The sequence below is a fragment of the Pseudomonas sp. CFBP 8770 genome, from assembly GCF_014841705.1.
GTDB lineage: Bacteria > Pseudomonadota > Gammaproteobacteria > Pseudomonadales > Pseudomonadaceae > Aquipseudomonas.
The window spans coordinates 169,112-282,796 of record NZ_JACYUL010000007.1 but is presented as its reverse complement, the minus strand read 5'-3'; the positions used below and the strand labels follow the sequence as shown (position 1 = coordinate 282,796).

Annotated in this window: 110 protein-coding genes and 1 tRNA gene (2 of these 111 only partly in view); 69 read left to right on the top strand and 42 right to left on the bottom strand. The window is 62.1% G+C overall.

Annotation, left to right across the window (positions count from 1 at the left end):
• The 6 genes from IFT98_RS17480 to IFT98_RS17455 form a co-directional block, all read right to left on the bottom strand.
• Window positions 1-262, bottom strand: partial view of an alkaline phosphatase D family protein gene (locus IFT98_RS17480; protein ID WP_192050544.1) — the 5' portion only. Its footprint begins 1,292 nt before the window's first position; 262 of the gene's 1,554 nt are visible here — the first part of the coding sequence; its start codon is at window positions 260-262; the stop codon falls past the left edge of the window.
• A gap of 58 nt (window positions 263-320) precedes the next feature.
• Entirely contained in the window at window positions 321-1,526 is a 1,206-nt protein-coding gene (locus IFT98_RS17475) for an MFS transporter (RefSeq protein ID WP_192050828.1), read from the bottom strand.
• Between the two features lie 46 nt (window positions 1,527-1,572).
• The gene (locus IFT98_RS17470) at window positions 1,573-1,899 is read right to left on the bottom strand and encodes a helix-turn-helix domain-containing protein (protein WP_192050545.1); all 327 of its coding nucleotides are present in this window, start codon (window positions 1,897-1,899) and stop codon (window positions 1,573-1,575) included.
• Window positions 1,883-2,143 (bottom strand): type II toxin-antitoxin system RelE family toxin, encoded by a 261-nt coding sequence (locus tag IFT98_RS17465; RefSeq protein ID WP_192050547.1) that lies wholly within the window; start codon window positions 2,141-2,143, stop codon window positions 1,883-1,885. Before IFT98_RS17465 ends, IFT98_RS17470 begins: the two co-directional genes overlap by 17 nt.
• Window positions 2,144-2,238: 95 nt before the next feature.
• Window positions 2,239-2,862 carry a LysE family translocator gene (locus IFT98_RS17460; RefSeq protein WP_192050549.1) on the bottom strand — a complete coding sequence of 208 codons (624 nt, stop codon included), beginning with the start codon at window positions 2,860-2,862 and terminating at the stop codon, window positions 2,239-2,241.
• Window positions 2,863-3,100: 238 nt separating this feature from the next.
• Window positions 3,101-3,185, bottom strand: a tRNA-Leu gene (locus tag IFT98_RS17455).
• A 109-nt stretch (window positions 3,186-3,294) separates the two neighbouring features.
• Here IFT98_RS17455 and queA point away from each other — a divergent pair.
• The 6 genes from queA to IFT98_RS17425 all read left to right on the top strand — a co-directional run bounded on the left by queA (window position 3,295) and on the right by IFT98_RS17425 (window position 9,397).
• Entirely contained in the window at window positions 3,295-4,359 is a 1,065-nt protein-coding gene (gene queA / locus IFT98_RS17450; protein WP_192050551.1) for a tRNA preQ1(34) S-adenosylmethionine ribosyltransferase-isomerase QueA, read from the top strand.
• A 14-nt stretch (window positions 4,360-4,373) separates the two neighbouring features.
• Window positions 4,374-5,489, top strand: coding sequence for a tRNA guanosine(34) transglycosylase Tgt (gene tgt, locus IFT98_RS17445; protein ID WP_163007623.1), 1,116 nt, complete (start codon window positions 4,374-4,376; stop codon window positions 5,487-5,489).
• 51 nt (window positions 5,490-5,540) lie between these two features.
• Window positions 5,541-5,876, top strand: coding sequence for a preprotein translocase subunit YajC (yajC, locus tag IFT98_RS17440; protein WP_122479568.1), 336 nt, complete (start codon window positions 5,541-5,543; stop codon window positions 5,874-5,876).
• A gap of 62 nt (window positions 5,877-5,938) precedes the next feature.
• The gene (secD, locus tag IFT98_RS17435; RefSeq protein WP_192050553.1) at window positions 5,939-7,807 is read left to right on the top strand and encodes a protein translocase subunit SecD; all 1,869 of its coding nucleotides are present in this window, start codon (window positions 5,939-5,941) and stop codon (window positions 7,805-7,807) included.
• 9 nt (window positions 7,808-7,816) lie between these two features.
• Entirely contained in the window at window positions 7,817-8,728 is a 912-nt protein-coding gene (secF, locus tag IFT98_RS17430) for a protein translocase subunit SecF (protein WP_192050555.1), read from the top strand.
• A gap of 120 nt (window positions 8,729-8,848) precedes the next feature.
• The gene (locus tag IFT98_RS17425; RefSeq protein ID WP_192050556.1) at window positions 8,849-9,397 is read left to right on the top strand and encodes a glycine zipper 2TM domain-containing protein; all 549 of its coding nucleotides are present in this window, start codon (window positions 8,849-8,851) and stop codon (window positions 9,395-9,397) included.
• On the opposite strand, the gene IFT98_RS17420 is transcribed toward IFT98_RS17425, so the two are convergent.
• A complete protein-coding gene (locus tag IFT98_RS17420) occupies window positions 9,382-10,338 on the bottom strand; it encodes a LysR family transcriptional regulator (protein WP_192050558.1) in 957 nt (318 codons plus the stop codon). The genes IFT98_RS17425 and IFT98_RS17420 overlap by 16 nt on opposite strands.
• A 511-nt stretch (window positions 10,339-10,849) precedes the next feature.
• On the opposite strand from IFT98_RS17420, the gene IFT98_RS17415 reads away from it, so the two are divergent.
• The 8 genes from IFT98_RS17415 to argE all read left to right on the top strand — a co-directional run bounded on the left by IFT98_RS17415 (window position 10,850) and on the right by argE (window position 18,668).
• Window positions 10,850-12,370, top strand: coding sequence for an amino acid ABC transporter permease/ATP-binding protein (locus tag IFT98_RS17415; RefSeq protein ID WP_192050560.1), 1,521 nt, complete (start codon window positions 10,850-10,852; stop codon window positions 12,368-12,370).
• A 29-nt stretch (window positions 12,371-12,399) separates the two neighbouring features.
• Window positions 12,400-13,272, top strand: coding sequence for a phytanoyl-CoA dioxygenase family protein (locus IFT98_RS17410; protein ID WP_192050562.1), 873 nt, complete (start codon window positions 12,400-12,402; stop codon window positions 13,270-13,272).
• A 25-nt stretch (window positions 13,273-13,297) separates the two neighbouring features.
• Window positions 13,298-14,131: a transporter substrate-binding domain-containing protein gene (locus IFT98_RS17405; protein ID WP_192050563.1), complete on the top strand. Its 834-nt coding sequence runs from the start codon at window positions 13,298-13,300 to the stop codon at window positions 14,129-14,131.
• A gap of 72 nt (window positions 14,132-14,203) precedes the next feature.
• Window positions 14,204-14,935 (top strand): class II aldolase and adducin N-terminal domain-containing protein, encoded by a 732-nt coding sequence (locus tag IFT98_RS17400; RefSeq protein WP_122713496.1) that lies wholly within the window; start codon window positions 14,204-14,206, stop codon window positions 14,933-14,935.
• Between the two features lie 122 nt (window positions 14,936-15,057).
• On the top strand, window positions 15,058-16,353 hold the full coding sequence (locus tag IFT98_RS17395; protein ID WP_192050565.1) for a flavin-containing monooxygenase: 1,296 nt from the start codon (window positions 15,058-15,060) through the stop codon (window positions 16,351-16,353).
• A 62-nt stretch (window positions 16,354-16,415) separates the two neighbouring features.
• The gene (locus IFT98_RS17390; protein ID WP_049861888.1) at window positions 16,416-16,826 is read left to right on the top strand and encodes a RidA family protein; all 411 of its coding nucleotides are present in this window, start codon (window positions 16,416-16,418) and stop codon (window positions 16,824-16,826) included.
• Window positions 16,827-16,839: 13 nt separating this feature from the next.
• Entirely contained in the window at window positions 16,840-17,517 is a 678-nt protein-coding gene (locus IFT98_RS17385) for a DUF1028 domain-containing protein (protein ID WP_192050567.1), read from the top strand.
• Window positions 17,514-18,668, top strand: a complete 1,155-nt coding sequence (gene argE, locus IFT98_RS17380; protein WP_192050569.1) for an acetylornithine deacetylase — start codon at window positions 17,514-17,516, stop codon at window positions 18,666-18,668. The genes IFT98_RS17385 and argE overlap by 4 nt, the downstream gene beginning before the upstream one ends.
• 83 nt (window positions 18,669-18,751) lie before the next feature.
• On the opposite strand, the gene suhB is transcribed toward argE, so the two are convergent.
• Window positions 18,752-19,567 carry a type III secretion system regulator SuhB gene (suhB, locus tag IFT98_RS17375; RefSeq protein WP_122479557.1) on the bottom strand — a complete coding sequence of 272 codons (816 nt, stop codon included), beginning with the start codon at window positions 19,565-19,567 and terminating at the stop codon, window positions 18,752-18,754.
• A 133-nt stretch (window positions 19,568-19,700) separates the two neighbouring features.
• Here suhB and trmJ point away from each other — a divergent pair, with 133 nt between their 5' ends.
• The 21 genes from trmJ (at window position 19,701) to IFT98_RS17270 (ending at window position 38,623) form a co-directional block, all read left to right on the top strand.
• A complete protein-coding gene (gene trmJ / locus IFT98_RS17370) occupies window positions 19,701-20,453 on the top strand; it encodes a tRNA (cytosine(32)/uridine(32)-2'-O)-methyltransferase TrmJ (RefSeq protein WP_122479556.1) in 753 nt (250 codons plus the stop codon).
• Complete coding sequence (gene cysE / locus IFT98_RS17365) at window positions 20,454-21,233, top strand: serine O-acetyltransferase (protein ID WP_192050571.1); 780 nt, start codon at window positions 20,454-20,456, stop codon at window positions 21,231-21,233. It abuts the gene before it with no gap.
• Between the two features lie 213 nt (window positions 21,234-21,446).
• Window positions 21,447-21,944 (top strand): Fe-S cluster assembly transcriptional regulator IscR, encoded by a 498-nt coding sequence (gene iscR, locus IFT98_RS17360; RefSeq protein WP_122479554.1) that lies wholly within the window; start codon window positions 21,447-21,449, stop codon window positions 21,942-21,944.
• Between the two features lie 34 nt (window positions 21,945-21,978).
• The gene (locus IFT98_RS17355; protein WP_122713489.1) at window positions 21,979-23,193 is read left to right on the top strand and encodes an IscS subfamily cysteine desulfurase; all 1,215 of its coding nucleotides are present in this window, start codon (window positions 21,979-21,981) and stop codon (window positions 23,191-23,193) included.
• Between the two features lie 53 nt (window positions 23,194-23,246).
• Entirely contained in the window at window positions 23,247-23,633 is a 387-nt protein-coding gene (iscU, locus tag IFT98_RS17350; protein WP_043186545.1) for a Fe-S cluster assembly scaffold IscU, read from the top strand.
• Window positions 23,634-23,726: 93 nt separating this feature from the next.
• Entirely contained in the window at window positions 23,727-24,050 is a 324-nt protein-coding gene (gene iscA / locus IFT98_RS17345) for an iron-sulfur cluster assembly protein IscA (RefSeq protein ID WP_122479552.1), read from the top strand.
• A gap of 8 nt (window positions 24,051-24,058) precedes the next feature.
• Window positions 24,059-24,580, top strand: coding sequence for a co-chaperone HscB (hscB, locus tag IFT98_RS17340; protein WP_192050573.1), 522 nt, complete (start codon window positions 24,059-24,061; stop codon window positions 24,578-24,580).
• Window positions 24,581-24,626: 46 nt separating this feature from the next.
• A complete protein-coding gene (gene hscA / locus IFT98_RS17335; protein ID WP_192050575.1) occupies window positions 24,627-26,489 on the top strand; it encodes a Fe-S protein assembly chaperone HscA in 1,863 nt (620 codons plus the stop codon).
• Between the two features lie 3 nt (window positions 26,490-26,492).
• The gene (gene fdx / locus IFT98_RS17330) at window positions 26,493-26,834 is read left to right on the top strand and encodes an ISC system 2Fe-2S type ferredoxin (RefSeq protein WP_122479549.1); all 342 of its coding nucleotides are present in this window, start codon (window positions 26,493-26,495) and stop codon (window positions 26,832-26,834) included.
• 13 nt (window positions 26,835-26,847) lie between these two features.
• Window positions 26,848-27,048, top strand: a complete 201-nt coding sequence (gene iscX / locus IFT98_RS17325) for a Fe-S cluster assembly protein IscX (protein WP_122796028.1) — start codon at window positions 26,848-26,850, stop codon at window positions 27,046-27,048.
• Between the two features lie 88 nt (window positions 27,049-27,136).
• The gene (gene ndk, locus IFT98_RS17320; protein WP_043186559.1) at window positions 27,137-27,562 is read left to right on the top strand and encodes a nucleoside-diphosphate kinase; all 426 of its coding nucleotides are present in this window, start codon (window positions 27,137-27,139) and stop codon (window positions 27,560-27,562) included.
• A 28-nt stretch (window positions 27,563-27,590) separates the two neighbouring features.
• Complete coding sequence (rlmN, locus tag IFT98_RS17315; RefSeq protein WP_192050576.1) at window positions 27,591-28,739, top strand: 23S rRNA (adenine(2503)-C(2))-methyltransferase RlmN; 1,149 nt, start codon at window positions 27,591-27,593, stop codon at window positions 28,737-28,739.
• Between the two features lie 14 nt (window positions 28,740-28,753).
• Window positions 28,754-29,509, top strand: coding sequence for a type IV pilus biogenesis/stability protein PilW (gene pilW, locus IFT98_RS17310; RefSeq protein WP_043186565.1), 756 nt, complete (start codon window positions 28,754-28,756; stop codon window positions 29,507-29,509).
• Window positions 29,506-30,492 (top strand): RodZ domain-containing protein, encoded by a 987-nt coding sequence (locus IFT98_RS17305; protein ID WP_192050578.1) that lies wholly within the window; start codon window positions 29,506-29,508, stop codon window positions 30,490-30,492. The genes pilW and IFT98_RS17305 overlap by 4 nt, the downstream gene beginning before the upstream one ends.
• A 1-nt stretch (window position 30,493) precedes the next feature.
• Window positions 30,494-31,603: a flavodoxin-dependent (E)-4-hydroxy-3-methylbut-2-enyl-diphosphate synthase gene (ispG, locus tag IFT98_RS17300; RefSeq protein WP_192050580.1), complete on the top strand. Its 1,110-nt coding sequence runs from the start codon at window positions 30,494-30,496 to the stop codon at window positions 31,601-31,603.
• Between the two features lie 22 nt (window positions 31,604-31,625).
• On the top strand, window positions 31,626-32,915 hold the full coding sequence (gene hisS / locus IFT98_RS17295; RefSeq protein WP_192050582.1) for a histidine--tRNA ligase: 1,290 nt from the start codon (window positions 31,626-31,628) through the stop codon (window positions 32,913-32,915).
• A gap of 42 nt (window positions 32,916-32,957) precedes the next feature.
• On the top strand, window positions 32,958-33,599 hold the full coding sequence (locus tag IFT98_RS17290) for a tetratricopeptide repeat protein (protein ID WP_192050584.1): 642 nt from the start codon (window positions 32,958-32,960) through the stop codon (window positions 33,597-33,599).
• A complete protein-coding gene (gene bamB / locus IFT98_RS17285) occupies window positions 33,592-34,746 on the top strand; it encodes an outer membrane protein assembly factor BamB (RefSeq protein ID WP_197976741.1) in 1,155 nt (384 codons plus the stop codon). Before IFT98_RS17290 ends, bamB begins: the two co-directional genes overlap by 8 nt.
• A gap of 120 nt (window positions 34,747-34,866) precedes the next feature.
• On the top strand, window positions 34,867-36,330 hold the full coding sequence (der, locus tag IFT98_RS17280; protein ID WP_122479541.1) for a ribosome biogenesis GTPase Der: 1,464 nt from the start codon (window positions 34,867-34,869) through the stop codon (window positions 36,328-36,330).
• 302 nt (window positions 36,331-36,632) lie between these two features.
• Window positions 36,633-37,781 carry a pyridoxal phosphate-dependent aminotransferase gene (locus IFT98_RS17275; protein WP_192050588.1) on the top strand — a complete coding sequence of 383 codons (1,149 nt, stop codon included), beginning with the start codon at window positions 36,633-36,635 and terminating at the stop codon, window positions 37,779-37,781.
• A gap of 8 nt (window positions 37,782-37,789) precedes the next feature.
• Window positions 37,790-38,623, top strand: coding sequence for an amidohydrolase (locus IFT98_RS17270; RefSeq protein WP_192050589.1), 834 nt, complete (start codon window positions 37,790-37,792; stop codon window positions 38,621-38,623).
• Here IFT98_RS17270 and IFT98_RS17265 read toward each other — a convergent pair.
• From IFT98_RS17265 to IFT98_RS17255, 3 genes are all read right to left on the bottom strand, one after another.
• On the bottom strand, window positions 38,606-39,976 hold the full coding sequence (locus IFT98_RS17265) for an MFS transporter (protein WP_192050591.1): 1,371 nt from the start codon (window positions 39,974-39,976) through the stop codon (window positions 38,606-38,608). The two genes, IFT98_RS17270 and IFT98_RS17265, sit on opposite strands and share 18 nt — an antisense overlap.
• Window positions 39,973-41,091 (bottom strand): cytochrome P450, encoded by a 1,119-nt coding sequence (locus IFT98_RS21115; RefSeq protein ID WP_197976742.1) that lies wholly within the window; start codon window positions 41,089-41,091, stop codon window positions 39,973-39,975. Before IFT98_RS21115 ends, IFT98_RS17265 begins: the two co-directional genes overlap by 4 nt.
• A 175-nt stretch (window positions 41,092-41,266) precedes the next feature.
• Window positions 41,267-42,001, bottom strand: coding sequence for a tRNA-dependent cyclodipeptide synthase (locus IFT98_RS17255; RefSeq protein WP_192050595.1), 735 nt, complete (start codon window positions 41,999-42,001; stop codon window positions 41,267-41,269).
• A 168-nt stretch (window positions 42,002-42,169) separates the two neighbouring features.
• Here IFT98_RS17255 and IFT98_RS17250 point away from each other — a divergent pair, with 168 nt between their 5' ends.
• On the top strand, window positions 42,170-43,021 hold the full coding sequence (locus tag IFT98_RS17250) for a helix-turn-helix transcriptional regulator (protein WP_342214183.1): 852 nt from the start codon (window positions 42,170-42,172) through the stop codon (window positions 43,019-43,021).
• A gap of 51 nt (window positions 43,022-43,072) precedes the next feature.
• Here IFT98_RS17250 and leuA read toward each other — a convergent pair whose 3' ends face one another.
• The 13 genes from leuA to IFT98_RS17185 form a co-directional block, all read right to left on the bottom strand.
• Window positions 43,073-44,743 carry a 2-isopropylmalate synthase gene (gene leuA, locus IFT98_RS17245; protein WP_192050598.1) on the bottom strand — a complete coding sequence of 557 codons (1,671 nt, stop codon included), beginning with the start codon at window positions 44,741-44,743 and terminating at the stop codon, window positions 43,073-43,075.
• A 383-nt stretch (window positions 44,744-45,126) separates the two neighbouring features.
• On the bottom strand, window positions 45,127-45,948 hold the full coding sequence (locus tag IFT98_RS17240; RefSeq protein WP_192050600.1) for a M23 family metallopeptidase: 822 nt from the start codon (window positions 45,946-45,948) through the stop codon (window positions 45,127-45,129).
• 3 nt (window positions 45,949-45,951) lie between these two features.
• The gene (xseA, locus tag IFT98_RS17235; protein WP_122479737.1) at window positions 45,952-47,331 is read right to left on the bottom strand and encodes an exodeoxyribonuclease VII large subunit; all 1,380 of its coding nucleotides are present in this window, start codon (window positions 47,329-47,331) and stop codon (window positions 45,952-45,954) included.
• Window positions 47,332-47,423: 92 nt separating this feature from the next.
• Window positions 47,424-48,392 carry a peptide ABC transporter ATP-binding protein gene (locus IFT98_RS17230; RefSeq protein WP_122479535.1) on the bottom strand — a complete coding sequence of 323 codons (969 nt, stop codon included), beginning with the start codon at window positions 48,390-48,392 and terminating at the stop codon, window positions 47,424-47,426.
• Complete coding sequence (locus tag IFT98_RS17225) at window positions 48,392-49,360, bottom strand: ABC transporter ATP-binding protein (RefSeq protein ID WP_122479534.1); 969 nt, start codon at window positions 49,358-49,360, stop codon at window positions 48,392-48,394. The genes IFT98_RS17230 and IFT98_RS17225 overlap by 1 nt, the downstream gene beginning before the upstream one ends.
• 10 nt (window positions 49,361-49,370) lie before the next feature.
• Entirely contained in the window at window positions 49,371-50,282 is a 912-nt protein-coding gene (locus tag IFT98_RS17220; RefSeq protein ID WP_049861914.1) for an ABC transporter permease subunit, read from the bottom strand.
• 10 nt (window positions 50,283-50,292) lie between these two features.
• A complete protein-coding gene (locus tag IFT98_RS17215) occupies window positions 50,293-51,303 on the bottom strand; it encodes an ABC transporter permease subunit (protein ID WP_122479533.1) in 1,011 nt (336 codons plus the stop codon).
• Between the two features lie 76 nt (window positions 51,304-51,379).
• Window positions 51,380-52,975, bottom strand: coding sequence for an ABC transporter substrate-binding protein (locus IFT98_RS17210; protein ID WP_192050601.1), 1,596 nt, complete (start codon window positions 52,973-52,975; stop codon window positions 51,380-51,382).
• 72 nt (window positions 52,976-53,047) lie between these two features.
• Entirely contained in the window at window positions 53,048-54,427 is a 1,380-nt protein-coding gene (locus IFT98_RS17205; protein ID WP_192050603.1) for an OprD family porin, read from the bottom strand.
• A gap of 163 nt (window positions 54,428-54,590) precedes the next feature.
• Window positions 54,591-56,189 carry an ABC transporter substrate-binding protein gene (locus tag IFT98_RS17200; RefSeq protein ID WP_192050605.1) on the bottom strand — a complete coding sequence of 533 codons (1,599 nt, stop codon included), beginning with the start codon at window positions 56,187-56,189 and terminating at the stop codon, window positions 54,591-54,593.
• A gap of 214 nt (window positions 56,190-56,403) precedes the next feature.
• Complete coding sequence (locus tag IFT98_RS17195; protein WP_192050606.1) at window positions 56,404-58,005, bottom strand: ABC transporter substrate-binding protein; 1,602 nt, start codon at window positions 58,003-58,005, stop codon at window positions 56,404-56,406.
• A 256-nt stretch (window positions 58,006-58,261) separates the two neighbouring features.
• Window positions 58,262-59,863, bottom strand: a complete 1,602-nt coding sequence (locus tag IFT98_RS17190) for an ABC transporter substrate-binding protein (RefSeq protein ID WP_192050608.1) — start codon at window positions 59,861-59,863, stop codon at window positions 58,262-58,264.
• Between the two features lie 62 nt (window positions 59,864-59,925).
• Window positions 59,926-60,636: an SIMPL domain-containing protein gene (locus tag IFT98_RS17185; protein WP_192050610.1), complete on the bottom strand. Its 711-nt coding sequence runs from the start codon at window positions 60,634-60,636 to the stop codon at window positions 59,926-59,928.
• A 168-nt stretch (window positions 60,637-60,804) separates the two neighbouring features.
• Here IFT98_RS17185 and IFT98_RS17180 point away from each other — a divergent pair, with 168 nt between their 5' ends.
• The 6 genes from IFT98_RS17180 (at window position 60,805) to IFT98_RS17155 (ending at window position 67,447) form a co-directional block, all read left to right on the top strand.
• Window positions 60,805-62,064: an ATP-binding protein gene (locus IFT98_RS17180; protein ID WP_122479526.1), complete on the top strand. Its 1,260-nt coding sequence runs from the start codon at window positions 60,805-60,807 to the stop codon at window positions 62,062-62,064.
• Window positions 62,061-62,621, top strand: coding sequence for a response regulator transcription factor (locus IFT98_RS17175; RefSeq protein WP_122479525.1), 561 nt, complete (start codon window positions 62,061-62,063; stop codon window positions 62,619-62,621). The genes IFT98_RS17180 and IFT98_RS17175 overlap by 4 nt, the downstream gene beginning before the upstream one ends.
• A 154-nt stretch (window positions 62,622-62,775) precedes the next feature.
• A complete protein-coding gene (locus IFT98_RS17170; protein WP_122479524.1) occupies window positions 62,776-63,525 on the top strand; it encodes a FadR/GntR family transcriptional regulator in 750 nt (249 codons plus the stop codon).
• A 459-nt stretch (window positions 63,526-63,984) separates the two neighbouring features.
• Entirely contained in the window at window positions 63,985-64,896 is a 912-nt protein-coding gene (gene kdgD, locus IFT98_RS17165) for a 5-dehydro-4-deoxyglucarate dehydratase (protein WP_043186629.1), read from the top strand.
• Window positions 64,897-65,104: 208 nt separating this feature from the next.
• On the top strand, window positions 65,105-66,046 hold the full coding sequence (locus tag IFT98_RS17160) for an AEC family transporter (RefSeq protein ID WP_192050611.1): 942 nt from the start codon (window positions 65,105-65,107) through the stop codon (window positions 66,044-66,046).
• A gap of 45 nt (window positions 66,047-66,091) precedes the next feature.
• Window positions 66,092-67,447 carry an amino acid permease gene (locus IFT98_RS17155; RefSeq protein WP_192050613.1) on the top strand — a complete coding sequence of 452 codons (1,356 nt, stop codon included), beginning with the start codon at window positions 66,092-66,094 and terminating at the stop codon, window positions 67,445-67,447.
• A 13-nt stretch (window positions 67,448-67,460) separates the two neighbouring features.
• Here IFT98_RS17155 and IFT98_RS17150 read toward each other — a convergent pair whose 3' ends face one another.
• The 5 genes from IFT98_RS17150 to gatC all read right to left on the bottom strand — a co-directional run bounded on the left by IFT98_RS17150 (window position 67,461) and on the right by gatC (window position 72,271).
• Entirely contained in the window at window positions 67,461-68,486 is a 1,026-nt protein-coding gene (locus tag IFT98_RS17150) for a calcium/sodium antiporter (RefSeq protein WP_192050830.1), read from the bottom strand.
• Between the two features lie 57 nt (window positions 68,487-68,543).
• Window positions 68,544-68,909, bottom strand: a complete 366-nt coding sequence (locus IFT98_RS17145) for a septal ring lytic transglycosylase RlpA family protein (RefSeq protein WP_342214182.1) — start codon at window positions 68,907-68,909, stop codon at window positions 68,544-68,546.
• 149 nt (window positions 68,910-69,058) lie between these two features.
• Window positions 69,059-70,504 (bottom strand): Asp-tRNA(Asn)/Glu-tRNA(Gln) amidotransferase subunit GatB, encoded by a 1,446-nt coding sequence (gene gatB / locus IFT98_RS17140; protein ID WP_192050616.1) that lies wholly within the window; start codon window positions 70,502-70,504, stop codon window positions 69,059-69,061.
• Between the two features lie 11 nt (window positions 70,505-70,515).
• Window positions 70,516-71,967 (bottom strand): Asp-tRNA(Asn)/Glu-tRNA(Gln) amidotransferase subunit GatA, encoded by a 1,452-nt coding sequence (gene gatA / locus IFT98_RS17135; RefSeq protein WP_192050618.1) that lies wholly within the window; start codon window positions 71,965-71,967, stop codon window positions 70,516-70,518.
• A gap of 16 nt (window positions 71,968-71,983) precedes the next feature.
• Window positions 71,984-72,271, bottom strand: coding sequence for an Asp-tRNA(Asn)/Glu-tRNA(Gln) amidotransferase subunit GatC (gene gatC / locus IFT98_RS17130; protein ID WP_122713462.1), 288 nt, complete (start codon window positions 72,269-72,271; stop codon window positions 71,984-71,986).
• Window positions 72,272-72,476: 205 nt separating this feature from the next.
• On the opposite strand from gatC, the gene mreB reads away from it, so the two are divergent.
• The 7 genes from mreB (at window position 72,477) to tldD (ending at window position 82,971) form a co-directional block, all read left to right on the top strand.
• A complete protein-coding gene (gene mreB, locus IFT98_RS17125; RefSeq protein WP_008371426.1) occupies window positions 72,477-73,514 on the top strand; it encodes a rod shape-determining protein MreB in 1,038 nt (345 codons plus the stop codon).
• Window positions 73,515-73,698: 184 nt separating this feature from the next.
• Window positions 73,699-74,751 (top strand): rod shape-determining protein MreC, encoded by a 1,053-nt coding sequence (gene mreC, locus IFT98_RS17120; RefSeq protein WP_446730847.1) that lies wholly within the window; start codon window positions 73,699-73,701, stop codon window positions 74,749-74,751.
• On the top strand, window positions 74,751-75,239 hold the full coding sequence (gene mreD / locus IFT98_RS17115) for a rod shape-determining protein MreD (RefSeq protein ID WP_122479515.1): 489 nt from the start codon (window positions 74,751-74,753) through the stop codon (window positions 75,237-75,239). Before mreC ends, mreD begins: the two co-directional genes overlap by 1 nt.
• Window positions 75,240-75,273: 34 nt before the next feature.
• A complete protein-coding gene (locus IFT98_RS17110) occupies window positions 75,274-75,861 on the top strand; it encodes a Maf family protein (protein ID WP_192050619.1) in 588 nt (195 codons plus the stop codon).
• A 62-nt stretch (window positions 75,862-75,923) separates the two neighbouring features.
• On the top strand, window positions 75,924-77,381 hold the full coding sequence (gene rng / locus IFT98_RS17105; protein WP_192050621.1) for a ribonuclease G: 1,458 nt from the start codon (window positions 75,924-75,926) through the stop codon (window positions 77,379-77,381).
• A gap of 79 nt (window positions 77,382-77,460) precedes the next feature.
• Complete coding sequence (locus tag IFT98_RS17100) at window positions 77,461-81,276, top strand: YhdP family protein (protein ID WP_192050623.1); 3,816 nt, start codon at window positions 77,461-77,463, stop codon at window positions 81,274-81,276.
• Between the two features lie 252 nt (window positions 81,277-81,528).
• Window positions 81,529-82,971 (top strand): metalloprotease TldD, encoded by a 1,443-nt coding sequence (gene tldD / locus IFT98_RS17095; protein WP_192050625.1) that lies wholly within the window; start codon window positions 81,529-81,531, stop codon window positions 82,969-82,971.
• Window positions 82,972-83,012: 41 nt separating this feature from the next.
• Here the strand turns inward: tldD and yjgA are convergent, their stop codons facing one another.
• Window positions 83,013-83,534 (bottom strand): ribosome biogenesis factor YjgA, encoded by a 522-nt coding sequence (yjgA, locus tag IFT98_RS17090; RefSeq protein ID WP_122479510.1) that lies wholly within the window; start codon window positions 83,532-83,534, stop codon window positions 83,013-83,015.
• 107 nt (window positions 83,535-83,641) lie between these two features.
• Here yjgA and pmbA point away from each other — a divergent pair, with 107 nt between their 5' ends.
• From pmbA to IFT98_RS17060, 6 genes are all read left to right on the top strand, one after another.
• Window positions 83,642-84,988 carry a metalloprotease PmbA gene (gene pmbA / locus IFT98_RS17085; protein ID WP_185794052.1) on the top strand — a complete coding sequence of 449 codons (1,347 nt, stop codon included), beginning with the start codon at window positions 83,642-83,644 and terminating at the stop codon, window positions 84,986-84,988.
• Window positions 84,989-85,093: 105 nt separating this feature from the next.
• Window positions 85,094-85,489, top strand: coding sequence for a FagA protein (locus IFT98_RS17080; RefSeq protein ID WP_192050627.1), 396 nt, complete (start codon window positions 85,094-85,096; stop codon window positions 85,487-85,489).
• Window positions 85,482-86,858 (top strand): class II fumarate hydratase, encoded by a 1,377-nt coding sequence (locus tag IFT98_RS17075; RefSeq protein WP_192050628.1) that lies wholly within the window; start codon window positions 85,482-85,484, stop codon window positions 86,856-86,858. Before IFT98_RS17080 ends, IFT98_RS17075 begins: the two co-directional genes overlap by 8 nt.
• A 30-nt stretch (window positions 86,859-86,888) precedes the next feature.
• A complete protein-coding gene (locus tag IFT98_RS17070; protein ID WP_192050630.1) occupies window positions 86,889-87,341 on the top strand; it encodes a hypothetical protein in 453 nt (150 codons plus the stop codon).
• A gap of 2 nt (window positions 87,342-87,343) precedes the next feature.
• Window positions 87,344-87,955 carry a superoxide dismutase gene (locus IFT98_RS17065; protein WP_192050632.1) on the top strand — a complete coding sequence of 204 codons (612 nt, stop codon included), beginning with the start codon at window positions 87,344-87,346 and terminating at the stop codon, window positions 87,953-87,955.
• 10 nt (window positions 87,956-87,965) lie between these two features.
• Complete coding sequence (locus IFT98_RS17060) at window positions 87,966-88,859, top strand: ZIP family metal transporter (protein WP_192050634.1); 894 nt, start codon at window positions 87,966-87,968, stop codon at window positions 88,857-88,859.
• Window positions 88,860-88,950: 91 nt separating this feature from the next.
• Here the strand turns inward: IFT98_RS17060 and IFT98_RS17055 are convergent, their stop codons facing one another.
• From IFT98_RS17055 to IFT98_RS17010, 10 genes are all read right to left on the bottom strand, one after another.
• On the bottom strand, window positions 88,951-89,223 hold the full coding sequence (locus tag IFT98_RS17055) for an HPr family phosphocarrier protein (RefSeq protein WP_122479504.1): 273 nt from the start codon (window positions 89,221-89,223) through the stop codon (window positions 88,951-88,953).
• A 16-nt stretch (window positions 89,224-89,239) separates the two neighbouring features.
• Complete coding sequence (rapZ, locus tag IFT98_RS17050) at window positions 89,240-90,097, bottom strand: RNase adapter RapZ (protein ID WP_122479503.1); 858 nt, start codon at window positions 90,095-90,097, stop codon at window positions 89,240-89,242.
• 2 nt (window positions 90,098-90,099) lie between these two features.
• Window positions 90,100-90,564: a PTS IIA-like nitrogen regulatory protein PtsN gene (ptsN, locus tag IFT98_RS17045; protein WP_192050635.1), complete on the bottom strand. Its 465-nt coding sequence runs from the start codon at window positions 90,562-90,564 to the stop codon at window positions 90,100-90,102.
• A gap of 12 nt (window positions 90,565-90,576) precedes the next feature.
• Window positions 90,577-90,885, bottom strand: a complete 309-nt coding sequence (hpf, locus tag IFT98_RS17040; protein ID WP_049860579.1) for a ribosome hibernation-promoting factor, HPF/YfiA family — start codon at window positions 90,883-90,885, stop codon at window positions 90,577-90,579.
• Between the two features lie 78 nt (window positions 90,886-90,963).
• Entirely contained in the window at window positions 90,964-92,457 is a 1,494-nt protein-coding gene (locus tag IFT98_RS17035; RefSeq protein WP_122795998.1) for an RNA polymerase factor sigma-54, read from the bottom strand.
• 163 nt (window positions 92,458-92,620) lie between these two features.
• Entirely contained in the window at window positions 92,621-93,346 is a 726-nt protein-coding gene (gene lptB / locus IFT98_RS17030; RefSeq protein WP_043186715.1) for an LPS export ABC transporter ATP-binding protein, read from the bottom strand.
• Window positions 93,346-93,891 carry a lipopolysaccharide transport periplasmic protein LptA gene (lptA, locus tag IFT98_RS17025; RefSeq protein WP_192050637.1) on the bottom strand — a complete coding sequence of 182 codons (546 nt, stop codon included), beginning with the start codon at window positions 93,889-93,891 and terminating at the stop codon, window positions 93,346-93,348. Before lptA ends, lptB begins: the two co-directional genes overlap by 1 nt.
• Window positions 93,878-94,450: an LPS export ABC transporter periplasmic protein LptC gene (lptC, locus tag IFT98_RS17020; protein WP_122479500.1), complete on the bottom strand. Its 573-nt coding sequence runs from the start codon at window positions 94,448-94,450 to the stop codon at window positions 93,878-93,880. Before lptC ends, lptA begins: the two co-directional genes overlap by 14 nt.
• Before the next feature lie 8 nt (window positions 94,451-94,458).
• On the bottom strand, window positions 94,459-94,995 hold the full coding sequence (locus IFT98_RS17015; RefSeq protein ID WP_192050834.1) for a KdsC family phosphatase: 537 nt from the start codon (window positions 94,993-94,995) through the stop codon (window positions 94,459-94,461).
• A gap of 17 nt (window positions 94,996-95,012) precedes the next feature.
• Window positions 95,013-95,987 carry a KpsF/GutQ family sugar-phosphate isomerase gene (locus tag IFT98_RS17010; protein WP_122713449.1) on the bottom strand — a complete coding sequence of 325 codons (975 nt, stop codon included), beginning with the start codon at window positions 95,985-95,987 and terminating at the stop codon, window positions 95,013-95,015.
• 234 nt (window positions 95,988-96,221) lie between these two features.
• Between IFT98_RS17010 and IFT98_RS17005 the strand changes: the two genes are divergently transcribed.
• The 10 genes from IFT98_RS17005 to hisC all read left to right on the top strand — a co-directional run bounded on the left by IFT98_RS17005 (window position 96,222) and on the right by hisC (window position 104,107).
• Entirely contained in the window at window positions 96,222-97,031 is an 810-nt protein-coding gene (locus IFT98_RS17005; RefSeq protein WP_192050639.1) for an ATP-binding cassette domain-containing protein, read from the top strand.
• A complete protein-coding gene (gene mlaE / locus IFT98_RS17000; protein WP_043186730.1) occupies window positions 97,031-97,828 on the top strand; it encodes a lipid asymmetry maintenance ABC transporter permease subunit MlaE in 798 nt (265 codons plus the stop codon). The genes IFT98_RS17005 and mlaE overlap by 1 nt, the downstream gene beginning before the upstream one ends.
• A complete protein-coding gene (gene mlaD / locus IFT98_RS16995) occupies window positions 97,828-98,295 on the top strand; it encodes an outer membrane lipid asymmetry maintenance protein MlaD (protein WP_043186734.1) in 468 nt (155 codons plus the stop codon). The genes mlaE and mlaD overlap by 1 nt, the downstream gene beginning before the upstream one ends.
• Before the next feature lie 10 nt (window positions 98,296-98,305).
• Complete coding sequence (locus tag IFT98_RS16990; protein ID WP_192050641.1) at window positions 98,306-98,959, top strand: MlaC/ttg2D family ABC transporter substrate-binding protein; 654 nt, start codon at window positions 98,306-98,308, stop codon at window positions 98,957-98,959.
• Complete coding sequence (locus IFT98_RS16985) at window positions 98,959-99,261, top strand: STAS domain-containing protein (RefSeq protein WP_122713625.1); 303 nt, start codon at window positions 98,959-98,961, stop codon at window positions 99,259-99,261. Before IFT98_RS16990 ends, IFT98_RS16985 begins: the two co-directional genes overlap by 1 nt.
• A 113-nt stretch (window positions 99,262-99,374) precedes the next feature.
• Window positions 99,375-99,614, top strand: coding sequence for a BolA family protein (locus tag IFT98_RS16980; protein ID WP_122713446.1), 240 nt, complete (start codon window positions 99,375-99,377; stop codon window positions 99,612-99,614).
• Between the two features lie 22 nt (window positions 99,615-99,636).
• Window positions 99,637-100,902: a UDP-N-acetylglucosamine 1-carboxyvinyltransferase gene (murA, locus tag IFT98_RS16975; RefSeq protein ID WP_122479496.1), complete on the top strand. Its 1,266-nt coding sequence runs from the start codon at window positions 99,637-99,639 to the stop codon at window positions 100,900-100,902.
• Window positions 100,903-100,971: 69 nt separating this feature from the next.
• Window positions 100,972-101,607 carry an ATP phosphoribosyltransferase gene (gene hisG / locus IFT98_RS16970; RefSeq protein WP_043186752.1) on the top strand — a complete coding sequence of 212 codons (636 nt, stop codon included), beginning with the start codon at window positions 100,972-100,974 and terminating at the stop codon, window positions 101,605-101,607.
• A 125-nt stretch (window positions 101,608-101,732) separates the two neighbouring features.
• Complete coding sequence (gene hisD / locus IFT98_RS16965) at window positions 101,733-103,061, top strand: histidinol dehydrogenase (RefSeq protein ID WP_192050643.1); 1,329 nt, start codon at window positions 101,733-101,735, stop codon at window positions 103,059-103,061.
• A gap of 2 nt (window positions 103,062-103,063) precedes the next feature.
• On the top strand, window positions 103,064-104,107 hold the full coding sequence (gene hisC, locus IFT98_RS16960; RefSeq protein ID WP_192050645.1) for a histidinol-phosphate transaminase: 1,044 nt from the start codon (window positions 103,064-103,066) through the stop codon (window positions 104,105-104,107).
• A 158-nt stretch (window positions 104,108-104,265) separates the two neighbouring features.
• Here the strand turns inward: hisC and IFT98_RS16955 are convergent, their stop codons facing one another.
• Together IFT98_RS16955 and algW are read right to left on the bottom strand one after the other, a co-directional pair.
• Window positions 104,266-105,090: a hypothetical protein gene (locus IFT98_RS16955; RefSeq protein ID WP_192050646.1), complete on the bottom strand. Its 825-nt coding sequence runs from the start codon at window positions 105,088-105,090 to the stop codon at window positions 104,266-104,268.
• Between the two features lie 302 nt (window positions 105,091-105,392).
• Entirely contained in the window at window positions 105,393-106,556 is a 1,164-nt protein-coding gene (gene algW, locus IFT98_RS16950; RefSeq protein ID WP_192050648.1) for a Do family serine endopeptidase AlgW, read from the bottom strand.
• Between the two features lie 114 nt (window positions 106,557-106,670).
• On the opposite strand from algW, the gene IFT98_RS16945 reads away from it, so the two are divergent.
• The 4 genes from IFT98_RS16945 to IFT98_RS16930 all read left to right on the top strand — a co-directional run.
• Window positions 106,671-107,429, top strand: coding sequence for a Nif3-like dinuclear metal center hexameric protein (locus IFT98_RS16945; protein WP_192050650.1), 759 nt, complete (start codon window positions 106,671-106,673; stop codon window positions 107,427-107,429).
• 217 nt (window positions 107,430-107,646) lie between these two features.
• Window positions 107,647-108,564: a sulfate adenylyltransferase subunit CysD gene (gene cysD / locus IFT98_RS16940; RefSeq protein WP_122479489.1), complete on the top strand. Its 918-nt coding sequence runs from the start codon at window positions 107,647-107,649 to the stop codon at window positions 108,562-108,564.
• A 14-nt stretch (window positions 108,565-108,578) separates the two neighbouring features.
• The gene (gene cysN, locus IFT98_RS16935; RefSeq protein ID WP_192050651.1) at window positions 108,579-110,477 is read left to right on the top strand and encodes a sulfate adenylyltransferase subunit CysN; all 1,899 of its coding nucleotides are present in this window, start codon (window positions 108,579-108,581) and stop codon (window positions 110,475-110,477) included.
• A 131-nt stretch (window positions 110,478-110,608) separates the two neighbouring features.
• Window positions 110,609-113,685, top strand: partial view of a hypothetical protein gene (locus IFT98_RS16930; protein ID WP_192050653.1) — the 5' portion only. The gene runs 1,546 nt beyond the window's last position; 3,077 of the gene's 4,623 nt are visible here — the first part of the coding sequence; it begins with the start codon at window positions 110,609-110,611; the stop codon falls past the right edge of the window.

Here is a 113,685-nt window from a genome sequence, read left to right as displayed (position 1 = left end):
CCGCGTCGGCCAGTGGCGATACCAGGCGGCGCGGGTTGGTGAACATGCTGCGCGTATCCCATTCCACCACCATGCGTGCCGGGCGGTCGCAGCGGCTCCAGACCATGGCCCTGTCGCCCATCAGGTCGCCGGACTGCACGCCGTCAGTCAGTTGTGGCCGGTCCTTGACCGAGGCAATCACCGCTGGCGCCAGCCCAGGCAACAGAAAGCCAGCCCCCACGGCTTGGACGAGGCGACGGCGCTTGAGATCGAACATGGTCATGGCATAGCCCTTGGAAAGTGAAAGGGCTATGTAAACGTGGGGATGTGACAGGTGCGTGTCAGCCAGGCACGATAACCTCGTTCGCCGAAGTTGCCTGCAGCGTACGCAGCCCTGTGAGCACGGCGGTCAGCATTAACAGCCCGGCACCGATGGCAACGGCGAATCCGGCGCGAGTACCGAAGTGGTCGATGACCATACCGGCGACTGCCCCACCCATCGCGATGCCGACACTGACCCCTGTACTCAGCCAGGTCAGCCCTTCGGTGATCTTGCCGGGCGGCAGGATTTTCGTGCCGATGTTCATTACCACGATCAGCGTCGGTGCGAACGACATGCCGGTGATGAACAGCAATCCGGTGAGCCAGTACACGTTGGGCGCGAAGATCGGCAACGTCGTTGCCACGGCTGTGAAGACCGCGCCGATCAGCAGCTGAGTTTCGTACGCCAGCCCACTTCTCACTGTCCCGAACGTGATCCCGGCAACCATCGACCCTGCAGCGAATCCCGCGAGGATAAAGCTGGCGGCTGCTGGCCAGCCTTGTTCCTTGGCAAAAGCCACTACCGCCACATCGACCGAACCGCCGAGCAACCCCAGCGCCAGCATCGCCACCACGATGATCCGCAAGGCAGGAATGCGCAGCGGGGAAGTGGAGGGACCCTTGACCGCCGGCACCGGCGGCGGCTCGGTTTCATGCTGGCGCAGAAAGGCAACCACGCCCACGGCCAACAACACGGCGGCCACCAGCGGGCCAGCTTGTGGAAACAGACCGCTGCTCAAGGCGATGGACAACGGTGGACCGACGATGAAGGTGAACTCCACCAGCACTGTATCCAGGGAGTACGCGGCGTGCAGTTGTGGTTTTCCGCGAAACAGGTAGGCCCAGCGTGCGCGGATCATTGCTCCGAAACTGGGGAGCACCCCCGCGAGGGCGGCCAGCACGAACAACACCGGCAGCGGCGCATGCCAATGCACGGCGCCAATCAGGGCCAGGAGCATGCCGATACTGAACGCCGCGACGGGCGCCAGCACCCTGCGCTGGCCGCGCTGATCGACCAGCTTTGAAATCATCGGCCCGAGCACGGCGCTGGTCAGGGTAAAAGTACCCGCCACCGCACCTGCGACCCAATAGCGCCCGGTTTCATGCACCAGCATGGTGATGAGCCCCAGCCCGATCATGGTCTGCGGAAGGCGGGCCATGGAACCCGCCAGTAACAGAGCCACAACGCCCGGGGTTGCGAAGAATGTACGGTAGGCATTGCTCATGTGAAGGGCGGAACTCCTTGTTCGCGGGGGTGAATCGGGCAGGCAGCTATAGAGCCAGTTGATCGGCCTTGATGCCAAATGCTGCGGCAATCTTCTCACGAGTGAGCTTGCGTGGCTTGGCGGAGGTTTCCTGCTGAGCATAAGCCGACTGGGTGATTCCAAGGCGTTGAGAAACTTCCTCCTGAGTTAGATCCAGGTACTCACGCCACGCTTTGATCGCGGATGCACCATCAACCATACGACTCACGACTTCGTGAGGAATCAGGCCGTTGCTCGCGTTGTGTTGCGCTACGTATTGGGCGTAGGGAATGACCACAAAGGCTGGCTTCCCGTCCGGGCCATTGATGACCTGAATTTCAGTAGGTGTGTTCATCGCGCTTCTTGACCTCTTGAATGCTGACAATCTCGATGGCACCGTCCCAGTCGAACAGGATGCGATAATTGCCAGCGCGCAAACGGTAGCCGTAACCATGTGAAGTCAGCGCTTTCACATTTGTAACCTGTGGCATATTGGCGAGAAGTCCTGCTGCATCGCGAACCTGTTGCTGGTGCCAATGCTGAAGTTTCATGAGCTGTTTCACTGCTTTACGAGACCATCCAACCGAATTGACAGGCATTCTATAAGTCTTTTATAAGTAATATCCATGGATTTACTTATCAGGGACTTGTCCGCAACCTTCGCGTTGTGGGCGCATGTGTAGACCGATGAGAATCATATCGGTCGCTCCAGAAACAGAAGTCGTGCTGCCAGTGCTGTCATCACGCTCGCAAAGCCATAATTGGCCCAGCGCCGAGGCATGCTGTTCAACCGTCCGCGCAGCGTTCCGGCGCACAGTGCCAGCACACTGTGAAACACCAGGGAGATCAGCATAAGCAGCACACCCAGCATGACCAGTTGAACCGTCACACTGGCGTTGCCGACAGTGACGAATTGCGGCAGAAACACCATGAAGAACAGCAGGCCTTTGGGATTCAGCAGGCTGTTGAGCGTGGCGCGAACGAAAATCTTGCGGATCGAACCCAGGGGGCGGGGTGCAGCGCTTTCGCCAGTCGGCGCCGTCAGCGCTTGCCAAGCCAGCCACAACAGATAGCACGCACCGGCCAGCCGTAACAAGTCGAAGGCAGGCGCCCAACTCATGACGACAGCGCCCATGCCGGCGCTGACCAACAGCGTCAGCAGCAAGTCTGCCAGCGAAATCCCCAACGCCGCCGCTACCCCGGCCCGCCAGCCGTGGGCCAGCGCGTGGCTGGTGACGAAGGCCATGTTCGGTCCGGGAACGACCAACAGGAGCATCGCGGCGATAACGAACAGGTAGAGGTTGGCTGCATCCGGCATGACGAACGCTCCTGTGGATTGAGTTCACAGGGTAGGCGCATCGAGCGAGCGGCGGGAGGTACAGTTCAAGAGAAGGTGGGGGCAACAATGGTCGGGGCGGAGCCTGTCGGGCGATGGATGGGCGCGTAAGTGGCAGCGATTGGGCTGGCGCCTTCGCGGCCACTGGTCGCTCCTACAAAGGGAGTCGGAGAAATCGCAGACGAAAAAAAAGACCTTCGTGAAGGTCTTTTTTCTGATTTGGTGCCCCGAGGGAGACTCGAACTCCCACTCCTTTCGAAAACGGATTTTGAATCCGCCGCGTCTACCAATTCCGCCATCAGGGCTTACAGGCGGCGAAGTATAGAGATGGCGCGACCACCGGTCAATCAGCTTTCATGGTCAATTTTGCAGATTTTTGCTAGAATTTTCAGCCCTATACAGCCGAACCCTATCATGCGCGTCGCCGATTTCTCTTTCGAGCTTCCTGATTCCCTGATCGCTCGCCATCCGTTGGCAGAGCGCCATGGCAGCCGCCTGTTGGTCCTCGATGGGCCGTCCGGTGCGCTGGATCATCGTCAATTCACCGATCTACCCGGTTTTCTCAGGCCAGGCGACCTGATGGTGTTCAACAATACCCGAGTGATTCCGGCGCGGGTGTTTGGCCAGAAGGCGTCGGGGGGCAAGCTGGAGATTCTGGTCGAGCGCGTGCTGGACAGCCATCGCGTGCTGGCCCACGTGCGTTCCAGCAAGTCGCCCAAGCCGGGTTCGAAGATCTTGATCGACGGCGGCGGTGAGGCCGAAATGGTCGCGCGGCACGATGCGCTGTTCGAGCTGCGCTTCAATGAAGAAGTACTGCTTCTGCTCGATCGGGTGGGGCACATGCCATTGCCGCCTTATATCGACCGTCCCGACGACAGCGCCGACCGCGAGCGCTATCAGACCGTGTACGCCGAGAAGGCCGGCGCGGTGGCGGCGCCGACGGCGGGGCTGCATTTCGACAAGGCGCTGCTGGCGCAGATCGAGGCGATGGGGGTCCAGACCGCGTTCGTGACGCTGCATGTCGGTGCCGGCACCTTCCAGCCGGTGCGGGTCGAGAAGCTCGAAGACCACCACATGCATAAAGAGTGGCTGGAGGTCAGCCAGGACGTGGTCGATGCGGTGCAGGCGTGCAAGGCCCGCCGTGGTCGAGTGGTGGCGGTAGGCACCACCAGTGTGCGCTCGCTGGAAAGCGCGGCGCGTGACGGCGTATTGAAGCCGTTCAGTGGCGATACCGACATCTTCATCTTTCCTGGGCGGCCGTTCCATGTGGTCGATGCCCTGGTCACCAATTTCCATTTGCCGGAGTCCACGCTGTTGATGCTGGTCTCGGCGTTCGCGGGTTATCCCGAAGCCATGGCGGCCTATGCGGCGGCGGTGGCCAACGAGTACCGCTTCTTCAGTTACGGTGATGCCATGTTCATCACCCGCAATCCGGCGCCTCGCGGTCCCAGCGAAGCCGCGCCAGGGGATCAAGCATGAGTCGCACCTGTCGTATGTCGTTCGAACTGCTGGCAACCGATGGCAAGGCCCGTCGTGGCCGCCTGACTTTCCCGCGTGGCGTGGTGGAAACCCCGGCGTTCATGCCGGTGGGCACCTATGGCACCGTCAAGGGCATGTTGCCGCGCGACATCGAGGCGATCGGTGCGCAAATGATTCTGGGCAACACCTTCCACCTGTGGTTGCGCCCGGGCACTGCGGTGATCAAGGCGCATGGCGACCTGCACGATTTCATGCAGTGGAAAGGGCCGATCCTGACCGACTCCGGTGGGTTCCAGGTGTTCAGCCTGGGCGCCATGCGCAAGATCAAGGAGGAGGGCGTTTATTTTGCGTCCCCCGTCGACGGTTCCAAGGTGTTCATGGGCCCGGAAGAGTCGATGCAGGTCCAGCGCGACCTGGGCTCGGACGTGGTGATGATTTTCGACGAGTGCACGCCTTATCCAGCCGATGAGCACACCGCGCGTACTTCCATGGAGTTGTCGCTGCGCTGGGCGCAACGCTCCAAGGACGCACATGGCGAGAGCACCGCGGCGCTGTTCGGCATCGTTCAGGGCGGCATGCACGAGAACCTGCGCATGCGTTCGCTCGAAGGCCTGGACAAGATCGGTTTCGATGGCCTGGCCATCGGCGGCCTGTCCGTGGGCGAGCCCAAGCATGAAATGATCAAGGTGCTCGACTACCTGCCGGGCCTGATGCCGGCTGACAAACCTCGTTACCTTATGGGGGTAGGCAAACCCGAAGACTTGGTCGAGGGTGTGCGCCGCGGCGTCGACATGTTCGACTGCGTGATGCCGACGCGCAATGCGCGCAACGGGCATCTGTTCATCGACACGGGCGTGCTGAAGATCCGCAATGCGTTTCATCGCCACGATGATTCGCCGCTGGACCCTACCTGCGATTGCTATACCTGCCGCAACTTCTCGCGCGCTTATCTGCATCACTTGGACAAGTGTGGCGAAATGCTCGGTAGCATGTTGAATACCATCCACAATTTGCGTCATTACCAGCTGCTGATGGCTGGTTTGCGCGAGGCTATTCAACAGGGTACATTGGCCGCCTTTGTCGATGCCTTCTATGCCAAGCGCGGGCTGCCCGTGCCGCCCTTGGACTGACCGTTTTATAAAGACTTTAAGTCAATAACTTCTAAGTAACTGGAGCGTTGAATGAGCTTTTTGATCCCCGCCGCTTTCGCGGACGCCGCTGCACCGGCTGCTGGCCCTGCCGGCTCTGGCTTCGAGTGGATTTTCCTGGTCGGTTTCCTGGTCATCTTCTACATGATGATCTGGCGTCCGCAGGCCAAGCGTGCCAAGGAACAGAAAAACCTGCTGGGCAACCTGCAGAAAGGTGACGAAGTGGTCACCAGTGGCGGCATCGCCGGCAAGATCAACAAGGTCACCGACGATTTCGTGGTCATCGAAGTGTCCGACACCGTCGAGCTGAAAATCCAGAAGGGCGCCATCGCCGCGACCCTGCCCAAAGGCACGCTCAAAGCGATCTAAGCTGCAGACTTTTACCCATGTCGGGGCGCGCAAGGCGCCCCGCGTCTTGAACGGGCGGCGTGATGCTGAACAAATACCCTCTGTGGAAATATGTACTGATCCTGGCGGTGCTGGCGATCGGTTTTATCTATTCCGCACCTAATCTCTATCCTGATGATGCGGCCATCCAGGTCAGCGGCGCGAGCACTTCGCTGCAGGTCAATCAGGCGGATCTGGATCGCGTCGGCACGGCACTCACTGCCGCCGGCATCCAGGTCAAATCCGCAACCCTGGCCGAAAACGGCAAGGGCGGTCTGCTGCGCCTGACCAAGGCCGAAGACCAGTTGCCGGCCAAGGATGTCGTGCGCAAGGCGCTGGGCGATGACTACGTGGTGGCCCTGAACCTGGCCCCGACCACGCCGCCGTGGTTGCGCAGCCTGGGTGCGAGCCCAATGAAGCTGGGCCTCGACCTGTCCGGTGGCGTGCACTTCCTGCTCGAAGTCGACATGGACAAGGCGCTCGACGCCCGCATGAAAGTCTACGAAGGCGAAGTCAAGACTCTGCTGCGCAAGGAGCGCGTGCGTTACCGCAGCCTGCCGCAGCAGGATGGCGCCATTCAGCTGGGCTTCAGCGACACTGCTACCCGCGACCAGGCACAAGCCCTGATCCGCAAGAGTTTCACCGATTTCGACCTGACTGCCAGCGAGCGCAGCGAGTTGTCGGTGCTGCGCCTGGCCATGACCCAGGCCAAGGTCGCGGAAATTCGCGAATACTCCATCAAGCAGAACCTGACCACGGTGCGTAACCGGGTCAACGAGCTGGGTGTGGCCGAGCCGCTGGTCCAGCGCCAGGGTGCCAACCGCATCGTGGTCGAGCTGCCGGGCGTGCAGGACACTGCCGAAGCCAAGCGTATCCTCGGCAAGACCGCCAACCTCGAGTTCCGCCTCGGTGCCGGTCCGGATGATTCCAAGGCCACTACCGAGACCTTCGAGTTCCGCGAGGGCAACCGCGCTCCCGCGGCAGTCGAGCGTGGCCTGATCATCACCGGTGACCAGGTGACCGATGCCCAGGCCAGCTTCGACGAACACGGCCAGCCACAGGTGAACATCAAGCTCGATGGCCACGGCGGCGACCTCATGAGCCGCGCCACGCGCAGCAACGTTGGCCGCAGCATGGCGGTGATCTTCATCGAGCAACGCCCGACCACGCGCTACGTCAAGCAGACGGTCAATGGCGTCGAGAAGGACGTTGCGGTTCAGACCTTCACCGAAGAGAAGAAGATCATCAGCCTGGCGACCATCCAGTCGCCGCTGGGCAGCCAGTTCCGCATCACCGGCCTCAATGGCCAGGGTGAGTCATCCGAACTGGCGCTGCTGTTGCGTGCCGGTGGTCTGGCTGCACCGATGTACTTCGCCGAAGAACGTACCATTGGCCCAAGCCTGGGCGCCGACAACATCACCAAGGGTGTCGATGCATCGCTGTGGGGCATGCTGTTCGTCTCGCTGTTCATCATCGCCATCTACCGCTTCTTCGGCGTGATCGCCACCGTGGCACTGGCCTTGAACATGGTCATGCTGCTGGCGCTGATGTCGTTGCTGGGGGCAACCCTGACGCTGCCGGGCATTGCCGGTATCGTGCTGACGATGGGCATGGCGGTGGACGCCAACGTGCTGATCTTCTCGCGCATACGCGAGGAAATCGCCAATGGCATGAGCGTCCAGCGCGCCATTCACGAAGGTTTCGACCGCGCGTACACCGCGATCATCGACGCCAACCTGACGACGCTGCTGGTCGGCGGCATTCTCTTCGCCATGGGCACCGGCCCGGTCAAGGGCTTCGCCGTCACCATGTCCCTCGGGATCTTTACCTCGATGTTCACGGCCATCATGGTGACCCGCGCAATGGTCAACCTGATCTACGGCGGTCGGGACTTCAAGAAGTTGTGGATTTAAGGGGCTGCCATGTTACGTACCATCAACTTCATGGGCGTTCGCAATATTGCGTTCGCCATCACCGTGCTCCTTACCGTGCTGGCGTTGTTCAGCATGTTTCACAAGGGCATGAACTACGGGCTGGACTTCACCGGCGGTACGCTCATCGAGCTGACCTACGAAAAGCCGGCCGACCTGGGCCTGGTGCGTGAAGAACTGGTGAAAGCCGGTTATCACGATGCCGTGGTGCAGAACTTCGGTGCGACCACCGACCTGCTGGTGCGCATGCCGGGTGAAGACCCGCAACTGGGCAACCAGGTCGCGGCGGCGCTGCAGACGGTCGGTGGCGACAACCCGGCCACGGTCAAGCGCGTCGAGTTCGTCGGCCCGCAGGTGGGCGAAGAACTGCGCGACCAGGGCGGCCTCGGCATGCTGCTGGCGCTTGGCGGCGTACTCGTCTACCTGGCGTTCCGTTTCCAGTGGAAATTCGCGGTCGGCGCCATCCTGTCGCTGATTCACGACGTGATCGTCACCGTGGGCCTGTTGTCGTTCTTCCAGATCACCTTCGACCTGACGGTGCTGGCGGCGGTACTGGCCATCATCGGCTACTCGCTCAACGACACCATCGTGGTATTCGACCGGGTTCGCGAGAACTTCCGGGTGATGCGCAAGGCGTCCTTGATCGAAAACATCAACGTGTCCACCACCCAGACGCTGCTGCGAACCGTGGCGACCTCGGTGTCGACCTTGCTGGCCATCGCTGCCCTGATGTTCTTCGGTGGCGACAACCTGTGGGGCTTCTCGCTGGCGCTGTTCATCGGCGTGATGGCCGGTACCTACTCGTCGATCTACATCGCCAACGTGGTACTGATCTGGCTGAACCTGAGCAGCGAGGATCTGATTCCTCCAGTGGCCAAGGACCAGGTCGACGACCGTCCATAACACGTTCGGCTGTCCCTGCGGCAAGGCCCGAAAGGCGCGAGTATTGAACTCGCGCCTTTTTTTATGCTCCAAGGCATGGAAGCGTGGCTTCGTGCCATGATTGTAGTCAGGAGGTTCAAAGTGAATAAATCGTTGCTGATTGGTGCAGTGCTCGGTGCAGTCGGTGTTACCGCCGGAGGCGCCGTTGCAACCTACAGCCTCGTGAACAAGGGCCCCGAGTACGCTGACGTATTGGCCGCAGAGCCGATCAAACAGCAGATCAAGACGCCTCGCGAAGTGTGCAAGGACGTCACCGTGACTCGGCAGAAGGCGGTTCAGGACCAGCATCAGATCGTTGGCAGCGTCCTTGGTGCAGTAGCAGGTGGTTTGCTCGGCAACCAGGTCGGCGGTGGCAACGGCAAGAAGATCGCGACCGTGGCCGGTGCCGTTGGCGGTGGTTATGCGGGCAACAAGGTGCAGGAAGGCATGCAAGGCCGTGATACCTACACCACGACTCAGACGCGCTGCAACACCGTCAACGACATCAGCGACAAGGTCGTCGGCTACAACGTGAAGTACCGGCTCGACGGCAAGGTTGGCCAGGTGCGCATGGATCGTGATCCCGGTTCGCAGATCCCTGTGAACAAGCAGGGTCAGTTGATCCTGAGCGAAAATCAGGCTGGGCAGTAAGCCTCTCGTTCTGCCTGGATTGCAGACGCCGCCGCCCCGGGCGGCGTCAGCTCCACACTCGAACAGTACTCCATGAACAGCCGGGTCGCCCGACTCGGCTGGTTGTTGCGCAGGTGCGCCATCACCAAGGTCGAGGCAGGCATGTCGTCTTCGATCTCCAGGTGAGCCAGCAGCTTGCCGTCGTATGTCATTTGCGTACACGGCCGCGTCACCAGCACTGAAAACCCCAGACCTTGCCCTACCATGCAGCGCACCATTTCAATGGAAGGGGAGCTGTAGGCCACCACTGGCGCATAGCCTTTCTCGGTGAAGATATCCATGAAATAGCTACGGCTGGGCACCGCGTCGAGCAGGATCATCGGCTCGTGGCTCAGGGCCTGCAAGGTAACGGACGCCTGCTGTGCCAGGGGATGCTCGACAGGCAGCAGGGCGTAGGGTTTGTGCGGTGCGTTGAGGGCCTGTTTGTGTATGGTCGTGCCCAATTCCAGATCATAGAGAAAAGCCAGGTCGAAGCGGCCCCGATGCAGGCCATGCATCAGTTCGTGCTGTTCGCCGTCATACAACTGAATGGAAACTTCCGGGTACAGGCTTTTGAATCCGGCTACCAACTTGGGCATATACAAAGGCGCTGCCGATTCGAAACAGCCAATGGCAATGGTGCCTGAAACATTGCCGTTCTCGGCACGTGAATCCTGTTCCAACTCTTGCGACAGTCTCAGCAACTCCTTGGCCTTTTCATAGATCCGGCCGCCGCCAGCGGTGAGTGAAACACCTTGGGCATGATGGCGGACGAACAAAGGCTGGTTGAAGGCTTCTTCCAGGTTCTTGATCGCGACGGAGATCGACGGCTGGGATATATGCAGTTGTCTGGAGGCTTCGGCAATGCTGTCCTGTTCGACGGCTGCCACGAAGTATTTGAGTTGCCGAAGGGTGAAGTGCATCGAGTTCAGCTCCTCGGCAGCGCCGTTCAGTCAGGCGCCGCCTGAATAGGTTTTGCCTATGCGTGCGAAGACCATGCCAGTGCCGAGCTCACTCGGGACTCCAGAGAATGGCGGGGCCCTGAGCACACCCTACGCCTGGCCCCGGCGACTCGATGCAAATGGACTTCTGCAGTGCGGCATTCCGGCGCACCCAATGAATCAAGGCGTGACAGGTGTTTCGCACCAAAAAGTCTCGTACCCAACGAGACCGCAAACAGGTTGCGCTAAAAGCGTGCAGCTGTTTTCAACGCTTTGCAGCAATGCCATCGGATGACGCGAAAGCGCTGCGTACGAAGTTGTTCGCAATGAACACTGCTTAGTTTTTTCCTATGCAAGGGGCTCGAATTTACTAATTTCGGCACGACCTGGCATCAATCATGATGGTTTCAAGACGGGCAGAACGGGCAACGTTCGAAGTTCATATCCGACAGGAAGTCACCCATCACTATTGACCTTGCCGAGCGAGCCGACGATGACGTTTGATTGGAAATACATGTTTGGCCTGCTCAGCGATACCGAGTTCTGGATGGCGGCCTGGACCGTGATTCAACTCAGTGTATTGACCTGGGTCATCAGTATCGTGCTGGGCTTCGTGCTGGCCCTGGCGAAGCAGTCCACCCGTCCATTGATCAATCTGCCAGCGCGCAGCTATATCTGGCTGTTTCGCAGTCTACCGCTGCTGGTGCTGCTGATATTCGTCTACAACTTGCCGCAGGCGATGCCGTCCACATCGGCCGTGCTGGCCAACCCGTTCTGGGCCGGCCTGATCGCGCTGGTGCTCAGTGAAACCGCCTACGTCGCAGAGATCCATCGCGGCGGCCTGCTGTCCATCGCCAAGGGCCAGAGCGAGGCCGCGCGAGCCCTGGGCCTGCGCTTTGCCGGCACTCAATGGCGCATCGTCATTCCCCAGGCATTGCGGGTGGCGCTGCCTTCGCTCACCAATGAATTCATTTCCATCGTCAAGCTCAGCTCGCTGGTGTCGGTGATCTCCTTGACCGAGATCCTCATGGTGGGGCAGCGCCTGTACTCGCAGAACTTTCTGGTCATGGAAACCATGGCCGGGGTGGCGTTCTTCTACGTGCTGATCGTGACCGTGTTCGACTTTCTGCTCAAACGCCTGGAGCGCTATCTGGACGTGACCCAGACCAAGGCCGCGCGCCTGCCCAATGCCGAAGTCCTGCGCCTGGCCACCGAGTACAAGGCCGCCGTGGCGCAGCCAGGCAGTGGCGCGACTGGCCCCGCGCTGCAGGCGACCAAACTGCACAAGGCCTATAACGACGTCGAAGTACTGGGCGCGGTGAGCTTGCAGATCCAGCCGGGTGAAGTGGTGTCAGTCATCGGTCCTTCGGGATCCGGCAAGACCACGCTGATTCGCCTGCTCAACGGCCTGGAGCAGATCGACAACGGTGACATCAAGATCAACGGCAAGCCGTTCATTCACCTGGACCGACAGGGCGCGCAGCCGCAGCGCTATGTGGAGCACGCCGAGCATCGCCTGAACATAGGCATGGTGTTCCAGAGCTTCAACCTGTTCCCGCACATGACCGTGCTCAACAACCTGCTCATGGCTCCGCGTTATCACCGCCTGGCGCCGCTGGCCGATCTCCGGCAGCAGGCCTACGCGCTGCTGCACAAGGTCGGCATGCTCGACCATGCCTGGAAGTATCCGCATCAATTGTCCGGCGGCCAACAGCAACGCGTGGCGATTGCCCGTGCACTGATGATGCGCCCGCAGATCATGCTCTTCGACGAACCGACCTCGGCGCTCGACCCGGAGAAGGTCAACGAGGTGTTGCAGGTCATCGAAGCGCTGGCCAGCGAAGGCATCACCATGATCATCGTGACCCACGAAATGAATTTCGCCTTCAAGGTTTCCGATCGCATCGTCTTCATGGAGAAGGGCCGCGTGGTCTGCGATGACAGCCCGCAGGCGCTGCGTAGCGGGCACAACCCGCGGGTGGAAGCGTTCCTCAAAGATGTCTCGTTGGCCTGAATCCAACCTAACTGGTGCGAGTAGCAAACATGATCGAGCAATGGCAGATAGACCGGTTTCATCAAGATGGCTTTCTGGTCGTGGAGGACGTGCTGGCTGCGCCTGAAGTCGCCGCGCTGCAACAGGACTTCGACCAGTGGGTTCAGGACAGCCGCAGCCAGTCCCTGGCCTGGGGTGAAACGCTGGATGGACGCCCACGCTTCGATGTGGAAAGCGATCACCGCGCGGATCATCCCTCGCTGCGGCGCGTGGCCTCGCCCACCGAGATTTCGCCGGCGTATCGCCAGGCCGCCTTCGCCTCGCGCATGGCCGAGATTGCCGGGCAACTCATCGGCGGTACCGGCACGCGCTTCCACCACAGCAAGATCAACTCCAAGCTGCCGCACACCGCCACCCAGGTGAAATGGCACCAGGATTTCCTGTTTACCCCGCACAGCAACGATGACCTGGTGACGGCGCTGTTGATGGTCAGCGAAGTGACCCCGCAGAACGGCCCGCTCAAGGTCATCCCCGGCAGCCACACAGGCCCGCTGTGGTCGCACTGGCACGACGAGCGTTTTACCGGTGCGGTGGCCGACGCCGTGGTCGATGAGCACTGCCAGGCGCCGGTGGCGTGCTTCGGTCCGCCTGGCTCGGTGTGCTTCATGCACACCCGTCTGCTGCATGCCTCAAGCCCCAACCACACCGAAGATCCGCGAACCCTGTTCATCAGCGTCTACGCCGCCGAGGACGCTTTACCGCTGGCCGACAACCCGCTGCCCAGCGAGCACGCCGGGCGCCTGGTGACCGGGCGCGAGAGCGGCCTGGTGCGCAGCACCGATCACCACGTTCGCCTGCCCCAGAAACCCAAGGGTGCATCGTTTTTCGTCCAGCAGGCCGGTAACGACCTGACGACAGCCTGACTCCATTGACTGCGAGGAATACCCCATGAAATTGCCAAGCCTGATCGTCCGTCCCGTTGCCATGGCCGTGTTCGGCGCCGTCCTGGCTGCCAGTTCATTGAGCGCTTCGGCGTTCCAGCAGCCCGGAAAGATCGTCGCCGGCTCCGACATGACGTTCTTCCCCTACGAGTACATGGAGAAGAACAAACCCGCCGGCTTCGATATCGAATTTCTCGACGGTCTGGCCAAGGTCATGGGCATGACTGCGGAAAACATCGACACGCGTTTTCCCAACCTGATCAGCGGACTGCAGGCCGGACGGTTCGATATCACCAACTCGTCGATGTACATCACCGCTGACCGCCTGAAAGTGATCGACATGGTCCCCTACCTGAAAAGTGGCGAGTCGATTCTTGCGGTGAAGGGCAGTGACTATCAACCCAAGACGCCCGAAGAGTTCTGCGGCCATAAGATCGGCTCCATGGGTGCGACGTCCTGGCTGCAGCAGTTGCAGAAGCTGTCTGCCGAGTACTGCGTGAAGAACGGTCTGCAACCGATCGCCATCAGCGAGTACGGCACCGATCCACAGGCCACCCAGGCCATGCTGGCGCACGCGGTCGAGGCGCAGATCACTGACGCGGCGGTTGCCCGTGGTGTGGTCGACAAGCTGGGCAATCGCGTAGTGATTTCCTCGCAGACCCTGATCTACCCGGTGCTCAACGGTTTCGGCGTGAAGAAGGGCAACGATGCGGTCAGGACTGCGCTGGTCGAAGGCCTGGAAAAGTACAGCAAGACCCCGGAGTACGCCGCCTTGCTGGCCAAGTACAAGTTCCAGGCGCCGACTGCCGATGACATCGCCACATTGATGCCCAAGCCCTGATATCGCGCATCAAGATCAGCCAACAGTGCCCGTGGATCGTCGCGGGTACGTGCCAACGGAGTGCCCAGCGCCATGGCCCTGAGTTTCGAAGAACAGACGCGCGTCGACCTGGCGGCGACGTTCCGTATCATCGCCCACCTGGGCATGCATGAGGCGGTCGCCAACCATTTCAGTGCGGCCATCAGCGCAGACGGCAAGCAGTTCCTGCTCAACCCCAAATGGGTGCATTTTTCCCGCCTGCGGGCCAGCGATCTGTTGCTGCTCGATGCCGACGATGCCGAAGCCGCGCAGCGCCCGGACGTGGATGCCACTGCCTGGTCGATCCACGGCCAGGTTCACCAACGCCTGCCCGATGCCCGTGTGGTGCTGCATCTGCACCCGGTCTACACCACCGCAGTGGCCTGCCTGGCGCAGCCCAGGATCGTGCCGGTCGACCAGAACACGGCGCGCTATTTCAACCGCGTCGCGGTGGATGAGCTCTATGGCGGCATGGCCGATACCAGCGCCGAGGGTGCGCGCCTGGCCAGCCTGCTGCAGGACAAGAGCCGGCTGCTGATGGGCAACCATGGTGTCATCGTCACTGCGCCCACGGTGGGTGAGGCGTTCGATGACATCTGGACCCTGGAGCGTGCCTGCCAGATTCTGGTAACCGCCTGGTCGACCGGTCAGCCGCTCAAGGTGCTAGCCGACGACGTGGCGGAAAAGACTGCGCGGGACTGGGAGAAGATCAGCGATTTTTCCCAGCGCCATTTCGAAGAAATGAAGCACCTGATGATTCAGGCGGATCCCTCGCTGGTGGACTGAACACCTGACATCACTCAAGCGCTCTGCACAGCCTCGCGGGTGCCGCAGGACGCCGTGCGCCCGGCTTTCGAATTTTCATGAAGACAGCGGCAAGCCTCGACGGCCTGCCGAAGGATGCCAAGATGAACCAACAGATCACCGAAATAGACACCCTGGTAGTGGGTGCTGGCCAGGCCGGGGTGGCCATGAGCGAGCACCTGAGCCGTCTGGGCATCCCTCACCTGGTACTGGAGCGGGCTCGCATCGCCGAAGCCTGGCGCTCGGGCCGTTGGGACTCACTGGTGGCCAACGGCCCGGCCTGGCACGATCGGTTCCCCGGTCTGGAGTTCGACATGGACCCGGACGGCTTCGCCGGCAAGGAGCAGGTGGCCGATTATTTCGAAGCCTATGCGCGCACATTCGACGCGCCGATCAAGACCGGTGTGGAGGTCAAGCGCGTGACGCGCAACGTCGGTCGCGCCGGTTTCAGGGTGGAAACCAGCGCGGGCACCTATTCGGTCAAGCACCTGGTGTCGGCCACCGGGCCGTTCCAGAAACCGGTCATCCCGACCATCGCGCCCACTGATTCAACCTTCCACCAGATCCATTCGGCACACTATTTCAACCCCGAGCAATTGCCGGCAGGCGCGGTGCTGGTGGTCGGTGCGGGGTCCTCCGGGGTGCAGATCGCCGAGGAGCTGCTGCGCGCAGGGCGCAAGGTCTACCTCTCGGTTGGTCCGCACGACCGGCCGCCGCGCGCTTATCGCGGACGGGATTTCTGCTGGTGGCTGGGTGTGCTCGGGCTGTGGGACAGCGAGACCGTGCAGGCGGGACGCGAGCACGTCACCATTGCCGTCAGTGGCGCCCGCGGCGGGCATACCGTGGACTTTCGTCGGTTGGCGCAAGCCGGGATGGTGCTGGTCGGCCTGACCGAGCGGTTTACCAACGGTACCGTCACCTTTGCCCAGGACCTGAACGACAACCTCGACCGGGGTGACGAGAACTATCTGGCACTGCTCGATGCGGCCGATGCCTATGCGCAGCGCAACGGCCTGGACCTGCCCCTCGAACCGACCGCCCGCGAGCGCGTGGCTGATGCGGCCTGCATCGCCCAGCCGCTGCAGGCGCTGGACCTGGTCGAGGCGGGCGTGTCCACGATCATCTGGGCCACCGGTTACTCGCAAGACTACGGCTGGCTGCAGGTGGACGCCTTCCACGCCAACGGCAAGCCGCGTCACCAGCGCGGCGTGAGCAGCGAGCAGGGCATCTATTTCGTCGGTCTGCCCTGGTTGTCGCGGCGCGGTTCGGCCTTCATCTGGGGCGTATGGCACGACGCCCGGCATGTCGCTGACCAGATCGCCACCCAGCGCAAGTACCGCGCCTACGACGAGTCCAGGTCGACCGCGGAGATGCCCGCCCCAGTGCGCGCCAACGCTTGATCGCGGCTATTGATCACTACTGTGTCGCGTCCGCTCGACGCACACGCCAAGGAGTTTTGCTCATGGTTACCCATACCCGTATTCGAATGTTCAACACCAAGGATACCTACCCCAATCAGAGCCTGGACAATGACCTGTGCCAGGCTGTACGGGCCGGCAATACCGTCTATGTGCGTGGCCAGGTGGGCACCGATTTCGACGGCAACCTGGTAGGTCTGGGCGACCCGGCGGCACAGGCCGAGCAAGCCATGAAAAACGTCAAGCAGTTGCTGGAAGAGGCGGGCAGCGACCTGTCGCATATCGTCAAGACCACTACCTACATCATTGATCCGCGCTACCGCGAGCCGGTCTATCACGTCGTCGGCCGCTGGCTCAAAGGCGTCTTCCCGATTTCCACGGGGCTGGTGGTGTCGGCCCTGGGCCAGCCGCAGTGGTTGATGGAAATCGACGTGATCGCCGTCATCCCGGACTGAGGAGTTCCCTGCCATGACCTTTTCCATCGCAGCACGTTGCGCCGAAACCGGCCAGTTGGGCATCGCCATCAGTTCTTCGAGCATCGCGGTGGGCGCCCGCTGCCCGTGGTTGCTGGCCGGTGTGGGGGCGGTATCGTCGCAGAACATCACCCTGCCTGCCCTCGGCCCGCAGACGCTTGTGCTGCTCGAACGGCAGGTACCGCCTGCCGAGGCGTTGCAGCAGGTGCTGGGCCGCGACGGTTTCGCTGAGTACCGGCAGATCGTCGCCATCGATGCGCAGGGGCGCAGCGCCCATGTCAGCGGTGGCCAGACCTTGGGCATCCACCATGCGCGCAGCGGTGAGCAATGCGTAGCGGCAGGCAACATGCTGGCCGCCACCGCGGTGGTCGACGCTGTGGTCGAGGCGTTCGAAAAAGCCTCCGGGCACCTGGCCGAGCGCTTGCTGCATGCCATGCTGGCCGGGCTGGCCGCCGGTGGCGAAGCCGGGCCGGTGCACTCTGCGGCGCTGAAAGTAGTGGGTGAGCTGCCTTGGCCCATCGTCGATCTGCGAGTGGACTGGGCCGAGCATGATCCTTTGGGGGAGTTGCAGCAGCTGTGGCAGGCCTACCGACCGCAGATGCAGGACTATATCGACCGCGCTCTGAATCCGGCGGTGGCGCCGGGTTACGGCGTGCCGGGAGACGCCCGATGAGTGCCAGCCGTGATCTGCTGGCGCAGTTGGTGGCCTTCGACACCACCAGTCGCGAGTCGAACCTGGCGCTGATCGAATTCGTTCAGGGCTACCTGGCAGAGTACGGCGTGAGCAGCGAGCTGATCTACAACGAGGCTCGCAGCAAGGCCAATCTGTTCGCCAGCATCGGCCCTGACCATGTGCCGGGCATCGTCCTGTCGGGCCATACCGATGTGGTGCCGGTAGACGGCCAGGCGTGGACTCATCCGCCGTTCCAGCTGAGCGAAGCGGATGGACGCCTGTATGGCCGTGGCACGGCCGACATGAAAGGCTACATCGCCTGCGTGCTGGCGCAGGTGCCGGCATGGGTCGAGGCACCACTGCGCAGGCCGCTGCACATCGCCTTGTCCTACGATGAGGAAGTCGGCTGCCTGGGCGTGCGCTCGCTGCTCGAGGCCTTGCGTCACCGGCCGGTGCAACCGATGTTGTGCGTGATCGGCGAGCCGACCGAACTGGCACCGGTGCTCGGCCACAAGGGCAAGCTGGCGATGCGCTGCGAGGTGGAGGGGCTGGCTTGTCACTCGGCCCATGCGCCCAGCGGGGTCAATGCCATCGAGTACGCCGCGCGGCTGATTGCCGAACTGGGCCGATTGGGCGAGGCGCTGCAAACGCCGGACGCACGCAACGAGCGCTTCGATCCGCCGTTTTCCACGGTGCAGGTGGGGGTGATCGCCGGTGGTACGGCGCTCAACATCGTGCCCCAGCATTGTCGCTTCGATTTCGAGGTGCGCTCGCTGCCCGCCGAGGATCCGCGGCAGTTGACCCAGGCCCTGCAGCGTTACGCCGAGCACACGCTGCTGCCGGCCATGCGCGCGGTCGGTGGCCAGAGCGCCATTCGCTTCAGCGAGTTGTCCAGCTATCCGGGCCTGGACGTGAGCCATGCCAGCGAGGCCGCTGGCTGGATCGCGCGGTTCAGCGGTTCGCGGGCGTTCTCCACGGTAGCGTTCGGCACCGAAGGCGGACTGTTCGATCAGGCAGGTATCGCCACGGTGGTGTGCGGGCCGGGCAGCATGGCGCAGGGGCACAAGCCCGATGAGTTCGTCAGCGTCGCGCAGTTGGCCGGATGCGACGAGATGTTGGGTCGAGTACTGGCCTTTGCCTGCGAAGGGTAGCCGGAGCTGGCGCCTGAATCTGCGGCATGAAAAAAGCACCCCTTGGGGTGCTTTTCTCGTTGCGGCTCTTGTCGCGTCAGGACTCAGCGCTTGAGCGAAGCCGGCAGGTGCGGCTGGATGGCGGTCAGCACCGCCTTGAAGCACTTGGTGTTGCCGGCCACGATGTGGCCGTTTTCCAGGAAGTTGTGACCGCCGGTGAAATCGCTCACCAGACCGCCCGCTTCCTGAATCAGCAGGACGCCTGCAGCCATGTCCCATTCCGACAGACCCGACTCCCAGAATGCGTCGAAGCGGCCGGCGGCGACGTAAGCCAGATCCAGGCTGGCGGAGCCGGCGCGGCGGATGCCTGCGGTCTGGCCCACCAGGCTGCGGAACATGCCCAGGTAGTTGTCGAGGTTGTCCATCTGGTTGTCGCGGAACGGAAAGCCGGTGCCCAGCAGCGCGCCGTCCAGGCTGGTGCGACCGCTGACGCGCAGGCGGCGACCGTTGAGCTGCGCACCGCGGCCACGGCTGGCGGTGAATTCTTCCTGGCGCACCGGGTCCAGAACCACCGCGTGCTCCAGGCGACCGCGGTATTTGCAGGCGATGCTGACGGCGAAATGCGGGACGCCGCGCAGGAAGTTGGTGGTGCCGTCCAGTGGGTCGATGATCCACAGGTAGTCTTCGCCTTCGCCGCTGCCAGCGTGGAAGCCGGTTTCTTCGCCACGGATGCCGTGGGTCGGATAGGCCTTGCGCAGGGCGTCGATGATTTTCTGTTCGGCGGCGCGATCGACTTCGGACACGTAGTCCTTGGCATCTTTCTCGTCGACCTTGATGGTATCCAGGCGCTCGATGGAGCGGAAGATCAATTCACTGGCGCTGCGGGCGGCGCGCAGCGCGATATTCAGCATGGGCTGCATGGACGTTTCACCTAGGTCGTTAAAGAAAGCCGCGCATTCTAGCAGAAAAGTCGTGGACAAGAAGAGGGACATAGCCTTAGTTATAGGCCTTCTGTAATATTTGCCGCCCTTTCCCCGACACAGAGCCCTAGCCGTGCTGGATAACATCCGAGTCGTCCTGGTCAATACCAGCCATCCCGGCAACATCGGTGGAGCGGCGCGCGCCATGAAGAACATGGGCTTGTCGCGGCTGGTGCTGGTCGAGCCCCGCGATTTTCCGTCGCCCGAAGCCGAGGCGCGAGCCTCTGGTGCCAGTGACGTGCTGGAAAACGCCCAGGTGGTCGCCACGCTGGAAGAGGCGCTGGTGGGCTGCACCGTGGTGCTCGGCACCAGCGCCCGCGACCGCAGCCTGCCCTGGCCCTTGGTGGATCCCCGCGAATGCGGCGAGAAAGTCATCGACGAAGCGGGGCAGGGCAAGCAGATCGCGCTGGTGTTCGGCCGCGAGCATGCCGGGCTGACCAACGACGAGCTGCAGCGCTGTCATTTCCATGTGCACATCCCGTCCAACCCCGATTTCAGCTCGCTGAACCTGGCAGCGGCGGTGCAGGTGCTCGGCTATGAGGTGCGCATGGCCTGGCTGGCGGGCAAGCGGCCGGCCGCAGCCATGGAAAAGGCCGAGGAGCTGGCGACCAGCGACGAGATGGAGCGCTTCTATGGCCATCTGCAGGACACGCTGGTCGACATCGCCTTTCTCGACCCGGAAAAGCCGCGGCATTTGATGGCGCGCCTGCGTCGGCTGTTTGGCCGCAGCGCCGTGAACAAGTCGGAAATGAGTATTTTGCGCGGCATTCTCACCGAGACCCAGAAGGTCGCTCGGGGTGAGCCGCATAAGCGCAAGGATCAGTAAATGTTCGAACGTCTGCGGGAAGATATTCAGAGTGTTTTTCATCGCGATCCGGCTGCGCGCAATGCGTTCGAGGTGTTGACCTGCTACCCGGGCATGCACGCCATCTGGCTGCATCGGGCGGCCCATGCCTTGTGGAAGCGGGAGCTGAAATGGCTGGCGCGGGTGGTGTCGAATTTCGGTCGCTGGATGACCGGGATCGAGATTCATCCAGGCGCCACAGTGGGCCGACGCTTTTTCATCGACCACGGCATGGGCATCGTGATCGGCGAGACGGCCGAGATCGGCGATGATGTGACGATCTATCAGGGCGTGACCCTAGGCGGTACCAGCTGGAACAAGGGCAAGCGCCATCCGACCCTGGCCGATGGCGTGGTGGTGGGGGCGGGCGCCAAGGTGCTCGGGCCGTTCACCGTCGGCGCCGGGGCCAAGGTCGGTTCCAACGCGGTGGTGACCAAGGAAGTCCCGCCGGGCGCGACTGTGGTGGGGATCCCGGGCAAGATCATCGTCAAGAGCGATGACCAGCTCGATGCGCGGCGCAAGGCCATGGCCGAAAAGATCGGCTTCGATGCCTACGGTGTCGGTGGCGAAGACATGCCTGACCCGGTGGCGCGGGCCATCGGCCAGTTGCTCGATCACCTGCATGCGGTGGATGGGCGCCTCGAGGGTATGTGTGGCGCGCTCAACCAGTTGGGCAGCGACTACCGTGCCAAGGACCTGCCGCCCCTGCGTGACGAGGATTTCGAATGCGTGCAGGGCGCGGAGCGCAAGACCAACCCCTGATCCAACGGGTCCACCGCGGCGCCCGTTTCGCGACCGATGACCGCTGCCGCGGGGCATAGCGCGCAGCGGGTGCTCCCTCCGGCATCATTAGTCTGCTATCATTGCGCCGCCGTTTTTGCACTCAAGTCCTAGTAATTCAGTAGGACTTATAGTTGACAAATTTACTCGGAAATAGGATGATCGAACCTATTCCGAGAACCCGTGGTACTAGCCATGCGACTGACAACTAAAGGCCGATACGCCGTCACTGCCATGCTTGATCTGGCATTGCACGCGCAGCGTGGGCCGGTCTCATTGGCCGACATCTCCGAGCGCCAGGGCATTTCCCTGTCCTACCTGGAGCAACTGTTCGCCAAGCTGCGCCGGGGCAACCTGGTGTCCAGCGTGCGCGGCCCGGGCGGTGGTTACCAGCTTTCCCGCGAAATGGAAGGCATCCAGGTTGCACAGGTCATCGACGCGGTCAACGAATCGGTCGACGCCACCAAGTGCCAGGGCCTGGGTGATTGCCACGCCGGAGACACCTGCCTGACCCATCACCTGTGGTGCGACCTCAGCCAGCAGATCCATGAATTTTTGAGCGGCATCAGTCTGTCCGACCTTGTCACTCGCCGTGAAGTGCAAGAAGTCGCCCAGCGCCAGGACCTGCGCCGTTGCAACAGCAACGGCCGCACGCAACGTCTGGACAAGATCGAAACGTCTGCCGTCGAATGAGAAAGCCAGGTTAGCCGCCTGATAGGAGATACCAATGAAGTTGCCGATTTACCTCGATTACTCCGCGACCACGCCAGTGGACCCACGCGTTGCACAGAAGATGATCGAATGCCTGCAGATGGACGGGAACTTCGGTAACCCGGCTTCCCGTTCGCACGTATTCGGCTGGAAGGCCGAAGAAGCCGTCGAAAACGCCCGTCGCCAAGTGGCCGACCTGGTCGGTGCCGACCCGCGCGAAATCGTCTGGACCAGCGGTGCCACCGAGTCCGACAACCTCGCGATCAAAGGTGTGGCGCACTTCTACCAGACCAAGGGCAAGCACATCATCACCACCAAGATCGAGCACAAGGCGGTGCTGGACACCACCCGCCAGCTCGAGCGTGAAGGCTTCGACGTCACCTACCTCGAGCCTGGCACCGATGGCCTGGTCACCCCGGCCATGATCGAAGCTGTAATGCGCGACGACACCATCCTGGTTTCGGTCATCCACGTGAACAACGAAATCGGCGTGATCAACGACATCGCGGCCATCGGCGAACTGACCCGTTCGCGCGGCGTGCTGTTCCATGTCGATGCTGCCCAGTCCACCGGCAAGGTCGAGATCGACCTGGCGGCACTCAAGGTCGACCTGATGTCGTTCTCGGCGCACAAGACCTACGGCCCCAAGGGTATCGGCGCGCTGTACGTCAGCCGCAAGCCGCGCGTTCGCCTGGAAGCCGCCATGCACGGCGGTGGTCACGAGCGCGGCATGCGTTCGGGCACGCTGGCCACGCACCAGATCGTCGGCATGGGCGAAGCCTTCCGTATCGCCAAGGAAACCATGGCGGACGAGAACGCACGCATCAAGGCGCTCAGCGACCGCTTCTACCAGCAGGTCGAAAACCTGGAAGAGCTGTACGTCAACGGCAGCCTGACCGCCCGCGTACCGCACAACCTGAACCTGTCCTTCAACTATGTCGAAGGCGAGTCGCTGATCATGGCCCTCAAGGACCTGGCAGTGTCCTCCGGTTCCGCGTGCACCTCGGCCTCGCTCGAGCCCTCGTACGTACTGCGCGCCCTGGGCCGCAACGACGAGCTGGCACACAGCTCCATTCGTTTCACCTTCGGTCGCTTCACTACCGAGGAAGAAGTCGATTACGCCGCGCAGAAAGTCTGCGAGGCCGTCACCAAGCTGCGCGCGTTGTCGCCGCTGTGGGACATGTACAAAGACGGTGTCGATATCTCGAAGATCGAGTGGGCGGCGCACTAAGTAGCTGCCGGCAAGAGCGGCTTACCTGATGAGTTTCAGTAAGGATCAATATCATGGCTTACAGTGAAAAGGTCATCGACCACTACGAAAACCCACGTAACGTGGGCAAGATGGACGCCGAAGATGCCGACGTCGGCACTGGCATGGTCGGCGCTCCGGCGTGCGGCGATGTGATGCGTCTGCAGATCCGCGTCAACGAGCAGGGCATCATCGAAGATGCCAAGTTCAAGACCTACGGCTGCGGTTCGGCCATTGCTTCCAGCTCCCTCGCCACCGAGTGGATGAAGGGCAAGACCCTGGACGAAGCCGAGACCATCAAGAACACCCAGCTGGCCGAAGAACTGGCGTTGCCGCCGGTGAAGATCCACTGCTCGGTGCTCGCCGAGGACGCCATCAAGGCGGCCGTACGCGACTACAAGCAGAAGAAAGGTCTGCTCTGAGTAAGAGCGAAGAAGCTGGACACAGTCGCAGGTTCGATACAGCGCGGTGCGGGTGACCGCTCGCGCGCAACCGTTTGCAGGTAAGGAGTCACGATGGCCATCAGCATGACAGAAGCCGCCGCCAACCACGTTCGCCGCTCCCTGGCAGGGCGTGGCAAGGGTGACGGCATTCGTTTGGGCGTACGCACCACCGGTTGCTCGGGGTTGGCCTACGTGCTGGAGTTCGTCGATGAGGCCGGCAGCGAAGACAAGGTCTTCGAGAACCATGGCGTCAAGGTGATCATCGATCCCAAGAGCCTGGTCTACCTGGACGGTACCGAGCTCGATTTTGTCAAGGAAGGGTTGAACGAAGGCTTCAAGTTCAACAACCCCAACGTACGCGGCGAATGTGGCTGCGGCGAAAGCTTCAATATCTGAGGCTGACCGTGGGTACTCCTTGTCATTTCGCCCTGTTCGACCTCAAACCCGGCTTTCGTCTGGATCTCGACCACTTGGCTACCCGCTATCGCGAGTTGGCCCGTGAAGTCCATCCCGATCGCTTCGCCGACGCTTCCGAGCGCGAGCAACGCCAGGCGCTTGAAAAATCGGCGGGTTTGAACGATGCCTACCAGACCCTGAAGGCTGCGCCCAAGCGTGCGCGTTACCTGCTGTCCATCGGTGGGCGGGAAGTACCGCAGGAAGTCACGGTCCACGACCCGGACTTTCTTCTGCAGCAGATGCAGTGGCGCGAAGAGCTCGAAGACCTGCAGGACAGTGCCGACTTGCCCGGTGTGGCTGCCTTCAAGCGTCGGGTCAAGGCCGCGCAGGCTGAACTCGAAGACAGCTTCGCTGCCTGTTGGGATGACGCGGCGCAACGCGAACAGGCCGAACGCCTGATGCGGCGCATGCAGTTTCTCGACAAGCTTTCCTATGAAGTGCGCCAGCTCGAAGAGCGCCTCGACGATTAACCCAGTGTCGCTACGGCCGCACGCCTGAATTCCTGACCTGATAAGCATGGCCCTACTGCAGATCGCCGAACCTGGCCAGAGTCCTCAACCACACCAGCGTCGTCTGGCCGTGGGGATCGACCTGGGCACTACCAATTCGCTGGTCGCTGCGCTGCGCAGCGGTCTATCCGAACCCCTGGCAGACCCAGACGGGCAGGTCATCCTGCCGTCTGCCGTTCGCTATCACGCCGATCGTGTCGAGGTCGGTGCGGCTGCCAAGGCCGCCGCCGCCAGTGACCCCTTCAATACCGTGCTCTCGGTCAAGCGCCTGATGGGCCGTGGCCTGGCCGACGTCAAGCAGCTGGGCGAGCAATTGCCCTACCGCTTCGTCGGTGGCGAGTCGCACATGCCGTTCATCGAGACCGTTCAAGGGCCGAAGAGCCCGGTGGAAGTGTCTGCCGATATCCTCAAGGCGCTGCGCCAGCGGGCCGAAGATGTCCTGGGCGGCGACCTTGTCGGGGCGGTGATCACCGTTCCCGCCTATTTCGATGACGCCCAGCGGCAAGCCACCAAGGACGCCGCGCGTCTGGCCGGGCTGAACGTGCTGCGCCTGCTCAACGAGCCGACGGCCGCCGCCGTGGCCTATGGCCTGGATCAGCACGCCGAAGGGTTGGTGGCGATCTACGACCTGGGTGGCGGCACTTTCGATATCTCCATCCTGCGCCTGACCGGCGGGGTTTTCGAAGTGCTGGCCACCGGCGGCGACAGTGCGCTGGGTGGCGACGACTTCGATCATGCCATCGCAGGCTGGATCGTCGAGCAGGCGGGCGTATCCGCCAACCTCGACCCTGGTGCGCAGCGCCAATTGCTGCAGGCGGCCTGCGCTGCCAAGGAAGCCCTGAGCCAGTCGTACAGCACCACCATCGAATACGGCAGCTGGAGCGCGGAGCTCACTCGCGACGCCTTCCAAGCGCTGATCGAACCCATGGTCGCGCGCAGCCTCAAGGCCTGCCGGCGTGCCGTGCGTGACGCCAGCATCGAAATCGACGAGATCCTCGCCGTGGTCATGGTCGGTGGCTCCACCCGCGTGCCGCGGGTACGTGAAGCGGTGGGCGAGCTGTTCGGGCGCCAGCCGCTGACCGATATCGACCCCGATCAGGTGGTGGCGATCGGTGCGGCCATCCAGGCCGACACCCTGGCCGGCAACAAGCGCGACGGCGGCGAGCTGTTGCTGCTCGACGTCATCCCGTTGTCGCTGGGGTTGGAAACCATGGGCGGGCTGATGGAGAAGGTGATTCCACGCAACACCACCATTCCCGTTGCGCGTGCCCAGGATTTCACCACCTACAAGGACGGCCAGTCGGCCTTGCTCGTGCACGTTCTGCAGGGTGAGCGCGAATTGATCAGCGACTGCCGCTCCCTGGCCCGCTTCGAGCTGCGCGGCATTCCTGCCATGGTGGCCGGCGCGGCAAAGATCCGCGTGACCTTTCAGGTCGATGCCGATGGCCTGCTCAGCGTGTCCGCCCGCGAATTGGGCTCGGGCGTCGAGGCAAGCATTCAGGTCAAGCCATCCTATGGCCTGACCGACGGCGAGATCGCCAGAATGCTCACCGATTCCTTCCAGTATGCCGGTGACGACAAGGTCGCTCGCCAGCTGCGCGAGCACCAGGTCGACGGCGAGCGCCTGCTCGAAGCGGTACAGGCCGCGCTGGACGCCGATGGCGAGCGTCTGCTCGACGACGAAGAGCGCATGGTGATCGGCCTGCAGATGGACGAATTGCGCGCCCGGGTCAAAGGCGACGACGGTCCGGCCATCGAACAGCAGACCAAGCTGCTGTCGCAAGTGACCGATGCCTTTGCTGCGCGTCGCATGAACAATGCCGTGAAAGACGCCCTGTCGGGGCGCAACCTGAATGAAATTGAGGAATAACTGATGCCGAAGGTGACTTTTCTGCCCCACGCCGAGCATTGCCCGGACGGCATGGTGGTCGAAGCTGAAACTGGCCGGTCGCTGCTCGACGTTGCCCACGATCATCACATCGAGATCGAGAGTGCCTGTGGCGGCGTGTGCGCCTGCACCACCTGCCATTGCGTGATCCGTGCCGGTTTCGACACGCTGGAAGAAGCCGACGAGCTGGAAGAGGATTTCCTCGATCGCGCCTGGGGCCTTGAGCCGACGTCGCGCCTGAGCTGCCAGGCCAAGGTCGGCACCCAGGACATCACCGTCGAGATTCCCAAGTACTCGCTCAATCACGCTGCCGAAGCGCCGCACTGACCGAGGAATCGTCATGAGCTATGGTTGGAATGATGTACAGCGGATCGCCGAGGAGCTGGAAGAACAGCATCCGGAACTCGATCCGTACTCGGTCGGCTTCACTCGCCTGCAGCAGATGATCAAGGCGCTGCCGGATTTCGACGACGCCTCCGGTCGCGTCGGCGAGAAGGTGCTCGAAGCGGTGCAGACCCTCTGGGCTGCCGAAAAGGACTGATCGATTTGCAGGTTAGGCAATACCCCGGAACCCGCGTATAATTCGCGGGTTTAATTTTTCGCTTCAATCACTGTTTCTGGAGTTTCACATGGCTGTTCAACGTACTTTCTCCATCATCAAGCCCGACGCTGTCGCCAAGAACGTCATCGGCGAGATCACCACTCGTTTCGAAAAAGCCGGCCTGCGCGTCGTTGCCTCGAAACTCAAGCAACTGTCCAAAGCCGAAGCCGAAGGCTTCTACGCCGAACACAGCGCTCGTGGCTTCTTCGGTGAGCTGGTTGCCTTCATGACTTCCGGCCCGGTTGTCGTCCAGGTTCTGGAAGGCGAAAACGCCATCGCTCTGAACCGCGAACTGATGGGTGCTACCAACCCTAAAGAAGCTGCTGCCGGTACCATCCGTGCCGACTTCGCCGAATCCATCGACGCCAATGCCGTCCACGGTTCGGACTCCGAAGCCGCTGCTGCCCGCGAAATCGCATACTTCTTCGCTACTACCGAAGTAACCACTCGCTAAGCCACGGCCAACGAGTGAAGGTGAACCCATGACTGATATGACTGGCAAGACGAACCTGTTGGGGCTGACTCAACCGGAAATGGAACAGTTCTTCGACTCGATCGGGGAGAAGCGCTTTCGTGCCGGTCAGGTCATGAAGTGGATTCACCATTTTGGCGTGGACGATTTCGATGCCATGACCAACGTCGGCAAGGCCCTGCGCGAAAAGCTCAAGGCCTGTGCCGAGATCCGCGGCCCCGAAGTGGTCAGCGAGGACATCTCCACCGACGGCACCCGCAAGTGGGTGGTGCGCGTGGCGTCCGGCAGCTGCGTCGAGACCGTCTACATTCCCCAGGGCAAGCGTGGCACCTTGTGTGTGTCGTCCCAGGCGGGCTGTGCGCTGGATTGCAGTTTCTGCTCCACCGGCAAACAAGGCTTCAACAGCAACCTCACCGCCGCCGAAGTCATTGGCCAGGTGTGGATTGCCAACAAATCCTTCGGCAGCGTCCCGGCGACCGTCGACCGTGCCATCACCAACGTGGTGATGATGGGCATGGGCGAGCCGCTGCTGAACTTCGACAACGTCATCGCGGCCATGCGCCTGATGATGGATGACCTGGGCTATGGCATCTCCAAACGCCGGGTCACCCTGTCGACCTCGGGCGTGGTACCGATGATCGACGTGCTCGCCGATCACATCGACGTCTCCCTGGCCCTTTCGCTGCACGCGCCCAACGACGCGTTGCGCAACCAGTTGGTGCCGATCAACAAGAAGTACCCGCTCAAGATGCTGCTCGAGTCGTGCCAGCGCTACATGTCGCAACTGGGCGAGAAGCGTGTACTGACCATCGAATACACCTTGCTCAAGGACGTCAACGACCAGCTCGAGCATGCCGTGGAAATGGTCGAGTTGCTCAAGAACGTGCCCTGCAAGGTCAACCTCATTCCGTTCAACCCGTTCCCGCATTCCGGCTACGAGCGCCCGAGCAACAATGCGATCCGTCGGTTCCAGGATCACCTGCATCAGGCGGGCTTCAACGTCACCGTACGCACCACCCGTGGCGAGGACATCGACGCTGCCTGTGGCCAGTTGGTGGGGCAGGTCATTGACCGCACGCGCCGCAGTGAACGCTACATCGCCGTACGCCAATTAGGCGCTGAGGCCGATATGCCGCAAACTGCCGCGAATCGGAACTGAACGAGAGGAACCCCATGACCCTGCGCGCTGCGCTGCTGATCGTATTCGCCTTGCTGACCGGCTGCGTCACCACGGGCAAGGTCAATCCGATGGACACCAGCAAGGGTCGGGACGAGGCGCGTCAGGCGTATGTGCAACTGGGCCTGGGCTACCTGCAGGAAGGCAGTACCGAACGGGCGAAGATCCCCTTGAAGAAGGCCCTGGAGCTGAACAGCTCCGACGCCGACGCCAATGCCGCACTGGCCCTAGTGTTCCAGGCGGAGATGGAACCGGAGCTTGCCGAGCAGCATTTTCGCAAGGCTTTGAACGCTCGCAGCGATGCCCGTATCCTGAACAACTACGGAAGTTTCCTGTACGAGCAGAAACGCTACAAGGAAGCCTATGAATTGTTCGAGAAGGCCGCCGCCGATACGCTCTATCCAGAGCGTTCGCGGGTCTTCGAGAACCTCGGCATGACCGCCGTGGCCCTTGGGCAGCGCGAGGTGGCGCAGCAGAACCTGGAGAAGGCCCTGCGGCTCAACCGCCAGCAGCCGCGTGCGTTGCTGGAAATGGCCGAGATGTCATACCAGGACATGCATTATGTGCCGGCCAAGGAGTATTTCGACCGGTTCACCCAGTTGAGCGAGCACACCGCGCGCAGCCTGCTGCTCGGCACGCGTCTGGCGAAAGTCTACGAAGACAAGAACAAGGCCGCCAGTTATGGCCTGCAACTCAAACGGCTTTATCCCGGTACGCCGGAATATCAGCAATACCTGTCGGAGCAAAGATGAAAGCGGCGCATCCCGAAGTAGCAGCAGGCTCTCGTGTAAACCCCGGCGATACCTTGCGTCAGGCCCGCGAAAGCAAAGAGTGGTCGTTGCCTGAGGTGGCCGCACGGCTCAATCTCACGCCCACCTCGCTGGCCAACCTGGAAGCGGGCGCGTTCGACAAGCTGCCCGGGCATACCTTTTCCCGTGGCTACATCCGCGCCTATGCCAAGTTGCTGGGTCTGGATCAAGCGGTGCTGGTGCAGGCATTCGATCAATACACGGGCACCAATGCGCAAGGCAGCAACGTGCATGGCCTGGGTCGCATCGAAGAGCCCTCGCGTCTGGCCCACAACCTGCTGCGCATCGTCAGCCTGATGCTGGTGCTGGCCCTGGTGGGCGGCGGCTTCCTCTGGTGGCAGGACAAGACCACTGCCCGTGGCACCGATCCGACCAACGTTGCGCTGGAGCACGTCGAAGTCGAAAGCGCCGATGGCACCACCCAGATTCATCCGCTCGACGAGCCTGAAGACCAGGCGGTCGTAGCTGCGCGCGAAGGCGAGCCGACGGCCTTGAGCCTGACCCAGGGCCAAGCCCCGGTCGATCCGGCCACCACCGGGACGCCGGCCGCCACGGCCGCGCAGACGCCAGCGGCGCTGCCGCAGGCGCCTGCGGCCGCTGCCGCGCCAAGCCCGAGCACGGTCGCGACCACCAGCGCTGCCGACCCGGCTGCCGTCCCTGCTCCCGTAGAGGCTCCAGTTGCCGGGCAAGGCCAGGTCGGGATCAATTTCGTCGCCGATTGCTGGACCCAGGTCAGTGATGCCACCGGCAAGGTCCTGTATAGCGGTCTCAAGCGTTCCGGCGAGAACCTTCAGGTCGGCGGCAAGCCGCCGTTCGCCATACGCCTGGGCGTGGCCAATGCCGCCCAGGTGACTTACAACGGTCAAGCGGTGGATGTCGCGCCCTTTACCAAGGGCAATACTGCTCGCATGAAGCTGGGGCAATAACATGCACGGTGAATCTCCGATCAAGCGCCGCGAATCGCGCAAAATATGGGTTGGCTCGGTGCCGGTGGGGGGCGATGCGCCCATTGCCGTGCAAAGCATGACCAACACTGATACCAATGACGTCGATGCCACCGTGGGGCAGATCCAACGTCTGGTCGATGCCGGTGCCGACATCGTGCGCGTGTCGGTGCCCGACATGGACGCCGCCGAGGCGTTTGGTCGCATCAAGCAGCGGATCAGCGTGCCGCTGGTGGCCGATATCCACTTCGACTACAAGATCGCCCTGCGCGTGGCCGAACTGGGCGTGGACTGCCTGCGCATCAACCCCGGCAACATCGGTCGCGAAGACCGCGTGCGCGCCGTGGTCGATGCCGCTCGCGACCGCGGGATCCCGATCCGTATCGGTGTCAACGCAGGTTCGCTGGAAAAGGACCTGCAGAAGAAGTATGGCGAGCCGACGCCCGAAGCACTGGTCGAGTCGGCGCTACGTCACGTCGAGCATCTGGTGCGCCTGGATTTCCACGATTTCAAGGTCAGCGTGAAGGCGTCCGATGTGTTCATGGCCGTCGATGCCTATCGCCTGCTGGCCAAGCAGATCATCCAGCCATTGCACCTGGGCATCACCGAGGCCGGTGGCCTGCGCTCCGGCACGGTCAAGTCGGCGGTCGGTCTGGGCATGCTGCTGGCCGACGGTATCGGCGACACCATCCGCATCTCGCTGGCAGCCGATCCTGTGGAAGAGGTCAAGGTCGGTTACGACATCCTCAAGTCATTGCGCCTGCGTTCGCGCGGCATCAACTTCATTGCCTGCCCCAGCTGTTCACGGCAGAACTTCGACGTGGTCAAGACCATGAACGAACTGGAAGGGCGTCTCGAAGACCTGCTGGTGCCGCTGGACGTCGCGGTCATCGGTTGCGTGGTCAACGGACCGGGCGAGGCCAAGGAGGCCCATGTCGGCCTGACTGGCGGTACGCCGAACCTGATCTACATCGACGGCAAGCCGTCACAGAAACTGACCAACGACAATCTGGTGGATGAGCTCGAGCGGCTGATCCGGCAGAAGGCAGCGGAAAAGGTCGAAGCCGACGCGGCATTGATCATCCGCGGCTAACCCGGATTTCTAAGGATATTTTGTGAGCAAGACTCTGCAAGCCATTCGTGGCATGAACGACATCCTGCCCGAGCAGACGCCGCTGTGGCGCTACTTCGAAGGCACCGTGGCCGGTTTGCTGGACGGCTACGGCTACCGCCAGATCCGCATGCCCATCGTCGAGTTCACCGACCTGTTCAAGCGTTCCATCGGCGAAGTCACCGATATCGTCGAAAAAGAGATGTACACCTTCGAGGATCGCAACGGCGATTCCCTCACCCTGCGCCCAGAAGGCACCGCAGCCTGTGTCCGCGCAGTGCTCGAGCATGGCTTGAGCGGTGGTGGCCAGGTGCAGAAGCTCTGGTACATGGGGCCGATGTTTCGCCATGAACGGCCGCAGAAAGGGCGCTACCGCCAGTTCCACCAGATCGGCCTGGAGGTGTTCAACCTCGACGGCCCGGACATCGATGCCGAGCTGATCGTGCTGACCTGGCGGCTGTGGAAGCTGCTGGGCATTCGTGACGCGGTCACCCTGGAACTTAACAGCCTGGGTACCAGCGAAGCGCGCGGTCGCTATCGCGAGGCGTTGGTGGAGTTTCTCACCGCGCACCTGGACCAGATCGACGAGGACAGTCAGCGCCGCCTGAAAACCAACCCGCTGCGCGTGCTCGATACCAAGCATCCGGAAACCCAGGCGGTGTTGGTCAACGCACCTAAGCTGGCGGATTATCTCGACGACGAGTCGCGCGTGCATTTCGAAGGTTTGAAGGCACGTCTGGACGCCGCCGGCATTCCCTACGTGATCAACCCCAAGCTGGTGCGTGGCCTGGACTACTACAGCAAGACCGTCTTCGAATGGGTCACCGACAAGCTGGGCGCGCAGGGCACTGTCTGTGCCGGCGGCCGCTATGACGGTCTGGTCGAACAGATGGGCGGCAAGCCGACACCTGGCGTGGGCTTTGCGATGGGCATCGAACGCCTGATACTGCTGCTCGAAACCCTGGAACAGGTGCCCGAGTCGATTTCCCGACAGGTCGATGTGTACCTGTGTGCATTCGGCGAGCAGGCCGAGCTGGCAGGTCTGACCCTGGCCGAGCGGCTGCGCGACGAGGTGCCTGGCCTGCGCCTGATGGTCAATGCCGGCGCCGGCAGCTTCAAGAGCCAGTTCAAGAAAGCCGACAAGAGCGGGGCGTTGCATGCCTTGATTCTGGGGGACGACGAACTGGCCCAACAAGTGATAGGTTTCAAACCCCTGCGCGGCCAGGGCGAACAACAGAACATTGCCTGGTCGGCATTGGCCGGCCATCTGGCGACCTGCGTTGTGCAGGGCTGAATCAAGCAAGCATCAAGCATTTGCGCGAATAGGAGCATTGGGGTGTCGAGTACCGAAGACGAACAAATGGGCGAACTCAAGGACTGGTGGCAGCGTAACGGCAAGCCCTTGGTGACCGGTGGCCTGCTGGCCCTGGTCATCGTGTTCGGCTGGCAAGCCTGGACCCGATACCAGAGCAACCAGTCGCAGAGCGCTTCCAATCTGTACCAGCAGTTGCTGGAAGCCAGCCTGACCCCGACCGGCAAGCCTGATACCGCCCAGGTGGCGGATCTGGCCGGCAAGCTGAAGAACGAGTTCGGCGGTACTGCCTACGCGCAGTACGCCAGTCTGTTCCTGGCCAAGGCCGCCGTCGATGCCGGCAAGCTCGATGACGCTGCAGCCGAACTCAAGACGGTGGTCGACAAGCCAGCCGACGCTACCTTGGGTGAAGTTGCGCGTCAGCGCCTGGCACAGGTCATGGCCGCGCAGAACAAGGCCGAAGATGCCTTGAAACTGCTCGACGGCGACACCGACAAGGCCTTCTTGGCGGCCCGCGAGGAGCTCAAGGGCGATTTGCTAGTGCAGTTGGGCCGCAGCGACGACGCCTATGCCGCGTATCAAAAAGCCAAGGCTGCGCTGTCCGATGAAGCGGCGGTCGGTGGCCTTCAAATCAAGCTCGACGACCTGGCCAAAGGGGATGCGTGACGTGATCCGTTGGAAACATGCAGCATTGCTGGCCCTGGCCTTGATGGCGGTGGGTTGCAGCAGCAACAGCAAGAAGGAACTGCCACCGGCCGAACTCACCGACTTCAAGGAAGAAGTGTCCTTGCAGAAGGTCTGGAGCCGCGGGATCGGTGATGGCCAAGGCAAGACCTACAACATGCTCGTGCCGGCCGTCGAGAATGACCGCATCTACGCCGCCGATGTAACTGGCGAAGTGGTCGCGATGAACCGCATGACCGGTGACGTGTTGTGGAAAAAGGATCTGGACCAGCCGGTTTCCGGTGCCGTCGGTGTGAGCTACGGCCTGCTGACCCTGGGCACCTTGCGCGGCGACGTGATTGCACTCGACGCCGACACTGGCGAGCAGCGCTGGAAAAAGCGGGTGAACAGCGAAGTGCTGGCGCCACCGGCCAACAACGGCAACGTCGTGGTAGTGCAGACCCAGGATGATCGTCTGATCGGTCTGGACGCCAGCACCGGTGATCAGCGCTGGCTGTACGACAGCACGCCTGCGGTCCTGACCCTGCGTGGCACCGGCGCGCCGCTGGTGACCAACCAGTTGGCGATCGCCGGTCTGTCGACTGGCAAGGTCGTGGCACTCGATATCTCCAACGGCGTGCCGGTCTGGGAAGCGCGGGTTGCCGTGCCGCAGGGCCGTTCCGAGCTGGATCGGGTGGTCGATATCGACGGCGGCCTGCTGCTGTCCGGTGGCACGTTGTATGTGACCACCTACCAGGGCCGCATGGCCGGCCTGGACCTGGAAAGCGGGCGTGTGCTGTGGCAGCGTGATGCCTCCAGCTACGCAGGTGTCGCGCAGGGCTTCGGCAACGTCTACACCAGCCTGGCCTCGGGAACCGTGGAGGGCGTCGACGAGCGTTCCACCACCGCCCTGTGGAGCAACGACCAGCTGGTCCGTCGACAGCTGTCGGCGCCCGAAGTGTTTTCCAGCTACATCGCAGTGGGCGACCTGGAAGGTTATGTCCATCTGTTGAGCCAGGTAGACGGTCGTTTCGTCAGCCGCACCCGGGTTGACAGTGATGGCGTGCGGGCTCGCCCGCTGGTCGTCGGCGACATGCTTTATATTTTCGGCAACAGTGGCAAGCTGGAAGCCCTGACCGTCAAGCAGTGATTGACTATGCTTGCTGACACCCGCGGGTGTCGGCAAGCCGCTTCCTTTGAAGCGCCTCGAACTCCGGCCGCTGCCTGCAGCGGCCTTTGTATTTTCTGAATCAACGCAGTGGAGAGCCGCATGGTTCCCGTAATCGCCCTGGTGGGCCGACCCAACGTCGGTAAATCCACCATGTTCAACCGCCTGACCAAGAGCCGTGACGCCATTGTCGGCGACCTGTCTGGTCTTACCCGTGATCGCCAATACGGTGAGGCGCGCTGGCAAGGGCGTTCCTACATTCTGGTCGACACCGGTGGTATTTCCGGTGACGAGCACGGCATGGACGAAAAGATGGCCGAGCAGTCGCTGCTGGCCATCGAAGAAGCCGATGTCGTGATGTTCCTGGTCGACGCGCGCGCCGGTTTCACCGCCGCCGACCAGATGATTGCCGAACACCTGCGCAAGCGTAACAAGCGCTCGTTGCTGGTGGCCAACAAGGTCGACAACGTCGACCCGGAAATGGCCAAGGCCGAATTTGCCCCGTTGGGCATGGGCGACGCGATTCCCGTGGCCGGTGCTCAGGGCCGCGGCCTCAACACGTTGCTCGAAGCCGCCTTGGGCGAGTTTCCGCGCGACGATGACGAAGTCGACCTCGAAGCCGATGTGGCCGAAGGCGAGGAGGCCGTGCGCATCCCGGGTCCGAGCGAGAAGGATGGCATCAAGATCGCCATCATCGGTCGGCCCAACGTCGGCAAGTCGACCCTGGTCAACCGCATGCTCGGTGAAGACCGGGTCATCGTCTATGACCAGCCGGGCACTACCCGCGACAGCATCTACATTCCTTTCGAGCGCAACGAAGAGAAGTACACGCTGATCGACACGGCTGGTGTGCGCAAGCGCGGCAAGATCCACGAGGAAGTCGAAAAGTTCTCGGTGGTCAAGACGTTGCAGGCGATCAAGGACGCCAACGTGGTGATCTTCGTCATGGACGCGCGCGAAGGTGTGGTCGACCACGACTTGAACCTGCTGGGCTTCGCCCTGGAAACCGGTCGCGCCATCGTCATCGCGCTGAACAAGTGGGATGGCATGCAGCCCAGCGAGCGCGACTACGTGAAAGTCGAGCTGGAGCGGCGGTTGTTCTTCGTCGACTTTGCCGACATCCACTTCATCTCGGCGCTGCACGGCACCGGTGTGGGTAACCTGTATGCGTCGGTGCAGGCTTCGTTCAAGTCGGCGATCACGCGTTGGCCAACCAGCCGCCTGACGCAGATCCTCGAGGATGCGGTGCAGGAGCACCAGCCACCGATGGTCAACAGCCGTCGCATCAAGCTGCGCTACGCGCACTTGGGTGGGGCCAACCCACCATTGATCGTGATCCACGGCAACCAGGTGGAGCGGGTGCCCAAGTCGTATGTGCGCTACCTGGAAAACACCTATCGCCGGGTGCTCAAGCTGGTCGGTACGCCGATCCGTATCGAGTTCAAGGGTGGCGAGAACCCGTACGAGGGCAACAAGAACACCCTCACCGATCGCCAGGTCAACAAGAAGCGCCGCCTGATGTCGCACCACAAGAAGGCCGACAAGAAGCGCCGCGACAAGCGCTGATTGGTCTGACTCCGGCGGTGATGCCGGACGCGGCTTGCGCCGCTGCTACAGGTCTGCAGTGCACGCCGTGAACACGGTCCATCAGATACACCCCGCCCCCCGTAGCAGCGGCGCAAGCCGCGTCGGCGGTGGATGCGGTCCATCAGCTACACCCCGCCCCCTGTAGCAGCGGCGCAAGCCGCGTCGGCGGTGGCTGCGGTCCGTCAGCTACACCCCGCCCCCTGTAGCAGCGGCGCAAGCCGCGTCGGCGGCTGATGCGGTCTGCCTGCTACACTGGAGGACGTTTTTCCAGGGAGCGGCACATGATCAGCAGCAAGCTGCCGAATGTCGGCACCACCATCTTCACCACCATGTCGCAACTTGCCGCCCAAACCGGCGCATTGAACCTGTCCCAGGGTTTTCCGGATTTTGACGGTCCGCCCGCCTTGCTCGAAGCCGTCGGGCGCCATGTGCTGGCCGGGCATAACCAATACTCGCCCATGACCGGCCTACCGGCCTTGCGCGAACAGGTGGCGGCCAAGGTCGAGCGTCTGTACCGGCGCAGCCTGAACGTCGATACCGAGATCACCATCACCCCCGGCGCCACCCAGGCAATTTTCTGCGCGATCCAGGCGGTCATTCGCCACGGCGACGAAGTCATCGTGTTCGATCCCTGCTACGACAGCTACGAACCCTCGGTCGAGCTGGCTGGCGGCACCTGCGTGCACGTGCAACTGGATGCCGAGAACTTCACGATCGACTGGCAGCGGTTGAACGATGCGATCACCTCGCGCACCCGCATGATCGTCATCAACTCGCCGCATAATCCCAGCGGTGCCTTGATCAGTGCTGCGGAACTGGACCGATTGGCGGCACTGATCGCCGACCGCGACATCTACATTCTCAGCGACGAAGTCTATGAGCACCTGGTATTCGATGGTGCTGCCCACGCCAGCGTGCTCGCCCATGAACGCTTGTACGAGCGCGCGTTCGTGGTCAGTTCGTTCGGCAAGACCTACCACGTCACGGGTTGGAAAACCGGCTATGTGATCGCACCGCCTGCCCTGACCCGTGAACTGCGCAAGGTGCACCAGTACGTCAGCTTCTGCGGGGTCACGCCGCTGCAATACGCCCTGGCCGACTACATGGCCGAACAGCCGGGACACGTGGACGAGCTGCCGGCTTTCTATCAAGGCAAGCGTGATCTGCTCTGCGACCTGCTGGCGGATTCGCGATTCACGTTTACACCCACGCCTGGCACCTATTTCCAACTGGTCGACTATTCAGCGATCCGGCCCGACCTGAACGACGTCGACATGGCGCTGTGGCTGACGCGCGAACACGGGGTGGCGAGCATCCCAGTGTCGGTGTTTTATCGCACCCCGGTAGCGGACCAGCGCCTGATCCGGTTGTGTTTCGCCAAACGTGAGGAGACGCTGCGCGAGGCAGCCCACAAACTATGCCGAATCTAAGCGAAGCCATGCCCAATCCAAATGAAGCGACCTTGGCCGCACAGGCTCCCGAGCTCAGGATCGCGTTGGTGCAAACCCAATTGGCCTGGCACGACCGCGAAGCCAATCTCGAGCACTTCGATGCCTTGCTCGAGCAGGCGCGGGGTGCGGAGCTGGTGGTCCTGCCGGAGATGTTTACCACCGGGTTCTCGATGGAGTCCAAGAGCCTGTGCGAGCCGGAGAATGGGGTGACCCACGATTGGCTGTTGGCATGGGCCGCCAAGCTCGACGCGGTGGTGACCGGCAGCGTGATCGTCCAGGCTGCCGACGGCAGCTACCGCAATCGCCTGTTGTGGGCATGCCCGAACGGCCAGATGCTGCATTACGACAAGCGTCATCTGTTTCGCATGGCCGAAGAGCACGAGCACTACAGTGCTGGGGAGCATCAAGCGGTGTTTTCCGTGAAGGGCTGGCGCGTGCGTCCGTTGATCTGCTACGACCTGCGGTTTCCGGTGTGGAGCCGCGATGCCCAAGGCACCGATTTGCTGCTGTACACGGCCAATTGGCCAGGGGCGCGACGCATGCACTGGAACCGCCTGCTGCCGGCCCGGGCGATCGAGAACCTCTGCTACGTGGCGGCGGTGAACCGCGTGGGCATCGATGGCAAGGGGTTTGCCTACACGGGTGACAGCCAGGTGCTGGACTTCCAGGGCGAATCCCTGCTCTGCGCAGGAGAAGCCGATGGGGTGTTCCACATGGGTCTGAATGCTCAGGCACTGCATGCCTACCGAAGCAAGTTTCCAGCTGATCTGGATGCCGATGAGTTCGACTTTCGCGAAGAACGGTCAACGCGGTTGAGGTAATGCTAAAACGCAGAGCAACGTCGCGCCCAGCATTAGCCCATGCGGGAGAATGAATTGCGCTGGGTCGATATTCAGGGGAGGGGGTGGAATCATTGAGATCACGCTGGTAGCTGCCGCCGCAGCTGCCAAGTATGTCACGACTCTGGTCAAGGCACTGGCATGTGCTATCTGTGGTGGCTTGAGCGTTGAATATGCACCTGCCATCGCAAGCAGGGTCAACGCACCTAAGCCTGCGCCACGCATCAGCATTCCCAGCGCGACCAGCCAAGTAGAGCTGATCAATGCTGGTGATGCCAACAAAAGCCCGCCTGCCAGTGCAGCGAGTATTGAGGCTGCTGCAATGTGTCGCTCGCTTGCTCCGGCAGGGTTGCGGACCATGAAATGGCGTGCCCCCAAGGTCCCGACGCCATGTAGGGCCAGAAAAATCCCACAGGCGGTCGTTGAATAGGTTCCGGCTTGCAGCAGGTAAAGAGGTAGCAACAACGCTCCGCCATAGTAGACCACGCTGGCAAGTGCAAGCAGCTTGCAAGAACGTCGTATGGCAACGCGGCGCAGGATGCTTAAATCCAGTAGTGCGCTGCCTGCGTGGTGCAAACTGTGGCGAACGAACAAGGCCAATAGCCCCAAGCCGATGGTGATGCTGGCCAGCGCAGTTGAATCTATCGCATGGCTCGGATGGCCAAGCCGGGATAGCCCATAGATCCACAAGAATAAGGCAGGACAAAGTAGCAAAAAGCCTCGTACGTCGAAACGGGCGCGATCTCGAGCAGGGTCATCCGGAATCCGCTGATAACCTATCTTCAGGGCGAGTATGCAGATCGCTACATACAGCCAGAAGATGAGCCTCCAGCCAATTAGATCGATCATCAGCCCCCCGATGAGTGCCCCCAGTATTGGAGCAATCACGCCAGGTACCGCAATAGCGGCAAGCGCAGCCTTCGCCTTGTCAGGTTCAACAGCGTTCAACACTATGGTTTGCATTGCAGGGAGCAAGAGGCCGGCTGCGAAGCCTTGAAACACCCGGGCCGCGATAAGGAACTCGACACTTGGGGCAGTAGCAGAAAGTATCGATCCCCCCATGAACAGTCCCAAGCTGCCTAGCCATATCCGCCGCGATCCTAGACACCCCGCTAACCAGGCGAATACCGACACCGCACCTGCCGCAGCCAGCAAATAGGCCGTGACAACCCATTGAAGGGCTGCCAAGGACGAATGCAGTTCCAGGCCCATATCAGTCAGTGCGACGTTGACCAGCGTGGTATCCAGTAGCGGTAGCAGGGCGCCCCCAATCAGCGTACGAGTCAGGCATTTTTCTGAAGACGTTAGCGAAATCCCGAGCGGATGCGCGCTCATGCCAAGGATTCCACGGCATCGGTGCTGACCGGGCAAGCTCGGAAGTTGATCACCATTGATGATGGCCCACGGGTGTAAAGACCTTCCTCGCGAAGGATGAACCCAGGCGCCAAATGGAGATCCTTCAATAGATCCATGATCACATTCGCCGTCAGGGTAATCTGCATGGTAGAGAAGGCGGCGCCCACGCAGACGTGAGTGCCTGAACCAAAAGCAAGGTGTGGCGAGATCTTTTCACCGTGGTTGCCGCGCTTGGACCTTCGATCAATTTGGAAAATATCTGGATTCTCAAAGACCAATGGGTCGCGATTCGCTGCACCGATCATGCAGAAAACCAGCGCGTCTTTAGGTATTTGCGTCTCACCCACCCGCACATTATCTGCCGCCTGTCGTGGTATTAGCTGCACGGGAGAATTCAGACGCAAGGTTTCATCAATCGCCGCGGCCAATAGGGTGCGATCCTGGTATATCCGTGCACATAGCAGTGGGGTACTAAGCATGTGGTAGAACAGATAGGCTAGGGTTTTGTCTGCGGGCTCAGTGGCTGCTAATAAGATATTCAGAACAAGCGCTACCACTTCCGTCGTCGTCATCGGGTAATTGTCTACAGTGGCGTTGTACAGTCTTGCGATGAAGCCGGTAGCCGAACCATGCATTTCTTGCTCTACCAGCGGCGTTAGGTAGGCAATGAGTTGTTGGCTGCAGAACAGACTGAACTGGCATTGGGCCTCGGTCATTGTGAGGCTCGTAATGTATGCAGCAATACCCTGATGCCAAAAGGCGACGTCCTCGTGTCGATCTACCGGCAGGCCCAACACAGTCAGGGTGACCAAAATGCTGTAGGGACGCCCGAACTCTTTGATCAGGTCTACAGATCCTTTATGTAAGAGCGGGGAGAGTAATCCATGGACGATCTGCTTGATCGATTGCGCGTGCTGCTCTCGAAAGAGCCGGCCTGTGAGCTGAGACAATACGGCCTTTCGTTTGCTGTGATGCTCACATCCTTCCATCTGCGCCAGGACACGCTCTCCCATTACCGGCTGCGCACGCGAGGCGAGCGGAGCAGTCGTAAAGTCCGGAGATCGAAGAACTTGTGTGACCTGTGAGTAATGCACAAGTAAGTAAGCCTTAGTGTGCGAGTCTTGCAGAGGAGTATTTATCCCTCGCATTGCTTTGAAAGCGCGGTAGGGGTCAGTTGCAAGCTCTGTGGACAGGATGTTGATCTCTGTTGGTTGTATCATATGAGTGATCTGCTTTTTTAGTTATTATAGGAGGGTGGCTGCTCGAATGTTAGTTTATAGATACGATGCCGTGGGCTTGCTTCTCGTCAATCTCTAAAGGAAATTGACCCTCCCGAAGTGCAATGCCGATAGGCCAGATTTTGTGATAAAGAAAGGTTGAGCTAGAGGCCAGTGTTAATCTAGGAGAGTTCAAGTAAAATGGGAGCTCCGCGAATATGTAAGGGATGGCAATATCGATGTATTTATGCGGTTCGGCGAGGTTCTGCGATCCGCTAGCCGTTCCCCTAGCCCGACCCGAGATAGCTTGACTTGACATATCTTTACACGCCGCCCTGAAAGCTGAGCACTCGCCATAGGCCGTCTCAACCTGAGAACGCAATCTTCGATACTCGGGATGATCAAAAAAGTCAGAAAACCGGAAGATGTTTGTATTTGCTGAGGTGCCGTCGAGTTTCTCCAGCACGCGTTTGATCGTTCTCGTGTGTCGATTCAGTTCCTTCCGCACCTTCCGATCCGCCTTTTCTGCAGGTATGCCAGTCGCTCGCAGCAATAGCCCGGCATGGGCATTGTCTGGGAGTAAGATATCGACGCGTTTAAATTCCCTATGTGCCCAGCTGAGTAGTTCGTCTACGTAATCAGGTGAGAACCTTGAGTTGAATGGACTGATGCCGATCAGTGCGTGATCTCTGTATTGCAATGTCTTGGAACAGTGCGGCGAGTAACCCTCGACGGAGAGTTTATATTTTGGAGTCCCTCCAGATTCGACCATGTAGGTGTCATCCATTTCATTGCCTGGGGTCAATTTCTTATATCCTTATGAAGTGATGTGGCGATGGCTTTTTATGATTTTTGTGATTTTGTAATGTTCCGCTACGATTGAGCGGTATGTGGGTTAGTGTAAGAAAGGCAGCTGCGCGGTAATATCGAAAGAAAGTCACGGAGTGTCGACCTTATGGCAAAGATGCCCAGCGCGCGGCAACTCACTTCCCCAATGGATACTGATGGGTACGCACCCACCATGGTTGCGCCACTTCGCTGCGTCCGACGATCACATCTCGCTAAAACCGACGTGCAGTCGCATTACCACCCCTGGGTTCAAATAGTCTTCTGCACTCGGGGAATTATCCGTGTGGCCATGGAACATGCCAGCTATACGGTGCCGCCCTGGAATGCTGTCTGGATCCCTGCAGGAGTCGCTCATACAACGGCTGTAGTGGATACTGCGGACCTTCATGCGCTCTATCTTCTGGCTGATCCAATTCCAGGGCGGGAGCAAAGCCCAATGCTCACAGCGCTGAGCTGCTTTGACGAGCGTGTCATCGAGGTCGGCATCTTGCTGCAGGGCTTGGTGACAGCTTTGACGAAAGAAGAGCCAGCAGCAGGAGACCGTTACGATGCACTTTGCCGACTTACGTTGATGGAACTGCTGCGTGCTCCAATCGTTGCGATAGGGATCACGCTGCCTTCAGAGCGAAGGCTAAGGGCCTTTTGTGATGCTTTCCTGCAGAAGCCGAGTCTTGAGCTTTCGATGGGCGCGCTGTCAAAACATGCCGGCGCCAGCGTCAGCACCATAGCGCGGCTGTTCCAAAGCGAGTTGGGTACCAGTTTTGTCGAATGGCGCAAGCAGGTTCTGCTGGCTCATTCCCTCACGCTGGCCACCCGGGGGTTGACCGTCACGCAGATAGCGTTCGAGCTCGGATATAGCAATCCCAGCGCATTCACTTTCATGGTGACCCAGCTGGTTGGTATCTCTCCCAGCAAGTTCATGTCGCTATCGCGAAGCCCTGAAGAGCACCGAGAATAAAAAAAGCCAGTCAATGACATTGACCGGCTTTTCGCTTGCAGCTCAGGCAGATCAGGCCGCTTTCGCATCCTGCTGGCTCAGCGAGCGGTTCAGGGCGCTGAACAACGCCTTGAAGCTTGCGGTGGTGATGTTTTCATCCACGCCCACACCATGCACGGGACGGCCGCCCGCCACGCGCAGTTCGATGTAGGCAGCAGCCTTGGCGTTGGTGCCTGCGCCGATGGCGTGTTCGTTGTAGTCCATGATCTCGACGGCGATTGGCATGGAGGCGACCAGCGCTTCCAGCGCGCCGTTGCCCTTGCCACGCCAGTGTTGGGTTTCTCCGTCACTGTGCACTTCGACATCCACGGCGCTGTTGCCGTTTTCTTCCTGCAACCGATGACTGATCAGCGCATAAGGGGTGTTGGCCTGCAGATACTCTTTACGCAACAAGGCGTAGATCTGCTGGGCAGTCATCTCGAGGCCCAGGCGGTCGGTTTCACCCTGTACCACCTGGCTGAACTCGATCTGCATGCGGCGCGGCAGGCTGATGCCGTATTCCTGTTCCAGCAGGTAGGTGATACCACCCTTGCCCGACTGACTGTTCACGCGGATGACCGCCTCGTAGCTGCGACCGATGTCGGCCGGGTCGATCGGCAGGTAAGGCACTTCCCACAACGTGCCTTCCTTCTGCTGGGTGAACCCCTTGCGGATGGCATCCTGGTGCGAGCCGGAGAACGCGGTGTGAACCAGATCGCCCACGTACGGATGACGAGGATGCACCGGCAATTGGTTGCACTCTTCGACCACCTTGCGGATACCGTCGATGTCAGAAAAATCCAGCTCGGGATCGACGCCCTGGGTGTACAGGTTCAAGCCGAGGGTCACCAGGTCGACGTTACCGGTACGTTCGCCGTTGCCGAACAGGCAGCCTTCGACGCGATCCGCACCGGCCATCAGGCCCAGCTCGGTCGCAGCCACGCCGGTGCCACGGTCGTTGTGCGTGTGCAGGCTCAACAGCACGCTGTCGCGGCGGTTGATATGGCGACCGAACCACTCGATCTGGTCGGCGTAGATGTTGGGCGTGGACACCTCCACGGTGGCCGGCAGGTTGAGGATGACCTTGTTCTGCGGGGTGGGACTCCACACCTCGATCACCGCATCGCAGACTTCCTTGGCGAACTCGAGCTCGGTGGCGCTGAAGGTTTCCGGCGAGTACTGGAAGGTCCACTGGGTTTCAGGCTGCTGGGCTGCGTATTTGACGAACAGCTTGGCGGCATTTACCGCGATGTCCTTGACGCCCTGCTTGTCCTGGTTGAACACGATCTTGCGGAAAGACGGCGACGTCGCGTTGTACAGGTGAACGATGGCCTTCTTGGCACCCTTGAGCGATTCGAACGTGCGCGCGATGAGGTCTTCGCGGGCCTGGGTCAACACCTGAATGGTCGTGTCGTCCGGGATGTGGCCCTCTTCGATGAGGGTGCGGACGAAGTCGAAATCGGTCTGCGAGGCGGAAGGGAAGGAGGCTTCGATTTCCTTCACGCCAACGGCGACCAGGGTTTTCCAGAAGCGCAGCTTCTTGGCTGCGTCCATGGGCTCGATCAGCGACTGATTGCCATCGCGCAGATCGGAGCTGCACCAGATGGGCGCCACGGTGATGGATTTCGACGGCCAGGTGCGGTCGGGCAGGTCGATCGTCGGGAACGCGCGGTACTTCTGCGACGGGTCTTTGAGCATGGACATGGTGAAAATCCTTGGTGAGCAGCCTGGGGAAAGGGCCTGCCGGTCATTCGAAAGGTGAAGGGGCGAGGCGACGCGTTTCAGCCAGGCAGTCGTGCACTGACCAGGCAGAGGCTGCGGTGCTGGCGGAGCTGGATGAGGGTGTGTGCAGTGTTCATGACCTCAACCCTAACCAGTGGGGTGAAAAATGGCAAGGGTGTTGAGGAAAATGGTAGGAGAGTTGGGTATCTTGGATTAGGCGAGAGTTTATTGCTGAATATTTGGAAAGGGGTGCCAGAGATTGCGTAGCTTTAAGGGGCGGCGCAATGCGCTGGGTCGACGGTGCGGCCTTCGCGGGCAGAGCCCGCTCCCACAGGTCAAGCAGTGCTGAGAGGATTTCCGGTGGATCAAGGCTGAAAGGCATTGATGAAGATCGCCGGATCGACCCGCGCATCGTTGAGGCTGACATTCCAGTGCATGTGCGGTCCGGTGGCACGGCCGGTGGCGCCGACCCGGCCGACCACTGCACCGCGTACCAGGCTTTGGCCGGCCTTCACGTCGATCTTGGACATGTGACAGAACATGCTGATGAATCCCTGCCCATGGTCGACGAACACGGTGTTGCCATTGAAGAAGTAATCACCCACCAGAATCACCTTGCCATTGGCAGGTGTCTTGATCGGCGTGCCGGCCGGCACCGCGAAATCCAGCCCCGAGTGCGGGTTGCGCTCCTCGCCGTTGAAGAACCGCCGCACGCCGAACTTGCTCGACAGCGGTCCGCTGACAGGCTTGTCCAGCAGCAGGTTGCTCGGCGTGCCGGCGCTGAAGCTGCGATAGGCGCGCAGCTGCTCGGCCAGTTCGCCGTCGATGCGTTTGAGGTCGGCCGGGTTGGGGTTCACCTGCCGGGTGTTTTTCAGGGTGATGCGTTGTTCCGGGTACTGTTTGCTACCCACTTGAAAAGCGACAGTGCGCCCGGCCACGCTCAACTGCGCCGCGCCCGGCTTGACCGTCAATGGAATACCAACGATGGCCCGCCAGGTGCCTTGCTCGTTGACCACGAGCACCTGCTTGCCGTCGTAGGTGGCCTTGGGCGCCTGGTTGGCGTTGCCCAGATCGACCACTGCCACGCCGCCGGGCACCGGTTTGTTCAACAGCCGGGTGATGTAGCTGTCCGCCTGGGCGAACGAAGACAGACACAACAGCAGGGCGACAACGAGAAAACGCGGCATGGATCAGTCCAGTAGGGAAAGGGTAACGGGCGTGAGGTGATTGTCCTCGACGCGCACTGCAAGCTCGCCTTCGCCCAGCCTTGCGATCAGGCATTGACCGCGCTGGGTCTGTTCGGCGCTGCGGATGGCCTGGCCCCGCTCATCGAGCAGGATGCTGTAGCCGCGTCCGAGGGTCGCCAATGGGCTGACCACGTGCAGAGTCTGCACCTGGCTCTGCAGCAACAGGCGACGCGCCTTGAGGGTGTCGCGCATGGCCCGCGGCAAACGCTCGGCCAGGCCATCCAGGCGCTGTTTGAGCAGCCGCAGGACTCGGTCCGGATGCTGCCCCGCCAGCCGCGTCTGCAACTGTGCCAGGCGGTGCCCGCGCGCGGTCATCTGCCGTTCGAAGGCACGGCGCATGCGCATGTCCAGGTCATCCAGGCGCTGTGCCTGTTGGCGCAGACGTTCGCCGGGGTGGCGCAGGCGACGGGTCAGCCCTTCCACACGCAGGCGTTCGTGGGCCAGGCGATTGTGCATGCGCAGCACCAGGCGTCGCTGCAGGCTGTCGAGTCGGCGCTGCAGGTCGCCGGCATCCGGGGCCAGCAGTTCGGCGGCTGCCGAAGGAGTAGGGGCACGTACGTCGGCCACGAAGTCGCTGATGGACACGTCGGTCTCGTGGCCTACGGCGCTGACGATCGGCGTCACGCAGGCGTCCACGGCGCGCGCCACGGCTTCTTCGTTGAAGCACCAGAGGTCCTCCAGCGAACCGCCGCCACGGGCGAGGATGATCGCGTCGAACCCGCGTGCGTCGGCCAGGCGCAGGGCGCGGACGATTTGCGCAGTGGCTTCGCGACCCTGTACGGCGGTCGGGATCAGGGTCAGCTGGATCTGCGGGGCACGTCGACGGAACACGCTGATGATGTCGCGGATTACCGCGCCGGTTGGCGAACTGACGATCCCGATACGTTGCGGGTGAGCCGGCAGCGCGACCTTGCGTTCGCTGCTGAACAGGCCTTCGGCATCGAGCTTGACCTTGAGCGCATCGAACGCCATGCGCAGCGCGCCGTCACCGGCGGGCTCTACGGTGTCGAGGATCAGTTGATAGTCGCCACGGCCTTCGAACAGCGAGACCTTGCCACGCACCTTCACCGCTGCGCCGTCCTTGAGGACCTGGCGCACGCGTTGGGCGTTCTGCCTGAACAAGGCGCAGCGTACCTGCGCGCCGCTGTCCTTCAGAGTGAAATAGACGTGGCCGGAGGCCGGCCGCGCCAGGTTGGAGATTTCACCTTCGACCCAGATGTTGCTGAAGACGTCTTCGAGCAATACGCGGGCGCGGCCATTGAGCTGGCTGACGGTGATGACCTCGCGATCGAGGTTCAGGCGGGCAAAGGGGTCTTTGATCATGTTCGGCATCATAGAGACATTCGTCTGCGGATGCACTGGGGGAGGGGGAGGGAAAAGGCCTCTTCGACAGCGAGCGAAGAGGCCTTGAAGCGTTACAGGAACTGCTCGGCGTAATGACACGCCACTTGCCGCGTATCCACCGGCCGGAACGCCGGTATTTCCGTGCTGCAGCGTTCGGTGGCGTACGGGCAACGCTTGTGGAACGCACAGCCCGACGGCGGATTCAACGGGTTGGGCAATTCGCCGACGATCTTGATCTTGGGCTTGAGCGGATCGGGCTTGATGGTCGGCGTTGCCGATAGTAGGGCCTGGGTGTACGGGTGCAGAGGCCGGGTGTAGATGTCCTCCTTGGGCCCCATTTCCGCCGGCCGGCCCAGGTACATCACCAGCACCTGATCGGCCACGTGACGCACCACCGCCAGGTTGTGCGAGATGAACACGTAGGCCGTGTTGAACTCCTGCTGCAGGTCCATGAACAGGTTCAGCACCTGCGCCTGGATCGACACGTCGAGTGCCGAGGTCGGCTCATCGGCGACCAGCACCTTTGGCTGCAGCATCATGGCGCGGGCCAGGGCAATACGCTGGCGCTGACCACCGGAGAACATGTGCGGGTAGCGCTGGTAGTGCTCGGGCCGCAGGCCGACCTGCTGCATCATGGCCTGGACCTTCTCGCGTCGCTCGGCCTTGCTCAGCGAGGTGTTGATCAACAATGGCTCGCCCAGCTGATCGCCGATCTTCTGCCGCGGATTGAGCGAGGCATAGGGGCTCTGGAAGACCATCTGCACGTCCTTGCGCAATTGCTTGCGCTCGGCCTTGCTGGCGCCGGCAACTTCCTGGCCGGCGATCTGCAGCGACCCGGACGAAGGCTCTTCGATCAAGGTCAGCGCGCGAGCCAGGGTCGACTTGCCGCAGCCCGATTCACCCACCACGGCAAGGGTCTTGCCGGCTTCGAGCTCGAAGGACACGCCATTGAGGGCGCGCACCACGGCATCAGGCTTGAACAGCCCGGCCGAGACGTTGTAGTGGCGAGTAAGGTCGCGGGCGGTCAGTACGACGCTCATTACGCCACCTCCTGATTGAGTGGGTAGAAACAGCGCGCCAAGCTCTGGGTTTTCTGATCCAGGGCAGGGCGTTCGGTACGGCAGTTTTCACGCACGTAGGGGCAGCGTGGCGAAAGCAGGCAGCCCTGCGGACGGTCGTAGCGGCCCGGGACGATGCCGGGCAGGGTGGCCAGGCGCTCGGCGCCTTCGCTGTGCTCGGGGATGGCCATCAGCAGCGCTTCGCTGTAGGGGTGCGCAGGGATATCGAACAGTTGCGGTACATGGCCCACTTCCACTGCCTGGCCGGCGTACATCACGCACACGCGTTGGGCGGTTTCGGCCACCACGGCCAGGTCATGGGTGATCAGGATCAGGCCCATGTTCTGCTCTTGCTGCAGGTTGAGCAGCAATTCCATGATCTGCGCCTGAATGGTTACGTCCAGGGCAGTGGTCGGTTCGTCGGCGATCAGCAGCTTGGGTTCGCCGGCAATCGCCATGGCAATCGCCACGCGCTGGCTCATGCCACCGGACAGTTGATGGGGGTAGGCATCCAGACGGCTTTCAGCCGCAGGAATTTCCACCTTCTTGAGCAGTTCCAGCGCCCGCTGGCGCGCGGCCTTGCCGGACATGCCCAGATGCTGGCGCAAGACCTCCTCGATCTGGAAACCCACGGTGTAGCTGGGGTTCAGGGCGGTCATCGGATCCTGGAAAATCATCGCCAGGTCCTTGCCGACCACCTTGCGCCGTTGCCGTGCGTTGAGCTTGAGCATGTCGTGGCCGTCGAACAGCAGCGAGTCGGCCGTGACGATGCCGGGCGCGTCGATCAGGCCCATCAGGGCCATCATGGTCACCGACTTGCCCGAACCCGATTCGCCGACGATGGCCAGCACTTCGCCCTTGTCCACGCTGAGGTCCAGCCCGTCGACGACCGGCACAGCCTTGGCGTCGCCAAAGCGCACGTTCAGGTTATTGATATTCAAAAGTGACATGGTCGGCTCCTCAGGCGGCGTTCTTGAGTTTGGGGTCCAGCGCATCGCGCAGCCCGTCGCCCATCAGGTTGATTGCCAGCACGCTGAGCAGAATGGTCAGACCCGGCAGGCTCACCACCCACCAGGCGCGTTCGATGTAGTCCCGCGCCGAGGCCAGCATGGTGCCCCATTCCGGCGTCGGCGGTTGCACGCCCAGGCCCAGGAAACCCAGCGCAGCGGCGTCGAGAATCGCCGAGGAGAAACTCAAGGTGGCCTGCACGATCAGCGGCGCCATGCAGTTGGGCAGCACGGTGATGAACATCAACCGTGGCAGCGTTGCCCCGGCCAGCCGGGCGGCGGTCACGTAGTCGCGGTTCAGTTCACCCATCACCGCAGCGCGGGTCAGGCGCACGTAGGAAGGCAGCGACACCACGGCAATGGCGATCACGGTGTTGATCAGGCCAGGGCCGAGAATGGCGACGATTGCCACTGCCAGCAGCAGCGACGGCAGCGCCAGCATGACATCCATCAGGCGCATGATCGACGGCCCGAGGATGCGTGGGAAAAAGCCGGCCAGCAGACCCATGAGGATGCCCGGGATCAGTGACATCACCACCGACGACAGGCCGATCAGCAGAGACAGCCGCGAACCCTGGATCAGGCGCGAAAGCAGATCGCGGCCCAGTTCGTCGGTGCCCAGAATGAACTGCCATTGGCCGCCTTCCAGCCATACCGGTGGGGTCAGGAGAAAGTCGCGGTACTGCTCGCTGGGATTGTGCGGTGCCACCCAGGGCGCGAACAGCGCGCAGAAGACGATGATCAGCATGAACACCAGGCCGGCCACGGCGCCCTTGTTCTTGGCAAAAGCCTGCCAGAATTCCTTGTACGGGGAGGGATAGAGCAGGCTCTGATCCACCGCTACCGTTTCGATTTTCGTAGTCATGGATAGGGTCTCAGCGCTGATGACGGATGCGTGGGTTGGCCAGGCCGTAGAGGATATCCACGACGAAGTTGACCAGGATCACCAGGCAGGCGATCAACAGAATGCCGTTCTGCACGACAGGGTAGTCGCGGGCGCCGATGGCCTCGATCAGCCACTTGCCGATGCCCGGCCAGGAGAAAATGGTTTCGGTCAGTACCGCACCGGCCAGCAGGGTGCCGACCTGCAGGCCGAACACCGTGAGCACCGGAATCAGCGCATTGCGCAGGCCGTGCACGAATACCACGCGGGCCGGCGACAGGCCCTTGGCGCGCGCCGTGCGCACGTAGTCCTCGCGCAGTACTTCGAGCATCGAGGAACGGGTCATGCGCGCGATCACCGCCAGGGGAATGGTGCCCAGTACGATGGCCGGCAGAATCAGGTGATGCAGGGCATCCCACCAGGCGCCTTCGTCTTCGCTGAACAGCGTGTCGATGAGCATGAAGCCGGTTTTCGGCTCGATGTCGTACAGCAGGTCGATGCGCCCGGAAACCGGCGTCCAGCCCAGGGTCACCGAGAAGAACATGATCAGGATCAGGCCCCACCAGAAGATCGGCATGGAATAGCCGGCCAGGGAAATGCCCATGACCCCGTGGTCGAACAGCGAGCCTCGCTTGAGTGCGGCGATCACCCCGGCGAGCAGGCCCAGAATGCCGGCGAAGATCAGCGCGGCAATGGACAGCTCCAGGGTGGCCGGAAACAGTGCGGTGAACTCGGTCCACACACTTTCCCGAGTCCGCAGCGACTCGCCCAGGTTGCCCTGGGCAAGGTTGCCGATGTAGTCCAGGTACTGGGCATACAGGGGCTTGTTCAGACCCAGGCGTTCCATCGCCTGTGCGTGCATTTCGGGGTCGACCCGACGCTCGCCCATCATCACTTCGACAGGGTCACCGGGAATCAGGCGTATCAACGCGAAGGTCAATAGCGTGATGCCGAAGAAAGTGGGGATCAGCAATCCCACACGTCGGGCAATAAAACTAAACATCGTGCGTAGTACCTCATCAGCCGGTTAGGCATGCCCCGCGTCCGCCCGGATGGGCGCCGAAGCGGGGCGTCTTTTTCTACTTCACCTGGGTGGTGGCGAAGTTATTATTGGTCATCGGGCTTATGTGGAAGCCTTCGACGTTCTTGCGCATGGCCGAGAACAGGCGTGGATACGCCAGGCTCAACCAGGGTTGCTCTTTGAGAAAAATGACCTGTGCCTGTTCGTAGAACGCCGCGCGCGCTGCCGGTTCAGTGGCTTCGCGGGCCTTGTTCACCAGTGCATCGAACTCCGGGTTGCACCAGCGAGCGGCGTTTTCGCCGTTCTTCGCCGCTTCACACGTCAGGTTCGGGCTGAGAAAGTTGTCCGGGTCGCCGTTGTCGCCGGCCCAACCGTAGAAAGCCAGGTCATGTTCGCCCAGTTTCAGGCGCTTGATCAACTCGCCCCACTCCAGCACGCGAATATCCAGCTTGATGCCAACCTTGGCCAGGTCTGCCTGGAGCAGTTGCGCCGCCAGGCTTGAGTTGGGGTTGGTCGGGCTGCTGCCATTGCGCGCAAAGATGGTGAACGACGTACCTTCGGGAACGCCGGCTTCCTTGAGCAGCGCCCGGGCCTTGGCCGGATCGTAGGGCAAATCCTTCAGGGAATGATTGTAGCCCAGCAGAGTGGTCGGGTAGGGGCCCACGCCCGGCGTTGCGTTGCCTTCGCCGAACAGCGTATGAACGAAGGTCTGCTTGTCGAAGGCCATCTGGATGGCCTGGCGCACGCGCACGTCGCTCAGGTACTTGTGGGTGGTGTTGATGGCCACGTAGCTGGTCATCAGGGCGTCCATTTCCGCGACCTTGAGCTGCGGGTCGGCCTTGATGCCAGGCACGTCGTCCGGCTTGGGGTACACCGCAAGCTGGCATTCGTTGGCGCGCAGCTTCTGCGCCCGCACGTTGTTGTCCACGGTGATGGCGAAGATCAGCGGGTCGGCCGGTGGCTTGCCTTTGTAATAGTCGGGATTGGCCTTGTAGCGAACCTGGGCGTCCTTGCTGTAGCGCACGAACACGAAGGGCCCGGTGCCGATCGGCTTGCTGTTCAGCTCGGCGGTCTTGCCGGCCTTGAGCAACTGGTCGGCATATTCGGCGGAATAGATCGAGGTGAAGCCCATTGCCATGTCGCGCAGGAAGGGCGCCTCCGGGCGCTTGAGCACGAAACGCACGGTCAGCTCGTCGAGCTTGTCGATGCTCTGGATCAGCTCACCCATGCCCATCGATTCGAAGTACGGATAGCCCATGGTCGACTTGGCGTGCCAGGGGTGATTGGCATCGAACTGGCGCATGAAGCTCCACAGCACGTCGTCGGCAGTGAGGTTGCGGGTCGGCTTGAAGTAGTCCGTGGTATGGAACTTCACGCCCTCGCGCAGGTGGAAAGTGTAGGTCTTGCCGTCTTCGCTGATGTCCCAGCTTCGTGCCAGGCCGGGCTGGATTTCGGTGCTGCCCGGCGCGAAGTCGACGAGGCGGTTGAATACCGTTTCGGCTGAGGCATCGGCCGTCACCGCACCGGTGTATTGAACGATATCGAAACCTTCGGGACTCGCTTCGGTGCAGACCACCAGCGGTTTGGCACTGGCGCCCAGGCTCATGCCGAGCAGGGCGGCGGCTACGGCAGCCTTGAGTGATAGCGTTTTCATCGTTGCCCTCGCAATCGCACGTAAGCGTAGCCGCTGCCCGTGATTCGTCGAACCACGGGCAGCGCTCGCCGATCAAAGAATCTGGAACGGAATGGTAGTGACGATGCGCAGCTCGTTGAGGCTGCCATCGACCTGATTGGCGCTGGCGCGGTGGGCACTGTAGGTCGCGCGGATGGTGCTGGCCTTCAATGGCCCACCCTGCACGGCGTACGAGGTGCCGAAGCCGTACTCGTAATGGCTTTCGCCGTCCTGAGCCTGAATGCCGTCATAGCCGCCACCCTTGTAGCGCGTGCCATCGATGCCCCAGCCGCGCGCGGTGTAGACGCTGAACTTGAGCCCCGGTACGCCATAGCTGGCCATGTCCAGCCCGTAGCCGACCTGGAACGATTTTTCGTTCGGCCCGTTGTAGTCGGAGAACAGCGAGTTGGCCAGGAAGATGGCGTTGGTCTCGTGCAAATAGTCGAAGTATTCGTCGCCGTTCACTTCCTGGAAGGCCAGGGTCAGGCTGTGCGCCTTGTGCGTCGCGGTCAACGACAGGCTGTAGGTGTCGTTGTCGATGGCGCCCATCTTCGAGCTGCCGGCATCCTTGGTCTTGTAGTAGTTGAAACCGGTGGTCAGGCCCAGCACCGAGGCATCGCCCAGTTCATGGGAAGCGCCGAAGTAGTACTGGTTCCAGACATCCTTGACGTTGGACGCGTACAGGCTGGTGGTCAGGCTTTTCAGCGGCTGGTAATTGAGGCCGAAGATGTTGACCTGGTCGGTGGTTGTGCCGTTGCCGTACTCGGTCCTGAATTTGCTCAGGCTCTGCTCGGTGCGCGGCGACACCCGGCTGAAGGTGCCGAGGTCAAAGTCGAGGTTGTCGAACTCGGCGCTGTGCACGCTGACACCCTCGAAGCTGGAGGGCAGGGCGCGGTTGCCGATGAAGGCAAGAACGGGTGTGTTCAGCGATTGACGCCCGGCGGTCACTACCGTGTTTGAAACCCGTGCCTTGAGGTTGGCCAGGCCTGCCTTGGTCCATTGGTCGACCACTTCGCCGTCGTGGTCGGTCAGGGTGCGGTTGCCGCCGCCAGCCACGCGGCCTTTGCCTTGCTCCAGAGCCACGGTGTTGTAGGCCGCCACTTCGGTGCTGAAACCTACCGTGCCCTGGGTGAAGCCTGAGGTGTAGTTGACGATGGTGCCCTGTACCCAGGTATCGCGGCTGCCGGTGCGTTCGGTGGTGCCATTGCCTTTGTTGATGCCCCAGGTCAGGCCACGCTTGCCTTTTTCCTTGGCGAACCAGTTGCGCGTCGAGCCGGTCAGGCTCGAGTCCTCGATGAAGCCCTGGGCTTCCTCCTGGGCGCTGCTGGTCTTGACGGTGAGAGGGACGAAAGCCTGGCTGACTTCTTCGGCCAGGGCCAGGGGCGTGAAACCGCTCAAGGACAACGTGAGTACTGCTCTCTTGGTGATTTTCAACTGAAGCTCCTTACATTTTTTGGTTTTATTGCCGCTTTATCGAGTGCGGCTTGTGCCCAGTCCATGGCGGGTGGTGACAGTTGCAAACGTTTGCTTGCTCTTTTTTGCCAAAAGCTCCCCAAGCCCATGGCATGGCCATGGGGCGAGGGGAGGCTTGGCTTATCTAGTCGCGGACGCTCACGCCGCCGAAATCGTTACGCCCGAACGGGCTGACCTTGAAGCCGTCGACCTTGACGCTGACCGGCTGGTTGACGGTGGAGTGGGCGATCGGGGTGATCGGCACCTGCTGCTTGAGCAACTGCTGCGCCTGGCGATAGAGCACGCTGCGCTCGTCGCGATCGGTCACGCGCTTGGCCTGCTGCACCAGCTTGTCGTAGTCCTGGTTGCACCACATCGAGTAGTTGTTGCTGCCAATTGCATCGCAGCTGTACAGCGTGCCCAGCCAGTTGTCCGGATCACCGTTGTCGCCAGTCCAGCCAATCAGCGAAACGTCGTGTTCGCCGCGCTTGGTACGGTCCAGGTACTCACCCCATTCGTAGCTGACGATCTTGACCTTGAGGCCGATCTTGCCCCAGTCGGCCTGCAGCATTTCAGCCATCAGCTTGGCGTTGGGGTTGTACGGCCGCTGCACGGGCATGGCCCAGAGGGTGATCTCGGTGCCTTCCTTGACCCCGGCGGCCTGCAGCATCTGCTTGGCTTTCTCCGGGTCGAAAGGCGCGTCCTTGATGCTCTCGTCGTAGGACCACTGGGTCGGCGGCATGGCATTGACTGCTTTCTGCCCGGCACCCTGGTAGACGGCCTTGAGGATGGCGTCCTTGTTCACCGCCATGTCCATCGCCTGGCGCACTTCCAGCTGGTCGAACGGTTTGTGGCGAACGTTGTAGGTGATGTAGCCCAGGTTGTAGCCGGCCTGCTCCATGACCTTGAGCTTGGGGTCTGCCTTGAGGCCCGCAAGGTCGGCGGGGCGTGGGTAGGCCGTCACCTGGCACTCGTTCTTCTTGAGCTTCTGCATGCGCACCGACGCATCGGTGTTGATGGCGAAGATCAGCTGGTCGACCTTTACCTGGCTCATGTCCCAGTACTGCGGGTTGGCCTTGTAGCGGATCTGCGAGTCCTTCTGGTAACGCTGGAAGGCGAACGGACCGGTGCCGATCGGCTTCTGGTTGATGTCGCGCATGTTGCCGCTCTTGAGCAGCTGATCGGCGTACTCGGCGGACTGGATGGAGGCAAAGTTCATGGCGATGTTCTGCACGAACGCGGCATCCACGGCGTTGAGGGTGAACACCACGGTGTGGTCGTCGGCTTTCTCGACCTTGGCGATGTTCTTGTCCAGGCTCATGCTGACGAAGTAGGGAAACTCGGTGGGGTAGGCCTTGCGGAACGGCTGGTTGGGGTCGAGCATGCGGTTGAAGGTGAACAGCACGTCGTCGGCGTTGAAGTCACGGGTCGGCTTGAACGCTTCGTTGCTGTGGAACTTGACCCCTTCGCGCAGGTGGAAGGTGTAGGTCAGGCCATCCTCTGAGATGTCCCATTTGGTGGCCAGTGCGGGAACGACACTGGTCCCGCCCTTTTCGAATTCGGTCAGGCGGTTGTAGATCGGTTGCGAAGCATCGTTGTCGGTGCCGCTGGTGTACTGGGCGATGTCGAAACCTGCGGGGCTGCCTTCGGAGCAGTACACCAGGCTGTTCGCGGCCTGGCTGAGGCCGACCTGGCCGAGCAGGCCCAGAGCGAGCATGGCGGAGCAAAGCTTTGTGTGTCGCATGATAGTCCCTGTCTTGTTGTTTTCCGATCGTGGGTCGCCAGTCCCCTGGCAGGAATAGGACGGCCGTCGCCAAAGAAAGCTAGTTCCATTTGACTAAGGTGTATGTCGGCGTATTCCGGTAGTGCTGTGGGAAAAATCCTGGCGTTCGTGCAAGCGAAGTGGACGACGGACCTTTCGGTCCGTCGTCCGCCTGCGTCATGAGAGATGCCCGGGGTCAGTCCTTCAGGCCTACGCCATAGAACGAGTTCAAGCCAAAGGGGCTGATCTTGAAGTCGGTGACCTTGGCGCTCATGGGCTGGTAGACCGTGGAGTGCGCGATCGGGGTGATCGGCACCTGTTCCTTGAGGCGCACCTGAGCCTGCTTGTACAGTTCGGTGCGCTTGGCCTGGTCGGGCGTGGCCTTGGCGGTCTTGATCAACTGGTCGTAGTCCTTGTCGCACCACTTCGAGAAGTTGTTGCCGTTCACCGCGTCGCAGCCGTACAGGGTGCCCAGCCAGTTGTCCGGGTCACCGTTGTCGCCGCTCCAGCCGATGAGCATGGCATCGGTCTCGCCGGCCTTGGCTCGCTTGAGGTACTCACCCCATTCGTAACTGACGATCTTGGCCTTGATACCCACCTTGGCCCAGTCCGATTGCAGCATCTCGGCCATCAGCTTGGCGTTGGGGTTGTAGGGACGCTGCACCGGCATCGCCCACAGGGTGATCTCGGTACCTTCCTTGACGCCGGCCTCCTTGAGCAGCTTCTTGGCCTCTTCCACGTTGTAGCCGGCGTCCTTGATGCTTTCGTCGTAGGACCACTGGGTCGGCGGCATGGCGTTCACTGCCAGCTGTCCGGCGCCCTGGTACACGGCTTCGATGATGCTTTTCTTGTTCACTGCCATGTCCAGCGCCTGGCGGACCTTGAGGTTGCCGAGCGGTTCATGGGTGACGTTGTAGGCGATGTAGCCCAGGTTGAAGCCGGCCTGGTCGGGCATCTGCAGCTTCTTGTCTTCCTTGAGCGGCTTGAGGTCGGCCGGGCGTGGGTATACGCTGACCTGGCACTCGTTCTTCTTGAGCTTCTGCATGCGCACCGATGCATCGGTGGTGATGGCGAAGATCAGGTTGTCGATCTTCACGTCATCCGGGTTCCAGTAGTCCTTGTTGCCCTTGTAGCGAATCTGCGCGTCTTTCTGGTAGCGGTTGAACACGAACGGGCCGGTGCCGATCGGCTTCTGGTTGATGTCGGCGGCCTTGCCCTGCTTGAGCAGCTGGGCGGCGTATTCGGCGGACTGGATCGAGGCGAAGCTCATGGCCATGTTCTGGATGAACGCGGCGTCGACCGTCTTCAAGGTGAAGCGCACGGTGTGATCGTCGAGCTTCTCGATGTTGGTGATGTTCTCGTCCATGCCCATGTCGGTGAAGTACGGGAACTCGGTCGGATAGGCTTTGCGGAACGGCATGTTCTTGTCGATCATGCGGTTGAACGTGAACAGCACGTCGTCGGCGTTGAATTCACGGGACGGCTTGAAGTAGTCGGTGGTGTGGAACTTGACCCCTTCGCGCAGGTGGAAGGTATACGTCAGCGCGTCTTCGGAGATGTCCCAGCTCGTCGCCAGGCCTGGAATGACCGCGGTGCCGCCACGCTCGAACTGGCTCAGACGGTTGAAGATGGTTTCTGCAGAAGCGTCGAAATCCGTGCCACTGGTATACAGCGCCGGGTCAAAACCCGCCGGACTGCCTTCGGAGCAGAATACAAGGTTGCTCGCAGCATGGGCGAAAGGGGCGCTGGCAAGCAGGCCGGCCCCGACGATGAACGGAATGACCGCGGTTTTGAGCATGGTGGCCTCAGTTGTTGTCATTTTAAGAATGAGGGCGACCTTGTGGGCCGACCCGGCCGATACTTATGCAGGCGGCATACCCAAATCAACTGTTTGCCTCCAATCGGGCCTGAAACGGTGGGACGGGCGTACACGAATGTCGCATCGATATAATTTTTTCGATAGTTGAACGCACGATCAATAACGTTTTGCAGCAGAACGCACGCTTATCGACCCCACTGCACCACGCTGGCGCACTGCAATGGGGCGTTAGGTATCACTGCGAGAGGCTGACACCGTAGAAAGGCGTCAGGCCGAAGGGGCTGATGCGGAAGTCCTGCACTTCCTTGCGCATGGGCTGGAACACGGTGGAGTTGGCGATGGGTGTGATCGGTACCTGTTGCTTGAGGATGCGCTGCGCCTGCTGGTACAGCTTCACACGCTCGTCGCGATCGCTGCTCAGCTTGGCCTGCTGGATCAACTTGTCGTAGGCCGGGTCGCACCATTTGGCGTAGTTGCTGCCCTTGACCGCCGCACAGCTGTAGAGCACACCGAGCCAGTTGTCAGGGTCGCCGTTGTCGCCGGTCCAACCGTAGATCATGGTGTCGTGCTCGCCATTCTTGGCGCGCTTGATGTACTCGCCCCATTCGTAACTGACGATGTTGGCCTTGATGCCGACCTTGGCCCAATCGCTCTGGATCATCTGTGCCGACATGCGTGCGTTGGGGTTGGAAGCGCGCTGCACCGTCATGGCCCACAGGTCGATGGTCGTGCCTTCCTTGATCCCGGCTTCCTTGAGCAGCGCGCGCGCCTTGGTGATGTCGTGGGGCGCGTCCTTGATGCCCTTGTCGTACGACCATTGCGCAGGCGGCAGGGCGTTCTGTGCCAGTTGGCCGGCGCTCTGGTACACCGCCTTGATGATGGCGGGCTTGTCGATCGCCATGTCCAGTGCCTGACGCACCTTGAGTTGATCGAGCGGCGGATGGGTCACGTTGTAGGCGAGAAAGCCCAGGTTGAAGCCGGGCTGGCTGAGCACGCGCAGGTTGGGGTCCTGTTTCATCACCTCGATGTCGGCAGGCCGCGGGTAGCCGCTGACCTGGCATTCGCCGGCCTTGAGTTTCTGCAGGCGCACGGCGGCATCGGTGTTGATGGCGAAGATCAGGTTGTCCAGCTTGACGTCTTCGGGCTTCCAGTACGCCTTGTTGGCAACGTAGCGGATCTGCGAATCCTTCTGATAGCGCTTGAACACGAACGGGCCAGTGCCGATCGGTTTCTGATTGATGTCGGCAGCCTTGCCCTGCTTGAGCAGCTGCGCGGCATATTCGGCGGACTGCACCGAGGCGAAACTCATGGCCAGGTTCTGCACGAACGCGGCATCGACCGTGGCGAGGGTGAAGACGACGGTGTGCTCGTCCTGCTTGCTGACCGATTTGATGTTGGTGTTCAGGCCCATGTCGGTGAAATAGGGCGATTCCGAAGGGTAGGCTTTGCGAAACGGGTGCTCGGGATCGAGCAGTCGCTGGAAGGTGAACAGCACGTCGTCGGCGTTGAAATCGCGGCTGGGCGTGAAGTAGTCGGTGGTGTGGAACTTGACCCCTTCGCGCAGGTGAAAGGTGTAGCTCAAACCGTCCGCCGATACGTCCCAGGAGGTGGCCAGGCCAGGTTCTATTTCAGTGCCGCCGCGCTTGAACTGGGTCAGACGATTGAAGACGGTTTCCGCCGAGGCATCGAAATCGGTGCCGCTGGTGTATTGGCTGGGATCGAAGCCGGCGGGGCTGGCTTCTGAGCAGTACACCAGCGTGCTCGCGGCCTGGGCCATGGGCATCCCGGCACAGAGGGCAGCGGTCAGGAGCAAGGGCTTGAAGGCGGGGATGTGCATGGGGGCCTCGGCAGATGAAGGGTAACAAGGGGTAGAGCCGCCCATTCAAGGGCGGCAGGGCATCAAGGCATCATGACTTCGATGACGCCATCAGCGTTGATGCTGACCTCGCTGGTGCCGGCTTCCACGTCCGGGGTTACCGGGGCGGTGTCGGAACGGGCGGCTTTCATCATCATCGGGGCGGACGCGTAGGGCCGCGGGTAGCCAGCGCTGTTGAGGTTGAGATTGACCACCTTGTAGCTCTTGCCACCCAAGGCGTCGGTGGCCAGTTGAGCACGGGCCTTGAACGCGGCGACGGCTTCCTTGAGCAGGGCGTCTTCGCTCTGCTTGCGGGTCTTGTCGGCGATCGAGAAGTCCATGGCGCCCATTTTCAGGCTCTGCAGCAGTTCGCCGGTGAGTTTGGACAGCGCGGGAAAGTCGGCGCTTTCCAGGCGCACTTCCGCGCGTTCACGCCAGCCGGTGATGGTCTGGCCCTTGTCGTCGTAGATCGGGTAGCTGTTGCGACTGCCTTGGCGCACGATCACGCCCTTGACTTCACGGGCCTGGGCGAGAGCCTTGTTCAAGGTCTCGGTGATGCCGGCGGCGAGCTTGGCCGGGTCGGCGTTCTGCTCTTCGCTGTAGAGGGTCACGAGCATCAGGTCGCGGGGCACTTCCTGGCTGACCTCGGCGCGCAGGGAAATCTGGTTGTAGCGGGCTTCGTCGGCCAGTGCTGGAAGGCTGGCCAACAGGCTCGCACCAAGGACCAAAGCGGCGCTGCGGGTGATGACGGGCATGGAAAACTCCTTGTTGTAAGTGCTGGGTAAGACTGGCCAGGCCGGATGCGGTTCCTGAACGAGCCAGGTTCATGCGTTTCGCGCGGTCATTTGCCGCAGTTTCCGCTGTCGGCGTGTCGAGTTGGTTATACTTGCACCGATCCGCCTGCAGCGCTCACTGGAGAGCAAATGCTCGCCCATCCTATGCCTCTTTCCGCTTCACGCCAGAACCTCTGGCGCCTGACCTTCATCCGCACCCTGGTACTGGCCGCTCAGGCCGGTTCGGTCGGTTTCGCCTACCTGACGCACCTGCTGCCGTTGCCCTGGCTGGCGCTGAGTACCACACTGGCGGTGTCCGCCATACTCTGTGCGCTGACCGTCCTGCGCCTGCGCTTTTCGTTGCCGGTCACCGAGCTCGAATACGCCCTGCAACTGGCCTGCGACCTGCTGATCCACAGTGTCCTGCTGTACTATTCGGGCGGCGGCGCCAACCCGTTCGTGTCCTATTATCTAGTGCCGCTGACCATTGCCGCCGTGACCCTGCCATGGGTCTACTCCCTGGTGCTCTCAGGCATCGCGCTGGCCTGCTACACCTTCATGCTGGCGCACTTCTACCCCCTCGATACCCTGCCGATCGGTCGTGAGAACCTGCAGATCTACGGCATGTGGCTGAGCTTCGCTTTGGCCGCCTCGGTGATTACCTTCTTTGCCGCCAAGATGGCCGAAGAATTGCGGCGCCAGGAGCAGCTGCGTGCCCAGCGCCGCGAAGAGGGCCTGCGTGACCAGCAACTGCTGGCCGTGGCCACCGAGGCTGCGGGCGCTGCCCATGAGCTGGGCACGCCGCTGGCCACCATGAGTGTGCTGCTCAAGGAAATGCGCCAGGACCATCCCCAGCCTGAACTGCAGGAAGACCTGCAGGTGCTGCAGGATCAGGTCAAGCTGTGCAAGGAAACCCTCCAGCAACTGGTGCGGGCCGCCGAAGCCAACCGACGCATGGCCGTGGTCGATCAGCCGGTCACCGCCTGGCTCGACGAAGCCCTCAATCGCTGGCACCTGATGCGCCCCGAGTCCAGCTACCGTTTCCACCGCCTGGGCCAAGGCGAGGTGCCGCACCTGTCGCCGCCTCCCGACCTCACCCAGGCGCTGCTCAATCTGCTCAACAACGCCGCCGATGCCTGCCCCGACAACCTCGAGGTCAAATTGGACTGGGACAGTGAGGACATCTTCATCGTCATCCGCGACCACGGCGCGGGTGTTCCCTTGGCCATTGCCGAGCAGATCGGCAAACCGTTCTTCACTACCAAGGGCAAGGGCTTCGGCCTTGGCCTGTTCTTGAGCAAGGCCAGCGTGACTCGCGCCGGCGGCTCGGTAAAACTCTATAGTCATGAAGAGGGCGGCACGCTCACCGAGCTGCGCCTGCCCCGTGGCGTCCCAGGAGATGATCGATGACTGATGAAAACCAAGTCGAAGGCGAAGAGCTGCCGCACCTGTTGCTGGTGGACGACGACGCCACGTTTACCCGCGTAATGGCGCGTGCCATGACCCGCCGAGGCTTTCGCGTAAGTACTGCAGGCAGCGCCGAGGAAGGCTTGAAGCTGGCCCAGGACGATGTACCCGACTACGCCGCCCTGGACCTGAAGATGGAAGGCGATTCGGGCCTGGTGCTGCTGCCCAAGCTGCTGGAACTCGATCCGGAAATGCGCGTGGTGATTCTCACCGGCTATTCGAGCATTGCCACGGCGGTGGAGGCGATCAAGCGCGGCGCCTGCAACTACCTGTGCAAGCCCGCCGACGCCGATGACGTGCTGGCTGCGCTGTCGGCCGAACATGCCGACCTCGACACGCTGGTGCCGGAAAATCCGATGTCGGTCGACCGCCTGCAATGGGAGCACATCCAGCGAGTGCTCACCGAGCATGCTGGCAACATTTCCGCCACGGCGCGGGCGTTGGGTATGCATCGGCGTACCCTGCAACGCAAATTGCAGAAACGCCCCGTGCGTCGGTAAATTCGCGTGGAGCGCTCTGGCTGGCGCCCTGCGCGCCCGGGTAGGCGGCATTGGCCCGCCCGCCGGGCCCTGCGGCGGCTCATGCCATGATCGTACAACCCGCTTTAGGCTATGATTGCTTCAATCACCGACCGTTTCGAGAATGACTTTCACTATGGATACTCAGAGCGCCGCCCCACGCGCCCGTCGCAAACCGCGCAGCCTGGCCCAGGAACTGGTGGCCGTGCTGACCCAGCGCATCCTCGATGGCGACCTCAAGCGTGGCGACAAGCTGCCTACCGAGTCGGCCATCATGGAAGAGCAGGGCGTCAGCCGGACCGTGGTGCGTGAAGCCATTTCCCGGCTGCAGGCGGCAGGTCAGGTCGAAACCCGCCACGGCATCGGCACCTTCGTGCTGGATACGCCCAGCCCGAGTGGTTTTCGCATCGATCCGGCAACCATCGTCACCCTGCGCGATGTGCTCGCCGTGCTCGAGCTGCGCATCAGCCTGGAAGTGGAATCCGCCGGGTTGGCTGCCAGTCGCCGCTCGCCCGAGCAACTGGCGGCGATGCGCGCAGCCCTCGATGCGCTGAACGAAAGCGCGGCCCATGCCAGCGATGCGGTGGCGTCCGATTTCCAGTTCCATCTGCAGATTGCCTTGTCCACCGGCAACCGCTATTTCACCGACATCATGACGCACCTGGGCACCAGCATCATTCCACGCACCCGCCTGAATTCGGCACGTCTGGCACATGACGACCAGCAGCACTACATGACCCGACTCAGTCGCGAGCACGAGGAAATCTACGACGCCATCGCCCGCCAGGATTCCGATGCCGCGCGCGCAGCCATGCGCCTGCACCTGACCAACAGCCGCGAGCGTTTGCGCCAGGCTCACCAGGAAGCCGAAGCGGGCAGGGGCTGACCGCCCCGTAGCAGCGGCGCAAGCCGCGTTGGCGGCCTGCGCGGTGCATCTGGCAGAACGCGGCTTGCACCGCTGCTACAGAAACACCGCAATCCCTGTAGCAGCGGCGCAAGCCGCGTCTGCGTCTGGCGCGGTGCATCTGGCAGACCGCGGTGCCACCGGACGCGGCTTGCACCGCTGCTACAGAAACACCGCAACCCTTGTAGCAGCGGCGCAAGCCGCGTCGGCGGCTGGCGCAGTGCATCTGGCAGACCGCGGTACCGCCGGACGCGGCTTGCGCCGCTGCTACAGGGATCCCGTGTGTCTTCGGTGTTAGGTGAAGCGCATGCGGGACCATCTGAAAATACTTCGTTCCACCTATTGAGGAACTGCTTAAGTAGTTGTACGATGACGTACGACATCAGCCAGCCATGGCTGTTTGGTTGTTCAATTTTCCATGCGACTCAGGGTGTTCAAACAATGAATCCACAAGAACTAAAGTCCATCCTCAATCACGGCCTGCTGTCTTTTCCAGTAACCGATTTCACTGCCCAGGGCGACTTCCATCGCGAAGGCTATATCAAGCGCCTGGAGTGGCTTGCCCCCTACGGCGCCAGCGCCCTGTTCGCCGCCGGCGGCACCGGTGAGTTCTTCTCCCTGGCCGCCAGCGAATACTCGCAAGTGATCAAGACTGCCGTCGACACCTGCGCTACCAGCGTGCCTATCCTCGCCGGCGTCGGCGGTTCCACTCGCCAGGCCATCGAGTATGCACAGGAAGCCGAGCGCCTGGGCGCCAAGGGTCTGCTGCTGCTGCCGCACTACCTGACCGAAGCCAGCCAGGACGGCGTAGCCGCTCACGTCGAGGCCGTGTGCAAATCGGTCAACATCGGCGTCATCGTCTACAACCGCAATGTCTGCCGTTTGAACGCGCCATTGCTGGAACGCCTGGCCGAAACCTGCCCGAACCTGATCGGCTACAAGGACGGTCTGGGCGATATCGAACTGATGGTTTCGATCCGTCGCCGCCTGGGCGATCGCTTCAGCTACCTGGGCGGCCTGCCGACCGCCGAAGTCTATGCAGCGGCCTACAAGGCTCTGGGTGTGCCGGTGTATTCGTCCGCCGTGTTCAACTTCATTCCCAAGACCGCGATGGACTTCTACCACGCCATCGCCGCTGAAGACCACGTCACCGTGGGCAAGTTGATCGACGACTTCTTCCTGCCTTACCTGGACATTCGCAACCGTAAATCCGGCTACGCGGTCAGCATCGTCAAGGCAGGCGCGAAGATTGCCGGCTACGATGCAGGGCCGGTGCGCACCCCGCTGACCGACCTGACCGGCGAAGAGTACGAAATGCTCGCTGCCCTGATGGACAAGATGGGTCCGCAGTAAGCCTCGAAACCGCGGTGCGGCTTTCGCGGCCGCTGACCGCTCCTACGGGGATCCTGCATACGCTGCGGATCTCTGTGGGAGCGGGGCGGTCGGCGAGCCCTCTGCCCGCGAAGGGGCCCTGCCTGCCATACCCTTCCAGAATTTCCCCGCTTGACCCCTACATCCTCGCTATCATTGTCGCCTGACCCCAGGCAACAGGTTCCCCGGCATGCTCGCCCTATTTCTGCAGACCCTGAACGTGACCGCTCCGGTGTTCGCCATGCTGTTTCTCGGCTACGGGCTGAAGCGAATCGACTGGATCAATGACAACTTCATCAAGACCGCCTCGGCCTTGGTGTTCAACGTCTGCATGCCGTCGTTGCTGTTTCTGGGCATCTACCATGCCGACCTGCGCTCTGCACTCAAGCCAGGCCTGCTGGTGTATTTCGTGGTGGCCACGGTGGGCAGCTTCGCCATCGCCTGGTGGATCGCCACCAAGCGATGCCCGCAAGTGGACCGTGGCGTGTTCACCCAGGGCGCCTTTCGCGGCAACAATGGTGTCATCGGCCTGGCCCTGGCAGGCAGCATGTATGGCGACTACGGCATCTCCCTGGGCTCGATCCTCGCCGGTTTGGTGATCGTGCTCTACAACTCGCTGTCGGTGGTGGTGCTGGCGATCTACAGCCCGAACATCAAGTCCGACCCGCTGAGCATCTGCAAGAGCATCCTGGTCAACCCGTTGATCATCAGCGTGGTCATGGCCGTGCCCTTCGCCTGGTTGCAGGTGCCCATTCCCAATTGGGTCCTGACCTCGGCCGACTACGTCGCGCAGATGAGCCTGCCGCTGGCGCTGATCTGCATCGGCGGGACCCTGTCGCTGGCCGCATTGCGCAGCAGTGGTTCAGTGGCGCTGAGCGCCAGCGCGGTGAAAATGATCCTGCTGCCGATCGTCGGTACCTTCGGTGCCTGGCTGTTGGGCTTTCGCGGGGCGGAACTGGGCATTCTGTTCCTGTATATTGGCGCTCCTTCGGCCTCGGTCGGTTATGTCATGGTGCGGGCCAGCGGCGGCAACTATTCGCTTGCCGCCGCCATCATCGTGATCACCACCCTGGCGGCAGCCATCACCACCAATATCGGAATATTCCTGTTGCAGTGGGGCGGCTGGATCTAGACGCTGCTTGCCCACCCGCAAGCATTCACCCGCTAAGGAACCGCAATGGATGATCAATCCACCCCCGAAGGTCTGCATCGGGGTCTGAAAAACAGGCACATCCAGCTCATTGCTCTGGGCGGGGCGATTGGCACCGGCCTGTTTCTGGGCATCGCCCAGACCATCGGCATGGCCGGCCCTTCGGTCATCCTGGGGTACGCCATCGGCGGCCTGATCGCTTTCTTCATCATGCGCCAGCTGGGCGAAATGGTCGTTGAAGAGCCGGTCACCGGCACCTTCAGCCATTTTGCCAACCGCTACTGGAGCGGCCTGGCCGGCTTCATGTCCGGTTGGAACTACTGGGTGCTGTACGTTCTGGTGGGCATGGCGGAACTGACCGCCGTGGGCATCTACATCAAGTACTGGTGGCCGGAGGTGCCCACCTGGGCGTCTGCCGCGGTGTTCTTCGTGCTGATCAACGCGATCAACATGTTCCAGGTAAAGATCTACGGCGAGATGGAGTTCTGGTTTTCGCTGATCAAGGTCGCCGCCATCGTCAGCATGATCGGCTTCGGCGCCTGGATGCTGGCCACCGGCAGTGGTGGGCCGGACGCCAGCGTCGCCAACCTGTGGCAATACGGCGGCTTCTTCCCCAACGGCATCGGTGGATTGACCCTGGCCATGGCGGTCATCATGTTTTCCTTCGGTGGCCTGGAACTGGTCGGCATCACCGCCGCCGAAGCCGATGACCCCAGGCGCAGCATTCCCAAGGCCACCAACCAGGTGATCTACCGGATCCTGCTGTTCTACGTGGGCGCCTTGACCATCCTGCTGTCCCTGTATCCGTGGCAGAAAGTGGTCGAGGGTGGCAGCCCGTTCGTGATGATCTTCCATGCGCTGGACAGCAACGTGGTCGCCACCGTGCTCAATGTGGTGGTGCTGACCGCGGCGCTGTCGGTCTACAACAGCTGCGTCTATTGCAACAGCCGCATGCTGTTCGGCCTGGCGGTGCAGGGCGATGCGCCCAGGACCCTGCTCCAGGTCAACCGCCGTGGCGTGCCCATGAAAGCGTTGGGGATTTCCGCCCTGGCGACCGGATTGAGCGTGGTCATCAACTACCTGATGCCGGGCGAAGCATTCGGCCTGCTGATGGCGTTGGCCGTGTCCGCACTGGTCATCAATTGGGGCATCATCAGCATCACTCACCTGAAGTTTCGCAAGGCCATGCGCGCCAACGGTCAGACGACGTTCTTCCCGAGCTGGGGCTACCCGATCACCAACTGGGTGTGCCTGCTGTTCCTGGCGGGCATTCTGGTGATCATGTACATGACGCCGGGAATCCGCATTTCGGTGCTGTTGATTCCCTTGTGGCTTGGGGTGCTGGCAGTGGCCTGGATGTTCAAGAAGCGTCGGGCGGGGTAAGCGGTCGCATTGTTCAGTGCTGTCGACGCCAGGCGCGCAGGGTGCCCCACAGCACCACCGCCGCCAGCACCGGCAGTACGTAGAACAGCATCAGCTCTTCCAGCCTGGTCGCCAATGGCATGCCCGTGGTGAACGCCATCACGTGCAGGCCGTACGCGACGTAGAGCCCCAGCAGCACCAGCCCTTCGATCCGCGTGACCCGGTATCCGGAATAGAACAGCGGCAGGCACAGCAGGGTGACGCCAAGCATCACCGGCAGGTCGAAGTCCAGCGCGTTGGGTGACACGCTCAGAGGCGCGGGTGCCAGCACCGCGGTCAGGCCGAGCACGCCGAGCAGGTTGAACAGGTTGCTGCCGATGACGTTGCCCACTGCAATCTCGCGGTGACCGCGAAAGGCAGCGACCAACGACGTCGCCAGTTCCGGTAGTGACGTGCCGACGGCCACGATGGTCAACCCGATTACCCGGTCCGACAAGCCGAAATCGGTGGCCAGCTCCAGTGCTGCTTCAAGCAGCCAGTGGCTGCCCGCGATCAGCAGCAGCAAGCCTGCGAGCATCATGCCCAGGCACTTGAGCCAGGGCGCAGTGCCCTGGGCTGCCGCCACCCGCCCCGGATGTCGCGACTGGCGCCACAGTACGCCCAGATAGCCGACCAGCGCCAAAAGCAGGACGCCGCCTTCAAGGCGCCCCAGCTGCTCGTTCAGGGCCAGCCCGAACACCAGCGCACTGGCTGCGATCAGCAGCGGAATATCGAGCCGCAGCAGTTGCCGCGAAACGCGTAGCGGAATGATCAGCGCGGACAGCCCCAGGGTCACCAGCAAACTGAAGATGTTGCTGCCCACCAGGCTGCCAACGGCGATGTCCGGGGTACCAACGAACGTGGCCTGCAGGCTGACGGCCAGTTGCGGCACACTGCTGCCCAGCGCGACCACGCCCAGGCCCACTACCAGCGGCCTGATCTTGAGCGCGGCCGCCAGGCGCACGGCGCCGCGCACCAGCGATTCGGCGCCGGCAATCAGCAGCAGCAGCCCTGCGAACAGCTGCAGCAAGGTCGGGCCGGGCAGGGTGGCGAGATCGGGGATAACGGTGGCTCCAGGTCAGTCTTGCAGGGTTTGCACGCGCACTCGGGCCGTACCACTGCGCAGCATGCCCAGTTCTTCGGCAGCGCCCTTTGACACATCGATCAGGCGACCGCGCGAGTGTGGACCGCGATCGTTGATCCGCACCACTACATTGCGCTTGTTGGACAGATTGGTCACCACTACCCGGGTACCGAATGGAAGCTGGCGATGGGCTGCGGTGAGACCGTGCTGATCGAAGCGTTCGCCACTGGCGGTGCGAGCGCCATGATGGCGTGCGCCGTAGTAGGAGGCGACCCCCTCGCGGTTGTAGCCGCGCGGGTCGATGATACCGTTCTCGCTGGCACAGCCCGCCAGCACGGCAATCGCACCGACACAGCACACACGCAACGCCTGTAGCAGCGGCGCAAGCCGCGTCAGCGGTATCCGCGGTCCGTTTGCTTCACCGCGTTGAGGCCGGACGCGGCTTGCGCCGCTGCTACAACTGCGCCGGACGCGGCTCGCGCCGCTGCTACAGGGGAGGCGTCGGCCCATCAACCGGCCAGCTTGCTCTTGAGCAGTTCGTTGACCTGCTGCGGGTTGGCCTTGCCCTTGGAGGCTTTCATCGCCTGGCCGACGAAGAAGCCGAACATCTTGCCGCGCTTGGCTTCGTCAGCCGCGCGGTACTGTTCGACCTGCTCGGCGTTGGCAGCCAGCACTTCGTCGAGCACCTTCTCGATCGCCCCGCTGTCGGTGACCTGTTTCAGGCCACGCGCCTCGATGATCTGGTCGGCATCGCCTTCACCGTTGGCCATCGCTTCGAAAACCATCTTGGCGATCTTGCCGGAGATGGTGTTGTCCTTGATGCGCTGCAGCATGCCACCCAGTTGTGCGGCGCTGACCGGCGAATCCTCGATTTCCAGCCCCTGCTTGTTCAACAGGCTGCCCAGCTCGACCATGACCCAGTTGGCGGCAAGCTTGGCATCGGCGCAGCTGGCCACGACCTGCTCGAAGAAGTCCGCCTGCTCGCGGCTCGAGGCCAGCACGCTGGCATCGTAGGCAGACAGGCCGAACTCGCTCTTGAAGCGCTCGCGCTTGGCAGGCGGCAACTCGGGTAGGGTGGCCCGGGTCGTTTCCAGGAACGAATCCTCGATCACCACCGGCAGCAGATCGGGGTCGGGGAAGTAACGGTAGTCGTTGGCTTCCTCCTTGCTGCGCATGGCGCGTGTCTCGTCCTTGTTCGGATCGTACAGGCGGGTCTGCTGGATGACCTTGCCGCCGTCTTCGATCAGTTCGATCTGGCGCGCGATCTCGCTGTTGATGGCGCGCTCGATGAAGCGGAACGAGTTGACGTTCTTGATCTCGCAGCGGGTGCCGAACTCGACCTGGCCCTTGGGCCGGATCGACACGTTGCAGTCACAGCGCAACGAGCCTTCGGCCATGTTGCCGTCACAGATGCCCAGGTAACGGACCAGCGAGTGCATGGCCTTGACGTAGGCCACGGCTTCCTTGGCACTGCGCATGTCGGGCTCGGAAACGATTTCCAGCAGCGGCGTGCCGGCACGGTTGAGGTCGATGCCGGTGCTGCCGCTGAAGTCCTCGTGCAGGCTTTTGCCAGCGTCTTCTTCCAGGTGCGCGCGAGTCACGCCGATACGCTTGACCGTGCCGTCTTCCAGGGTGATGTCCAGGTGGCCCTTGCCGACGATCGGCAGCTCCATCTGGCTGATCTGGTAGCCCTTGGGCAGGTCGGGATAGAAGTAGTTCTTGCGCGCAAACACGTTGTGCTGGCCGATTTCGGCGTCGATTGCCAGGCCGAACATCGCGGCCATGCGCACGGCTTCCTGGTTCAGCACCGGCAGTACGCCGGGCATGCCCAGATCGACCAGGCTGGCCTGGGTGTTCGGCTCGGAGCCGAAGGTGGTGGAGCTGCCGGAGAAAATCTTCGACTGGGTGGCGAGCTGGGTATGAATCTCCAGCCCGATCACGACTTCCCATTGCATGATGTTTCTCCTTAGAAGCCTTCAGGCGCGCGAGTGTGCCAGTCGGTGACTTGCTGGTACTGGTGCGCCGCATTGAGCAGGCGGCCTTCCTGGAAGTAGGGGGCCAGCAGCTGCACGCCGACCGGCAGGCCATCGACGAAACCGGCCGGCATCGACAGGCCGGGCAGGCCGGCGAGGTTGGCGGTGATCGTGTAGATGTCTTCGAGGTAGGCGGCAACCGGGTCGGCATTCTTGGCGCCCAGCTTCCAGGCCGGGTTCGGCGTGGTCGGGCTGAGGATCATGTCGACGTCTTCGAAGGCGGCCATGAAATCGTTCTTGATCAAGCGGCGGATCTTCTGCGCCTGCAGGTAATAGGCGTCGTAGTAGCCCGCCGAAAGTGCATAGGCGCCGACCATGATGCGGCGCTGCACTTCCGGGCCGAAGCCTTCGGCGCGCGAACGCTTGTACAGGTCGGTGAGGTCCTTGGGGTTCTCGCAGCGATAGCCGAAGCGTACCCCATCGAAGCGCGACAGGTTCGAAGAAGCCTCGGCCGGTGCGATCACGTAGTAGGCGGCAATCGCCTGCTGCATGTTCGGCAGGCTGATGTCCTTGATGGTTGCGCCCAGCTTCTGCAGTTGCTCGATGCTGGCGTGAATCAGGTCGGCGATGCGCGGATCGAGGCCGGCGCCGAAGTATTCCTTCGGCACGCCGATGCGCAGGCCTTGCAGCGAGCCGCCCAAGGTGGCGCTGTAGTCGGGGACGGGTTCATCGATGCTGGTGGAGTCCTGCGGGTCGAAGCCTGCCATGCCTTGCAGCAACAGGGCGCAATCCTCGGCGTTGCGTGCCAGCACGCCGGCCTGGTCGAGGCTGGAAGCGTAGGCGATCATTCCCCAGCGCGACACCCGGCCATAGGTCGGCTTGATCCCAGTGAGGTTGGTGAAGGCCGCCGGTTGACGGATCGAACCGCCAGTGTCGGTGCCTGTCGCCACCGGCAACAAGCGCGCCGCCACGGCCGCCGCCGAGCCGCCCGAGGAACCGCCGGGCACGTGGGCCAGGTTCCAGGGGTTTTTCACCGGGCCGTAGTGGCTGTTCTCGTTGGCCGAACCCATGGCGAATTCGTCCATGTTCAGCTTGCCCAGGGTCACCGCGCCCGCTGCATTGAGCTTGGCCACCACGGTGGCGTCATAGGGCGCCTGGAAGTTGTCGAGCATCTTCGACCCGCAGCTGGTGCGGATGCCCTGGGTGCAGAACAGGTCCTTGTGGGCCAGCGGTGCACCCAGCAGGGCACCGCCTTCGCCGTTGGCGCGCCGCGCATCGGCGGCCTGCGCCTGGGCGATGGCGTGCTCGGGGGTGACGGTGATGAAGCTGTTGAGCTGAGGATCCAGCTGGGCGATACGCGCCAGCAGGGTACGGGTCAGCTCTTCGGCGGAAAATTTCTTGTCGGCGAGTCCGCGGGCGATCTCGGCCAGTGTCAGTTGATGCATGGCAGGCTCTTTCCCTTTACTCGATGACTTTAGGAACCAGATACAGGCCGTTTTCGACCGCCGGTGCGATGGCCTGGTAGGCGTCGCGCTGGTTGCGTTCGGTCACCTGGTCGGCGCGCAGCCGCTGGCTGGCTTCCAGTGGGTGGGCCAGGGGTTCGATGCCGCTGGTGTCGACCGCTTGCATCTGGTCGACGAGGCCCAGAATGCTGTTCAGTGCTTCGATGGTGCGTGGCATATCGGCTTCATTCAGGCCCAGACGGGCCAGGTGAGCGATTTTTTCCACGTCGCAGCGTTCAAGCGCCATGGGGATCTCCAGTGGAAAATGAAATACGGCAAAGCCGTGGTTTTGGGGAACACTATCGCACTTCTGTGGTCATATGGCCGCGATCGAGTGCAGGCGTGCCCGGAAAAACAGCCAATTTAACATATTGGCGCCTTGCCCAAAATCCCCGCCGTTGTTAGAGTTTGCCGCACTTTTTTACCCACGCGTTGCCTAGGGTCCTTTTCCCATGTTCAAGAAACTGCGTGGCATGTTTTCCAGCGATCTTTCCATTGACCTGGGCACTGCCAACACCCTTATTTACGTGCGTGAGCGCGGTATCGTCCTGAATGAGCCATCAGTTGTGGCCATTCGGACCCACGGTAATCAGAAAAGTGTCGTTGCGGTCGGTACCGAAGCCAAGCGCATGCTCGGCCGTACCCCCGGCAACATCGCCGCCATTCGCCCGATGAAGGACGGCGTGATCGCCGACTTCAGCGTCTGCGAAAAGATGCTGCAATATTTCATCAACAAGGTGCACGAGAACAGCTTCCTGCAGCCCAGCCCGCGCGTGCTGATCTGTGTGCCTTGCAAATCCACCCAGGTGGAACGCCGTGCCATTCGTGAATCGGCGCTGGGCGCCGGTGCCCGCGAAGTGTTCCTGATCGAAGAGCCCATGGCGGCCGCCATCGGCGCCGGCCTGCCGGTCGAGGAAGCCCGCGGTTCGATGGTCGTCGACATCGGCGGTGGTACCACCGAAATCGCTCTGATCTCGCTCAATGGCGTGGTCTATGCCGAATCCGTCCGTGTGGGCGGCGACCGCTTCGATGAAGCCATCGTCACCTACGTGCGTCGCAACTACGGCAGCCTGATCGGCGAATCCACCGCCGAGCGCATCAAGCAGGAAATCGGCACGGCCTACCCGGGCGGCGAAGTGCGTGAAGTCGACGTGCGTGGCCGCAACCTGGCCGAAGGCGTTCCACGTGCCTTCACGCTGAACTCCAACGAAGTGCTCGAAGCCCTGCAGGAGTCCCTCGCGACCATCGTGCAGGCCGTCAAGAGCGCGCTGGAACAGTCGCCCCCCGAGCTGGCCTCGGACATCGCCGAACGCGGCCTGGTGCTGACTGGCGGTGGCGCGCTGCTGCGCGACCTCGACAAGCTGCTGGCCCAGGAAACCGGCCTGCCGGTGATCGTCGCCGAAGACCCGCTGACGTGCGTGGCTCGGGGTGGCGGTCGTGCCCTGGAAATGATGGACAAGCACACCATGGATCTGCTCTCCAGCGAATAACTTCGCGGGAAAGATTCCTGGGGTCGTTTACAGGTAGCGTCTTCGATGCTACCTGTATGCGTCCTGTACTTTCGATCCGGGCCGGTTTGCCGTCACATGAATGACCACATGAACATTTGCCTGGGAGGAGCGGCCTATTAAACCGCTTTTCACCAAGGGCCCCTCACTGGGCGTGCGCCTGTTGGTGCTGGTCGTGCTGTCGGTCGCGCTGATGGTTGTCGACGCGCGCTTTACCTTGCTCAAACCCGTGCGCAGCGAAATGTCGCTGGTGCTGATGCGTGCCTATTGGGTCACCGATCTGCCGCAACGCTTGTTCGAAGGCGTTGCCAGCCAGTTCGGCAGCCGCACCGAGCTGCTGGCCGAAAACGAGAAACTCAAGACCGAAGGCCTGTTGCTGCAAGGTCGCCTGCAGAAACTGGCGGCGTTGACCGAGCAGAACGTACGTCTGCGCGAGCTGCTCAACTCTTCGGCGCTGGTGAACGAAAAGGTCGAGGTAGCCGAGTTGATCGGCATGGACCCGAACCCGTTCACCCATCGCATCCTGATCAACAAGGGCGAGCGCGATGGCGTGGTGCTCGGCCAGCCCGTGCTCGACGCCCGTGGGTTGATGGGCCAGGTGGTCGAATTGATGCCCTACACCTCGCGCGTACTGCTGCTCACCGACACTACCCACAGCATTCCTGTGCAGGTCAACCGCAACGGGCTGCGTGCCATCGCCAGCGGCACGGGCAATCCCGAGCGGCTCGAACTGCGTCACGTCGCCGACACTGCCGACATCAAGGAAGGCGACCTGCTGGTCAGTTCTGGCCTGGGCCAGCGGTTCCCGGCGGGTTACCCGGTGGCCACGGTCAAGGAAGTCATCCACGATTCCGGTCAGCCCTTCGCCATCGTCCGCGCCGTGCCCACTGCGGCCCTGAACCGCAGCCGCTACCTGCTGCTGGTGTTCAGCGACAGTCGCTCGCCAGAGCAGCGCGCCACCGAAGCCGCGCAAGCCCAGGAGGCTGCCGACCGCCAAGGGGCCGCGCCCCAGGACGGCACCCCGGCGACACCGGTCACTGCGCCCACCTCCGTACCAGCCACCGCTGCGCCCGCCGCCGCACCGACGACGCCCGCTCACACCCCGGCACCGGCAGCCAACCCGGCGCGGGCCCACTCGGCCCCGGCCGCCGCCCCTGAGCGCACCACACCGGCGACACCTTCGCGCTCAGCGCCGGCTACCACACGGGAGAGGCAATAATGGTCGGTACGCGCTCGCGCAATGGCTGGGTCATCTGGCTGACCTTCGTCGTCGGCCTGCTGCTGTGCGTGTCGCCCATGCCGCAGTTCATGGAAGTGTTGCGGCCGTTGTGGCTGGCCCTGCTGCTGGCCTACTGGACGCTGTCGGTGCCGCACAAGGTGGGCATGACCACCGCCTGGATCCTGGGCCTGGCGCAAGACGTGCTGTTCGGCACCCTGCTGGGGCAGAACGCTCTCATCCTCAGCCTCATCACCTTCCTCATCCTGTCCCTGGCCCAGCGCATGCGCATCTTTCCGATGTGGCAGCAGAGCCTGGTCATTCTGGTGGTCTTCGGTCTGGCGCAGCTGGTTCAGCTGTGGCTGAGCGCGCTGACCGGCAACCGCCAACCCACTCTGGCCCTGCTGTTGCCCGCGCTGATGAGCGCCTTGCTCTGGCCGTGGGTCAGCTATCTGCTGCGTGGCTTGCGCAAGCGCCTGGGCATCAACTGACGGGCCCGCGCGGCCCGACGCGGAGACGCCTTGCATGTCTACCCTGTACCTGGCTTCCAGCTCGCCCAGGCGTCGTGAACTGCTGACGCAGATCGGCGTACCCTTCACTGTGATCACTGCTGCCATCGACGAAACGCCCAGGCCCGGCGAAGAAAGCCGTGCCTACGTGCAGCGCATGGCCGAAGAAAAAGCCCGCGCCGGCTGGCAGTCGCGGTCGCAGCCGGGGGCCGCTCACGTGCTGGGCGCGGACACGGCAGTGATCGCGCACGGACGCATTCTCGGCAAGCCGCGCGACGAAGCCGATGCCTTGGCAATGCTGGCTCTGTTATCCGGCAGCACCCATGAAGTGATCACCACTGCGGCGCTGTTCGATGGCACGCAGATGGACATCGGCACGGCCTCGGCACGGGTCACGTTCCGCCCGATCGACGAAGCCGAGGCCCGTGCCTACTGGGCCTCCGGCGAACCGGCGGACAAGGCGGGCGGCTATGGCATCCAGGGGCTGGGCGCAATATTCGTAGAAAAGCTCGAAGGCAGTTATTCTGCCGTCGTCGGCCTGGGTTTGTACGAAACCGCGGCGCTGCTGCAACGCAATGGCATCGCCTGCTGGCAAGTGTCCTGAGAGGACCCGGCCGGCAGCGCCATCGCCATTACAACAAAAGACACCAGGAACGAGACCCAGCCATGAGCGAAGAGATTCTGATCAACATCACGCCGATGGAATCGCGCGTGGCCGTGGTGGAAAACGGTGTCCTGCAAGAGGTCCACGTCGAGCGCACCCAGCGTCGCGGGATCGTCGGCAATATCTACAAGGGCAAGGTGGTGCGCGTGCTGCCCGGCATGCAGGCCGCCTTCATCGACATCGGCCTGGACCGCGCCGCGTTCATCCATGCGTCGGAAATCTCCCTGCGTGAAGGCTCGACCCTGGAAACCATCAGCGCCCTCGTGCACGAAGGGCAAAGCCTGGTGGTGCAGGTCACCAAGGACCCGATCGGCTCCAAAGGCGCGCGCCTGACGACCCAGCTGTCGATTCCGTCGCGCTACCTGGTGTATATGCCGCGCACCCGGCACGTCGGCATCTCCCTGAAGATCGAGGATGAGGGCGAGCGTGAACGCCTGAAGAAGGTGGTGGCCGACTGCGTCGAGAAAGAGGGCATTCAGGAGGTCGGCGGGTTCATTCTGCGTACCGCTGCCGAGGGTGCCGGCGCCGAGGAAATCCTCATGGACATCCGCTACCTGCGGCGCCTCTGGGACCAGATCAACGCGCAGATCCAGACCGTCGGGGCGCCGACCGAAATCTACGAAGACCTGGGCCTGGCGCTGCGTACCCTGCGCGATCTGGTCAACCCGAAGATCGAGAAGATCCGCATCGACTCACGGGAGACCTTCCAGAAGACCACGCAGTTCGTGGCCGAACTGATGCCCGAAATCGCCGACCGGCTGGAGCATTATCCTGGCGAGCGGCCCATCTTCGATCTGTACGGTGTGGAAGACGAGATCCAGCGGGCGCTGGACCGCAAGGTGCCGCTCAAGTCCGGCGGCTATCTGGTGGTCGATCCGGCCGAAGCGATGACCACCATCGACGTCAACACCGGGGCTTTCGTCGGCCACCGCAACCTCGAAGAGACCATCTTCAAGACCAACCTGGAAGCGGCCACCGCCATTGCCCGGCAGCTGCGTCTGCGCAACATCGGTGGCATCATCATCATCGACTTCATCGACATGGAAGATGAAGAGCACCAGCGCCAGGTCCTGCGCACGCTGGAAAAGCAGCTCGAGCGCGACCATGCCAAGACCAACATCATCGGCATCACCGAGCTGGGCCTGGTGCAGATGACCCGCAAGCGCACCCGCGAGAGTCTGGAACAGGTCCTGTGCGAGCCGTGCGTCTGTTGCCAGGGCCGTGGCAAGCTGAAAACCCCGGAAACGGTGTGCTACGAGATCTTCCGCGAGATCCTGCGCGAGGCGCGTGCCTATCAGGCCGTGGGCTATCGTGTGCTGGCCAATCAAAAAGTGGTCGACCGGCTGCTCGATGAAGAATCCGGCAATGTGGCCGAACTGGAAGCGTTCATCGGACGAACCATTCGCTTCCAGGTCGAGTCCATGTATTCCCAGGAACAATATGATGTGGTGCTGCTCTGAAACGGCCAGTGAAACGATTGTCGAGTCCCCAGGCTTCGGGCTTTCAGGCTGACGCTGCCTGTGGCGGGAGCATGCCTGCATGGTCCGCTTGAATGCCGTGCTCGGTGGGGTCACGCGTTGGGCACTGACGCTGTGTGCGGTACTGCTGGTATTGCTGGCGCTGTACGTCAGCCTGGGTCGGCAACTGGTGCCTCTGGTGGCCGAATACGACGCGCAGATCGAGGCACGTGCCAGCCAGGCGCTGGGCATGCCGGTGCGCATCGGCAGTCTGGAGGGGCGCTGGAGTCGTCTGGCGCCGGTACTGCTGATTCACGATGTGCAAGTGGGCGAGGGCAGCAATGCGCTGCGCCTGGATCAGGTCAGGGTGGTGCCGGACCTGTGGGGCAGCCTGTTGGCGCGGTCGGTGCGCATTGCCCATCTCGAGCTGGGCGGCGTACAGCTCAGCGCGGTCGAGGACGCCGCCGGCAAGTGGTCGCTCAAGGGGCTGCCGCAGCAGCAGGACCAGGCCTTCGACCTGCAGCGCACCTTGCAGCAGATGCAGCAGGTCGAGCGGCTGTCGGTGCTCGACAGCCAGCTGACCCTGCAACCGTTGGAGCACGACCCGCTGACATTGACCTATGTAGAGCTGAGCCTGCGCACCGGTGAAGAGCGCCAGCGCCTGGATCTGCGCCTGCATCTGCCTGACGGTCAGCCGCTGGCGCTGAACGTGCAAGCGCAAGTGCGCGCCGAACGATGGCGCCAGGGCCGCGCCCAGGTGTATCTGAACCTGCCGCAAAGCGACTGGGCGCAATGGCTGCCGAGTCGCTACACCCAGGCCTGGAAGCTTGAGCAACTCAAGGCGGGCGGCGAGTTCTGGCTGGACTGGGCGGATGCCGACGTCCAGCGAGCGGTGGTCAAGCTCGAAGCACCATCGTTCAAAGGTGCCCATGCCGAGCACAAGCCTTACACCATCGCCGATCTCAGGCTGCAGGCTTGGCTGCAACGCAGTGCCGAAGGCCTCGACGTGAACCTGGGGACTTTGGCCATGACCCTGGATGGCAAACCCTGGCAAACCCATGTGGCGCTGCAGCAGCGCGCCGCGACGCCATCGAGCCAGGAGCAGTGGCACATTCAGGCCGATCGTCTCGACCTGACGCCGATCACGCCGTTGCTCGACGCGCTGGTGCCCCTGCCCAAGCAAGTGGCGGCCATCGCCAACGGCCTGAACCTCACCGGGGTGCTGCGCAATGTCTCGCTCGACATTCGACCCCAGGCTACCGGCGCCGATCGCCTTGGCTACGCGGCCAACCTGGAGAACGTCGGCTTCGATGCCTACTACGGCGCGCCAGCAGCGGACAACGTCAGCGGCAGCCTGATCGGCGATATCGGCCAGGGCGAGCTGCGCCTGGACAGCGAAAAGTTCATGCTGCACCTGAGCCCGATCTTCGAGAAACCCTGGCATTACCTCAAGGCCAACGCTCGCCTGAATTTCAAGCTCGATGAACACGCGTTCACCCTGATCGCGCCGGCCATCAAGGTGCTGGGCGAAGAGGGCAATATTGCCGCCGACTTTCTCATTCGCCTGCCGTTGCACCACGAGGCCGAACCCTACATGGACCTGCGGGTCGGCCTGGTCGATGGTGATGGCGCCTACACCAGCAAATACCTGCCCAAGGTGCTCAGCCCGTCGATCGACCAGTGGCTGCGTACGGCGATCAAGCGCGGCGCGGTCGATCAGGGCTACTTCCAGTACCAGGGTTCGCTGGCCAGCGCGGCCGAGGCGCATTCGCGCAGTATCACGCTGTTCTTCAAGGTCCACGACGTGACGCTGGCGTTTCAGCCCGGTTGGCCGGAGGCACGCAAGGTCGCCGGCAATGTCTATGTCCAGGACGGTGACGTGCGCATCCTGGCCGACCGCGGGCAGATCCTCGACACCAAGGTCAGCGATGTTGCCGTCACTGTGCCCCATGTGCCGCTGGGCGAGGACAGCCACCTGTACGTGAAGGGCAACTTCGACGGTGGTCTGGCCGACGGTTTGAAGATCCTGCAGACCGCGCCCATCGGCACCGCCGATATCTTCGCCGGCTGGCAGGGTGAAGGCCCGCTCAAGGGCAGGCTCGACCTCGACATTCCACTGGTCAAAGGCCATGAGCCCAAAGTCGTGGTGGATTTCAGCACCCGCGCGGCGCGCCTGAAGATCAAGTCCCCGGAGCTTGCGCTCAGTCAGTTGGGCGGGACGTTTCGCTTCGACTTCGACAAGGGCCTGAGCGGCGAGGGCATCACTGCCCAGGCGTTCGATCAGCCGGTAACGGCGCAGATTGCTGCCGAAGGCAAGCCAGGCGCGCCGTTGACGCGCATCGTCGCGCACAGCCAGATCACGGTTAAGCGCCTGGTCGACTGGTTGCAGGTCAAGCAGGCCGTGCCGGCCTCCGGAGATATTGCCTACCAGCTGCAGCTCAAGCTGGGTGCCGACAGCCAGCTTCGCGTCGACTCCGATCTCAAGGGTGTCGACATCGACCTGCCCGCGCCCTTTGGCAAGACACGCCCTGTGGCGCGTCCGACAGTGTTCGTGATGAACCTGCAGGGTCAGGAGCGCCGATTCGACGTCACCTATGCCGATCTGGCCAGCTTTGCCTATGCAGCCGCGGCCAATGACCTGGCCAAAGGTCGGGGCGAGTTGCTGATCGGCTCAGGTACGCCGCAACTTCCCACCACGCAGGGGCTGCGGGTCCGCGGCGCGTTGCAGGCACTGGATCTGGAGCCGTGGCAGCAGCAGGCCGAGCAGTACACCGGCGGTGATCCGAGCGGCGCTGCCAGCCAGCTCGTCAATGCGGTCGACCTGCAGGTCGGCACGCTCAAGGGCTTCGGTCAGCAACTCGACCAGGCGCACGTGCAACTCAACCGCAGCCCCAGCGCCTGGCACCTTGCCCTGGCCAGCCAACAGATCACCGGCAAGGTCGATGTGCCCGATGGCAAGGCGACCCCGATCAACGTCGACCTCGATACCGTGCGCCTGCCGCCGGTCGATCCGAACGCGGTCAAGGCCGACAATCCGGTGGAAGCACCGGACCCTTTGGCCAATGTCGACCCACGCAAGATACCCGCGGTCAATGTCAGGATCCGCCAGCTGTTGCAGGGCGAAGAGCTGCTCGGCAGCTGGTCGCTGAAACTGCGTCCGACCGCCAAGGGTGTCGCCCTCAACGATCTCGACCTGGGGCTCAAAGGCTTGATGCTGCACGGCGCGGCGACCTGGGAAGGCGCGCCGGGTGCGTCCAGCACGTGGTTCCGCGGGCGCTTGCAAGGCAAGAACCTGGCCGATGTGCTGCAGGCCTGGAAGTTTGCCCCGACCGTGACCAGCGAGTCGTTCCACCTGGACGCCGATGGTCGTTGGCCGGGTTCACCGGCCTGGGTCGGGCTCAAGCGCTTTTCCGGCAACCTGGACGCGACTTTGCGTGATGGCCAGTTCGTCGAGGTCGAGGGGGGCGCCCAGGCCCTGCGCGTTTTCGGCCTGCTCAACTTCAATGCCATCGGTCGTCGTTTGCGCCTGGATTTCTCCGATGTGCTGGGCAAGGGCTTGAGCTACGATCGAGTCAAAGGTCTACTGGTGGCCAGCGAAGGGGTCTACGTGACACGTACCCCGATCACCCTGCGCGGTCCCACCACCGACATCGATCTGGACGGTACCCTGGACATGGTCCGCGACGGCGTCAACGCCAAGGTGCAAGTTGCCCTGCCAATTACCAACAGCCTGCCGCTGGCGGCGGTTCTGGTCGGCGCTCCGGTGGTGGGCGGCGCGTTGTTCGTGGTGAACAAGCTGCTGGGCGACCGCGTGGCGCGCTTCGCCAGCGTGCAGTACCGCATCGAGGGTTCCTGGAAGGATCCGCAGATGACCCTGGTCAAGCCATTCGGCGGCTGATCGCGCAGCGGCCGTCGCCCGGTATCGGACTGTCGGCCGGGCTCCGGTATTGAAAAAGTGTCCGGGCGGACGCATGTATTGATCATCCGTCACCGACACCCGAATTGCGCGGGCCGCTTCCGGCCACACGCGCGCACCTATTTGCGCAGGCCGCGAAGCGTCCTGCGAGCATTTTCCACGCAGTACGCCAAGCGTCCTGCGAGCATTTTCCACGCAGTACGCCAAGCGTCCTGCGAACAGCGCGGAGTAAATATGAGCCAGATGTTATCCACCGTCAGCGAACACCTGCTGGCACCCGGCGGCCTCACGCTGGACAGTCTGCAGTCGGTGTTGGGCGAGTTGGCCGGCCCCGGCATAGACGCCGCCGATCTGTATTTCCAGGGTCAGATTTCCGAGTCCTGGGCGCTGGAAGACGGCATCGTCAAGGAAGGCAGCTTCAATCTCGATCAGGGCGTGGGCGTGCGTGCTCAATCCGGCGAGAAGACCGGATTCGCCTACAGCAACGCGATCACGCAGGACGCCCTGGTGCAGGCCGCGCGTGCGGCCCGCTCGATTTCCCGCGCCGGCCAGAACGGCCGCGTGCAGGCGTTCAGCAGTCCGGTGGTCAGCCAGTTGTACGGTCCTGACAACCCACTGGAAGTGCTGACCCGTGCCGAGAAGGTCGACCTGCTCAAGCGCGTCGACGCCGCCACCCGCGCGCTGGACCCGCGCATCCAGCAAGTAACCGTGAGCATGGCCGGTGTCTGGGAAAGAATCCTCATCGCCGCAGCCGATGGCAGCCTGGCTGCGGACGTGCGTCCACTGGTGCGTTTCAACGTCAGCGTCATCGTCGAGCACAACGGTCGTCGCGAGCGCGGTGGGCACGGTGGCGGTGGTCGCACCGATTACCGTTACTTCCTTGCCGAAGACCGCGCCATGGGCTACGCCCGTGAAGCGCTGCGCCAGGCCTTGGTCAACGTCGAGGCAGTGGCGGCACCGGCCGGTACCATGCCGGTGGTGATGGGCGCGGGTTGGTCCGGCGTGCTGTTGCACGAAGCGGTCGGGCATGGCCTGGAAGGCGATTTCAACCGCAAGGGCAGCTCGGCCTACAGCGGCCGCGTGGGCGAGAAAGTCGCCTCCAGCCTGTGCACCATCGTCGACGATGGCACCCTGGCCGGGCGTCGTGGTTCGCTGAGCGTCGACGACGAAGGCACGCCTACCCAGTGCACCACCCTGATCGAAAACGGCGTGCTCAAGGGCTACATGCAGGACAAGCTCAACGCGCGTCTGATGGGCGTGGCGGCAACCGGCAACGGTCGCCGCGAATCCTATGCGCATCTGCCCATGCCGCGGATGACCAATACCTACATGCTCGCGGGCGAAAGCGACCCGGCAGAAATCATCGCCTCGGTGAAGAAGGGTATCTATTGCGCCAACCTGGGTGGCGGGCAGGTGGATATCACCAGCGGCAAGTTCGTCTTCTCGACCAGCGAAGCCTACCTTATCGAAGACGGCAAGATCACCACGCCGGTCAAGGGCGCTACGCTGATCGGCAATGGTCCGGAGGCAATGAGCAGGGTTTCCATGGTCGGCAACGACCTGTCGCTCGACAGCGGTGTGGGTACCTGCGGCAAGGATGGGCAGTCGCTGCCCGTGGGCGTAGGCCAGCCGACCTTGAAGATCGATGCGATCACCGTGGGCGGTACCGGCGCCTGAAGCGGATGACAGGCAGGCCGGGCGGCCTGCCTTCAGGCGTCTCAGCGCAAGCCGCGTTGAGTTTCGTCCAGCTCGCGGATGTACTTGAAGATCTTGCGCGTGGTGGCAGGCGGTTTGTTGTGCGCCGTCTCGTGCTGGGCCTGGCGAACCAGGTTGCGCAGGTGCTGGCGATCGGTTTCCGGGTACTCGGCGAAAAACGCCTCGAGCACCTGGTCCGGGCCGGCTACCAGCCGATCACGCCAGCGCTCCAGGTTGTGGAAGCGTTCGTTGTATTGCCGGGTGGAAGCGTCCACCTGGTCGAGCAGCACCAGAATGGCGTCGATGTCCTGATCGCGCATCAGTTTGCCGATGAACTGGATGTGGCGTTTGCGCGCGATGTTGGCAGTGTGCTTGGAAGCATCGGCCAGCGCCCGGCGCAGGCCATCGGTCAAGGGCAGGCGATTGAGCATGTCCGGCTTGAGCGTGATAAGCCGCTCGCCAAGATCGGTCAGCGCATGCAGCTCGCGTTTGACCTGAGTTTTGCTTTTTCCCTCATCGAGGGAGTCGTCGTAAGAATCAACCATGGGGGCAGTCCGCAAATAAACGCCGCCATGATAACCAGTCGGGGGCCGCTTGTCTGGCCCGGCCGTAGATCGGCCCGCCCCGAACCCGAATTTGATTGGAGAACACCATGAACGCACCCCAGAGCGTCGGCCCGCAGGCATTACCAGTCCTGCAGGAGCAAGTGCAGCAGATCATCGATGAAGCCAAGCGTCAGGGGGCCAGCGCCTGTGAGGTGGCCGTGTCGCTGGAGCAGGGCTTGTCCACATCGGTGCGCCAGCGCGAAGTCGAGACCGTCGAATTCAACCGCGACCAGGGTTTCGGCATCACCCTGTACGTCGGTCAGCGCAAGGGTTCGGCCAGCACCTCGGCGAGCGGCCCCCAAGCCATTCGCGAAACCGTCGCTGCAGCCTTGGCGATCGCCAAGCACACCTCCGAGGATGAAAGCTCGGGCTTGGCCGACGCCGCCCTGATGGCCCGCGAGCAACCCGATTTCGACCTGTATCATGCCTGGGACATCACGCCCGAGCAGGCCATCGAAAAGGCCCTGGCCTGCGAAGCCGCAGCCTTCGACGCCGAGCCTCTGATCAAGAACGCCGACGGCACCACGCTCAATACTCACCAGGGCTGCCGCGTGTATGGCAACAGCCACGGTTTCATCGGCGGCTATGCATCGACGCGACACAGCTTGAGCTGTGTGATGATTGCCGAGGCCAATGGGCAGATGCAGCGCGATTACTGGTACGACGTAAGTCGCCAGGGCGAGTTGCTGGCCGATGCCGCCTCCATCGGTCAGCGTGCCGCACAACGCGCTGCCGCCCGCCTGGGCGCACGGCCGGTGCCGACCTGCGAGGTGCCGGTATTGTTTTCGGCGGAACTGGCTGGGGGGCTGTTCGGAAATTTCCTCGCAGCGATCTCCGGTGGCAACCTGTACCGCAAATCGTCTTTCCTGGAAGGGGCGATGGGCCAACGGCTGTTCCCCGAGTGGCTGACCCTGGACGAGCGTCCGCACCTGATGCGCGCCATGGGCAGCGCGGCATTCGATGGCGACGGTCTGGCGACCTATGCCAAGCCGTTCGTGGAGAATGGTGAACTGGTGTCCTACGTGTTGAGCACCTATTCGGGCCGCAAGCTGGGCCTGCCCAGCACGGCCAATTCCGGCGGTGTGCACAACCTGTTCGTGACCCATGGCGACGAAGACCAGAAAGCGCTGCTGCGCCGCATGGGCCGTGGCTTGCTGGTGACCGAGCTGATGGGCCATGGCTTGAACATGGTGACCGGCGACTACTCGCGCGGTGCTGCCGGATTCTGGGTAGAAAATGGCGAGATCCAGTTTCCGGTCCAGGAAGTGACCATCGCCGGCAACATGCGCGACATGTTCAAGCAGATCGTCGCCGTGGGCAACGATCTGGAACTGCGCAGCAACATCCGCACCGGCTCGGTGCTGATCGAACGCATGACGGTCGCAGGAAGCTGATGCCGATGCCCGGCCCCTCGAGGCCGGGCAATCTCAGCGGTGACACTTGTGTTGATTCTCGATATCAATCAATAATGAAACTCATTCCGGCTATTGGGTGCGCCGATGAGTTCCGCTGTACACGAATCCGCCTATCTCGAGAACTGGCGTTGGCTGGGCCTGCAGATTCGCTGCGCGCTGTTGCCCAACGAGCCGCGACTCATCGATCACTACCTGGCCGAAGGGCGCTATCTGGCGCGTTTCACCCCCACCTCCCCGAACTCCGTGGCACACGGCACCTTTCGCCTGTTGCTGGCGACCGCCCTCGATCAGGCGTTGCCCTGGCACTGGCGCAGCCTTTGCCTGGATCAGGCGTGGCGCCCCCTGCGCGACTTGCGTAACTGCGCGGCACACCCTGCCCACATCCGCCAATGGCAGGAATGCGCCCATCAACTGGCGTGCTGCGAGTTGCTGCCTTCGATCCCACTCACTGATCTGCTGCAAGGATATTGCGATGAGTAACACCCGTATCGAGCGTGACAGCATGGGCGAGCTGCAAGTGCCGGAGGCCGCCCTGTATGGCGCCCAGACCCAACGTGCAGTCGACAACTTTCCCATCAGCCACCAACGCATGCCGACCCAGTTCATCCGCGCATTGGTTCTGGCCAAGGCAGCGGCGGCCAAGGCCAACGTCGAACTCGAACAGTTGAGCGCGGCCCAGGGCGATGCCATCGTGCGTGCCTGCGAACAGCTGCTGGCGAGCGACTTCATGCAGCACTTCCCGGTCGACATCTACCAGACCGGCTCGGGCACCAGTTCCAACATGAATGCCAACGAGGTCATCGCAACCCTGGCCAGTCGGATCCTGAACCAGCCGATCAATCCCAACGATCATGTCAATTGTGGTCAGAGCAGCAACGACATCATCCCCACCAGCATTCACGTAAGCGCCGCGCTGGCGTTGCATGAGCACCTGCTGCCTGCGCTGCAGCATCTGGTGCAGGCGATCCAGGCCAAGGCCGAGCAGGTCCATGCGTTCGTCAAGACCGGCCGTACCCATCTGATGGACGCCATGCCGGTGCGCATGAGTCAGGTCCTCAATGGCTGGGCGGCCCAGGTCCAGGCCAATATCGGTCACCTGCAGGCTTTGCAACCGGCCTTGCAGGCCGTGGCACAAGGCGGCACCGCCGTGGGGACCGGGATCAACGCCCATCCCCAGTTCGCCCAGCGATTCAGCTACCAGTTGGGCGAGCTTACCGGCGTTGCTTTCAGGCCCGGTGACAACCTGTTTGCTCTGATCGGTTCGCAAGACACCGCTGTGGCGCTGTCCGGCCAACTCAAGGGCACGGCCGTCACGTTGATGAAAATCGCCAACGACTTGCGCTGGATGAACTCCGGGCCATTGGCAGGCTTGGGCGAAATCGAGCTTGAAGCCCTGCAACCTGGCTCATCGATCATGCCGGGCAAGGTCAATCCGGTGATTCCCGAGGCGACTGCCATGGTGGCCGCGCAAGTCATCGGCAATGACGCAGCCATCGTGATAGCCGGTCAGTCGGGCAATTTCGAGCTCAATGTGATGCTGCCGATCATCGCCAACAACCTTCTTTCAAGCATCGAACTGATGGCCAATGCCAGCCGTCTACTGGCTGACAGGGCGATCGCAACGTTCAAGGTCAACGAAGCCAAGCTCAAGGAAGCGTTGGCGCGCAATCCGATTCTAGTGACCGCACTCAACCCGATCATCGGATATCAGCAGGCTGCCCAGATTGCCAAGCTAGCCTACAAGGAAGGTCGGCCAATCATCGATGTGGCACTGGAACACACAGACTTGAGCCGCGAACGGCTCAACGACCTGCTCGACCCGGAAAAGCTCACTGCCGGCGGTATCTGACCGCTTGGCAATCGCTGGGAGACATCCGCCATGCAGCACTGGAAACGTATCACGGAGACGGCCAACGCCTGCTTTGTCCGGGGCGAGCTGATCGATGCGCGCGAGCATTACCTGCAGGCCCTGGCGTGGGCTCAGGTGCTGCTCGAGCGCTGGCCGGATGTCGACGAAGCGGTGGCCGCCTGTGTCATCTCCCACCACAACCTCGCCGACCTGCACCTGCAGTTGCATCAACCCGAAGAAAGCGCCGAGTACCTGTGCGCCATTCATGAACGCCTGCTGCGTGCGGCCGAGGATCCTCGGCTGCCGCCTGCGCTGCGCGAGGCGGCCCTGCGCCACGCCAGCAAGACCTACGCCGAGTTGCTCGGCTTCACTCGCCAGCATGGCGAATACCCCCGTACCCACCGGTTGCTGTGTAGCGCCGCCGAAACCGACGTTGCGCCAGTCGTCACGCAACCCGATAACCTTCCCTACGGAGTTCACTGAAAATGCCTTATACCCTGCCTGCCTTGTCCTATGCCTACGATGCCCTGGAGCCGCACATCGATGCCGCGACCATGGAGATCCACCACACCAAGCACCACCAGACCTACATCACCAACGTCAACGCTGCCATCGAAGGCACCGAATACGCCGAATGGCCCGTGGAAAAGCTGGTTGCCTCGGTCAAGCAGCTGCCGGAGAACCTGCGCGGCGCCGTCACCAACCACGGTGGTGGCCATGCCAACCACAGCCTGTTCTGGGAAGTCATGTCGCCCAATGGTGGCGGCCAGCCGCAGGGCAGCGTTGCCCAGGCCATCGAAACCGAGCTCGGCGGGTTCGAGGCGTTCAAGGAAGCATTCACCAAGGCCGCGCTGAGTCGCTTCGGCAGTGGGTGGGCCTGGCTCAGCGTCACGCCGGAAAAGAAGCTGGTGGTGGAAAGCAGCGGCAACCAGGACAGCCCCTTGATGAATGGCAACACGCCGATTCTGGGTCTCGACGTCTGGGAGCACGCCTACTACCTCAAGTACCAGAACCGTCGGCCTGAATACATCAACGCGTTCTACAACGTGGTCGATTGGGCCAACGTCGAGAAGCGCTACCAAGCCGCCGTGAACTGAGCCTCGCGCCATGGGATCGCAGACCTTTGCGCTGGTCAGTGTCCGCCGCTTTCGCCTGGCGCTGGGCACAGTGCTGCTGTTGGCAGGGGCGGCCTTGCTGGTGGGTGAACTGCTGGCCTGGCTCGACCTCGATCCGCGCATCCTGCGCGCGCTCGAAGGCGGTGCTATCTGCGCCCTGGGCACGGCTCTGGGCGCGGTTCCCGTACTGGTCATCCGCAGCATGCCGGTCGCCGTGGCTGATACATTGCTGGGCTTCGGCGCGGGCGTGATGCTGGCGGCCACTGCGTTCTCGCTGATCATTCCCGGCCTGGATGCCGCAGCGGCCATCGGTTTCTCGCGCTGGGGCGCTGGTGGCCTGATGAGCCTGGGCATCATGTCCGGAGCGTTCTGCCTGTATCTGGTGGACCGGAGGGTTTCCGGAGTCACACCGGACTATCTGGTGGGCAGCACGCAGCAGCCCGTGATCCCTGCACGTATCTGGATCTTCGTGATCGCCATCATCGCTCACAATATTCCTGAGGGCATGGCCATCGGCGTTTCGGCGGGCGGCGGCATGCAGGATGCCGACAGCCTGGCGATGGGCATTGCCCTGCAGGACGTCCCCGAGGGTCTGGTGATCGCACTGGTTCTGGCAGGGGCGGGCATGGCCCGGTACAAGGCCTTCCTGATCGGCGCAGCATCCGGGTTGGTCGAGCCGGTGTTCGCGGTGCTGTGTGCGTGGCTGGTGCGTATGGGCGAGCTTTTGCTGCCACTGGGCCTGGCCTTTGCAGCCGGTGCAATGCTACTGGTCGTGACTCACGAGATCATTCCGGAATCACGCAGCAATGGTCATCACAAGTTGGCGAGCCTGGGCCTGTGCGTAGGGTTTTGCCTGATGATGGTCATGGACACTGCGTTGTCTTGACCCTTGACCCTTGAACCCAGAGCTCAGAACCTGACGTAGCGCAGTACTGGATTGGCGCTACCGGGTTCTGTCTCTCGGCCGCTGGTTCGCTTTATTCGCCTTCGTCGAATTTGTCGTTGATCAGTTTGACGATGGCATCCAGCGCCTGCTGATCCTGCTCGCCTTCGGTGTGCAAGTGAATGGTGGTGCCTTTTCCGGCTGCCAACATCATCACACCCATGATGCTCTTGCCATCGACCAGAGCTTCTGGTGTGCGGCCGACGCGTACCTGGCAGGGAAAGCGTCCCGCCACGCCGACGAATTTCGCAGCGGCACGGGCGTGCAGGCCGAGCTTGTTGATGATTTCTACTTGGAGGGCGGGCATTGCGCGGGGGATCCTTTCAGCTGAGGTCGCGATGGCGAACCTGGACGTTCTTGAGCGACTGCTGCAGCAATCGGCCCAGGCGCTCGGTCAAGTATACCGAGCGATGATGCCCGCCTGTACAGCCGATGGCGATGGTGACATAGGCACGACTGCTGGCGGCGAAGCGCGGCAACCATTTGAGCAGGTAGGAGGAGATGTCCTGATACATCTCTTCGACGTCCGGCTGGGCCGCCAGGTATTCGGCGACTGGGGCGTCGAGCCCGGACTGCTCGCGCAGCTCCGGCTTCCAGTACGGATTGGGCAGGCAGCGCACGTCGAACACCAGGTCGGCGTCTATCGGCATGCCACGCTTGAACCCGAATGACTCCACCAGAAAGGCCGTACCCGGCTCCGGCTTGTTCAACAGCCGGACTTTGATGGCATCGCGCAGTTGGTAAAGGTTCAGGTTGGTCGTGTTGATCTTGAGATCGGCCAGATCGACGATAGGCCCGAGCAGATCGCTCTCGACGCGGATGGCCTCGGCCAGCGAGCGGCTTTCATTGCTCAGCGGATGCCGGCGACGTGTTTCGGAAAAACGCTTGAGCAGTGTTTCTTCGTCGGCGTCCAGATACAGCACATCGCAATTGATGTGCTTGGCACGCACTTCGGCCAGCAATTGGGGGAAACGCGACAAGTGGCTGGGAAGGTTGCGTGCATCGATCGATACCGCCACCTGCGGCTGCGCCAGCTCGGTATGGATCAGGGCGCGCTCGGCCAGTTCGGGCAGCAACCCGGCCGGCAGGTTGTCGATGCAATAGAAACCGTTGTCTTCGAGAACATCCAGGGCAGTGCTCTTGCCTGAGCCTGAGCGGCCACTGACGATGATCAAACGCATGGTTAATGACCGCTCTGCTCGTCCAGTACCACTTGGTACAAGGCTTGATTGCTGGGCGCCGAACGCAGTCTTTCGCGCACTTCCTTGCGATCGAGCATGCTGGCGATCTGGCGAAGCAACTCCAGGTGCGCATCGGTGGCCGCTTCGGGCACCAGAAGCACGAACAGCAGATCCACGGGCGCGCCGTCGATGGCGTCGTAGTCGATCGGGGCGCTGAGGTGGATGAGGGCGCTGACGGGGGTGTCGCACCCCTTGAGGCGACAATGCGGGATGGCAATGCCGTTGCCGAATCCGGTCGAACCCAGTTTTTCACGGGCAACGAGCGCTTCGAATACCGTTTGGGCATCCAGCGTGGGCACTTCGCGACCGATCAGCTCGGCAATGTTTTCGAGTGCTTTCTTCTTGCTGCCGCCCGGCACGTTCACGCATGAACGGCCGGGGGTCAGGATGGTTTCTAGTCGGATCATGAGTGGGGAGTGTCAGCGAGCAGTCGCGCCTTGCAGCAGACTTTGCTGTTTTTCCTTATGCTTTTTGAGTTGGCGATCCAGCTTGTCGGTAAGCAGGTCGATGGCCGCGTACATGTCGTCATGTTCGGCATTGGCGACAACCTCACCACCGGGTATGCGCAGGGTGGCTTCGATTTTCTGTTTGAGCTTCTCGACTTCCATGATCACCTGAACATTGGTGATCTTGTCGAAGTGACGTTCGAGACGCTCGAGTTTTTCCCCGATGTAGGTTCGCAGGGGTTCGGTCACATCTAGTTGGTGTCCACTGATGTTGACTTGCATACCGCTTCTCCTTATTGCCATTGCATAAAGAAGCAGGCTTGGGTGCCTGCCACTGGAACGCTGTGGCACATCGCAGGGCTACATCAACCGCTTGCGTTCGCTGGACGGCGCAATCCCTAGGGATTCGCGATACTTGGCGACCGTTCGACGGGCTACCTGGATGCCTTGTGCCTCCAGTAAACCAGCGATCTTGCTGTCACTCAACGGCTTTTTCTGATTTTCGGCCGCAACCAGTTTCTTGATGATCGCGCGGATCGCCGTGGAGGAGCATTCGCCACCTTCCGAGGTACTGACATGGCTGGAGAAAAAGTATTTCAGCTCGTATATGCCACGCGGTGTATGCATGTATTTCTGCGTGGTGACCCGTGAAATGGTCGACTCGTGCATGCCTACCGCCTCGGCGATGTCGTGCAGCACCAGAGGCTTCATGGCCTCGTCGCCATAGTCGAGGAAACCGCGCTGATGTTCGACGATCTGCGTCGCCACCTTCATCAGGGTCTCGTTGCGGCTCTGCAGGCTCTTGATGAACCAGCGCGCTTCCTGCAGCTGATTGCGCATGAAGGTGTTGTCGGCGCTGGTGTCGGCGCGCCGCACGAAGCCCGCGTACTGCGGATTGACCCGCAGGCGTGGCACGGACTCTTGATTGAGCTCGACCAGCCAGCGGTCGCTGTCCTTGCGCACGATGACATCGGGCACGACGTATTCCGGCTCGCTGGACTCGATCTGCGAGCCGGGCCGCGGGTTGAGGCTCTGCACCAGTTCGATGACCTGGCGCAGCTCGTCTTCCTTGAGCTTCATGCGGCGCATCAACTGGCTGTAGTCGCGCGAGCCGAGCATGTCGATGAAGTCGCTGACCAGGCGCTGGGCTTCGGCCAGCCAGCGGGTCTTGGGCGGCAGCTGGCGCAGTTGCAGCATCAGGCATTCGCTGAGGTTGCGGGCGCCAATGCCGGCGGGCTCGAACTGCTGGATGCGGTGAAGCACCGCTTCGATCTCATCCAGCTCGATGTCCAGTTCAGGATCGAAAGACTCGCAGATTTCCTGCAGTGTCTCGTCCAGGTAACCCTGGTTGTTGATGCAGTCGATGATGGTCACGGCGATCAGCCGATCGGTGTCGGACATGGGCGCCAGGTTCAGCTGCCACAACAGGTGCGTCTGCAGGCTCTCGCCGACCGATGTGCGCGTGGTGAAGTCCCACTCGTCGTCATCGTTGCTCGGCAGGCTGCTGGCGCTGGTCTGGTAGACGTCTTCCCAGGCGGTATCCACAGGCAGTTCGCTGGGAATGCGCTCGTTCCAGTCGCCTTCCTCGAGGTTGTCGACCGTGGGCGCGGATTCCTGGAAGCTAGGCTCCTGGATTTCCTGGGGGGGTGTCTGCTCGATCTTGTCGGCCAGCGGGTCGCTGTTGTCGAAGTCGTCGCCTTCTTCCTGGCGTTCGAGCATGGGATTGGATTCCAGCGCTTCCTGAATCTCCTGTTGGAGGTCCAGGGTCGATAGCTGGAGAAGGCGGATGGCCTGTTGCAACTGCGGTGTCATCGTCAGTTGCTGGCCCATACGTAGGACGAGCGATGGTTTCATGGCAGGAACTTAACACCTTGGTCGCCGGCGCGAAGCGCCTTCTACTACGGATACCGAAATACCCGGCTTATGTCGTAAGCAAATTATATGCCTGAAACCTGAGTGTTTGCCTAGGGCGCCATGAAAATTAATGCCCGTGGGAGGGCGCTGGCGCCCTCGGGTGTTACAAGCGGAACTCGTGGCCCAGGTAGACTTCGCGGACCAGATCGTTGGCCAGGATGGTCTGGGCATCGCCTTCGGCAATCAACTGCCCGTCGTTGACGATGTAGGCCGTTTCGCAGATGTCCAGGGTCTCGCGAACGTTGTGGTCGGTGATCAGTACGCCGATACCCTTGGTCTTGAGGTGATGGATGATCTGCTTGATGTCGCCGACCGAAATCGGATCGACACCGGCGAAGGGTTCGTCGAGCAGGATGAACTTGGGCGCGGTGGCCAGTGCCCGGGCGATCTCCACGCGGCGGCGCTCACCCCCCGAAAGGCTCATGCCCAGGTTGTCGCGGATGTGCGTGATGTGGAACTCCTGCAGCAGGCCTTCGAGTTCGGCCAGCCGGGCCGTGGCATCGAGTTCCTTGCGGGTTTCCAGAATGGCCATGATGTTGTCGGCCACCGACAGCTTGCGGAAGATCGAGGCTTCCTGCGGCAGGTAACCGATACCGGAGCGGGCGCGGCCGTGCATCGGCTGGTGGCTGACGTCCAGGTCGTCGATGAGCACGCGGCCCTGATCGGCCTGCACCAAGCCGACGATCATGTAGAAACAGGTGGTCTTGCCCGCGCCGTTGGGGCCCAGCAGGCCAACGATCTGCCCGCTCTCGATGGACAGGCTGACGTCACGGACGACTTGCCGGCTCTTGTAGCTCTTGGCCAGGTGCTGCGCTTTCAGAACTGCCATTACTGGGCCTTCTGCGGTGCGTCGGATTTCTTCTTCGGCTGGATCACCATGTCGATGCGCGGACGAGGCGTGGTGACCTTGCTGCCCGTGGCACGGCCAGCGTTGACCACCTGGCGCACGGTGTCGTAGACGATCTTCTCGCCTTCGGACGTGTTGCCGTCGTTGATGACCTTGGCCTTGTCGATCAGCACGATGCGGTTCTGCGCCGCGAAGTACTGGATGGTCATGCCGTAGGCCTGCACGATGGGCTTGTCGGCGGCAGGTTTCTGCTCGTAGTAGGCCAGGTTGCCGACGGCAGTGAACACGTCCACGTCGCCCGTGGCATTGCGGGTGATGGTCACGGTGTTGCCGTTGATCTTCATCGACCCCTGGGTAATGATCACATTGCCCTTGTAGGTCGCCACGCCCTGTTTGTCGTCGAGCTGGGCATCGTCGGACTGGATATGAATGGGCTGATCGCGGTCAGTGGGCAGTGCCCAGGCGCTCGCGCTTCCCAGTGCTGCGCTCAGGCTGAGCAAAAAGGGGAGGGTTTTAACGAGCCTCATACTGTCCTCTTACGTTGGACAGCAAGTTGATCTTGCTGTCATTCAGATACGCTTTCATGCCCTTGGCCGTCGACACGCCACCGGCGCCGTCGATTCTAACGTCTTGGTCGGTCTGCGCATATTGCTTCTGTGGGAAAACGGTCATGCGCGAGCTGGTGATCAGCGTAGCGCGGCTTTTCTGATCGGTACGCGCGATGCGCACCGAATCGATCAGCTCGACTTCGCTGCCATCGGGATTGACTTCGCCACGGTCGCTGGTCACGTGCCATGGATAGACGGTGCCGCGGTACAACTGCATGTCGGGCTTGGTCAGCAAGGTGACCTGCGACGTCTTGACGTGCTCGACCTTGTCGGCGGTCATGTCGTACTGCACGCCGCCATCGGGCAGGTACTGCCGCGCCTTCGCGTTGATAGCGTAGTAATCGATCTGGCTTTCGTCGACGGCCGCTGTGGGCTGGTCGAGGAATCGCTCCGGGCTGATGTCCCAGTAGCCGATGGCGGCGAACAGCAGCCCCAGCACACCCAGGATGACGATATTGCGGATTTTCTTGTTCAGCATGTCAGGCCCTACAGGTAGGCGGCGCGGGCCGCTTCGAGATTGCCTTGGGCATCGAGGATCAGCTCGCAGAACTCGCGGGCCGCCCCGAAGCCGCCACTGGCCTGGGTCACGCCGTCGGCATGCTGGCGCACGAAAGCGTTGGCATTGGCCACTGCCATGCCCAGGCCTACCCGGCGGATCACCGGCAGGTCGGGCAGGTCGTCGCCCAGATAGGCCACTTGTTCATAGCTCAGGCCGAGTTCGGCGAGCAGTCCGTCGAGCACCACGAGTTTGTCTTCGCGGCCCTGGAAGAGATGCGCGATGCCCAGGTTCCCGGCGCGCCGCTCCACCACCGGGCTCTTGCGGCCGGTGATGATCGCCGTGGTCACGCCGCTGTTGATGAGCATCTTGATGCCCTGGCCATCCAGCGTGCTGAAGCTCTTGAATTCGCTGCCGTCTTCGAGGAAATAAAGACGGCCATCGGTCAATACGCCGTCGACGTCGAATACGGCCAGCTTGATGGCCTTGCCTCGCTGCAGGAGGTCGTTGCTGCCAGTCTCGGGCATTGCACCATTCTCGGTCATTACATGACTCCCGCGCGCAGCAGGTCGCCAAGGTTGAAGGCGCCTACCGGACAGTCTTGATCGTCAACCACGATGAGTGAGTTGATCTTGTTGTCTTCCATGATCTTCAGCGCTTCGGCAGCCAGCATGTCGGCGCGAGCCGTCTTGCCGTGGGAAGTCATGACGTCTTCGATTCGAGTGCTGTGGACATCGATGGTGCGATCCAATGTGCGTCGCAGATCGCCGTCGGTGAAGATCCCGGCGAGGCGGCCATCGGCTTCCAGGATCGCGGTCATGCCCAGGCCCTTGCGGGTCATTTCCATCAGCGCATCGCGCAGCAGTGTACCGCGCGCCACTTGTGGCAGCGCGGTGCCGGTGTGCATCACGTGCTCCACCTTGAGCAGCAGGCGCCGGCCCAGTGCTCCGCCGGGATGGGAGAAGGCGAAGTCTTCGGCCGTGAAGCCGCGCGCCTCGAGCAAGGCAATGGCCAGCGCGTCGCCCAGCACCAGGGTAGCGGTGGTGGAGGAGGTCGGCGCCAGGTTCAACGGGCAGGCCTCCTGGGCGACGCGCGCGTCGAGATTGACCTCGGCAGCCTGGGCCAGGGGCGAGTCGGGGTTGCCGGTCATGCTGATCAGCGGAATGCCCATGCGCTTTATCAAAGGCAGCAAAGTGACTATCTCCGCTGTCGAACCGGAGTTGGACAGGGCCAGGATGACGTCCCGGCGAGTGATCATGCCCATGTCACCATGGCTGGCCTCGGCAGGATGCACGAAGAACGCCGGAGTACCAGTGCTCGCCAGGGTTGCGGCGATCTTGTTGCCGATATGGCCGGACTTGCCCATGCCCAGCACGATCACGCGGCCGTCGCTTTCGAGGATCAATTCGCAGGCGCGCACGAAATCGGCGTCGATATGGGCAAGCAGGCCCTCCACCGCTTCGATTTCGAGACGTATGGTGCGGTGCGCGGATTGGATCAGGTCGCTGGTCTGGCTCATGGCGAAAATCGGTAGGCCCGGTGAAAAGGCGGCGATTATAGCGGGAATGGACGTGCGACTCACCTGCCTATTTCGCCGCCTGGGTAAATCGACGGTACGCCACGCCAATGGATCAATCTTGGGCGGCGCGTGTCTGCAATGCTATAGTTCGCCGCTTGTTCGGCCTGTCCGCGCCAAGTGTCTTCGGTCAGAAGATGAGCGTCCGAGGGTAAGGTTGCACTGCAAGGAGTTTAAATGAGTGCCGATAGCGCCTACGCGGTCGAGCTGAAAGGGGTTTCCTTCAAGCGCGGTGCGCGGAGCATTTTCAACGACGTCGATATCCGCATTCCTCGCGGCAAGGTCACCGGTATCATGGGGCCTTCAGGTAGCGGCAAGACCACGCTCCTGCGTTTGATGGGCGCGCAATTGCGGCCCACCAGCGGTGAGGTGTGGGTCAATGGCCAGAATCTGCCCAAGCTCTCGCGCAGCGACCTGTTCGACGCGCGCAAGCACATGGGCGTGCTGTTCCAGAGCGGCGCGCTGTTCACCGACCTGGACGTGTTCGAAAACGTGGCTTTCCCGCTGCGGGTACACACTGACCTGCCCGAGGACATGATCCGCGACATCGTTCTCATGAAGCTGCAGGCCGTTGGCCTGCGCGGTGCCATCGAATTGATGCCGGACGAGCTGTCCGGCGGTATGAAGCGCCGCGTCGCGCTGGCCCGTGCCATTGCCATGGACCCGCAGATATTGATGTACGACGAGCCGTTCGTCGGTCAGGACCCGATTGCCATGGGCGTGCTGGTGCGGTTGATCCGCCTGCTCAACGACGCACTGGGTATCACCAGCATCGTGGTGTCCCACGACCTGGCGGAAACCGCGAGCATCGCCGACTACATCTATGTCGTAGGGGATGGCCAGGTGCTTGGTCACGGTACGCCCGAAGCCTTGATGGGGTCGGACAATCCGCGCGTCCGTCAATTCATGAAAGGCGATCCCGACGGTCCCGTGCCTTTTCATTTTTCCGCGCCCGACTACCGCGCCGATCTGCTGGGGAAGCGTTGATGCGCAAGAAATCAATCATGGAGCGCGTGCGCCTGTTCGGTCGTTCGGCCATCGACATGGTCGGCATCCTGGGGCGTTCCGGGCTGTTCCTGGGTCACGCGCTGGTGGGCCGCGGCGGCATCGGTGGCGGTTTCCAGTTGCTGATCAAGCAATTGTATTCAGTGGGCGTCATGTCCCTGTTGATCATTGTCGTGTCCGGCGTGTTCATCGGCATGGTTCTGGCCCTGCAGGGCTTCAGCATTCTGGCCAAGTACGGTTCGGAGCAGGCGGTCGGGCAAATGGTCGCGCTGACACTGCTGCGTGAACTCGGACCGGTGGTCACCGCTCTATTGTTCGCCGGCCGCGCCGGTTCGGCCTTGACGGCCGAGATCGGCAACATGAAGTCGACCGAGCAGCTGTCGAGTCTCGAGATGATCGGCGTCGACCCGCTCAAGTACATCGTTGCACCAAGGCTGTGGGCCGGTTTCATTTCCCTGCCGTTGCTGGCGATGATTTTCAGCGTCGTCGGTATCTGGGGTGGCTCCTGGGTTGCCGTCGACTGGCTGGGCGTCTATGAAGGATCGTTCTGGGCCAACATGCAGAACAGCGTGAGCTTCACCGATGACGTGCTCAACGGTGTGATCAAGAGCCTGGTATTCGCTTTCGTCGTCACCTGGATCGCCGTGTTCCAGGGTTATGACTGTGAACCCACGTCCGAGGGCATCAGCCGCGCTACCACCAAGACCGTGGTCTACGCGTCGCTGGCCGTCCTGGGCCTGGACTTTATTCTGACCGCCCTGATGTTTGGAGATTTCTGATGCAAAACCGATCAATGGAAGTCGGAGTCGGCCTGTTTCTTCTGGCCGGTATCCTGGCTTTGCTGCTGTTGGCCTTGCGTGTCAGTGGTCTGTCCACCAGCGCGAACACCGAGAGCTACAAACTTTATGCCTATTTCGACAATATCGCCGGTTTGACTGTCAGAGCGAAGGTAACCATGGCCGGTGTGACCATCGGCAAGGTCACGGCTATCGATCTGGATCGCGACACTTTCACGGGCCGGGTGACCCTGCAGCTGGACAAGAAAGTGGACAATCTGCCCACCGACTCCACTGCTTCCATCCTGACCGCGGGCCTGCTGGGCGAGAAGTACATTGGTATCAGCGTGGGTGGCGAGGAAGCCTTGCTCACCGACGGCGGTACCATCCACGACACCCAGTCGTCCCTGGTGCTCGAAGACCTGATCGGCAAGTTCCTGCTCAATACAGTCAGCAAAGATGCCAAATAAGGAGTTATCCATGTTTTCGATCATGCGACGCAGCCTGCTGGTTCTGGTGGCTCTGCTACCGATGTGGGCCAATGCAGCCCCTGCGGTATCCGCACATCAGGTGGTACAGGGCGTCACCGACCGACTGCTGTCGGATCTGGAAAAGAACCGCGAAAGCTACCGCAGCAATCCTCAGGCTTTCTACGACGCGTTGAATTCCATCGTCGGTCCGGTCGTCGATGCCGAAGGCATATCGCGCAGCATCATGACCGTGAAGTACGCGAACCGGGCAACACCGGCGCAGAAAGCGCGTTTCCAGGAAAACTTCAAGCGCAGCCTGATGCAGTTCTATGGCAACGCGTTGCTCGAATACAACAACCAGGGCATCACCGTCGGCCCGGCCAAGGATGAAAGCGGCACCCGTACCAGCGTCGACATGCAGGTCAAGGGCACCGGCGGCGCTGTGTATCCGGTCTCCTACACCCTGGAAAACCTGAACAACGAGTGGAAGGTGCGCAACGTCATCATCAATGGCATCAACATCGGCAAGCTGTTCCGCGACCAGTTCGCCGACAGCATGCAGCGCAACGGCAACGACCTGGACAAGACCATCGATGGTTGGGCAGGCGAAGTCGCCAAGGCCAAGGAAGTCACCGACAAAGCTGCTCCGACGAGCGCCCAGTGATGGATCAGGCTCGCGTCGAACTGGCCGGCGACCAGCTCAGCCTGGCCGGCGTGCTGGACTACCGCTCCGGCGCCGCCCTGCGCAAGCAGGGTCAGGCGTTGATCCAGTCCAGCCCGGCTACGGCGCTGGTCATCGACTGCACCGCAGTCGAGAAATCCAGCAGCGTTGGCTTGTCCCTGCTGCTGGGTTTCATGCGCGATGCCGAGGCGGCGGGCAAGACCGTCCGCGTTCAGGCACTGCCTCACGATATGCGTCAGATCGCTCAGGTCACCGGCATGAGCGAATTCTTTTCACAGATTTGAGCGGCCATCATCGAGGCCCTCTGGCCTGATCCCGTCGATACGGGGTTCGCAGCCGGAGGGCTTTTTTGTATGATGGCCGACCCGCGCGCACAGGGCGCCGATCGAGGTTGAGCATGCAGGCTGTAGAAGTGAAAGGTTTCCTGGAAGCCAAGCTGCCGGGAGTGCAGGTGGAAGTCGAAGGCGAAGGCTGCAATTTCCAGCTGAACGTGATCAGTGACGAGCTGACCGCGCTCAGTCCGGTCAAGCGCCAGCAACAGATCTATGCTCATTTGAACCCATGGATCGCCGATGGCAGCATCCATGCGATCACCATGAAATTCTTCAGCAGCGCAGCCTGGGCTGAGCGTTCCTGAGCCATTCCGCGTCGAGACTCCAATGGACAAACTGATTATTACTGGCGGCGTTCGCCTTGATGGCGAAATCCGCATTTCCGGAGCGAAGAACTCCGCTCTGCCGATTCTGGCTGCCACCTTGCTGGCCGATGGGCCGGTGACGGTCGCCAACCTGCCGCACTTGCACGACATCACTACCATGATCGAGCTGTTCGGCCGCATGGGTATCGAACCGGTGATCGACGAGAAGCTGGCAGTCGAGATCGATCCGCGCACCATCAAGACACTGGTTGCACCGTACGAGCTGGTCAAGACCATGCGCGCCTCGATCCTGGTGCTGGGCCCGATGGTCGCCCGTTTCGGCGAAGCCGAAGTGGCGCTGCCGGGCGGTTGCGCGATTGGTTCGCGTCCGGTCGACCTGCACATCCGTGGCCTCGAAGCCATGGGTGCGGTCATCGACGTGGAAGCTGGCTATATCAAGGCCAAGGCCCCCGAGGGTGGCCTGCGCGGTGCCAACTTCTTCTTCGATACCGTCAGTGTGACCGGTACCGAGAACATCATGATGGCCGCAGCCCTCGCCAACGGCCGCAGCGTGCTGCAGAACGCTGCGCGCGAGCCGGAAGTGGTCGATCTGGCCAACTTCATCAATGCCATGGGCGGCAATGTCCAGGGCGCCGGCACCGACACCATCACCATCGATGGGGTGAAGCGCCTGCACTCGGCGACCTACAAGGTCATGCCCGATCGCATCGAGACCGGCACCTACCTGGTGGCCGCCGCTTGTACAGGCGGCCGGGTCAAGGTTAAGGACACCGATCCGACCATTCTCGAAGCCGTGCTGGAAAAGCTTCGCGAAGCGGGCGCCGAGATCACCACCGGTGCCGATTGGATCGAATTGAACATGCACGGCAAGCGGCCCAAGGCGGTCAACGTGCGGACCGCGCCGTACCCGGCGTTCCCCACCGACATGCAGGCGCAGTTCATTTCGCTCAATGCCATTGCCGAAGGCACCGGCGCGGTCATCGAGACGATCTTCGAAAACCGTTTCATGCATGTCTACGAGATGCACCGCATGGGCGCGCAGATCCAGGTCGAAGGCAACACGGCTATCGTCACCGGTACCGAGAAGCTCAAGGGCGCACCGGTCATGGCCACCGACCTGCGGGCGTCGGCCAGCCTGGTCATTTCGGCTCTGACCGCCGAAGGCGACACCTTGATCGACCGCATCTACCACATTGACCGTGGCTACGAGTGCATCGAAGAAAAACTGCAGATGCTGGGCGCCAAGATCCGTCGCGTACCGGGCTGATGTGCGTGCAGGGCGCAGGGATGCGCCCGGTCGTTGCCAGAAACTTTCCTGTAAGGACTGACGTTTCCCATGTTGACCATTGCGCTGTCCAAAGGCCGCATTCTTGACGATACATTGCCGCTCCTGGCCGAGGCGGGCATCGTGCCCACCGAGAACCCGGACAAGAGCCGCAAGCTGATCATTCCCACGACCCAGGACGATGTGCGCCTGCTGATCGTGCGCGCCACCGATGTGCCGACCTATGTCGAACACGGTGCCGCCGACCTGGGCGTTGCCGGCAAGGACGTTCTGCTCGAATACAGTGGCCAGGGCCTGTACGAACCCCTCGATCTGCAGATTGCCCAGTGCAAGCTCATGACCGCCGGCGCCATCGGCGCGGCCGAGCCCACCGGTCGCCTGCGTGTGGCCACCAAGTTCGTCAACGTTGCCAAGCGCTACTACGCCGAGCAGGGCCGCCAGGTCGACATCATCAAGCTGTACGGTTCCATGGAGCTTGCGCCACTGGTGGGCTTGGCCGACAAGATCATCGACGTGGTCGACACCGGCAATACCCTGCGCGCCAATGGCCTGGAACCTCAGGAACTGATCGCCCACATCAGCTCCCGGCTGGTGGTGAACAAAGCCTCCATGAAAATGCAGCACGCCCGCATCCAGGCGTTGATCGACACCCTGCGCAAGGCAGTGGAGTCGCGACACCGCGGCTGATGCACCTGCGCAGGCCTGCAACCTGCGCCCATCTATCCGCATCATAGCCAAATAACTCAAGTGCCCATGCGGATCGATTGGTAATCTATCGGCGCTTGAGCAATTGCCATTATTTGAGGCCCGCCATGACCGTTTCCACTGCTATTCGCCGACTCGATGCCACTGATCCGGACTTCGCCCGCCATCTGGACCATCTGTTGAGCTGGGAAAGTGTGTCAGATGACTCGGTCAATCAGCGCGTGCTGGACATCATCAAGTCCGTGCGCGAGCGGGGCGATGCCGCACTGGTCGAATTCACCGAGCGCTTCGATGGTTTGCAGGTTGCCTCGATGGCTGATCTGATCCTGCCGCGCGAGCGACTCGAACTGGCACTTACGCGCATTACCGATGTGCAGCGCAGAGCTCTGGAAACCGCCGCCGAGCGGGTGCGGCTCTACCACGAGAAGCAGAAGCAGGATTCCTGGAGCTATACCGAAGCCGACGGCACGGTGCTCGGCCAGAAGGTTACCCCGCTGGACCGCGCCGGCCTGTACGTGCCCGGTGGCAAGGCGTCGTACCCGTCATCGGTGCTGATGAACGCCATTCCAGCGAAAGTGGCGGGCGTGACCGAGGTGGTCATGGTCGTGCCCACGCCCCGTGGCGAAGTCAACGAGCTGGTGTTGGCAGCGGCCTGCATTGCCGGCGTCGACCGCGTGTTCACTATCGGCGGCGCCCAGGCCGTTGCGGCCCTGGCCTATGGCACCGAAAGCGTACCGCGGGTAGACAAGGTCGTCGGCCCAGGAAACATCTACGTAGCGACTGCCAAGCGCCATGTGTTCGGCCAGGTCGGCATCGACATGATCGCCGGTCCCTCGGAAATTCTCGTGGTCTGCGACGGCGGTACCGATCCCGACTGGATCGCCATGGACCTGTTTTCGCAGGCCGAACATGACGAAGACGCCCAGGCCATTCTGGTCAGCCCCGATGCCGAGTTCCTCGACAAGGTCGCGGCCAGTATCGACAAGCTGCTGCCGACCATGGAGCGCGCCGAGATCATCAACACCTCGATCAATGGCCGGGGTGCGTTGATCAAGGTCCGCGACATGCAGCAGGCCATTGAAGTGGCCAACCGTATCGCTCCGGAACACCTCGAGTTGTCGGTCGAAGACCCTCAGGCCTGGCTACCGCAGATCCGCCACGCCGGTGCCATCTTCATGGGCCGTCACACCAGTGAAGCGCTGGGTGACTACTGCGCAGGCCCCAACCATGTGCTGCCGACTTCGGGTACCGCGCGCTTTTCCTCGCCCCTGGGTGTCTACGATTTCCAGAAGCGTTCGTCGATCATCTTCTGCTCGGAGCAGGGCGCTTCCGAACTGGGCAAGACCGCTTCCGTGCTGGCTCGCGGCGAGTCCCTGAGCGCACACGCCCGCAGCGCCGAATACCGTATCCAACCCGATCTGGCAAAAGGGGAGTGAGCATGAGCAGATTCTGGAGTCCCTTCGTCAAGAACCTGGTGCCCTATGTGCCGGGCGAGCAGCCCAAGGTTGCCAACCTGGTCAAGCTCAACACCAACGAGAACCCCTACGGTCCATCGCCCAAGGCGATCGAGGCCATGCGCGCCGAGCTGGGTGACGCCCTGCGCCTGTACCCGGACCCCAACAGCGACCTGCTCAAGCAAGCCGTGGCGGACTATTACGGGGTGCAAACCAACCAGGTGTTCCTGGGCAACGGCTCGGACGAAGTGCTGGCGCACATCTTCCACGGCCTGTTCCAGCATGACCAGCCGCTGTTGTTCCCGGACATCAGCTACAGCTTCTATCCGGTCTACTGCGGCTTGTACGGTATTCCCTTCGAGGCCGTGCCGCTGGATGAGCAGTTCCAGATCCGCGCGCAGGACTATGCCAGGCCCAACGCCGGGATCATCTTCCCCAACCCGAACGCTCCCACTGGCTGCCTGTTGCCGCTCGCAGCGGTCGAGCAGATCGTCAAGGCCAGCCCGGATTCGGTGGTGGTGGTGGATGAGGCCTACGTCGATTTTGGCGGTGAAACCGCGATCACCCTGGTCGACCGCTATCCGAACCTGCTGGTCACCCAGACCGTCTCCAAATCCCGTTCGCTGGCAGGCCTGCGGGTAGGCGTCGCGGTAGGCCACCCGGATTTGATCGAAGCGTTGGAGCGCATCAAGAACAGCTTCAACTCCTATCCGATCGACCGAGTGGCGGTCGCCGGCGCTGCGGCGGCGTTTGCCGACAAGGCTTACTTCGAAGAGACCTGCGCCAAAGTGATCGCCAGTCGCGAGAAACTGGTGCAAGGGTTGAATGAACGGGGATTCGAGGTGCTGCCGTCGGCTGCCAACTTCATCTTCGCCCGCCACCCCGACCAGGACGCTGCAGCCATTGCCGCCCGCTTGCGCGAGAAGGGCGTGATCGTGCGCCATTTCAAGCAGGAACGCATCGCACAATTCCTGCGCATCAGCATCGGCACGCCGGAACAGAACCAGGCGTTGCTGGACGGGTTGTGAGCAAGAGCGTAAAAGCGGCCGGCCTGAACAACCGGCCTGACCGGCAGACTTTCCTGTTCGGTTAGGCTGCCGGTATATCGCGCGGCACAGCAGGATCAGTTGTCAGCCGGATGATGCTTTGCACAAGACCTAGCGGCGGCTGACACTGCATTCATCGCCTACCGTTTTCTCATGGAGACTGACCCGAAACGGATGCGAGCACCCGTGAGTGTGAGTGACAAGGTGCTCTGAGTGGCCGTGAAGGGTATTGGCGCCACCGACTGACTGGACGTGATATCCGTGTAGGGGACTCCACCACTGCCCGATATCGTGCCGAAGGCGATGTCTTCCTCCCCGCCTGTATTATTGATGAAGGGCATCACCGTGTAGGTGATCAGGTAATGACTGCCGGGTTCGATGCGAGCGACGAACTGGTTGACGTGTTGGTTATTGCTCAGTTGCACGCCGTCGTGCTGCCAGTCGCCTCCTCCTTTCCAGTCCGTATTGGGACGCTCGAAGTGGTTGTCCTTGATGAGTTCGTCGGGATTGGGAAAGTCATCGACGAGGCTGGGACTCCAGAACTGTACAGGGGTGCTGCCTTCCGAGCTGATTACGACTTCCAGGTGTGTCGTCGCCGGTTGAGTTACATGTTCAAGCTCGTATGAAAGCGCACCTGTCGTCAAGTAGAAGCTTGCCGCCTGTACATCGTTTTCCTTGATGACGACACGGCCCACTTCAGCCAATGCATGGCTGGCCGTTGATGCGTTATTAAGCACCAAAGCGACCATTCTGAACGTGTACTGTTTGGCGCTCGCTGCGATGGTCACCCCCTGCCTGATGCTGGCCTGATTGACCAGGCGTGCGCCAGGCGGTGAAAGGGTGCAGTTGGCGGGATCCCCTTTGTCGTCCGTGATCCAGTGGGTGAAACCTTGTTCGAACTCTGCGTTCTGGAACAGATTTCCTGGCAGCGCCAGAGGTGTGGTCGTAGGCGTTATGTTGGTCATGATCTGTTTTCTCCGAGTGTGTGGCAAGAAAACAGGCTAGCGACGATTGCATGTTCCTGGGTAACTATCTTTTTACAAGAAAAACAGGGGTGAGCATATATTTCCAGGCCGCAGTAGGGCTTTTCGCTAAATGCCGAAGGGCGAAGACAATCATCAGCTGAGCGCAGTACTCATGAGTATGACTGTTCATACTTCTGTGCGAGTGACAACTTCGAGCGTATAGAGCTCGGTTGCATCTGATAGAAATAACATGACCGAGCTTGCAAACGATCGTCAGTCGCCATCCGTTTTTAACCGCATCCCTACTTATCTTCCTTCTTCACCGCCGCCGGCGCCGGGGGCGGGCGCAGGCCCACTTCGGCGTTGAGGGTGAGTTCCTTGCCCTTGCGCATCACCTGGATGGCGATCCGGTCGCCGGGCTTGGTGCGGGCGACCTGGTTCATCGAGCGGCGACCATCGCCGGCCGGCTCGCCATTGATGCTGAGGATGACATCGCCCAACTGCAGGCCGGCCTTGTGGGCCGGGCCGCCCTGAAACACTCCGGCGACGACGATGCCTGGCCGATCCTTGATGCCGAACGACTCCGCCAGCTCCTCGGTCATCGGTTGTACTTCGATGCCCAGCCAGCCGCGGATCACCTGGCCATGTTCGATGATCGACTTCATCACCTCCAGCGCCAGTTTGGTCGGGATGGCGAAGCCGATGCCTTGCGAACCGCCGGACTTGGAGAAGATGGCCGTGTTGATACCGGTCAGGTTGCCGTTGGCATCCACCAGCGCGCCGCCGGAGTTGCCGGGATTGATGGCCGCATCGGTCTGGATGAAGTCTTCGTAGGTATTGAGGCCCAGCTGGTTGCGACCGGTGGCGCTGATGATGCCCATGGTCACGGTCTGGCCGACGCCGAACGGGTTGCCGATGGCCAGGGCGACGTCGCCGATACGGATGCCGTCGGAGCGTCCGATGGTGATTGCCGGAACGTTCTTCAGATCGATCTTGAGCACCGCCAGGTCCGTTTCCGGATCGCTGCCGATTACCCGGGCCAGGGTCTCCCGGCCGTCTTTCAGGGCCACCACGATCTGGTCGGCGCCGGCGGTCACATGGTTGTTGGTGAGCAGGTAGCCTTCGGGGCTCATGATCACTGCCGAGCCCAGGCTCGACTCCCAGCGACGCTGCTTGGGCAGGTTGTCGCCGAAGAAACGGCGGAACTGTGGATCTTCGAACAGCGGGTGGGCACCTTTGTTGACCGCCTTGGTGGTGTACAGGTTGGCCACGGCGGGCGCTGCAATGGCTACGGCGTCGGCGTAGGACACCGGGCCCTGGATGACGCTGGCGCTTTGCGGCGCCTGCTGCAGGTTGACGTCCTGGCTGGGCAGGCCGACCCATTGCGGAAAGCGCAGGATCACCAGCAGGGCGATCAATATGCCGGTCAACAGTGGCCAACCGAAGAAGCGCAAGGCCTTGAACATGGGAACGATCCTGAAGGGTAGCGGGGGGCTGTTTCTTCGGCGCGCAGGGGCGCCATAATGGCCGGCATTATACGGGCGCTCGCGCCGCGCTGAACTGCCTTTGTGGAGACTTTCATGGCTGTGGCACTGAACACGTTGGTCGAAGAAGCCGACCGTTACCTGGGCAGCTCGAAGATCCAGGATTACTGCCCCAATGGTTTGCAGGTGGAAGGCCGCCCGCAGGTCATGCGTATCGTCAGTGGCGTGACGGCGAGTCAGGCGTTGCTCGATGCTGCGGTGGACGCCAGGGCCGATCTGGTGCTGGTGCACCATGGTTATTTCTGGAAGGGCGAGAACCCCTGCGTGGTGGGCATGAAACAGCGGCGCCTGAAGACGTTGCTCAAGCATGACATCAGCCTGTTGGCCTACCACCTGCCGCTGGATCTGCACGCCGAAGTGGGCAACAACGTGCAGCTGGCGCGGCAGTTGGAAATCACCGTGGAAGGGCCGCTGGATCCGGCGGACAGCCGGGTCGTGGGGCTGATCGGTTCATTGCCCGAGCCCATGCATCCGCGCGACTTCGCCCGTCGCGTGCAGGAAGTGCTGGGCCGCGAACCGTTGCTGATCGAAGGCAGCGAAAAGATCCGCCGCGTGGGCTGGTGCACCGGCGGTGGCCAGGGTTACATCGACCGGGCGATCGAGGCCGGTGTGGACCTGTTCATCAGCGGTGAGGCTTCCGAACAGACGGTGCACAGTGCGCGGGAGAACGACATCAGCTTCATCGCCGCGGGCCATCACGCGACCGAACGCTACGGCGTGCAGGCGCTGGGTGATTACCTGGCACGGCGCTTCGCGCTCGAGCATGTGTTCATCGACTGTCCCAATCCGGTCTGATCATTGGACCGTGGTGCCCGATTCGCGGGCAGAGCCCGCTCCCACACTCTGCCCGCGAGGCGGCCGGAAGTCATGCCGGAACCTCCAAACCGCAAGGCATATTGATATACCCCTTCGATCTAACCACCCCCGGTGACCAAACCGGACGCCGTGTTAAAGTGCCCGGCTCGAACACGGCCCGCAGGCCGTCCATAAAGACTGTATTCCGTGAGTAGCCATGGTCGACAAACTGACGCATCTGAAACAGCTGGAGGCGGAAAGCATCCACATCATTCGTGAGGTGGCCGCTGAGTTCGATAACCCGGTGATGTTGTATTCCATCGGCAAGGACTCGGCCGTGATGCTGCATCTGGCGCGCAAGGCGTTCTTCCCGGGCAAGCTGCCGTTCCCGGTGATGCACGTCGACACCCAGTGGAAGTTCCAGGAGATGTACAAGTTCCGCGACCGCATGGTCGAGGAGCTGGGCCTGGACCTGCTGGTACACGTCAATCCCGAAGGCGTGGCGCAGGGCATCAACCCCTTCACCCACGGCAGCTCCAAGCACACCGACATCATGAAGACCCAGGGTCTCAAGCAGGCGCTGGACAAGTATGGCTTCGACGCCGCCTTCGGTGGCGCTCGCCGCGACGAAGAAAAGTCGCGGGCCAAGGAACGGGTCTACTCGTTCCGTGACAGCAAGCATCGCTGGGACCCGAAGAACCAGCGTCCGGAGTTGTGGAACGTCTACAACGGCAAGGTCAACAAGGGCGAATCGATCCGCGTATTCCCCTTGTCGAACTGGACCGAGCTCGACATCTGGCAGTACATCTACCTGGAAGGCATCCCGATCGTGCCGCTGTACTTCGCCGCCGAACGCGAAGTGATCGAGAAGAACGGCACGCTGATCATGATCGACGACGAGCGCATTCTCGAGCACCTCAGCGAGGAAGAGAAAGCCAGCATCGTCAAGAAGAAGGTGCGTTTCCGTACCCTTGGCTGCTACCCGTTGACGGGCGCGGTGGAGTCCGAGGCGCAGAGCCTCACCGACATCATTCAGGAAATGCTCCTGACGCGAACGTCCGAACGCCAGGGCCGGGTCATCGATCATGATGGCGCCGGTTCCATGGAAGACAAGAAACGTCAGGGCTACTTCTAGAGCAGGGTCAGAACATGTCGCACCAATCCGAATTGATCAGCGAGGACATCCTCGCCTACCTGGCCCAGCACGAACGCAAGGAACTGCTGCGCTTCCTCACCTGCGGCAACGTCGACGACGGCAAGAGCACCCTGATCGGGCGCCTGCTGCACGACTCCAAGATGATCTACGAAGATCACCTGGAAGCCATCACCCGCGACTCGAAGAAATCCGGAACCACAGGCGAAGAAGTCGACCTGGCGTTGCTGGTCGACGGCCTGCAGGCCGAACGCGAGCAGGGCATCACCATCGATGTCGCCTACCGTTATTTTTCCACGGCCAAGCGCAAGTTCATCATTGCCGATACCCCGGGCCACGAGCAGTACACGCGCAACATGGCCACGGGTGCGTCCACCTGCGACCTGGCGATCATCCTCGTCGATGCCCGCTACGGTGTGCAGACCCAGACTCGTCGGCACAGCTACATCGCGTCCCTGCTGGGCATCAAGCACATCGTCGTGGCCATCAACAAGATGGACCTCAAGGGCTTCGATGAGGGCGTGTTCGAGCAGATCAAGGCCGACTACCTGAAGTTCGCCGAGGCCATCAGCCTGCAGCCGACCACCTTGGCCTTCGTGCCGATGTCGGCGCTCAAGGGCGACAACGTGGTCAACCGCAGCGAACAGTCGCCGTGGTACAGCGGCCAGACCCTGATGGAAATCCTCGAAACCGTGGAGGTGGCAGCCGATCGCAACTTCAACGACCTGCGCTTCCCGGTGCAGTACGTCAATCGGCCGAACCTGAACTTCCGCGGCTTCGCCGGTACCCTGGCCAGCGGTATCGTGCACAAGGGCGATGAAGTGGTCGTCCTGCCATCGGGCAAGAGCAGCCGGGTCAAGTCCATCGTCACCTTCGAAGGTGAGCTGGAACACGCCGGCCCTGGCCAGGCGGTCACCCTGACCATGGAAGACGAGATCGACATCTCTCGCGGCGATCTGCTGGTGCATGCTGCCAACGTGCCGACCGTCTCCGACAGCTTCGAAGCCATGCTGGTGTGGATGGCCGAAGAGCCGATGCTGCCCGGCAAGAAATACGACATCAAGCGGGCCACCAGCTATGTGCCGGGCTCGATCGCCAGCATCGTCCACAAGGTCGACGTGAACACCCTGGCCGAAGGGCCGGGCAGTGCGCTGCAGCTCAACGAGATCGGCAAGGTCAAGGTGTCGCTGGACAGCGCCATCGCTCTGGACGGTTACGACAGCAACCGCACCACCGGCGCGTTCATCATCATCGACCGCCTCACCAACGGCACCGTCGGCGCGGGGATGATCATCGCTCCGGCAGCCGTCAGCCAGGGTGGCAAGGCGCACGGTCGTTTTGCCCACGTGACCACCGACGAACGCGCCCAACGCTTCGGCCAGCAACCGGCGACCGTGCTGTTCAGCGGTCTTTCGGGTGCAGGCAAGAGCACCTTGGCCTACGCCGTGGAACGCAAGCTGTTCGACATGGGCCGGGCCGTATTCGTGCTCGATGGGCAGAACCTGCGACATGACCTGAACAAGGGGCTGCCACAGGACCGCGCCGGGCGCACCGAGAACTGGCGTCGTGCCGCTCACGTGGCGCGGCAGTTCAACGAAGCGGGCCTGGTGACCCTGGCCGCCTTCGTTGCACCGGATGCCGCCGGCCGCGAGCAGGCACGCGACCTGATCGGTGCCGATCGCCTGGTGACCGTCTACGTTCAGGCCTCGCCTCTGGTCTGCCGCGAACGCGACCCTCAGGGCCTGTACGCCGCCGACCAGGACAACATTCCCGGTGAGTCCTTCCCCTATGACGTGCCGCTGAATGCCGATCTGGTGATCGACACCCAATCCTCGTCGGTCGATGAGGGCGTCAAGCAGGTGCTCGATCTGCTGCGCAGCCGCGGGGCGATCTAAGCCGCTGCAGGAGCGGGCCGAGTCCGCTCCTGCATTGGGATCCCGGTATTTCGCCTGCCCTATCTGTCTACCCCCCTTCGAGGCCAGAGATGGCGCCTGCTAGGCGCTCATTTTCCTCGAAGGACCCACCCATGTTTGAACTCCTTTCCCTGAGTGGCGAAGTGGCCAGGGCAGCGCCGCTGGCCAGCAGCGTCAGCAAGCATTTCTGCTCTCGCCCCACCTTGCGTCAAGTCGCGCGGAATATCCTTGCCAGCGAGCTGGCGACGCGATACCCCACCCTGACCCTGGATGGCGATCACCTGCAGTTGCTCGAGCCGCTGCCAGCCCAAGCTGCCAACCATGGCCAAGCCACTCAAGATGCCCAGCGCTACCGTCGGCTGGCGCTGGTCGACGTACTGATCGACCGCTACATACATACCGAGCCCATCCAGTTGGTTCAAGGCTATCACCTGCTCACCCAGGATCCGACGGGCGCGTCTGCTGCGGCTTTGCCGGTGGCCATGGCGCAGCTGCAGGGCATCGTCAATGAATGGGGTCCTCAGATCATCACGGCCTACAGTCAGGCGCTCTGCGATTACTGGGGTGAGGTCCAGGCGGACGGCAGCAACCGCTGGCAGTGGCTGGCGCAAGCGCTGCAAGCACGCTTGAAGGCCAGCATCGAGCGTGAAAAAGCTGCCGGGCGGCTGGACAGCGAGCAAGAGGCCACCGCCCTGTTGCTGGTGTCGACGCCTACCGCCAGTCAGCGCGCGGAGCATGACGCAGACCCGATCGAAGCCAGCCTGATCCGCGTACAGGCCATGGACACACCCTTGCAGCCAAGTGCCGAACTGACTCATGCCTTGGTGATCCGCCGTCCCCTCAGCGTGCACGGGCGCGGTGAGATGTTGCTGTACACACCGGTCAACGGCCTGGAAAGCTTCGCCACGTTGCAGGCTCTGGCGCAGGCGTTCGCGGATCACATGGGCCGCGAACTCACGGGCTCGGCTCTGGAACTGGCACTCTATGCGCCCAGCGGCAATGTCTTCGAAGTCCAGGCGCAGGCGATTCTCGAGCAGCAACTCAATGCGCTGCAGACCATGGGTGCCTATTGCCAGCAGCACCGACTGGGTGCCCGAGCGATGACCGAGGGCTGCGAAAGCATCACCAGCCTGTTCGACCTCGATACTGCACAGGAGCGCGCCCGGCTGCAGGCCCTTGACGATGCACTGCCGCAGTGGCTTCGAACGGCCAGTCTGGCGCAGCGTCGCGCCTTTTCCCTGTACCTGGCAACGCTGGCGCTGGTGCGCGAAGAGCAGAGGGGCGCCTCTTTCCTCGACGGCATTCCCACCCTCGCGTCCTTTGCTCAGATGAGGCTGATCGAACAGATAGAGACTGATCACCCTGGTCAGCCGCTGGCCGATCTCGACGATGTCGAGGTGCACATTCTCACTGTGCCCAATGCGCAACTGAGTCTGGTCAATGCCGGTGACATGGCCATGGAAGACCAGCAGATCAGCCTTGTCGAGCTGGCTCTGTTCAACTTGTCGGGCCGGCCCCGCGGGCACCTGTCGGTCAAGCCCCGCGCCGGAGCGGTGCTGCCGGACTGGACGGACGACACGACCATCCAGGCGTTGGTCACCCGAGCCGATGCAGGCGGGCGTTACCTGCAGTTGCTGAAACGGCAACTGCTGCAGGATCCTGCGCAGGCTCCACGTCGACAGAAGCTGTTCACTCGCCAACTGGGATGCCAGCTGCCACTGCTGGCTTTGGAAAACAGCATCCGCGGCCAGGAGGGGTTTACCGAGCGCGGATGGCGTTACGTCGAACAGGTCATGAACGGCTTGGGCGATCTTGAAGTCGACGGGCGTCCTATCGGCCTTCGCGGTCTGGGGTTCCTGTCGGCGCCGGGCATGAAGATCGATGCTGCGTGCAACATGTATGTGTTCGGCGCACTGGACGGCAGTGGGGTGCAGGTGCTCTATCGCCCGCTGTTCAAGCCCTGCCTGAGCCAATACGCCAGCGCCGCCGCGCTCATGGAGGCCATCAGCGAACCCGGCGAGCTGCAGCGCAGCGTGCTGGATTGGTTGGACGTAGGCGCTCGGGCGCGCTATGCCAACGGGGGCTTTCGCGAACCTCATCTGGTGCGCTTCGGACAGGGCTCGGACTTTGCCCCGATCAGCACGCCGGCCCCGGCGGCATTGCAACTCATCGACATCGGCATGCCGCTGCTCGATCATCTGTACCGCACGAATGTGCAGGCATTGATCACCCTCGCGGACCGTCAGTCGGTATCCAGCGCTGAAAGTCGCTGGATCGGCTTTCAGGCGCTTGGCTGGACGCTGTTCAACGCCTTGCTGCCCATCCTTCCCGGACCGCTGGCCACGGCGGGCTGGCTGGTCGAGGCAATGGCCGCGATGAACGTCACGCTCACTGCGCAGGCGGCGGGCGATCCTGCGCTGGTCGACGATCAGATGTTCGATCTGCTGTTCAACATTGCCCTGGTCCTGCTGGCGCATGGCGCCAGCCGCGTGCCGGGCGGCCGCGGCCTCGGCCAGCCCTTGGCAGGTGGGCACAACGATGCGCCGGTCCGCAGCACTTGGACGGCGCCGCTCAGTGTCATCGACCCTGCCAACGCTACGCTGAGTTTTTCCTGGGCAAACGCACAGCACCGGCTTGGGCCTGATCAGCTCGAGGCGTTGGCCACCTATCGCACTACGCCGGGGTCGCGCCTGACGTCGCCATTGGCGCATGGCCGCTTTCAGGGGCTGCAGTTGGACGGCGAGCGTTGGTTGCTGTCCCTGGGCGACCATTTCTATGAAGTGGCCGCCGAGGAAGAACAACTGCGTATCGTCGACGCCAGGCGCCCGGAGCGCCCGGGGCCGTGGCTTGCGCGGGATGAAGTGGGGCGCTGGCGCCTGGACCTGCGTCTGCGTTTGCGCGGCGGCGGGCCCAAGCGTCGCATCGCGGCGCTGCGCGCGAGCAATCAGGCGCTGATGGTGGCCTACAACGCTGAAGTGGCGGCGTTCCACCAGAAGCGTCCAGGTTTGCACAAGCGTGTCGATCTGGTGCTTGGCAAGCTCGGCCGTGCCATGCAGGCCGGGGATACCGAACGTCTGGTCGGCCTGCGCCAGGCCCTCAGCGAGGCCACCGAAAGCTACCTCGGCGCGCTGCGCACGGTGCTGCGTGCCAGCAGGAAACTCAGTGAGCTGGACCCCTACGCCGATCGCTC

Coding starts and splice junctions, on each gene's coding strand:
- IFT98_RS17410 (WP_192050562.1), top strand. CDS start 12,400: ATGATCGAGCAATGGCAGATAGACCGGTTTCATCAAGATGGCTTTCTG.
- hisC (WP_192050645.1), top strand. CDS start 103,064: ATGAGCAGATTCTGGAGTCCCTTCGTCAAGAACCTGGTGCCCTATGTG.
- iscR (WP_122479554.1), top strand. CDS start 21,447: ATGCGACTGACAACTAAAGGCCGATACGCCGTCACTGCCATGCTTGAT.
- gatB (WP_192050616.1), bottom strand. CDS start 70,504: ATGCAATGGGAAGTCGTGATCGGGCTGGAGATTCATACCCAGCTCGCC.
- IFT98_RS17010 (WP_122713449.1), bottom strand. CDS start 95,987: ATGAGCCAGACCAGCGACCTGATCCAATCCGCGCACCGCACCATACGT.
- lptB (WP_043186715.1), bottom strand. CDS start 93,346: ATGGCAGTTCTGAAAGCGCAGCACCTGGCCAAGAGCTACAAGAGCCGG.
- IFT98_RS17230 (WP_122479535.1), bottom strand. CDS start 48,392: ATGAGCGTCGTACTGACCGCCCGCGACCTTACTCGCCACTACAACGTC.
- IFT98_RS17255 (WP_192050595.1), bottom strand. CDS start 42,001: ATGGATGACACCTACATGGTCGAATCTGGAGGGACTCCAAAATATAAA.
- IFT98_RS17470 (WP_192050545.1), bottom strand. CDS start 1,899: ATGAACACACCTACTGAAATTCAGGTCATCAATGGCCCGGACGGGAAG.
- IFT98_RS17215 (WP_122479533.1), bottom strand. CDS start 51,303: ATGTTTAGTTTTATTGCCCGACGTGTGGGATTGCTGATCCCCACTTTC.
- yajC (WP_122479568.1), top strand. CDS start 5,541: ATGAGCTTTTTGATCCCCGCCGCTTTCGCGGACGCCGCTGCACCGGCT.
- mlaD (WP_043186734.1), top strand. CDS start 97,828: ATGCAAAACCGATCAATGGAAGTCGGAGTCGGCCTGTTTCTTCTGGCC.
- IFT98_RS17240 (WP_192050600.1), bottom strand. CDS start 45,948: ATGCCGCGTTTTCTCGTTGTCGCCCTGCTGTTGTGTCTGTCTTCGTTC.
- rapZ (WP_122479503.1), bottom strand. CDS start 90,097: ATGCGTTTGATCATCGTCAGTGGCCGCTCAGGCTCAGGCAAGAGCACT.
- IFT98_RS16980 (WP_122713446.1), top strand. CDS start 99,375: ATGCAGGCTGTAGAAGTGAAAGGTTTCCTGGAAGCCAAGCTGCCGGGA.
- fdx (WP_122479549.1), top strand. CDS start 26,493: ATGCCGAAGGTGACTTTTCTGCCCCACGCCGAGCATTGCCCGGACGGC.
- IFT98_RS17075 (WP_192050628.1), top strand. CDS start 85,482: ATGAGTAACACCCGTATCGAGCGTGACAGCATGGGCGAGCTGCAAGTG.
- iscX (WP_122796028.1), top strand. CDS start 26,848: ATGAGCTATGGTTGGAATGATGTACAGCGGATCGCCGAGGAGCTGGAA.
- IFT98_RS17060 (WP_192050634.1), top strand. CDS start 87,966: ATGGGATCGCAGACCTTTGCGCTGGTCAGTGTCCGCCGCTTTCGCCTG.
- IFT98_RS17155 (WP_192050613.1), top strand. CDS start 66,092: ATGGATGATCAATCCACCCCCGAAGGTCTGCATCGGGGTCTGAAAAAC.
- IFT98_RS17015 (WP_192050834.1), bottom strand. CDS start 94,995: ATGCCCGAGACTGGCAGCAACGACCTCCTGCAGCGAGGCAAGGCCATC.
- IFT98_RS16955 (WP_192050646.1), bottom strand. CDS start 105,090: ATGACCAACATAACGCCTACGACCACACCTCTGGCGCTGCCAGGAAAT.
- IFT98_RS17250 (WP_342214183.1), top strand. CDS start 42,170: ATGGCAAAGATGCCCAGCGCGCGGCAACTCACTTCCCCAATGGATACT.
- leuA (WP_192050598.1), bottom strand. CDS start 44,743: ATGTCCATGCTCAAAGACCCGTCGCAGAAGTACCGCGCGTTCCCGACG.
- argE (WP_192050569.1), top strand. CDS start 17,514: ATGAGTGCCAGCCGTGATCTGCTGGCGCAGTTGGTGGCCTTCGACACC.
- IFT98_RS17475 (WP_192050828.1), bottom strand. CDS start 1,526: ATGAGCAATGCCTACCGTACATTCTTCGCAACCCCGGGCGTTGTGGCT.
- IFT98_RS17035 (WP_122795998.1), bottom strand. CDS start 92,457: ATGAAACCATCGCTCGTCCTACGTATGGGCCAGCAACTGACGATGACA.
- secF (WP_192050555.1), top strand. CDS start 7,817: ATGTTACGTACCATCAACTTCATGGGCGTTCGCAATATTGCGTTCGCC.
- IFT98_RS17465 (WP_192050547.1), bottom strand. CDS start 2,143: ATGCCTGTCAATTCGGTTGGATGGTCTCGTAAAGCAGTGAAACAGCTC.
- IFT98_RS17200 (WP_192050605.1), bottom strand. CDS start 56,189: ATGCGACACACAAAGCTTTGCTCCGCCATGCTCGCTCTGGGCCTGCTC.
- cysD (WP_122479489.1), top strand. CDS start 107,647: ATGGTCGACAAACTGACGCATCTGAAACAGCTGGAGGCGGAAAGCATC.
- ndk (WP_043186559.1), top strand. CDS start 27,137: ATGGCTGTTCAACGTACTTTCTCCATCATCAAGCCCGACGCTGTCGCC.
- IFT98_RS17270 (WP_192050589.1), top strand. CDS start 37,790: ATGCCCAATCCAAATGAAGCGACCTTGGCCGCACAGGCTCCCGAGCTC.
- IFT98_RS16985 (WP_122713625.1), top strand. CDS start 98,959: ATGGATCAGGCTCGCGTCGAACTGGCCGGCGACCAGCTCAGCCTGGCC.
- murA (WP_122479496.1), top strand. CDS start 99,637: ATGGACAAACTGATTATTACTGGCGGCGTTCGCCTTGATGGCGAAATC.
- IFT98_RS17210 (WP_192050601.1), bottom strand. CDS start 52,975: ATGAAAACGCTATCACTCAAGGCTGCCGTAGCCGCCGCCCTGCTCGGC.
- kdgD (WP_043186629.1), top strand. CDS start 63,985: ATGAATCCACAAGAACTAAAGTCCATCCTCAATCACGGCCTGCTGTCT.
- hisG (WP_043186752.1), top strand. CDS start 100,972: ATGTTGACCATTGCGCTGTCCAAAGGCCGCATTCTTGACGATACATTG.
- cysN (WP_192050651.1), top strand. CDS start 108,579: ATGTCGCACCAATCCGAATTGATCAGCGAGGACATCCTCGCCTACCTG.
- tgt (WP_163007623.1), top strand. CDS start 4,374: ATGTCGTTCGAACTGCTGGCAACCGATGGCAAGGCCCGTCGTGGCCGC.
- gatA (WP_192050618.1), bottom strand. CDS start 71,967: ATGCATCAACTGACACTGGCCGAGATCGCCCGCGGACTCGCCGACAAG.
- IFT98_RS17405 (WP_192050563.1), top strand. CDS start 13,298: ATGAAATTGCCAAGCCTGATCGTCCGTCCCGTTGCCATGGCCGTGTTC.
- IFT98_RS17185 (WP_192050610.1), bottom strand. CDS start 60,636: ATGCCCGTCATCACCCGCAGCGCCGCTTTGGTCCTTGGTGCGAGCCTG.
- mlaE (WP_043186730.1), top strand. CDS start 97,031: ATGCGCAAGAAATCAATCATGGAGCGCGTGCGCCTGTTCGGTCGTTCG.
- tldD (WP_192050625.1), top strand. CDS start 81,529: ATGAGCCAGATGTTATCCACCGTCAGCGAACACCTGCTGGCACCCGGC.
- cysE (WP_192050571.1), top strand. CDS start 20,454: ATGTTCGAACGTCTGCGGGAAGATATTCAGAGTGTTTTTCATCGCGAT.
- secD (WP_192050553.1), top strand. CDS start 5,939: ATGCTGAACAAATACCCTCTGTGGAAATATGTACTGATCCTGGCGGTG.
- IFT98_RS17265 (WP_192050591.1), bottom strand. CDS start 39,976: ATGAGCGCGCATCCGCTCGGGATTTCGCTAACGTCTTCAGAAAAATGC.
- xseA (WP_122479737.1), bottom strand. CDS start 47,331: ATGATCAAAGACCCCTTTGCCCGCCTGAACCTCGATCGCGAGGTCATC.
- queA (WP_192050551.1), top strand. CDS start 3,295: ATGCGCGTCGCCGATTTCTCTTTCGAGCTTCCTGATTCCCTGATCGCT.
- IFT98_RS17005 (WP_192050639.1), top strand. CDS start 96,222: ATGAGTGCCGATAGCGCCTACGCGGTCGAGCTGAAAGGGGTTTCCTTC.
- hpf (WP_049860579.1), bottom strand. CDS start 90,885: ATGCAAGTCAACATCAGTGGACACCAACTAGATGTGACCGAACCCCTG.
- ispG (WP_192050580.1), top strand. CDS start 30,494: ATGCACGGTGAATCTCCGATCAAGCGCCGCGAATCGCGCAAAATATGG.
- IFT98_RS17065 (WP_192050632.1), top strand. CDS start 87,344: ATGCCTTATACCCTGCCTGCCTTGTCCTATGCCTACGATGCCCTGGAG.
- lptC (WP_122479500.1), bottom strand. CDS start 94,450: ATGCTGAACAAGAAAATCCGCAATATCGTCATCCTGGGTGTGCTGGGG.
- IFT98_RS16990 (WP_192050641.1), top strand. CDS start 98,306: ATGTTTTCGATCATGCGACGCAGCCTGCTGGTTCTGGTGGCTCTGCTA.
- IFT98_RS17160 (WP_192050611.1), top strand. CDS start 65,105: ATGCTCGCCCTATTTCTGCAGACCCTGAACGTGACCGCTCCGGTGTTC.
- IFT98_RS17415 (WP_192050560.1), top strand. CDS start 10,850: ATGACGTTTGATTGGAAATACATGTTTGGCCTGCTCAGCGATACCGAG.
- der (WP_122479541.1), top strand. CDS start 34,867: ATGGTTCCCGTAATCGCCCTGGTGGGCCGACCCAACGTCGGTAAATCC.
- IFT98_RS17385 (WP_192050567.1), top strand. CDS start 16,840: ATGACCTTTTCCATCGCAGCACGTTGCGCCGAAACCGGCCAGTTGGGC.
- IFT98_RS17180 (WP_122479526.1), top strand. CDS start 60,805: ATGCTCGCCCATCCTATGCCTCTTTCCGCTTCACGCCAGAACCTCTGG.
- suhB (WP_122479557.1), bottom strand. CDS start 19,567: ATGCAGCCCATGCTGAATATCGCGCTGCGCGCCGCCCGCAGCGCCAGT.
- ptsN (WP_192050635.1), bottom strand. CDS start 90,564: ATGATCCGACTAGAAACCATCCTGACCCCCGGCCGTTCATGCGTGAAC.
- IFT98_RS17175 (WP_122479525.1), top strand. CDS start 62,061: ATGACTGATGAAAACCAAGTCGAAGGCGAAGAGCTGCCGCACCTGTTG.
- IFT98_RS17110 (WP_192050619.1), top strand. CDS start 75,274: ATGTCTACCCTGTACCTGGCTTCCAGCTCGCCCAGGCGTCGTGAACTG.
- IFT98_RS17070 (WP_192050630.1), top strand. CDS start 86,889: ATGCAGCACTGGAAACGTATCACGGAGACGGCCAACGCCTGCTTTGTC.
- IFT98_RS17275 (WP_192050588.1), top strand. CDS start 36,633: ATGATCAGCAGCAAGCTGCCGAATGTCGGCACCACCATCTTCACCACC.
- hscA (WP_192050575.1), top strand. CDS start 24,627: ATGGCCCTACTGCAGATCGCCGAACCTGGCCAGAGTCCTCAACCACAC.
- IFT98_RS17190 (WP_192050608.1), bottom strand. CDS start 59,863: ATGCACATCCCCGCCTTCAAGCCCTTGCTCCTGACCGCTGCCCTCTGT.
- IFT98_RS17170 (WP_122479524.1), top strand. CDS start 62,776: ATGGATACTCAGAGCGCCGCCCCACGCGCCCGTCGCAAACCGCGCAGC.
- IFT98_RS17100 (WP_192050623.1), top strand. CDS start 77,461: ATGGTCCGCTTGAATGCCGTGCTCGGTGGGGTCACGCGTTGGGCACTG.
- IFT98_RS17195 (WP_192050606.1), bottom strand. CDS start 58,005: ATGCTCAAAACCGCGGTCATTCCGTTCATCGTCGGGGCCGGCCTGCTT.
- mreD (WP_122479515.1), top strand. CDS start 74,751: ATGGTCGGTACGCGCTCGCGCAATGGCTGGGTCATCTGGCTGACCTTC.
- hisD (WP_192050643.1), top strand. CDS start 101,733: ATGACCGTTTCCACTGCTATTCGCCGACTCGATGCCACTGATCCGGAC.
- IFT98_RS17395 (WP_192050565.1), top strand. CDS start 15,058: ATGAACCAACAGATCACCGAAATAGACACCCTGGTAGTGGGTGCTGGC.
- mreB (WP_008371426.1), top strand. CDS start 72,477: ATGTTCAAGAAACTGCGTGGCATGTTTTCCAGCGATCTTTCCATTGAC.
- yjgA (WP_122479510.1), bottom strand. CDS start 83,534: ATGGTTGATTCTTACGACGACTCCCTCGATGAGGGAAAAAGCAAAACT.
- iscU (WP_043186545.1), top strand. CDS start 23,247: ATGGCTTACAGTGAAAAGGTCATCGACCACTACGAAAACCCACGTAAC.
- rng (WP_192050621.1), top strand. CDS start 75,924: ATGAGCGAAGAGATTCTGATCAACATCACGCCGATGGAATCGCGCGTG.
- IFT98_RS16945 (WP_192050650.1), top strand. CDS start 106,671: ATGGCTGTGGCACTGAACACGTTGGTCGAAGAAGCCGACCGTTACCTG.
- IFT98_RS17225 (WP_122479534.1), bottom strand. CDS start 49,360: ATGTCACTTTTGAATATCAATAACCTGAACGTGCGCTTTGGCGACGCC.
- IFT98_RS17355 (WP_122713489.1), top strand. CDS start 21,979: ATGAAGTTGCCGATTTACCTCGATTACTCCGCGACCACGCCAGTGGAC.
- IFT98_RS17460 (WP_192050549.1), bottom strand. CDS start 2,862: ATGCCGGATGCAGCCAACCTCTACCTGTTCGTTATCGCCGCGATGCTC.
- pmbA (WP_185794052.1), top strand. CDS start 83,642: ATGAACGCACCCCAGAGCGTCGGCCCGCAGGCATTACCAGTCCTGCAG.
- IFT98_RS17080 (WP_192050627.1), top strand. CDS start 85,094: ATGAGTTCCGCTGTACACGAATCCGCCTATCTCGAGAACTGGCGTTGG.
- algW (WP_192050648.1), bottom strand. CDS start 106,556: ATGTTCAAGGCCTTGCGCTTCTTCGGTTGGCCACTGTTGACCGGCATA.
- gatC (WP_122713462.1), bottom strand. CDS start 72,271: ATGGCGCTTGAACGCTGCGACGTGGAAAAAATCGCTCACCTGGCCCGT.
- rlmN (WP_192050576.1), top strand. CDS start 27,591: ATGACTGATATGACTGGCAAGACGAACCTGTTGGGGCTGACTCAACCG.
- IFT98_RS17305 (WP_192050578.1), top strand. CDS start 29,506: ATGAAAGCGGCGCATCCCGAAGTAGCAGCAGGCTCTCGTGTAAACCCC.
- IFT98_RS17390 (WP_049861888.1), top strand. CDS start 16,416: ATGGTTACCCATACCCGTATTCGAATGTTCAACACCAAGGATACCTAC.
- iscA (WP_122479552.1), top strand. CDS start 23,727: ATGGCCATCAGCATGACAGAAGCCGCCGCCAACCACGTTCGCCGCTCC.
- lptA (WP_192050637.1), bottom strand. CDS start 93,891: ATGAGGCTCGTTAAAACCCTCCCCTTTTTGCTCAGCCTGAGCGCAGCA.
- IFT98_RS17220 (WP_049861914.1), bottom strand. CDS start 50,282: ATGACTACGAAAATCGAAACGGTAGCGGTGGATCAGAGCCTGCTCTAT.
- bamB (WP_197976741.1), top strand. CDS start 33,592: ATGCGTGACGTGATCCGTTGGAAACATGCAGCATTGCTGGCCCTGGCC.
- pilW (WP_043186565.1), top strand. CDS start 28,754: ATGACCCTGCGCGCTGCGCTGCTGATCGTATTCGCCTTGCTGACCGGC.
- IFT98_RS17055 (WP_122479504.1), bottom strand. CDS start 89,223: ATGCCCGCCCTCCAAGTAGAAATCATCAACAAGCTCGGCCTGCACGCC.
- IFT98_RS17400 (WP_122713496.1), top strand. CDS start 14,204: ATGGCCCTGAGTTTCGAAGAACAGACGCGCGTCGACCTGGCGGCGACG.
- IFT98_RS17420 (WP_192050558.1), bottom strand. CDS start 10,338: ATGCACTTCACCCTTCGGCAACTCAAATACTTCGTGGCAGCCGTCGAA.